This window comes from Paracoccus sp. SMMA_5_TC (assembly GCF_009696685.2).
GTDB lineage: Bacteria > Pseudomonadota > Alphaproteobacteria > Rhodobacterales > Rhodobacteraceae > Paracoccus.
Genome location: NZ_CP102355.1, coordinates 1 through 110814 on the forward strand (window position 1 = coordinate 1; position 110814 = coordinate 110814).

Consider the following 110814-nt stretch of genomic DNA (forward strand, 5'->3'; position numbering starts at 1 on the left):
ATGGACAAGATCTGGGGTCAGGCACGAGAGGAATTGCAGAAGATTGTCGGGGCTGACAGCTTCTCTACCTGGATCGAACCCCTCCGCCTGACCGAGGTCAGCGAGGGCACGGCCGTGATTGCCTGCCCCACGCGGTTCCTGTCCGATTGGGTTTCCCGCCACTACAGCGACCATATCCTCAAGGTGCTTGACCGTCTGGACGGGCCCGTTCACCGGTTGAGCTTTGAAACGCACGCCCAGCCCCCGCGTCAGGCCAATGCCTCCAGCGCTCCCCGCGCCGCAACGCCTGCCCGGCCGGCGGGCGATGACGAGCTGACCGCACCCCTGGACAGCCGCTTCACCTTCGAGAATTTCGTCGTCGGCAAGCCCAACGAGCTGGCCCATGCCGCCGCGCGCCGCGTGGCCGAAGGCGGGCCGGTAACCTTTAACCCGCTGTTTCTTTATGGCGGCGTCGGCCTGGGCAAGACCCACCTGATGCATGCCATCGCGCGCGAGATCCAGATCAGGCAGCCGGACGCCCGGGTGCTGTATCTTTCGGCGGAACAGTTCATGTATCGCTTTGTCCAGGCGCTGCGCGACCGCACGGTGATGGATTTCAAGGAACTGTTCCGCACGGTGTCGGTGCTGATGGTCGATGACGTGCAGTTCATCGCCGGCAAGGACAGCACGCAAGAGGAATTCTTCCACACCTTCAATACCTTGGTCGATCAGGGCAAGCAGATCGTGATTTCGGCCGACCGTGCGCCCGGCGAAATCAAGGACATGGAGGAACGCATCAAGTCGCGCCTGCAATGCGGCCTGGTCGTGGACCTGCACCCGACCGATTACGAATTGCGGCTGGGCATCCTGCAAAGCAAGACCGACAGCTTCCGCCTGCAATATCCCGGATTGCAACTGGCGCCGGGGGTTCTGGAATTCCTGGCCCACCGCATCACCTCGAACGTGCGGGTGCTGGAAGGGGCGTTGCAGCGGCTGTTCGCCTTTGCCAGCCTGATGGGGCGTGAAATCACCCTGGACATGACCCAGGAATGCCTGGCCGATATCCTGCGATCCAATGACCGCAAGGTTTCGATCGAGGAAATCCAGCGCAAGGTCGCCGAACATTACAACATCCGCCTGTCCGACATGATCGGTCCCAAACGGGTGCGCACCGTCGCCCGTCCGCGTCAGATCGCCATGTATCTGTCCAAGCAGATGACCTCGCGCAGCCTGCCCGAGATCGGGCGCCGTTTCGGCGGGCGCGATCACACCACCATCATGCACGGCGTCAAGAAGATCGAGGAGCTGCGCGGTTCGGACCGCAGCCTCGCCGAGGATCTGGACCTGCTGCGCCGGCTGCTCGAAGCCTGATTGCACGCGCTTGACGCTGCGGGGGAATCTGCCAAATTGGCCCCCCGCACGGCCAGCCCTGACGCAGGCCAGAACGACAACAAGGGTTGACCATGAAACTCTCGATCGAACGCGCCGATCTGGTGAAAGCCGTTTCGCAGGCCCAATCCGTGGTCGAGCGCCGCAACACCATTCCGATCCTGGCCAATGTGCTGATCGAGGCGACGGCCGATGGCGTCAGCTTCCGTGCCACCGATCTGGATACCGAAATCGTCTATCGCACCAACGCCCAGGTCGATCGGCCGGGTGCGACCACGGTTCCGGCATCGATGCTGAACGACATCGCCCGCAAGCTGCCCGACGGTGCGCTGGTGCAACTGGGGCTGGATGCCGCCACCGAGCGGCTGGCGGTGCAGGCGGGGCGCTCGAACTTCAGCCTGGCGACCCTGCCGCGCGAGGATTTCCCGGTGATGTCCTCGTCCGAATACAGCGCCAACTTCCGCGCGCCTGCCTCGGTCCTGCGGCGGCTGTTCGACAAGTCGAAATTCGCCATCTCGAACGAAGAGACGCGCTATTACCTGAACGGCGTTTACATGCATGTGGCGCAAGGCGACAGCGGCCCCACGCTGCGCTGCGTGGCCACCGACGGGCACCGGCTGGCGCGCATCGACGCCCCCCTGCCCGAGGGTGCGGCCGATATGCCCGGCGTGATCGTGCCGCGCAAGACCGTGGCCGAGCTGCGCAAGCTGCTGGATGATGACGACACCGAAATCGCCGTTTCTGTCAGCGAAACCAAGGTGCGCTTCGCCACCCCGACCATTACCCTGACCTCCAAGGTGATCGACGGCACCTTCCCGGATTATTCGCGCGTGATCCCTGCGGCCAATGCCCGCAAGCTGGAAGTGGATGCCGGAGATTTCGCCAAGGCGGTGGACCGCGTCGCGACTGTCAGCAGCGAAAGATCGCGGGCGGTCAAGATGTCGCTTGATGAGGATCGGCTGGTCCTGTCGGTGAACGCTCCCGATTCGGGCGCTGCCGAAGAGGAGCTGCCGGTGGCCTATGCCGACGATCCGCTGGAAATCGGGTTCAACGCCAAATACCTGCATGAAATCGCCAGCCAGATCGAACGCGAGAACGCGGTGTTCTTCTTCAATGGCGCGGGCGATGCGGCCCTGATCCGCGAGGGCGCGGACACCAGCGCCGTCTATGTCGTCATGCCGATGCGGGTGTGAGCCTTGTCCGGCTGCGTCTGACCCAGTTTCGCAGCTGGGAGCGGCTGGGCCTGGAGCTTGACCAGCGCCCGCTGGCGATTCACGGCCCGAACGGCGCCGGCAAGACCAATATTCTCGAGGCGGTGTCGATGTTGTCTCCCGGGCGTGGCATGCGCGGGGCCAACGCCGCCGATCAGGCCCGGCGTGGTCCGGGTGCGGGCTGGCAGATCCGGGCCGAGACCGACCAGCACCAGATCGTCACCCGCGCCCTGCCCGGCCAGTCGCGCGAGGTCGAGATCGACGGCAAGCCCGCTGCGCAGGTTGCGCTGGGGCGGCTGTTGCGGGTGATCTGGCTGACACCGGCCATGGACCGGCTGTGGACCGACGCACCCGAGGCACGACGCCGGTTTCTGGACCGGCTGACGCTGAGTTTTACCCCTGGCCATGCCGAGGACGCGCTGGCCTATGACAAGGCCATGCGCGAAAGAAACCGGCTGCTGCGCGACCAGATCCGGGATCCGGCCTGGTATCGGGCGCTTGAAATCCAGATGGCGGATGCCGGGGCGGCCGTGACCCGGAACCGGCTGGACGCGCTGGACCGGTTGATGGTGGCGCAACAGGGCGCGGCAACCAGTTTCCCTGCCGCCCGTCTGACGCTGCTGGCGGGCGAGGGTTTTGCCGATGACCCCGATCCGGACAGTATCGCGGCACGGCTGGCGCAGGGGCGCGGGCGCGACATGGCGGCCGGGCGCAGCCTGACCGGGCCGCATCGCGCCGATCTGGGAGCGCATTGGGGACCGCAGGACATGCCGGCGGCGCTGTCCTCGACCGGCGAGCAAAAGGCGCTGCTGCTGTCGGTGATTCTGGCCAATGCCAGGGCACTGGCGGGCCAGGGGCCGCTACTGCTTCTGGATGAGGTCGCAGCGCATCTGGACGCCGAACGGCGGGCGGCGCTTTACGACGAAATCTGCGCGCTCCAGGCTCAGGCGCTGCTGACCGGCACCGGCCCCGAACTGTTCGAGCCCTTGCGCGGACGCGCGCAATTCCTGCCGGTCATCCGGCAGGATCAGGGCTCGGACCTGGCACGATAAGATCGACCAGCCGGAACTCGCGCACATCGACGATGCCCAGATCCGAGATGCGCAGCTCCGGGATCACCACCAGCGCCAGCAGCGAATGCTGCATATAGGCGTTGTTCAGCGTGCAGCCGCAATCGCGCATCGCCTGCACAATGGCCTGTGCGGCCACCGCGACTTCGGCGGCGGGCCGGTCCGACATCAGCCCGGCGATGGGCAGCGCCACCGTCGCCAGTTCTGCGCCGTCGCGAAACACCGTGACCCCGCCCCCGATGGCACCCAGATGATTTGCCGCCGCGGCCATGTTGTCGCGATCGGTACCGACCACGATCATGTGATGGCTGTCATGAGCCACGGTCGAAGCCACGGCCACCCGTCCCTGATAGCCGAAACCGGAAACAAAGCCGTTGACCACGCTGCCGGTGCCGCGGTGGCGCTCGACCAGCGCGATCTGGCAGACCTCGCCCTGGCCTTCGACCACACCGTCGCGGATTGGCAGTTCCGCCTGCAAGGCGCGGGTGGGCGCCTGGTTTTCCACCACGCCGATCACCCGCACCCGTGCGCTGTCGCCGCTGGCCCGCACCTGGAAATCCTGCGCGGTCAGGGTCTTGCCCAGATGCACGGAATCGCGCGCCCGCGCCGGCCAGTCGATGCGCGGGCAATCGACCAGCAATTGCCCGTCGCGGGCCACCACCTGCCCCTGGGCCACCACCAGTTCGATCGGCAATTGCCGCAGATCGGATGTCAGGATCACATCCGCGCGCCGGCCGGGGGTGATGCTGCCCAGTTCGCGCTCCAGCCCGAAATGCTGCGCGGCGTTGATGGTCGCCATCTGGATCGCCACCAGCGGATCGCAACCGCAATCGATGGCATGGCGCACCACCCGGTTCATGTGACCTTCGTTGACCAGCGTGCCGGAATGGCTGTCGTCGGTGCACAGGATGAAGAACCGCGGGTCCAGACCTTTTTCGGTGATGGCGGTGATCTGCGGTTCGACATCATACCAGGCCGAGCCGTAACGCATCATGCAGCCCATGCCCTGGCGCACCCGGGCGATACCTTGTGCCTCGCTGGTGGTTTCGTGGTCATCGGCCGCGCCGCCGGCGACATAGGCATGAAACGGCCGCCCCAGGTCGGGGCTGGCATAATGGCCGCCCACGGTCTTGCCTGCGGCACGCGTCGCCGCGATTTCGGCCAGCATCTGGCGGTCTCCGGCGGCGACAGCCGGAAAGTTCATCATCTCGCCCAGGCCGATGATTCCGTCCCAGCCCATCGCCTGCGCCACCTCGCCCTCGGTAATCGGGGCGCCGGTGGTTTCCAGCCCGGGGGCCGAGGGCGCACAGCTGGGCATCTGGGTGAACATGCTGATCGGCTGCAGCAGCGATTCGTCGCGCATCAGCCGCACGCCTTCAAGGCCCAGCACATTGGCCACCTCGTGCGGATCGTGAAAAATGGTGGTGGTGCCATGCGGAATTACCGCCCCGGCAAAGCCGGCCGGCGTCAGCATCCCCGATTCGACATGCATATGCGCATCGATCAGCCCCGGCACCATGAACCGGCCGGCGGCCTCGATGACCTCGGTCTGCGGACCAATGGCTGGGCCGGCATCGGGCCCGACATAGGCCACGCGCCCGTCGGCGATGGCGATGTCGGTATCGGCGATCACCTCGCGGCTATGCACGTTCACCCACCGACCGCCGCGGATCACCAGATCGGCGGGCGCGCGCCCCGCGGCCACCTCGACCAGGCGCGGCTGCGATTCGATCCAGGGTTTCAGCATCTCACTCTCCTTGTTCCTGACCCCCAGATTGCGGCAGGGTGGCGGCGAAGGAAAGGCATCCGATGGAATGGAGCGGCGACGCCAGCGTCATCACCCTGACCCGCCATGGCGAAAGCGCGGCGATCCTGACCGTGCTGTCGTCGGATGCGGGGCTGCTGCGCGGCCTGGTGCCGGGCGGCGCCAGCGCCCGACGCGCGGCGATGCTTCAGCCGGGAAACCGCGTCAGCCTGCGCTGGCGCGCCCGGCTCGAGGATCAGCTGGGCACCTTTGCCGCCGAGCCCCTGCGCGCGCGGCCGGGGTTGCTGGCCACGGCCGAAGCCTTGGCCGGGCTGAACGCCATCACCGCGCTGCTAAGCTATGCCCTGCCCGAACGTGACCCACACCCGCGCCTGGCGCAGAGGACCGAAAGCCTGCTGGACCGGATCGATCAGGCCGCGCCCTGGGCCGAGCATTATCTGCGTTGGGAGCTGTGCCTGCTGGACGAACTTGGATTTGGACTGGACCTGGATGCCTGCGCCATCACCGGCCGACGTCAGGGGCTGGCCTATGTCAGTCCGCGCAGCGGCCGCGCGGTATCGGCCGAGGCCGCAGGCGACTGGGCGCCACGACTGCTGCCGCTACCCACCATGCTGGGCGGGTGCGGCAATGGCGGGCTGGCCGACGGGCTGCGCCTGACCGGCCATTTCCTGCACGCGCGCCTGGCCGAGGCCCACGCCGGCCGGCCCCTGCCCGCGGCCCGCGCCCGCCTGGTGGCGCGCCTGCTGGATCGGCCTGCGGACGCGGCTAGCGGCTGACCGCGCGCCAGCGGATGGTGACCTCGGGGCCGGTCATGATCAGCTCATCACCCTCGCGCCGGGCTTCGCGCACGGCGGCGAGTGCGTCGAAGAACGCATTCTCGCCCCCTTCCTGGATGCAGGCGCGGCGGGTGGTGGCAAGCGCGCCCAGATCCAGCGCCGGCAGGGTGGCGCGGTTCTTGCCCATGTAATTGTTGCATGGCCCCTGGCCGGACACCGCCCCATCTGCTGCCAGGCTGAACGTGGGCTTGCCCGAAACCGTTACCCCCTCGATGGCGATCAGGTCGTAATCGCCCACCAGGGCAGCGGCCTTGTCCTCGGCCTCGCTGCATCCTGCCAGGCCGAAAGCCAGCGGCAGGCTCAGCGCCATCAGCATCTTGCGCATCGCGACACTCCTTTTTGCGGACCGGTCACAGGCCACCCTTGGTTACTTGCGATAGCCGGGTTCATAGGTCAGATAGGTCGGGCCCATGATCGTCAGCACGCCACCTTCGTAGCTGATGCCGTTCGCCTGGCTCAGAGCCTGGAAATAGCGCCGCTCAAGTTCGCCTGCCTTGCCGGTGCAACCGATTTCGGTCTGGGTCAGCGGCCCCAGCTTGAACGCAGGCGGCTCGGCGGTTTGCGGGGCGGCATAGCTGTTGCAGGGCGCCTGCCCCGAAATCGAGCCATCGGCGGCGATGGTCATGCCGACATTGCGCTGCGGCACGGTATCGGCGCCGATGCCGACCAGCACATAGGGACCGGTGGGCACGGCGCTGCCCGGGGTGCTGCTGGGCGGCACGGGTTCGCAGGCGGCAAGCCCAAGCGTCGCGGCAAGGGCCAGGCAAATCATCGGCATACGGGTCATGGCGGCAGCTCCGTTCAATCTGTTGCCGCCATAATGCCTGATCGGCCGCAACTGTCCAGCAGGCGCGGGAATTTCGCGTCAGTCCAGCAGCCTGCGTGCAATGACCTGCGCCTGGATCTCGGCCGCGCCCTCGAAGATGTTGAGGATGCGGGCATCGCACAGGATCCTGCTGACCGGATATTCCAGCGCAAAGCCATTGCCGCCGTGGATCTGCAGGGCATTGTCGGCCGCCGCCCAGGCGACGCGCGCGCCCAAAAGCTTGGCCATCCCCGCCTCGAGGTCGCAGCGCCGGCCGTGATCCTTTTCCCAGGCGCTGAAATAGGTCAACTGCCGGGCGATCATGATTTCCACCGCCATCATCGCCAGCTTGTCGGCCACGCGCGGAAAGGCGGCCAGCGCCTTGCCGAACTGCTTGCGGTCCAGCGCATAGCGCAAACCCATCTCGCAGGCGGCCTGGGCCACGCCCACGGCGCGGGCGGCCGTCTGGATGCGCGCCGATTCAAAGGTCTCCATCAGCTGCTTGAAGCCGCGCCCCGGCGTGCCACCCAACAGGTTGTCGCCCCTGACGCGGAAGCCGTCAAAGCCCAGTTCGTATTCCTTCATCCCGCGATAGCCCAGAACGCCGATTTCACCGCCGGTCATGCCGGGGGTCGGGAACGGGTCCGCATCGGTGCCCGGCTGCTTTTCGGCCAGGAACATCGACAGCCCGCGCCAGTCGCTGCTGTCTGGATCGGTGCGAGCCAGCAGCGTCATCACATGGGTGCGTTGGGCGTGGGTGATCCAGGTCTTGTTGCCGGTAATCACCCAGTCGTCGCCATCGCGCACTGCACGCGTGCGCAGGCTGCCCAGGTCCGAGCCGGTGTTCGGTTCGGTGAATACGGCGGTGGACAGGATCTGCCCCGAGGCCAGACCGGGCAGCCATTTCTGCTTCTGTTCGTCGGTGCCGCCGCACAGGATCAGCTCGGCCGCGATCTCGCTGCGGGTGCCAAGGCTGCCGACGCCTATATAGCCGCGCGACAGTTCCTCGGTCACGACAACCATCGAGGCCTTGGACAGCCCAAGCCCGCCATATTCCTCGGGGATGGTCAGACCGAACACACCCAGCTCGGCCAGTTCCTCGATGATTTCCATCGGGATCAGCTGATCCTTCAGGTGCCATTCGTGGGCGTTCGGGATCACCCGTTCCTCGGCATAGCGGTGGAACTGGTCGCGGATCATGCCCAGATCCTCATCGAGGCCGGCATCGCCAAAGGTGGAACGGCCCAGCGCATCCTGCATCAGGCCGGCCAGTTCGGCGCGCGCGGCCGGCGTGTTGCCGCCCATCAGCGCAAGGGCGGCCGCGCCCGGCTGCCAGGCGATGCCCAGATCGGACAGGCGGGCAAATTCGTGCTGGCTCATCGGAATCCCGCCCTGGATCTGGGTCAGGTATTCGCCCAGGCCGATTTCCAGGATCCGCTGTTCCATCGCGCCCAGCCGGCCCTGATCCTGCAATCGCGCCGCCCAGCCGGTCAGCTGGCGGATCGATTCCACATAGGTGGCCAGCCATGACAGCGCATGCGCGGCGTGCTGGTGCTGTTCCAGCAGATCCGCCTGCGGCTTGCCGTCGCGGCTGACCAGGGCGCGCAGCGCCTCGGTCGCGCGGGCCAGCAGATCGGACAGATCCGGCAGCGCCGCCTGGGCAGTGGTCATGATGTCGGGCGAATCGGCGGGCTTGTCCTTCATGGGCGTTCCTTGTCGGCAGCGGGGTGCGGCATTGCAGCATGATTAACGCCTTTGCAGACGCAGCGCAACTATCATGCGCACAGACGACGCCTTTCGCACGATAATAACCCGCCCACCCTTGCAATGCCGACAACCACCGGCACGGCGCTGGAACTGCGACCGGCTGCGGTGTAACCCCGACCCAGAACAGGAGAGTGCGATGCCCCAGACCCCCGACCCCGCCGAATTGACCGCCCGGCTGATCCGCTGCCCCTCGGTCACCCCCCAGGAAGGCGGCGCGCTGGAGTTGCTGCAGGAATTGCTGGGCGCGGCTGGTTTTGAATGCCACCGGGTCGATCGCAACGGCACACCCAACCTGTTCGCGCGCTGGGGCGCCCGCGGGGCGGCGCGCAGCCTGGGCTTCAACGGCCACACCGATGTGGTGCCCCCGGGCGATGCCGCCAGCTGGACCCACCCGCCGTTTTCCGGCCACCAGGCCGACGGCTGGATCTGGGGGCGCGGCGCCACCGACATGAAATCCGGCGTCGCCGCCTTTGTCGCCGCCGCCATCGGCTTCGTGCGCGAAACCCCGCCCCGGGACGCGGCGCTGATCCTGACCATCACCGGCGACGAGGAAGGCCCCGGCAAGGACGGCACCCGCGCGCTGCTGGACTGGATGGCCGCGCAGGGCGAGCGCATGGATGCCTGCATCGTTGGCGAGCCCTCGAACCCCGACCGCCTGGGCGAGATGATCAAGATCGGGCGCCGCGGCTCGATGACGCTGAACATCGAGGCGCGCGGGGTTCAGGGCCATGCCGCCTACCCGCATCGCGCCCGCAACCCGATCCATGCGCTGATCGCGCTGCTGCACGATCTGACCAGCCAGCCGCTGGACCAGGGCACCGAACATTTCGACCCGTCGGGATTGCAGGTGACCACCGTCGATTGCGGCAACCCGGCCTCGAACGTGATCCCGGAACGGGCACGGGCGACCATCAACATCCGCTTCAACGATGCCCATGATTCGGCCAGCCTCGAACGGATGATCCGCGCCCGCGCGCAGGCCATCGCCGCCGAAACCGGCGTTGGCTTTGCCATCGACACCGATGTCTCGGGCGAAAGCTTCCTGACCGCGCCCGGCCCCTTTGTCGATCTGGTCGCCGATGTGGTGCGGCAGGAAACCGGCCTGACCCCGGTGCTGTCCACCTCGGGCGGAACCTCGGATGCGCGCTTCGTCAAGGATCACTGCCCGGTGCTTGAATTCGGGCTGGTGGGGCATTTCATGCATCAGGTGGACGAGCGCGTGCCCGCCGAACAGGTGCGGCAGCTGTCCCGGATCTATCGCCGCATCCTGGAGCGTTACTTCGCATGATCGAAACCACCCGCGACCTCGAGTCCTGCCGCGCCATCCGCCGCGCGGTGTTCATCGTCGAACAGAACGTCCCCGAGGCCGAGGAATGGGACGGCCGCGATGGCGAGGCAACGCATCTGCTGGCCCGCGACGCAGAGGGCCGCGCCATCGGCACCGCGCGCATCCTGATCCAGGGCGAAACCGGCAAGATCGGCCGCGTCGCAGTGCTGGCCGAGGCCCGTGGCACCGGCATCGGTGCGGCGCTGATCCGCGCCGCGCTGGACCATCTGCGCCGGACGCCCGGCATCACCCGCGCCAGTCTGGGCGCGCAAACCCATGCCATCGGCTTTTACGAAAAGCTGGGCTTTGTCGCCCATGGGCCGGAATATGACGATGCCGGCATCCCGCATCGCGACATGACGATGGAACTGCGATGATCCGCCCGGAACTGGCCGAACGGCTGCGTCCCTGGGCCGAAACCGCCGCCGCTCTGGCGGCGACGGCGGCAGGGCTGTGGCTGTTCAGCCTGGGCGGCTGGCTGTTCTGGCCGCTGGGGGCATTGGTCGCGGGCGCAGCGGCGCTATGGGCGCTGGATGCGCGGCGACGGATGCGTTTTGCCCGCGACAGTCTGGGCCCGGGTCTGGTCGAACTGGACGAGGGCGCGATTCGCTACCTGTCGCCGAACCGGCTGCTGGGCGGCGAAATCGCCCTGCGCGACCTGTCCGAAATCCGGCTGATGCGGCTGAACGGCCAGTCGCACTGGCGCTTGAAAAGCATCGATGCTCAGGCCCTGCTGATCCCGGTGGACGCGCGCGGCGCGCCGGCGCTGGCCGGGGCTTTTGCAACCCTGCCCGGCATCGATATGGGTCGCGTTACCGCCGCGCTGGCGCCAGACCGCCCCGCGATCCAGACCGTCTGGACGCGCCCCGCCTACGCCCGCTTGACTTGAGCCGCCGCGCTTGTCACCTGTGACGCAGCAAGGCAGATGAAAGGCCCCCGATGTCCATTCCCCAACAGGGCGGCGGCCCGATCGAACGTCCCGAACAACTGGCCGAATACATTGCCTCGGGCGAAAAGCCCAGGGAACGTTGGCGCATCGGAACCGAGCACGAGAAATTCGGCTATCGCCAGGCCGACCACATGCCGCTGCCCTATGACGCGCCGCCGGGCCAGCCCTCGGTCCGCGCCATGCTCGAGGGGCTGCGCGACCGCTTTGGCTGGACCCCGGTGCTCGAGGCCGGCAACATCATCGGTCTGGAACGCAACGGCGCCAATGTCAGCCTGGAGCCAGGCGGCCAGCTGGAACTGTCGGGCGCGCCGCTGGAAACCATCCACCAGACCTGCGACGAGGTGAACCAGCACCTGGCCGAGGTGCGCGAGATCGCCGAGCGCATGGGCGCGGGGTTCATCGGTCTGGGGGCCGCGCCGATCTGGCGGCAAGAGGACATGCCGATGATGCCCAAGGGGCGTTATCGGCTGATGACCGATTACATGGGCCGCGTCGGCACGCTGGGCACGCAGATGATGTATCGCACCTGCACGGTGCAGGTGAACCTGGACTTCGCCTCGGAAGCGGACATGGTGCAAAAGCTGCGGGTGGCGCTGGCGCTGCAACCGGTGGCCAATGCGCTGTTCGCCAATTCGCCGTTCCTCGACGGCAAGCCCAACGGCTGGAAAAGCTGGCGTGCGCATATCTGGCAGAACCTGGACGATGCGCGCACCGGGCTGCTACCCTTTGCCTTCGAGCCGGGCATGGGCTATGAACGTTGGGTCGATTATGTTCTTGATGTGCCTATGTATTTTGTCTATCGTGACGGCAAGTACATCGACGCGCTGGGACAAAGCTTCCGCGATTTCATGCAGGGCCGGTTGCCGGCGCTGCCCGGCGAAATTCCCACCCTGTCCGACTGGGCCGATCACCTGACCACAGTATTTCCCGAAGCGCGGGTCAAGAAGTTCATCGAGATGCGCGGCGCCGACGGTGGGCCATGGCGGCGGCTGTGCGCCCTGCCCGCGTTCTGGGTCGGCCTGATCTATGACCAGACGGCACTGGATGCCGCCTGGGATCTGGTCAAGGGCTGGGATGCCCCCATGCGCGAGGCATGGCGCCAGGCCGCCGGGCGCGAGGCGTTGCAGGCGCAGGTCGACGGCCGGTCGATGCGCGATCTGGCGCGCGAGGTGCTGGCCATCGCCGAAGCCGGGCTGAAGGCGCGGGCGCGACCCGGCAATGGCGGCATGGTGCCCGACGAAAGCCATTTCCTGGACGCGCTGCGCGAAAGCGTCGACAGCGGCCAGGTGCCGGCGGATGAATTGCTGGCCCGTTATCACGGCGACTGGGCTGGCGATCTGGATCGCATCTACGCCGAATATTCCTATTAGGCGCGGACAGCCTGCGGGCTTGCGCCGGGGGCAAGGCGCCCCCGGCTGCGGCCGGGATCAGGCCTGCGGCTCTTGCGGGGCCTGCGGATCGCGGCGGCTTTGCATGAACTGGTCGAACTCGGCCTTGTCCTTGGCTTCGCGCAGCTTTTCCAGAAAGCTCAGGAACTCGCGGTGCTCGTCCTCGAGCCGGCGCAGCGTCTCGGCGCGATAGGCGTCAAAGGCGCTGTTGCCGGTGGGACGGGCAAAGCCCTGCCCCGAATGGCGATGCAGGTGGTTCATGTGATGGCGGTGGCGGCAGGAAAACATGCGTTTGCTCCAGATGACATAGGCCAGCAGGGCCAGACCCAGCGGCCAGCAGGCGACAAAGGCCAGGATGGTCGCGGCGATCCAGGCCCCCTTTCCCCGTTCGTCCAGCCAGTCCCGCATTGCGGCCGCAGCGGCCCAGATACGGTCCATGACCGAAGCGCGCGGAGCGATCTCGGTATTCATGGTGATCCCTTTCCCATGTGAATGTTAATCACATTTACATAGATGGGTCTGCGCTGGCGCCTTTCAAGCGTCCAGGTCGCAAATTTCATTCGGGGATCAGCCCCAGCCCACGCAGATAGATCAGCACACCGCTTTCCAGCATATCGGCCGGTGCAATGGGCGAGCGGCTTCCGGGGGCACCCCGGCCGAACAATTCGACCACACCGTGACTGAGCGCCCAGATGTGATCGGCGATGATGCCGGCCGGGGGCCGGCGGTCTGGCGGCAGGCGATCGAACAAAGCCTCGGCCCCGCTCAGCAACACGTTGCGCGCCCGCGCCGACGCGAGTTGCAATCCGGCATTGCCGGCGATGGACAGGCCCGCCTCGAACATGGCGATGTAATAGCCACGGCGGTCGGCAGCAAAGTTCAGGTATTCCTGCCCCATGCGCAGGAATGCGGTCAGCGGCCGCGGCCGGCCGCCGTCAAACGCCGCCTCCAGCCGATCGGCAAATTCCTCGAAGCCCTGGCGCGCGACCTCCTCCAGCAATTCCTCGCGTCCGGTGAAATGGCGATAGGGCGCGGCGGCGCTGACGCCGGCCAGACGCGCGGCCTCGGCCAGGGTAAAGGCCTGGGGACCGCGTTCCTCGATCAGGCCCACGGTCGCCTCGACCAGCGCCTGACGCAGATTGCCGTGGTGATAGGATGATCGGGCCATGCGCGGCCCTTACATGCCTTCGCCGAAATAATCGCCGACCAGCGCCGTCAAGGCCTCGGCCAGTTCCAGGGCCTGGGCGCCGCGAGTGGTGACGCGGATGGTGCTGCCGCGCGGCGCGGTCAGCATCAGCAGACCCATGATCGAATCGCCTGAAACGCTCATCCCGTCCTTTTCGACGATGGCCTGGGCGTCGAAGCGTTCCACCGTCTCGACGAACTTGGCGCTGGCGCGCGCGTGCAGGCCCTTTTCGTTGATGATGGCCAGTTCGCGGGTCACGATCCCCGTGGTCAGGTCGTTCATGATACTGCCCGTGTCGGCACCGGCAGCACATCCGCGGGCAGAACGTCGTAACTGTTGATGTATTTGCGCCCGGCATCCTTTGCCAGGGTCACGGCATCGGCCACCGGCAGCTTGCGCGACTTGGCCAGCTTGACCAGCATGGGCAGGTTGGCGCCATAAAGGATCGAACGGTTCTGGCAGGCACAAGCCATCAGGGACAGGTTCGAGGGCGAGCCGCCGAACAGATCGGTCACGACAACCACACCGTCGCCCGAATCCACCGCATCTGCAGCGGCGCAGATTTCGGCCTGTTTCGCGCCCCTGTCATGGTTTTCCTCTATCGTGACGGCCCGGATCCCGGTCTGAGGGCCCACGACATGCTCGACCGCGGAAAGATATTCCCGCGCGAGGCCACCATGCGCAACGATGACAATCCCGATCAATTCGTCCTACCACGCATCAGCCGCTACCCCTGCGCCCGTGCTGTGCGAGAGGCCGATCTTGGCCTTCATCCCCAGGTGCCGGCGCCTTTTCGCGGCGTTCAAGTTCCCGGTGCCTAATTGACACCTGCCAGCCTGCTTTCGCAAGCGCATCTGCCATTTTTTCCGCCATTGTGACGGAACGGTGCTGCCCCCCGGTGCATCCGAAGCCGATTGCCAGATGCGCCTTGCCCTCCTCAAGATGGGCAGGCAGGGTAAAAAGCACAAGATCCCTGACCTTTTCGAAAAAGGGCGCGAATCGTTCATCGGCCATCACATATCGCTGAACGGCACTGTCCCGTCCGTCCAGGGCTCGCAGATCGCGATCCCAATGCGGGTTGGCCAGAAAGCGGCAGTCGAACATGACATCCAACCCTCGCGGCACGCCCCGCTTGTAGGAAAAGGATTGCACCGAAACGCCAAGCCTGCGCCCCGGCTGGGTTTCAAACCAGCGCGCCAGCTCTGCCTTCAGATCGTGTGGAGTCAGTTCCGATGTATCGACCAGCACATCTGCCCGCGCCCGGATCGGCGCCAGCAGGTCGCGTTCGGCAGTGATCGCCTCTAACGGCGAGCCCTCGGCCCGCAGCGGATGGCGGCGGCGCGTTTCGTTGAAGCGCCGCAACAGCACCTCGGTGCTGCAGTCCAGAAACAGCACCTCGGGCGCGTATTCGGGCAGGCGCGTCAGCTTGTCCAGAAGCTCGACCAGATTCGTGACGGAAAAATCACGGTTGCGCACATCAAGCCCCAAGGCCAAGGGCACCGGCCGCGCTGGCCCGTCCAGCAGACGCGGCACCAGCGACAGTGGCAGGTTGTCGATCGCCTCGTAACCCAGATCCTCCAGCACATTGATGGCGGTGGATCGGCCGGCGCCCGACGGGCCGGTAATCAGCACCAGCCGTTGGACATTTTCGTCAATCGTGGGCTGCACATCTGTCATCCTGGGGCCATCATAGATCACATTGCCCTGAATCGTCCGTATCGGCCCGTCCTCCGTCGAGATATTGCAACAGTGCTGATGCAAGATGGTCACGCCCCTGCCCCAGGACCAGATCCAGCGGCACATCCAACAGCACGATCCGACGATGAGGGGGCAGCCGCAGCGGCTCGGGACGGGCCAGATCGACGGCCAGCGCCAGCGGTGCCGGGCCGCAAGGCCGCGCCGTCAGGATACCGATGCCGCGCGCCTCGATCCGGCCGCGAATCGCGGTCGGCGCATCGGCGATCAGGCGTCCGCCGTCGCGGCGCAACAGCGTGCGGTCATCGGCCACCAGCCCGGAGCCGCGCGCCATCATTTCCAGCGCCAGCGTGGATTTGCCCGATCCCGACGGCCCCAGGATCAACAGTCCCCGGCCGCAATGAACCACGCAAGAGGCGTGCAGGATCATTCGGTGGCCCTTTCTGCAACGGCGAATCGTGTGACGCCGCGGCGGCTGCGGCTGAGGCGATGTGACAAAAACTTGACGCATCGACCATGTTTTCGTCAATGTTTGCGCTAACCTTTTCTGGTGGCGCTAACTCTATCCTTAAGTGCGCTTTCTCTGGGGAAATGGCGTGTTATAGGACCGGCAACGGCCGGTTGTCGGCCCCGAAATCTTGCAGGAGCACAGGTGCCATGTCCCACGCACGCGTCAATCCGAACTGCCGGCTCGAGGATCAGGGGATCACGGGGCTGGGGAAAGTTCACTACAACCTGCTGGAGCCGGCCCTGATCGAGGCCGCACTGAAACGCGGCGAAGGCAAGCTGGGCCTGGGCGGCACCTTCCTGGCAACCACCGGCGCCCATACCGGCCGCTCGCCCAAGGACAAGCATGTCGTGCGCACGCCCTCGGTCGAAAACACCATCTGGTGGGACAACAACAAGCCGATGGCGCCCGATGCCTTCGACCGCCTTTATGACGACATGCTCGCTCACATGAAGGGCAAGGAATACTTCGTCCAGGATCTTTACGGCGGCGCCGACCCGGCCCTGCGTCTGGACGTGCGCGTGGTGACCGAACTGGCGTGGCACAACCTGTTCATCCGTCACCTGCTGCGCCGTCCCGCGGCCGAGGAACTGGCCAGTTTCGTTCCCGACTTCACCATCATCAACTGCCCCTCGTTCAAGGCCGACCCCGAACGGCACGGTTGCCGGTCCGAAACCGTGATCGCGCTGAATTTCGACCGCAAGCTGATCCTGATCGCCAATACCGCCTATGCCGGCGAAAACAAGAAATCGGTGTTCACGCTGCTGAACTACATCCTGCCGGAAAAGGGTGTGATGCCGATGCATTGCTCGGCCAACCACGCCATCGGCAACCCCGACGATTCGGCGATCTTCTTCGGCCTGTCGGGCACCGGCAAGACCACGCTGTCGGCCGACCCTTCGCGCACGCTGATCGGTGACGACGAACACGGCTGGTCCGACAACGGTATCTTCAACTTCGAAGGCGGCTGCTACGCCAAGACCATCAACCTCTCGGCCGAGGCCGAACCGGAAATCTACGCCACCTGTTTCCGCTTCGGCACCGTGATCGAAAACATGGTCCATGATCCGGACACCCTGGAACTGGACTTCGACGACAATTCGATCACCGACAACATGCGCTGCGCCTACCCGCTCGAGCAGATCTCGAACGCCTCGCCCAGCTCGCTGGGCGGCAAGCCGCGCAACGTCATAATGCTGACCTGCGACGCCTATGGCGTGCTGCCGCCCATCGCCCGGCTGACCCCGGCGCAGGCGATGTATCACTTCCTGTCGGGCTTCACCTCCAAGACGCCGGGCACCGAACTGGGCGTGACCGAACCGACCCCGACCTTCTCGACCTGCTTCGGCGCCCCGTTCATGCCGCGTCGCCCCGAGGTTTACGGCAAGCTGCTGCAGGAAAAGATCGCCGCCTCGGGCGCGACCTGCTGGCTGGTCAACACCGGCTGGACCGGCGGCGCCTTCGGCACCGGCAAGCGCATGCCGATCAAGGCCACCCGCGCGCTGCTGACCGCGGCGCTGGACGGGTCGCTGAACAATGTCCAGTTCCGCAAGGATCCCAATTTCGGCTTCGACGTGCCGGTATCGGTCCCCGGGGTCGAGGACAAGTTGCTGGACCCGCGCCAGACCTGGGCCGACCCGGCCGCCTATGACGCCCAGGCCCGCAAGCTGGTGGCGATGTTCAGCGACAATTTCGCCCAATACGCCGACAAGATCGACGACGACGTGCGCGCCGCCGCCATCGGCTAGGCCGCAGCCGACCAGAAACTTCGATGGGGGCAGCATCGCGCTGCCCCTTTTCGCATCAAGGTCACCGGTTTGTTTCCGCACCGGAAACAGACCGGGAAAAGGCGCAAAGCCGGGCGCGAGCCCGGCTTTTCCGCTGGATTGACGGTCCGGTCAGTCGCGCCGGCGCTTGCGTTTTTGCGCGCGCTTGACCTCGGCCAGGCGGGCCTGCACGGCGCGCTTGCGCATCGGTCCCTTGCCGCGGCGGGCCGATCCGCCCTGCGGCAGCGGCCGGCCCTCGATCTCCAGCAGTTCCAGCATCAAGCCGCCGGTCAGCGGCACCGCCTCGGACAGGCGCACGGTCACGCGTTGGCCGATGCCGATTTCCAGCCCGGTTTCCGACCCCATCAACACCTGGGCATCCGGGTCGTAATGGAAATATTCGCGCCCGATCTCGCGGATGGGCAGCAGCCCGTCGGCGCCGGTCTCGTCCAGCCGCACGAAGGCGCCGAATTTCTGCACGCCCGAGATGCGGCCGGTGAATTCGGCCCCGACGCGTTCGGACAGATAGGCGGCCAGGTAGCGGTCGGTGGTGTCGCGTTCCGCCGCCATCGAGCGGCGCTCGGTTTCGGAAATCTGCTTGGCGGTCTCGGAAAGGTTCTCGATATCCCATTGCGACAGACCATCCTTGCCCCACTTATGCGCCAGAATCAGCGCGCGGTGCACGATCAGGTCCGAATAGCGGCGGATGGGCGAGGTGAAATGCGCATAGGACCGCAGCGCCAGCCCGAAATGGCCAAAATTCTCGGGGTTGTAATAGGCCTGCTGCATCGAACGCAGCGCGGTCATGTTGATCAGCTCGTCGAAATCCGAACCCTCGGCCTGTTCCAGCAACCGGTTCAGATGTCGCGTCTGCAGCACCTGCCCCTTGGCCAGCGTGAACCCCGAGGCCTCGGCCACCTCGCGCAGCGCGTCCAGCTTTTCGGCGCTGGGTTCTTCATGCACCCGATAGAGCAGCGGCCGCCGCAGCCGTTCCAGTTCCTCGGCGGCGGCCACATTGGCCAGAACCATGAACTCCTCGATCAGCTTGTGGGCATCGAAGCGCTCGCGAAAGTTCACCGATTTCACCCGGCCGTCGTCACCCAGCACGATGCGGCGTTCCGGCAGATCCAGCTCCAGCGGCTGGCGACGGTCACGCGCCGCCTTCAGCAGGCCATAGGCATGCCACAGGGGCCGGATCACCCGATCCAGCAGCGGCGCGGTCTGGTCATCGGGCCGGCCGTCGGCCGCCGCCTGCGCCTGTTCATAGGACAGGCTGGCGGCGGACCGGATCATGCCGCGATGAAAGCTGTGGCCGACCTTGTTGCCCTGGGCGTCCAGACGCATCCGCACCGCGATCACCGCCCGATCCACGCCCTGATGCAGCGAACACAGATCGCCCGACAGGATGTCGGGCAGCATCGGCACCACCCGGTCCGGGAAATAGGTCGAGTTGCCGCGCCGGCGCGCCTCGCGGTCCAGCGCGCTGCCCGGGCGGACGTAATGGGCAACATCGGCGATCGCCACCCAGATATCGGCACCACCATCCTCGGCGATGCGGGCGCCCACCGCATCGTCGCGGTCGCGGGCATCGGAAGGGTCGATGGTGACCAGGGCCAGATCGCGCAGATCCTCGCGCCCCTGCATCGTCGCGGGTCGGGCGGCATCGGCCTCGGCCATCACCTCGTCGGGGAAATCGTCGGGAATGCCATGCTGATGAATGGCGATCAGGCTGACCGCCCGCGGCGCCGAAGGATCGCCCAGCCGTTCGGTGATCCGCGCCAGCGGCAGGCCCAGCCGGCCGCGCGGACCGATCTGCTCGGCCTCGACCAGCTCGCCATTGCGCGCGCCATGCACCTCGCGCGCGGGGACCGACCATTCCTTGTCGGCGCCCTTGTCGATGGGCAGGATGCGACCGCCGGCATCGCTTCCCGGCGCGGCGGCGCGAAAGATGCCGACGATCTTGTGGCTGGTGGCGCCGATCCGGCGGATCAGCCGCGCCTGATAGTCGTGGTCCTGCCCCCGCACCTCGATCAGCCGGGCCAGGATGCGTTCGCCGGGCGCCAGCGCCGGATCCGATTTCAGCGGCGCATAAAGGACGCGCGGCATCGGCCCCTGCCCCTGCCATTCCATCGGCCTGGCAAAGATGTCGCCGTCCTTGTCGGGCGGCAGCAATTGCAGCACCGTGACCGGCGGCAGCCGTTCGGCGTCGTGGTAATGGCGGCGGCGGCGCTCCAGCAGCCCTTCGGCCTCAAGCTCTTTCAGCAGGCGCTTCAGCTCGATGCGGGCGGCACCCTTGATGCCGAATGCCTTGGCGATATCGCGCTTGGCGGTTGCGTCGGGATGGGCGGAAACCCAGTCCAGGATCTCGGTGCGGGAAGGTAGCTGTGCCATGGCCGCAAGCTAGCACGCGGGCCCGGCGGGCGGCAGGGGCAAAATCAGGCCGCCGGCACCCGCACGAATGCCGCGGCGTCGCGCACCACCGGGTCCGCCGCCGCCCCCTGGCGGATCATTTCGACAAAGTCGCGGCGCATCTGCGGCGCCCAGTTGTCGTTGATATGGGCCGCGACCGCCTCGGCCGGTGGGCGGTCGGGCTGGTGGCGAAAGAAATCGGCCATCTGGCCGGCCATGCGGATCAGCTTGCTGCGGTCTTGGGTCATGGGGTTTCGATGATGCGCCAGGGATGGGTGTAAAGATCGAATTCGGCGCCGCGGGCGCGGCCGATCAGGGTGATGCCCGCCCGTTCGGCCCAGTCCAGCGCCAGGGCGGTGGGGGCGCTGGCGCCGATCAGGATGGGCACCCCCAGCCGGGCGGCCTTTTGCACCAGATCGACCGACAGGCGCGAGGACATCACCACCGCCCCCGCCGAGGCATCCATGCCCTGCCGCGCCAGCGCCCCGGCCAGCTTGTCCAGCGCATTGTGGCGTCCGACGTCTTCGCGCACCAGCACCGCGGCGCCGTCCCAGAAACCTGCGCCATGCATCGCCGGGGTGGCCTGGCGCAGCACCTGCCCGGCGCCCAGCGCCGCCATGGCGCGCGCCACGTCGGCGGCCGGCATCCGCCAGTCCGAGCCGACCGCGACGACCCGCGGCAGGGCGGCGGCGATGCTGTCCACCCCGCACAGGCCGCAGCCCACCGGGCCGATCATGCTACGCCGCCGTTCGGTCAGCGCCGCGGACAGGCCCGGCCGCAGCCACAGCCGCGCCTCATGCGCGGCAAAGCCGCGCACCTCGACCTGCGCCTGGTCAAAGCCCAGCACATCGTCGGGTGCGGCAATCACCCCTTCGGTCAGAGCAAAGCCCAGCGCCAGATCGTGCAGATCGGCGGGCGTCGCCATCAGCACCGCCTGGCTCATACCGTCGATGACGATGGCGACCGGCGCCTCGGCAGGTTCGGGCGGCGGCGCGGCGGGCTGCCAGGCCCCCGCCCAGCGCATGGCTCCGGTCATGTCGCGCATCGCCTATTCCGCCGCCGCGGGCAGGATGCGCCGCGCCAGGTCCGCGTGCTGGCGATAGCTTTCCTGCCAGTCCGACGGACCGTTCGAGGGGCTGACCTGCACCGCCGTCACCTTGAATTCCGGGCAATTGGTGGCCCAGTCGGAGTTTTCGGTGGTCACCACATTGGCCTGGGTCGTCGGGTGGTGGAAGGTGGTATAGACCACCCCCGGCGCCACCCGTTCGGTGATCTGCGCCCGCAATGTGGTTTCGCCGGCGCGCGAGGTCACGCGCACCAGATCGCCGTCACGAATACCCCGGTTTTCCGCGTCCGAGGGGTGGATTTCCAGCAGATCCTCGGGGTGCCACAGGCTGTTGTCGGTGCGCCGGGTCTGGGCGCCGACATTGTATTGCGACAGGATGCGGCCGGTGGTCAGCAGCAGCGGGAAACGGGCGCCGGTGCGTTCCTCGGTCGCGACATATTCGGTGTGGATGAACTTGCCCTTGCCGCGCACGAAACCATCGACATGCATCACCGGCGTGCCCAGCGGCGCATCGGCATTGCAGGGCCATTGCACCGATCCCTCGCGGTCCAGCAGGTCATAGCTGACCCCGGCAAAGCTGGGCGTGGTCAGGGCGATTTCGTCCATGATCTCGCGCGGGTGGCGGTAATCCCAGGCGGCGCCCATGCGGTTGGCCAGCATCTGGGTGATCTGCCAGTCCTGATAGCCGTTGCGCGGGGTCATGGCGCGGCGCACCATGTTGATGCGGCGCTCGGCATTGGTGAAGGTGCCGTCCTTTTCCAGAAAGCTCGAGCCAGGCAGGAACACATGCGCATAGTTCGAGGTCTCGTTCAGGAACAGGTCCTGGACGATGACGATGTCCATGGCCGAAAGCGCGCTGGTGACATGGCGGGTGTCGGGGTCGGACTGCACGACATCCTCGCCCTGGCAATACAGTCCGCGAAAGCGGCCGGCCAAGGCCTCGTCGAACATGTTGGGGATGCGCAACCCGGGTTCGGGCGACAGCTCCACCCCCCAGACCCGCTGGTAAAGCGCCCGCGTCTCGGGGTCCGAGACATGGCGATAGCCGGGGTATTCATGCGGAAACGACCCCATGTCGCAGCTGCCCTGCACGTTGTTCTGCCCGCGCAAGGGGTTCACGCCGGTGCCCGGCCGGCCGATGTTGCCGCACAGCATCGCCAGGTTCGCAATCGCCATCACCGTGGTCGAACCCTGCGAATGTTCGGTCACGCCCAGACCGTAATAGATACTGGCGCGCGGCGCGGCGGCATAGGCGCGGGCGGCCTGGCGGATCAGGTCGGCGGGCACCTGTGAAAGTTTCTCGACCTCCTCCGGCGCATGGCGCGGATCCCGCACGAAATCGGCATAGGCCAGGAATTCGTCCCAGTCGCAGCGTTCGCGGATGAAATCGGCGTCATACAGCCGTTCGGATACGATGACATGGGCCATCGCCGTCAGCACCGCGACATTGGTGCCCGGCCGCAGCGGCAGATGCAGCCCCGGCCGCATGTGGGGCGTCGCCAGCAGATCGATTTCGCGCGGGTCCAGCACGATCAGCCCCGCCCCCTGGCGCAACCGCCGACGCAGGCGGCTGGCAAAGACCGGGTGGCCATCGGTCGGATTGGCGCCGATGATCAGCGCCAGATCGGTTTCGTCCACCGAATCGAAGTCATGCGTCCCGGCCGAGGTGCCGAAGGCGGTCTTGAGCCCGTAGCCGGTCGGCGAATGGCAGACCCGGGCGCAGGTGTCGGTGTTGTTGTTGCCGAACACCGCCCGCGCCAGCTTCTGGACCAGATAGGTTTCCTCATTGGTGCAGCGCGACGAGGTGATGACCCCGATGCTGTCGCGGCCATGATCGGCTTGGGCGCGGCGCAGCCGGCTGGCGGCGAAATCCAGCGCCTCGTCCCAGCTGACCACCCGCCAGGGGTCGGTGATGCGCTCGCGGACCATCGGTTGCAGAATCCGGTCCTGATGGGTGACATAGCCCCAGGCAAAACGGCCCTTGACGCAGCTGTGGCCGCGATTGGCCTTGCCATCGCGGCTGGGCACCATGCGCACCACCTCTTCGCCGCGCATATGGGCGTCGAAGGAACAGCCGACGCCGCAATAGGCGCAGGTGGTCTTGACCACATGTTCGGGGGTGCCGATCTGGATCACCTTGTTTTCGATCAGCGTCGCGGTCGGACAGACCTGCACGCAGGCCCCGCAGCTGACGCAATCCGAGGACAGGAAGTCGTCGCTGGCCATGCCGGCGCTGACACGGCTGTCGAAGCCGCGCCCCTCGATCGTCAGGGCAAAGGTGCCCTGCACCTCTTCGCAGGCGCGCACGCAACGCGAACAGACAATGCATTTCGCCGGATCGAAGGTGAAATAGGGGTTCGACTGGTCCTGCGGCCGGTATTCGGGGTTCGGGCCATCGGAATCGCGGCGGGCGAAATGATTGGCGCCGGGTTCATAGCGCACCTCGCGCAAGCCGACGGCGCCGGCCATGTCCTGCAATTCGCAATCGCCATTGGCGGCGCAGGTCAGGCAATCAAGCGGATGGTCGCTGATGTAAAGCTCCATCACGCCGCGGCGGATGCGGGCGATCTCGTCCGTCTGGGTGCGCACGACCATGCCTTCGGCGACAGGGGTGGTGCAGGACGCCGGCGTGCCGCGCATGCCGTCGATCTGCACCACGCACAGCCGGCAGGAACCGAAGGCGCTGACGTGATCGGTCGCGCAGAGTTTCGGCACCGTGATCCCGGCCAGGGCGGCGGCGCGCATCACGCTGGTGCCGGCCGGCACGCTGACCGCGATGCCGTCGACCGTCAGGGTAACGGTCACGTCCGAAACGGCGGCGGGCGTGCCGAGGTCGCGGTCGGGAATGATGAAATCCTTCATTCGGCGGCCTCCTGGCGGGGCTGGTTGCGCCCGTTGAAATCCTGGGGGAAATGGGTCAGCGCCGACATCACCGGAAACGGCGCAAACCCGCCCAGCGCGCAAAGCGAGCCCCATTTCATCGTGTGGCAAAGGTCGGTCAGCAGCTCGATGGCCTGCGGATCGCCCGCGGCAATGCGGTCGATGGTCTCGACCCCCCGCACCGAACCGATGCGGCAGGGGGTGCATTTGCCGCAGCTTTCGGCAGCGCAGAATTCCATGGCGAAACGCGCCAGCTTCAACATGTCGGCGCTGTCGTCAAAGACCGTGATCCCGGCATGACCCAGCAGACCATCGCGCCCGGCCAGTTCCTCGTAGCCGAAGGGCACGTCGAAATTCCAATGGGGCACATAGGCGCCCAGCGGCCCGCCGACCTGTGCCGCCTTGACCGGACGGCCGCTGGCCGTGCCGCCGCCGATGTCGTTGATGATCTGGCCCAGGGTCATGCCGAAAGGCGCCTCGAACAGGCCGGCATGGCGAACATTGCCCGACAGCTGGATCGGAATCGTGCCCTTGGACCGGCCGATGCCCAGCCGGGCGTATTCCGCGCCGCCATGGGTCAGGATCCATGGCACCGTGCCCAGCGAGATCACGTTGTTGACCACGGTCGGCCGGCCCAGAAACCCTTCCAACGCCGGGATCGGGGGCTTGGCGCGCACGGTGCCGCGCCGCCCCTCAAGGCTGTTGAGCAGACTGGTTTCCTCGCCGCAGATATAGGCGCCGGCGCCGACGCGCAGCTCGATCTCGAAGGCGTGTTCGGACCCCAGGACCGAGGGGCCCAGAATCCCCGCCTGCCGCGCCTTGCCGATCGCGGCCTCAAGGACGCGGATCGCATCGGGATATTCGCTGCGCACATAGACATAGCCCTGGACCGCGCCGGTGGCGATGCCGGCGATCACCATGCCCTCGATCAGGGTCAGGGGGTCGCCCTCCATCAGCATGCGGTCGGCGAAGCTGCCGGAATCGCCTTCGTCGGCGTTGCAGACGATGTATTTGCGCGCGCCCGGCGCATCGGCCACCGTCTGCCACTTGATCCCGGTGGGAAAGCCTGCGCCGCCGCGGCCGCGCAGGCCGGATTGCGTCAACTCGTCAATGATGCGCCGGGGGCCGATCTCGATGGCGCGCACCAGACCGGCCAGCCCGCCATGGGCCTCGAATTCCGACAGCGACAGCGGGTCGATGATGCCGACGCGGGCAAAGGTCAGCCGCTGCTGTGCCTGCATCCAGGGCAGATCTTCGACCGGGCCCAGGGCCAGCGGGTGATCGTTGCCGCTGCGGATTGCCTGCATCAGACCTTCGACATCCTGCGCGGCGACGGGGCCATAGCCGTAGCGGATGCCGTCGCGCTCGACCTCGACCAGCGGTTCCAGCCAGATCATGCCGCGGGTGCCGTTGCGGGTGACGGTGAAATCGCGCGCCAGGGCCGCGGCCACCTCGTCGGCGCCCAGGGCCCTGGCGGCCGCGTCCAGAGGAACCCATACCCTCATGCGCCCACCTCGGCCACCATGCGCCTGACCTTTTCCAGGGTGGCCCGACCCAGCAGCCGATCGCCCAGTTGCGCAGAGGGCGCACAGGCGCACAGACCCAGGCAGAACACCGGCTCAAGCGTCAGCCGACCATCGGCGCTGGTCTGGTGCCAGTCGAGGCCCAGCGCGGCGCGCAGCTGATCGGCCAGCGCATCGGCGCCCATGGACTGGCACGCCTCGGCCCGGCACAGCCGCAGCACATGCCGACCGGCGGGGCGTTCGCGGAAATCGTGGTAGAAGCTGACGACCCCATGCACCTCGGCCCGGGTCATGCCCAGTGCGACGGCGATCAGCGGCTGCGCCTGTTCGGGGATATGGCCCCATTCGGCCTGGACATCGTGCAGGATCGGCAGCAGCGGCCCCTCGCGGTCGCGATGGGCGGCGATGATGTCGTCAAGACGTTGGCGGAAATCAGCGTCGCGCGCTGCAAGGGTCATGGCTGGGTGGGTCCGGGCTTGTGATCTGTCGCCGCAGACTAGTCGCGAGCGATAGACACAGCAATCCTGAACTCCCGTTTATCGATTGATAGATTCTATCAAGCTGTGGCCAGAGTCGCCGCCGATTTCAACAGCGCATCGACCAGCGGCGGATGCGGCTCGCGCCGGGCAGTGACCAGCCCGACCAGATGCCCGCGCCCGGTCAGGTCGCGCGCCCGCACACCATCGGGCAGCGGCAGACCCTGCGCCAGTGCGCGCGGCAGGATCGCCGCCCATTCCCCCGTCGCCACATGCGACAGGATCGCCAGCATCGATGTCGATTCGACCCGCGGCATCGCATCCGCCCCGGCCTCGACCAGGTGGCGGGTGACGATGCGGCGGTTCTGCATGTCGGGGGTCAGCAGGCACAGCGGCCGCGTCGCCGCCTCGGCCCAACCCACGGGCCCGCGCGCCTCGCTGCGGTCGATCAGGCAATAGGTTTCACGATAAAGGGCAAGGCTATGCACCCGGCCCAGGGGCTCGCTGTCCAGGTAGGTGACGCCCGCATCCAGTTCCAGCGCCTCGATCTGGTCGCGGATCTCGTCGGAAGAACGCGACAGGATCGAGACCGCAGCATTTGGGTGACGGCGCAGGAACGGGCCGGTCAGTTCGGCTATGCGCGGCATCGCCGTGGGGATGACGCCGATGCGCAGCCGCCCAGAAACGCCCTTGCGCCGGGCCTGCATCTCGGCCTGCATGGCGCGGGCATCGCCGACGATGCGCCGGGCCCAGTCCAGCACCCGCTCGCCCTCGGGCGTCAGCCCCTGATAGCGCGAGCCGCGCCGCACCAGCTGCACGCCCAGCTGTTCCTCGAGCGCCTTGATGGCCGATGACAGCGAGGGTTGGGTGATGCCCAGTTCCTCGGCCGCGCGACCGAAATGGCCGGCGCGCGCCAGGACCATGAACATCGACAGCTTGTCGATCACCCGTCACCCCTTGTTGGCGCGGCCGAGGCGTCGATCGGGCGCCGGACCGGCCGGTCAGACGATCTCGACGGCGTATTTCTCGATCACGGTATTGGCCAGCAGGCCTTCGCACATGCGCGCGACCTCGGCCCGCGCCGCCTCGGCATCGGTGGCGTCCAGGTCCAGTTCGATGATCTTGCCCTGGCGCACCCCGCTTACCCCGGAAAAGCCCAGCCCGCCCAGGGCGTGGCGGATCGCCTCGCCCTGCGGGTCCAGAACCCCATCCTTGAGCATGATGGTGACACGGGCTTTCAGCGGGACGGTCATGAGGTGGTCCTTCAGTTGATAAGCGTGGGCTTGGTAAGCGAGGTGGTGTTGGCGGGCATCAACCCCAGCCGGCGGGCGACCTCGGTATAGGCGTCGGTCAGGCTGCCCAGGTCGCGGCGGAATACGTCCTTGTCCAGCTTTTGCCCGGTCTTGACATCCCACAGCCGGCAGCTGTCGGGGCTGATTTCATCGGCAACGATCAGGCGCATGAAATCGCCATCCCAGATGCGGCCGACCTCGATCTTGAAATCGATCAGCTTGATGCCGACCCCGAAGAATACACCCGACAGGAAGTCGTTCACCCGCAGGGCCAGGCTGACGATATCGTCCAGATCCTGCTGGCTGGCCCAGCCAAAGGCGATGATATATTCCTCGGACACGAAGGGATCGCCCAGTTCGTCGTTCTTGAAGCTGTATTCGACGATCGGCCGGGGAAGCGGCGTCCCCTCCTCCATGCCCAGGCGCTTGGCGATCGAGCCGGCGGCGAAATTGCGCACGATCACCTCGAGCGGGATGATCTCGACCTGGCGCACCAGCTGTTCGCGCATGTTGATGCGGCGGATGAAATGGTTCGGCACGCCGATATTGCTCAGCCCGGTCATGAAGAACTCGGACAGGCGGTTGTTCAGCACGCCCTTGCCCTCGACGGTCGCCTTCTTCTGTGCGTTGAAGGCGGTAGCGTCATCCTTGAAATACTGGATCAGAGTGCCGGGCTCGGTGCCTTCATACAGGATCTTGGCCTTGCCTTCGTAGATTTTCTTGCGCCTTGGTGCCATGCTGCGCGTCTCCGGTCTGCAAGGTGACAACTTTCTTGGGCTATAGGCCAGAAACGGGGTCAGGGGCAATACGGGCTTGCGATAAGCCCACTTCCTGATCATATCCTTGATCAGAAACGCAAGCAGAGGCCGCCATGACCACCTTTGACGACCGTGAACGCGCCTATGAGGCCAAATTCGCACATGATGCCGAACTGAACTTTCGGGCCGAGGCGCGGCGAAACCGCCTTCTGGGCGAATGGGCGGCAGGACTTCTGGGCAAAAGCGGGGACGAGGCGCGCGCCTATGCGCTGACGGTCGTATCGTCGGATTTCGAGCGTCCGGGCGACGAGGACGTGTTTGAAAAGATCAGCGCCGATCTGGCGGGCAAGGCCGATGCCGACACCATTCGCCAGAAGATGATCGAATTGCGCCATACCGCCCGCGAACAGATCCTGGCGGAATCCTGATCCATTCTTCGGGCGCCCGCCACCCGGGCGCCCGCTCAGCCCGCCGCCGCCTCGACCCGCGGGTAGAGGCGCCACATGGTCAGGCCGCGCAGCGTGTTCAGCCCCATCAGCGCCGCCCACAGGCCATGATTGCCCCAGCCCAGCGGCAGCACCATCACCAGCAGCGCATAGATTGCAACGGATACCAGCATGGCGTTGCGCATCTCGCGCGTGCGGGTGGCGCCGATGAAGATGCCGTCCAGCATCCATGAGGCAATGCCGATCAGCGGCGCCGCCACCAGCCAGGGCAGATAGGTGCGCGCCTCGGCCCGGACATCGGGCGCCGTGGTCAGCACATCGATCAGCGCCGGCCCGCCGATCAGGAAGGCGGCCGAAAACAGCCCGGCCCCGGCCACGCCCCAGGTCGTCGTCAGCTGCGCGGCCCGGCGCAGCCGGTCGCGGCGGCGCGCGCCCACCGCCTGCCCCACCAGCGATTCGGCGGCAAAGGCAAAGCCGTCCAGCCCGTAGGCGGTGATTTCCAGGAACTGCAACAGCACCTGATTGGCAGCCAGCGTCACATCGCCCTGCCCCGCGCCCAGAAAGATGAAGGTGGTGAACGAACCTTGCAGCAGCACCGAACGGATCAGGATGTCGCCGTTGACCCGCACCAGCTCCTCGATCCGCTCGCGCGCCATCAGCCCGCCACGGCGCAGCGCGGCGACCAGGGCATGGCGCGCAAACCACAGCCCCAGGGCCAGCCCGGACCATTCCGCGATCAGCGTCGCGGCAGCCACCCCGCGCACGCCCCAGCCCAGTCCCAGCACGAACCAGACATCCAGCAGGATGTTCAGACCGTTCATCAGCAGCTGCAACACCAGCAGCGCGCGGGTGCGTTCCAGGGCGATCAGCCAGCCGGTCAGCGCGTAAAGCGCGATGGTGGCCGGCGCGCCCCAGATGCGCAGCCCCAGATACTGCCGCGCCAGCGCCTCGACCTCGGCCGAGGCCGGCGCCAGCATGAAGGCACCGGCAAAGATCGGCAGCTGCAACGCGATGAAGCCCAGCCCGGCGGCCAGGCCGATGCCCAGCGCCCGTGCCAGATGCGCGCCCGCCTCGGGCGTGTCGCCCGCGCCATGCGCCTGCGCCACCAGACCCGAGGTGCCCATGCGCAGAAAACCGAAGATCCAGTAGATCGAGGCCAGGATCACCGCCCCGATCCCCACCGCGCCGATGGGTTCGGCCCGGCCCAGTTGGCCGACAACCCCGGTATCGACCGCGCCCAGGATCGGGATGGTGGCATTTGACAGCACCACCGGCAGCGCGATGGCCAGCACGCGGCGGTGCGTCAGGTCGCGCCCCGCCCCCGGCGCCGCCGCAGTCGCCTCAGCCATTCTGCGGCATCAGGAAATGGCCGGTCGCCTGCGCGAAAAGCTTCTGGCGATGATCCTGCCAGGCCTCGACATGGACGCTGGCATAACGCCGGCCCGAGCGCACCACGCGCGCGCGGGCATAGGCATCGCGCGGCAGGCCGGAACGCAGGTAATCGACTGTGAAATCGATGGTCTTGGGCAGGCGCGGCAGGCTTTCGGGCACCTCTGCATCAGGGGTCAGCCGACCTTCCTCCATATCCTCCCAGATCGCGGTCCAGGTCAGTTCGACCATGGCGGACACCTCTAGGAAGGCGGCCGTGACCCCGCCGTGGATCGCCGGCAGCATCGGGTTGCCGATCAGTTTCTGATCAAATGGCAGAATGGCGGTCAGCTCGTCCCCGCGCCGGTCGAAGGTGATGCCCAGCCAGCGGATATAGGGCACATGCGCGACCAGGGCCTTCAGCGTGCTGTCGCGGCGGCTCTTGATCGCGGTCAGCGATTCGTTTCGGTCGGGCATGTCAGCGCTCGATGGTAAAGGTGCCGGTCGCGGTAGCCACCGGCAGGGTTTCGTCGTCATCCATCGCCCAGGCGCGCACGAAGGCGACCGACCGGGTCAGATGATAGCATTCCGCGCGTGCCTTTATGCGCTGGCGCGGCGTGGCCCCGCGCATATAGTCGATGCGCAGGTCGATGGTGGCGGTGGCGCGCGCATCGCGGGCCCGCGCCATGACCGAAGCCCCGCAGCAGGTATCCATCAGCGCCGACACCACACCGCCATGGATGACGCCGCTGCGCGGATCGCCGACAAGATCCTCGCGCCAGTCCAGCGAAATCTCGGCCCCTTCGGGCGACAGGACATCCAGGCTCATGCCCAGGGCACTGGCATGGGGGATCGCCTCGATGAACTGGCGGGTGATGCGTCCGCGCTGTTCGTTCAAATCGTCGTCCGTGGGCTCGGTCATCGGGGGCTCCGCGCTGGCTGGTGTCGGCAGATCGTAACAGCCCATCCGGCCCAGACAAGTGCGCGCGCCCGAAGGTTGAGTTTGCCGTGACGCCGGGTTACGCTGATCCGAACGTGGGGTTGCGAGCCGAGTTTTTCCCGATGCCCGAAAGCGAATACATCAGTTTCAAGGACATGTGCGCGCGGTTCGACGTTACGCCGCGCACCCTGCGCTATTACGAATACATCGAACTGCTCAGCCCCCGCAAAGAGGGTCGCGCCCGCTTTTACGGCCCGCGCGAGATCGCACGGATGAAGCTGATCCTGCGCGGCCGACGCTTCGGATTCTCGCTCGAGGACATTCGCCAGTGGTTGCTGATCTATGGCGAAAAGGGCTCGCGCGAACAGTATCGCGTCTGGATCGAACTGGCCGACCGGCAGCTCGAGGTCTTGCGCCAGCAGAAGGCAGAGCTTGAAGCCTCGATGAGCGAATTGCTCAAGCTGCGCGAGGATACCGCGGCGCTGCTGCGCGACATGGATGCGGCCCCCGAACAGGCCAGTCAGAGCGCCGAAGGCTAGCCCCCCGCCCTTTTGCCAGGTTCCCTGACGCGACGTTCCCCCTTACGTGAACGTCAACTTGCCCTATATTTCCCCTGCACGGCGCAAGGGAAAAGGGGGACCAGGCGTGAGCGACGATCTGATGACCATAAGGCAGATGTGCGATGCCTTTGACGTCACGCCCCGCACCCTGCGCTTTTACGAATCCCGCGAATTGCTGTTTCCGCTGCGCCAGGGACAGCATCGGCTTTACGGCCGTGCCGATCGCGCGCGCCTGACGCTGATCCTGCGCGGCAAGCGCTTCGGCTTTTCGCTGGAACAGATTCGCCAGTTGCTGGAACTTTACGATCCCGCCAGCCGCAACATTGCCCAGACCGAGGCCGCGCTGATTACCGCGCGCGAGCGGCTGGCCGACATGGAGCGCCAGCAGATCGAACTGGCGGCCGCAATCACCGACCTGCGCGCCCAGATCGCCGAAGGCGAGGCCGCGCTGCAACAGCTGAAATCCGACGCCTGACGGCGCCAATCTTCGGGAGGACCGATGACCACCTATACCCCGCCTGTCGCCGACATGCAGTATATCCTGCACGAAGTCCTGCAGATCTCGCAGCAGGATCTGCCGGGATACGCCGATCTGGAACCCGAATTCACCGAAGCGGTGCTGGACGCTGCCGGCAAGCTGGCCTCCGAGGTGCTGGCGCCGCTGAACGCGGTTGGTGACCGTCAGGGCTGCCGGCTGGAAAACGGTGTCGTGCGCACACCCGACGGGTTCAAGGCGGCCTTCGACCAGATGCGCGAAGGCGGCTGGACGGCGCTGGATTGCGACCCAGAATACGGCGGCCAGGGCATGCCCTATGTCATCGGCCTGGCGGCGGGCGAGATGTTTTCGGGCGCCAACATGGCCTTCACCATGTATCAAGGCCTGACCCACGGCGCCTATTCCGCGATCCACGCCCATGGCACCGAGGCACAAAAGGCCCTGTATCTGCCCCGGATGGTCAGTTGCGAATGGACCGGCACCATGAACCTGACCGAGCCGCATTGCGGCACCGATCTGGGGCTGCTGCGCACCCGCGCCGAACCCCAGGACGACGGCAGCTATCTGATCACCGGGCAAAAGATCTTCATTTCCGCCGGCGACCACGACATGTCGGAAAACGTCATCCACCTGGTGCTGGCCAAGGCCCCCGGCGGGGGCGAAGGCACGCGCGGCATTTCCCTGTTCATTGTGCCCAAGTTCCTTGTCAATGACGACGGCACCCTGGGCGAGGCGAATGCGCTCAGCGTCGGTAAGCTGGAAGAAAAGATGGGCATTCACGGCAATGCCACCTGCGTGATGAACTATGACGGTGCGCGCGGCTGGCTGCTGGGCGATCTGCACAAGGGCATGCGCGCGATGTTCACCATGATGAACGAGGCCCGCATCGGCGTCGGCCTGCAAGGCTATGCGGTCGCCGAAGCCGCCTATCAGAACGCCGTCGCCTATGCCAAGGACCGGTTGCAGGGCCGGGCGGTGACCGGCAACGCCAACCCCTCGGGGCCGGCCGATCCCCTGATCGTGCATCCCGACATCCGCCGCAACCTGATGGATCAGAAAAGCTTTCTGGAAGGCGCGCGGGCGCTGGCGCTGTGGGGCGCGCATCTGATCGACCGCAGCCATCTGGGCCAGGACAAGGCCGCCGAGGATCTGGTGTCGCTGCTGACCCCGGTCATCAAGGGTTTTCTGACCGACAAGGGCTTCGACTGCACCGTGCAGGCCCAGCAGGTCTATGGCGGACACGGCTATATCGAGGAACAGGGCATGTCGCAATTCGTGCGCGACAGCCGCATCGCCATGATCTACGAAGGCGCCAATGGCGTGCAGGCGCTGGACCTGGTCGGGCGAAAGCTGGCGGCCGAAGGCGGCAAGCCCATCATGGCCTTCTTTGATCTGGTCAAGCAGACCGTCAAGGCGCACGAGGACGACCCCATGCTGGGCGCCGATTTCTGCGCGCCGCTGAAGGCCGCCTCCAAGGATCTGCAAGCCGCGGCCATGGTGTTCATGGAACAGGGGATGAAGAATCCGAATGCCGCGCTGGCCGGCTCATACGACTTCATGCATCTGTTCGGCCATGTCGCGCTGGGCCTGATGTGGACCCGCATGGCTGCGGCCGCCGCCAAGGCCCTGGCCGAAGGCCGCGGCGATCCGGGCTTTTACGAAACCAAGCTGGCGACCGGGCGCTATTACATGTCGCGGCAACTGCCGGCCACGGCGCTGCATCTGGCGCGCATCCGCACCGGCGCCCAGCCGGTCATGGCACTGGAGGCTGATCGTTTCTGATCGCGCGCCCATCACCCAGCGTTCCGGCGGTCCGCCGCCGGAACCCGGCCACTGATACAGGACACGTCCATGACCGCTGAACTGCATTGCTTTGGTGAATCGGGCCATTCCTACAAGGTCGCGCTGATGATGCAGCTGACCGGCTATCCCTGGCGTCCGGTCTTTGTCGATTTCTTCGCCGGCGCCACCCGCAGCGCGCAGTTCCGCACCCTGAACCCGATGGCCGAGGCCCCGGTCCTGGTCGAGCACGGCCGCGTGCTAACCCAATCGGGGGCAATCCTGCTGCATCTGGCCGAACGCACCGGGCGCTTCATGGACGGCGACCGCGACCAGATCCTGCGCTGGCTGTTCTGGGACAACCACAAGGGCTCGGCCCAGTTCGGCGCGCTGCGGTTTCTGATGAACTTCGTGCCGGCCGACAAGCGCCCGGCCGAGGTCATCGGCTTCATGCAGGCGCGCGCGCAATCGGCGCTGAAAACCCTGGACGCGGCGCTGCAGGGGCGCGACTGGCTGGCGGGAACCGCGCCCAGCATCGCCGACCTGTCCTGCTGCGGTTATCTTTTCTATCCCGAACCCTTCGGGTTCGACCGGCCTGCCTGGCCCCATATCGACGCCTGGCTGACCCGCATCCAGTCCCTGCCGGGCTGGAAACATCCCTATGACCTGATGCCCGGAAACCCCGCGGACCGGGCCGCGAAGGAGGACGCATGACCGAAGCCTATATCTATGATGCCGCCCGCACGCCCCGCGGCAAGGGCCGCCCCGACGGCAGCCTGCACGAAGTCACCTCGGTCGCGCTTTCCGCACGGCTTCTGAATGCGGTCAAGGAACGCAACGGCCTGGAAGGCCACGCGGTCGAGGATGTGATCTGGGGCAATGTCACCCAGGTCAAGGAACAGGGCGGCTGCCTTGCACGCTCGGCCGTGCTGGCCTCGGACCTGGACGAATCGATCCCCGGTCTTGCCATCAACCGCTTCTGCGCCAGCGGCATGGAGGCGGTGAACCTGGCCGCCAACCAGGTCAAGGGCGGCGCCGGCCACGCCTATATCGCCGGCGGTGTCGAGATGATGGGCCGCGTGCCCATGGGCAGCGACGGCGCCGCCATCGCCGTCGATCCCAGCCTGGCCTTCAAGACCTATTTCGTCCCCCAGGGGATCAGCGCCGACATCATCGCCACCGAATACGGCTTCAGCCGCGAACAGGCCGATGCGCTGGCGGTGGAAAGCCAGCGCCGCGCCGCCCTGGCCTGGCAGGAAAACCGCTTTGCCAGATCCATCGTGCCGGTGCTGGACCAGAACGGGCTGACCATTCTGGACCGCGACGAATACATGCGCCCCGGCACCAGCATCGAGGATCTGGCCAAGCTGAAGCCCAGCTTCAAGGACATGGGCGAAACCATGCCCGGCTTTGACAAGGTGGCGCTGCTGAAATACCCGCATCTCGACCATATCGAGCACATCCACCACGCCGGCAACAGCTCGGGCATCGTGGACGGGGCGGCGGCGGTGCTGATCGGCAATGCCGAATTCGGCAAGGCCCACGGGCTGAAGCCGCGCGCGCGCATCCGCGCCACCGCCAAGATCGGCACCGATCCCACGATCATGCTGACCGGCCCGGTGCCGGTGACCGAAAAGATCCTGAAGGACAGCGGCATGTCGATTTCCGACATCGACCTGTTCGAGGTGAACGAGGCCTTCGCTTCGGTCGTCCTGCGCTTCATGCAGGCCTTCAACGTCGATCCGGCCATCGTCAATCCGAACGGCGGCTCGATCGCCATGGGCCACCCGCTGGGCGCCACCGGCGCCATCATCATCGGCACCCTGCTTGATGAGCTTGAGCGGCAGGACAAGACCGTGGGCCTGGCCACGTTGTGCATTGCCTCGGGCATGGGCGCGGCCACCATCATCGAGAGGGTGTGATGCCCAAGCTTGACCTTGATGCGGCGCCGCTCAAGACCGGCTCGATCTATCCCGAACCCTATGCCAGCCAGATGGCCGGGCGTTCGTCGCGGCGGCTGGGCGATCTGGCGGGGCTGACGCAGTTCGGCGTCAACATCGTGACGCTGGAACCCGGCGCCGTCGCCTCGCTGCGTCACTGGCACCTGCGCGAGGACGAATTCGCCATGGTGCTGGAGGGCGATCTGATCCTGGTCGAGGACGAGGGCGAGGTGCCGATGGGCCCCGGCGATTGCGCCGCCTGGAAAGCCGGGGTGGCCAATGGCCATCGCTTCGTCAACCGCTCGGACCGCGTCGGCCGCTTTCTGATCGTCGGCAGCAAGGCCCCCGAAGAGGTGGCGACCTATTCCGACGTGGACCTGCAGATCCATCTGGCGGGCGGTCAGGCCCGCTTCACCTATCACGACGGCAGCGACTGGACCGGACCGCGGGACCTTTCGCCCAAGGGAGACAAGGCATGACCGATTTCACCATGGAAAAGGGCGCCGACGGCGTCGCCATCATCCGCTGGGACGTGCCCGGCAAGTCGATGAACGTGCTGTCGCTGACCGGCGCCGCGGAACTTGATGCGCTGATCGATCAGGCGCTGGCCGATGACGCGGTCAAGGGCATCGTCATCACCAGCGGCAAGGCCGATTTCGCCGCCGGCATGGATCTGAACGTGATCGCCGCGATGAAGGAAGGCGGCGCGCAAGAGGTGTTCGAGGGCGTGATGAGCCTGCACCACCTGCTGCGCAAGATCGAACTGGCGGGCATGGACTTCAAGACCAAACAGGGGGGCAAGCCCATCGCCGCCGCCCTGCCCGGCACCGCGCTGGGCATCGGCCTGGAATTGCCGCTGGCCACGCATCGCATCTTTGCCGCCGAAAACCCCAAGGCCAAGATCGGCCTGCCGGAAATCATGGTCGGCATCTTTCCGGGCGCCGGCGGCACCACCCGCCTGGTGCGCAAGCTGGGCGCGATGGGCGCCGCCCCCTTCCTGCTGGAAGGCAAGCTCAGCGATCCGGCCAAGGCCAAGGCCGCCGGCCTGATCGACGAGGTGGTCGCCGATCCCGTCGCCGCCGCACGCGCCTGGGTGTTGCAGGCCAGCGCCGCCGATCTGGTCAAGCCCTGGGATGCCAAGGGCTACAAGATGCCCGGCGGCGAACCCTATCACCCCGCGGGCTTCATGACTTTTGTCGGCGCCAGTGCCATGGTGCATGGCAAGACGCTGGGGGTCTATCCGGCGGCCAAAGCGCTGCTGTCGGCCGTCTATGAAGGCGCGATGGTGCCCTTCGACACCGCGCTGAAGGTCGAGGCACGCTGGTTCACCAAGGTGCTGATGAATCCCAGCGCCACGGCGATGATCCGCAGCCTGTTCATCAACAAGGAAGCACTGGAAAAAGGCGCGAACCGCCCCCAGGCCCCGGACCAGAGCGTCAAGAAACTGGGCATCCTGGGCGCGGGGATGATGGGCGCGGGCATTGCCCATGTCAGCGCCATGGCAGGGATCGAGGTGGTGCTGATCGATGCCACGGTCGAGGCCGCCGAACGCGGCAAGTCCCATTCCGCCGGCCTGCTGGACAAGGCGATCAGCCGCCGCAAGGCGACCGAGGAGAAGAAGGCCGAGGTTCTGGGCCGCATCACCGCCACCGACGACTATGCCGCCCTGACCGGCTGCGACCTGATCGTCGAGGCGGTGTTCGAGGATCCCGCCGTCAAGGCCGACGTGACCCGCAAGGCCGAGGCGGTGATCCCCGCCGATGCCATCTTTGCCACCAACACCTCGACGCTGCCGATCACCGAACTGGCCAAGGCCAGCGCCCGGCCCGAGCAGTTCATCGGCATCCACTTCTTTTCGCCGGTGGACAAGATGCTGCTCGTGGAAATCATCAAGGGCAAGGCCACCGGCCCGCGCGCCGTGGCCAAGGCGCTGGATTTCGTGCGCCAGATCCGCAAGACGCCCATCGTGGTCAATGACGCGCGCTTCTTCTATGCCAACCGCTGCATCATCCCCTATCTGAACGAAGGCATCCGCATGGTGGCCGAAGGCGTCAGCCCGACGCTGATCGAAAACGCCGCCAAGCTGATGGGGATGCCCCTGGGGCCGCTGCAACTGGTCGATGAGACCTCGATCGACCTGGGCGTCAAGATCGCCAAGGCCACGCGCGCGGCGATGGGCGACGCCTATCCCGATGCGGCCGTCGACAGCGTGATCTTCAAGCTGGCCGATCAGGGGCGGCTGGGGCGCAAGGCCAAGGCGGGCTTTTACGATTATGACGATGCCGGCAAGCGCCAGGGCTTCTGGCCCGGCCTGGCCCGCGAATGGCCCGAGGCCGCGACCCAGCCCGACCTGACCGAGATCCAGCACCGGCTGATGTTCGCCCAGACGCTCGAGGCCGTGCGCGCGCTGGAGCAAGGCGTGCTCGAGGACATCCGCGAAGGCGATGTGGGCGCCATCCTGGGCTGGGGCTTTGCGCCCTGGTCGGGCGGCCCCTTCGGCTGGCTGGACATGCTGGGCGCGGCGCGCGCCGTCGAGATCGCCGATCATCTGGCCCAGGCGCATGGCCCGCGCTTTGCCGCGCCGCAGTTGCTGCGCGACATGGCAGCCAGGGGCGAAACCTTCTACGGCAAGACCGCCCGCAAGGCCGCCTGAACCACGCTCGCCCATGATCGCAACGGCCGCGCCCGCCCTGGGCGCGGCCGTTCGCGTTTCGGGCGCTAGATCAGCCCCTCGGCGCGAAAGGCCGCCAGCAGATCGCTTTCCGGGCGGGCGCCGACATGCGAAATCACCTCGGCCGCGGCGATGCAGCCCATGCGTCCGGCCACCGCCAGCGGCAAGCCGCGCGCCAGCCCGTGGATCAGCCCGGCGGCGAACTGATCCCCGGCCCCGGTGGCATCGACCGGCACCACCCGATTCACCGGCACCGTCACCCGTTCCGCGCCGCGGATCAGGATCGCATCCTCGCCCGAGCGGGTGCAGATCACGGTGCCGCAATCGGCACTGGCCAGCCGCAGCGCCTCGTCCAGATCCTCGACCTGATAGAGCGATTGCCATTCGTGGACATTGCCGATCACGTAATCCATCGGCCCCGCGACCAGGCGGCGGAAATCGGCGCGGTGCCGGTCGACGCAGAACGGGTCCGACAGCGCGATCCCCGCCTGGCCGCCGGCGTCATGACAGGCGCGCGCAGCCTTCAGAAAGGCCGCCTTGCCGGCATCCTTGTCGAACAGGTAACCTTCCAGGAACAGCCAGTCAGCACCGCTGAAGGTGGCGGGGTTCACGTCCTCGGGGCCCAGTTCACCGGAAATGCCCAGATAGGTGTTCATCGACCGCTCGCCATCCGGCGTGACGAAGATGATCGAGCGCGACGTGGGCAGCACCTCGCCCGCCACCGGCGGATTGACGAAGATCGTGCCCTGGGCCTCGGTCTGTTCGGCATAGGACAGACCCAGCGGATCGCCGGCCACCCGACCGATGAAGGCCGTGCGCAGCCCCATCATCCCCAGTCCCGCCAGCGTATTGGCGACCGAACCGCCCGGCACCAGCCGCGCCTTGCCGGCCTCGGCATCCGCGGCCTGGGCAGCCATCAGATATTCCGACCTTTCGCGGTCGATCAGCTGCATGATCCCCTTTTCCACCCCCAATCGTGCCAGACTGGCGTCGGATGCCGGCGCGATCACATCCATCACGGCATTGCCGATGCCGATCACATAGGGGGTGGTCATTCGGTTTTCTCCTCATGGGGGCACAGGTCGGCGATAGGACAGATGCGGCAACGTGGGCGCCGGGCCTGACAGAGATAGCGCCCGTGCAGGATCAGCCAGTGATGCGCATTCTGCTGGAAGGGCACGGGGACGTTGTCCTCGATCGCGCGCTCGACCTCGTCCACGTTGCGGCCGGGCGCGATGCGGGTGCGGTTTGCGACGCGGAAGATATGCGTATCCACCGCCTGAGCGGGAAAATGAAAGGCGCTGTTCAGCACCACATTGGCGGTCTTGCGCCCCACGCCCGGCAAGGTCATCAGCGCGGCGCGCGACTGGGGCACCTCGCCGCCGAACTCATCGACCAGAATCCGCGACAGGGCGATGACGTTCCGGGCCTTTTGCCGGAACAGGCCGATGGTCTTGATCTCCTCGGTCAGCGCGTCGAGCCCCAGATCCAGCATCTGCTGCGGAGTGGATATTCGCGCAAACAGGTCGCGCGTGGCGCGATTGACCCCGACATCCGTGGCCTGCGCCGAAAGCGCGACGGCGACCAGCAGGGTATAGGCATTGGTATATTCCAGCTCGGTCAGCGGCTGCGGGTTGGCCGCCTGCAGGCGCGAGAAAATCTGCACCTGATCGGCATAGGGCAAGGGTTTGGGACGTTGTGCTGCGCGGGTCATGCCGACCTGATGCCGTGCCTGCGCCCAAGGTGCAAGCACCGAGACCATTCCGCCTATCGTCGAGGTTACTGCCATCTCCGGCTTGTGACCTGCGGGACAGGTAATTATCGCGTGTTTCTGTGGTGTTGGCGGGGAACTCATGCCATGGTCGCGGTGTTTGGGCTCAGTCGTGCCGGGGCCGGCGACCGCGTCAGGCGGTGTCACCTCGGCCAAGCACACGCCCCGTTAGGAAAGGTGAAAAGAATGAAAACCCGTATTGCCTTGCTTGCTGCTTCGGCCGGCGTTCTGGCGCTGACCGCGTGCGCACCGACCGACCCCTATGGCACGACCGGCAGCACCCAGCCCAGCCGCGCCCAGCAGGGTGCCGTCGCCGGGGCCGTGGTTGGCGGGATTCTTGGCGCAACCCGCGACAAGGACAAGAACAATCAGGGCATGGATGCGATCAAGGGCGCGATCGTGGGGGCGGCCATCGGCGGTGCCGGCGGCGCCATTCTGGATCAGCAGCAGCGCGCGCTGCAGCAATCGCTGAACAACCCCAACATCCGTGTGGTGAACAATGGCAACCACCTGTCGGTGATCATGCCGGAATCGACCCTGTTCGCGACCGATTCGGCCGCGGTGGGCGCCCAGGGCCAGAACGATCTTTATGTGATCGCACGCAACCTGAACCAGTATCCCAACAGCACGATCCAGGTGATCGGCCACACCGACAGCACCGGATCGGCCGCTTACAACCAGGACCTGTCGCAGCGCCGGGCGCGCTCGGTCGCCGGTATCCTGGCAGCCGGTGGCGTCTCGCAAAGCCGCATCACCACCACCGGCCGCGGCGCCAGCCAGCCGATCGCCTCGAACGACACTGCCGCCGGGCGCGCGCAGAACCGCCGGGTCGAAATCCTGATCTTCCCGACCCGCTAAGCGCATCCTGGCGTGCAGAGACCCTGGGGCCGGCTTTGCCGGCCCCTTTGCTTTCGCGCCTTCGATGGGGGCGAAAGCAAAGACCCCGGCATTGCCTGCCGGGGTCTCATCACTGTCCCAAGGAACGGCATGCGCCATTCCGCTTTTCATGATTTTCAGTTCAGACGGCGGGCCACTTCGTCGATGGCCTTGTCGATCCCGGCCGAACGCTGCTCGGCCGTGGCCTGCTTGCCCAGAATCTCGGTTGCGGCAGCAACCGCCGTCTGGATTGCCCGGTTGCGCACGGCGCGCACCGCCTCGCCTTCGGCGCTGGCGATCTGATCTTCGGCCGCCTTCAGGCGACGTTCGATGGACAGTTGCAGCGCCTTCTTGGCCTTTTCGGCTTCCAGCATTGCCTCTCGCCGTGCATTGGCGACGATGTCATCGGCTTGCGACTTCACTTCGCGCTGGCGGCGTTCATAGCTGGCATAGATTTCCTGCGCTTCCTCACGCAGGCGCCGCGCCTCGGCCAGATCGTTGCGGATGCCTTCGGCACGCTTGTCCAGCAGGCCACCGACAATCTGCGGCACACGGAAATAGACAAGGAGGCCCACGAACAGCAGAAACGCCAGCGTAACAACGAAATCGGTGTTGCGCAGCGAAAAGAACGGACCGCTGGCGGCCAGCGCCGGGCTGGCGATCAGGGCGAAAAGCACGCTCAGACGTTTCATTGCAGCGCCCCCTTCAGTCGCTGATCGACCGCCGCATTGATGGCCGCGGCATCGGCCGAGCCGCCGAAATTCTCGATCAGGGCTGCTGTGACATCACGCGCGACCAGTCGCGCATCTTCGACAGCCGAGGCGCGGATTTCGCCGATGCGCTTTTCCGATTCCGCCGCACGTGCGGCGATTTCGGCATCCGCATGGGCGATGGCGGCATCCAGTTCCTTCTGGATTTCGGCCTTGTTCGCAGCCACGATCTTGTTGGCTTCCGCGCGCGCGTCGGCCAGCGCCTTGTCATAGGCAGCCTCGGCCTCTTTGGCCTTCTGCTTGAACTCTTCGGCCGCCATCAGATCGCCCGTAATGGCGCCCTGCCGGTCCGAGATGACCCCGCCGATGCGCGGCAGCGCCACACGCGACAGAACCCAGTAGATGACGGCCAGCACCACGATAAGCCAGAAGATCTGGTTGCCAAAGGTGCTGACGTCCAGCTGCGGCATGCCCGGCGCGCTGGCGGCGTGACCAGCCGCCGCATGAGCGGCATCCGCAGCCCCGGCCACGGCGTGTCCGGCAGCGGCACCGGCCGCATCGGCCCCGTGAGCCGCCGCTTCGGCGGATTCGGTGACGACCACCGTCTCAGTTTCTTCGACCACGACGGGCGCGGTCTGTTGCAACAGGCTGAACATATCCTACCCCATGCCGGTCGTTTCACAATCGGGTGGGCGCCTCATGCCCCCACCCAACCGCAAGGATGGCAACAGGATCAGACTGCGAACAGCAGCAGCAGCGCAACCAGGAACGAGAAGATGCCCAGGGCTTCGGCGAAGGCCATGCCGATGAACAGGGTCGCGGTTTGCGAAGCGGCCGCCGACGGGTTGCGCAGCGCGCCCGCCAGATAGTTGCCGGCAACATTGCCCACCCCCATGGCCGCACCGGCCATGCCGACGCAAGCCAGACCGGCGCCGAGATACTGTCCCAGTTGACCCAGATTTTCCATATTCATGCTCCTTGAGGCTTTGGAAAGGGTTTCGATTCAGACCAGATGCAGGCGGCTCAGTGCGCCGGATGCAGCGCGTCCTTCAGATAGACGCAGGTCAGGATGGTAAAGACATAGGCCTGGATCAGCGCCACCAACACCTCCAGCCCATAGACTGCGGTGATGGCCACGACCGATACCGGCGCCAGCGCGGCGATGGCGGCAAAGGCCGCGAACACCTTGATCACCGCATGGCCGGCCATGATGTTGCCCGCAAGTCGAATCGAGTGGCTGACCGGGCGAACGAAATACGAAATCAGTTCGATCACCGCCAGAACCGGACGCAACGCCAGCGGGGCAGAGCTCACCCAGAACAGGCCCAGGAAATGGGCGCCGTTCTTGACAAAGCCCAGGATGGTCACGCCCAGAAACACCAGCAGCGCCAGCACTGCCGTCACCGCGATATGCGAGGTGGGCGAAAAGCTTTTCGGCAGCAGCGCGAGGAAGTTGGCAAACAGGATGAAGCAGAACAGCGTCATCACATAGGGGAAATACTTCACCCCTTCCTTGCCGGCCACATCCTCGACCATCTTGCGCACCATGCCGTAAAGCAGCTCGGCGATAGATTGCACGCGATTTGGCACGATCGCCCGACCACGGGTGCCAAAGACCAGCAGAGCGGTGATGGCCAGGGCAGCAAGTGCCATCCACAGTGTCGCATTCGTGGGGGTATACCAGTGCACCGGCCCGTCGCCAAACAGCGGCTTGACGACAAACTGATCCATCGGATGGAAAACCAGACCACCTGCTTCTTCTTGCGTCGCCATCGTCATTCACCCTTGTCGTCGCCGGGCGCTCCCGGAGTCCGGCCAATTTCACTTGCGGTTCTCATCATGGTCCTGATCCCTGCCACCAATCCCAGCAGCACGAAAACCACCATGAAAACCGGTTGCAGGCCGGTCAGATAGTCCAGCCCGTATCCGATTCCGAAGCCCAGGCCCAGTCCGGCCACCAGCTCCGTCACCATGCGCCAGGCGATATTGGCCTGGCTGAAATGCTCTTCCCCGCGCGAAGCCTGGTTTTGCGTCGACCGGGCGTCCAGTCTGGCCTCCAATTCACGCAGCCGTTCCGCATCCCGGGTTCGCGCCGCCTCATGGTCATCTTCGGCCATGGCTCACACCCCCGTGTTCGGTTGGCGCGGTGATAGGGATTCACCTCCCCCGAGTCAAGCAACCAACCTGCGCTTGAAAATCATTTTATTACAGCGCCTTGCAAAAGTTGGCAGCACAAAGGTCGGCGGGGTTGCGGGGTGACTGCCATCCGGGGCATATTCAACTATCGAGTTAAGCGATCCGGTATGACCAGCCCCACGCCCAGTTTGGACCTGATCTTCAGCGCATTGGCCGACCCGACGCGGCGGGCAATTCTGGCCATGCTGCTCGAGGATGACATGACGGTGACCGATGTCGCTCAACCGTTCCAGGTCAGTCTGGCGGCGATTTCCAAGCATCTGACCGTCCTGGCCAGTGCCGGCCTGATCCGGCAAGAGCGGCGAGGTCGCATCATCTGGTGCAAGCTGGAGCCCGAGGGTCTGCGCAGCGCCTCGGTCTGGATGCAGGGGTTTGGGCAGTTCGAGCCTGTCGATCTGGACGATTTCGAACGTTTTCTGCGCTGCGCATTACCCGAACTGCACGTCGACGAGGAAGGCGCCGCGGATACCGCCGAAACGGCATCCGAAGCGCCGGGCCTCACTTCACGGTGATACGACCGTCGGTGCGCGCCTCGAAATCGGGGCCCTGCCTGGCCAGATATTCAGCCAGCACATCGGCCAGATCGGGACCAAAATCATAGGCGTTCATGGCCTTGTCGGCAAACACCTTGTAGCCATCGCCGCCGCTTCGCATGTAATTGTGCGACACCACGCCATAGACGGCCTGCGGGTCGATCGGCACCCAGTCATTGCCGTTGCGCACCTGAACCTCGCTGATGCGGTTTCCTGCCGGCGCGCCAGTGTCCAGAGTGTAGCGCAGTCCCGCCACCTGGGCGAAACGGCCAGCACCCTCCTCGATCTGGCTGGCGCCGTTTTCCAGCGCGGCGACGACATCTTCGCCCTTCAACTGAAAGGTGGACAGCGTGTTCTGGAAAGGCAGCACGGAAAGCACATCCCCCATCGTCACCTCGCCCGCATCGATCGAGGCACGCAGGCCGCCGCCGTTCTGGATCGCGATGGTGATGCCCTGATCGCGCACCCGTGCCAGCATCGCATCGGCGACCAGGCTGCCCATCGCGCACTCGCGCACCCGGCAATTGCTGCGGTCGCCATCGATGGGCGCCTTGATCTCGGCCACACGCTTCTGCTTCAGCGCCTCGATCGGGGCGGCCATCTCCTTGACCCGCGCCGCCAGCTTCGGATCCGGCTCGACCGAACTGTCCAGCAGGATCGGCTGACCCTCGGCGCGTATCAGCTTGCCATCATCGTCCCATGTCAGCACCAGATGGCCAAGATACTTGCCATAGGCATAGGCCTGAGCCACCGGAACGTCCACGCCATCGGCGTTCTTGACCATGGTCGGATACGCGCCCTCGGCGCCCTCGAACTGACCCAGCAAGGTATGGCTGTGGCCACCGATGACTGCATCAATCCCGGTGACTTCGGCCGCGACCTGCTGATCGCGCTTGTAGCCGTGATGGGTCAGCGCGATGATCTTGTTGACGCCCGCCTCGGTCAGTTCCTGCACATCACCGCGCAGGCTTTCCATGTCGTCCATGAAGATGACCTTGTCGCCCGGCGATGCGGTCTCGGGCGTATCCATAGCCAGAGCAGAGACAATTCCGATCTTTTCCCCACCGACATCAAGCGTCAGCTTGTCGCCGATCTTGCCGTTAAGCTCGGGCGATTGCGACAGGTCGAGGTTGCCCGAAATCACCGGAAACCTGACGCCCTCGGCCAGAATCTGCAGCCCCTCGGGGCCATCGTCGAATTCGTGATTGCCCACGGCCATGGCGTCAAAGCCGATGGCGTTCATGAACTCGACCGTGTCCTTGCCCTTGTAGGTGGTGTAGAAAAGGCTGCCCTGATACTGGTCGCCAGCATCCAGAACAATCACGTTCTGCCCCTCGGCCTTCAGACTGTCGCGCAATTCGTTGATCTTGGTGGCCAGACGGGCCACACCGCCGAAACATTCGTTCTTGGCCTCGGTTTCGGCGTCGCAGGTGCTGTCGTATTTGTTGATCGGTTCGATGCGGCTGTGAAAATCGTTTATGTGCAGCACGTGCAGCGTGTATTCCGCCTGCGCCGCACCCGTCGACAGGGCCAGCATCGCCGCCGAGACCAATAGCCAGCGTTTCATTCCGTTTCCTCTTGTCACGACCATGGGGACAAGGGGCAGATTGGGCGAAGCGGCCGGACAGGTCAATCAACCGCGTTGCCCTGGCGGCATCTTGCCGCTTGACGCCTCGCTGCATGGGCCGCATGAACCGGGCATGCTGATCTACAAGGTTTTCCGTCCGGCCGAGTTTGCGGCCCTCGAACAGCACGGCAGCAGTCGCGGCTCGGCCGCGGATCTGGCTGACGGCTATATTCATCTGTCCACCGCCGGCCAGCTGCCCGGCACCCTGGCCCGCCATTTCGCCGGCGAAACGCCTTTGCATCTGCTTGCGCTGGACAGCCAGAGCCTTGCCGAACTGCGGTGGGAGCCATCGCGCGGCGGCGATCTGTTCCCCCATCTTTACCGGGAACTGCGCCAGCAGGACATCGCCTTCAGCCGCGTCCTGACCCTGGGACCGGATGGCCACGACATCGGAGCGCTGCCATGACCACCATTGAACGCCTGGGGCTGGCCGCCCTGCACCGGCTTGACCCCGAACGTGCGCATGATCTGTCGATTCGGGCATTGCGCCAAGGACTGGTGCCTCTGCACGGGCAGCCTTTCACCTCGGAACGGTTGCGTCTGGATCTGGCGGGGATGGAGCTGCCCAATCCGGTCGGGCTGGCGGCCGGCTATGACAAGAATGCGCTTGTGATCGACCAACTGGGCCGCGCCGGCTTCGGCTTTGTCGAGGTGGGGGCGGCGACACCGCGGCCACAGCCGGGCAATCCCCGCCCGCGCCTGTTCCGCCTGACGCGCGACCGCGCCGTCATCAACCGCTTCGGCTTCAACAACGATGGTGCGCAGGTGATCGCGCGTCGTCTGGCCGGTCGCAAGCCGGGGCCGGTTCCGGTCGGGTTGAACATCGGTGCAAACAAGGACAGCAGCGACCGCAGCGCCGATTTTGCCGAGGTCGTGCGCACCGCGGGCGCTTTCGTCGATTTCCTGACCGTGAACGTCTCTTCGCCCAATACCGAAAGATTGCGCGACCTGCAGGGCGCCGAGGCGCTGACCATGTTGCTGCAAAATGTGCTGGACGCGCGCGATGCCCTGGTCAACCGGCCGGCGGTTTTTGTCAAGATCGCACCGGATCTGGACGACGCCGGGCTGGCCGACATCGCGACCGTGGCGCTGAACCTGCAGCTGGACGGGATCATCGCCACCAACACCACCCTGGCGCGCGAGGGGCTGGTGTCGGCCCAGGCGGGCGAGGCAGGCGGCCTGTCCGGCGCGCCGCTGTTTCGCAAATCGACCCGGGTGCTGGCGCGGCTTTACCGCGAGACCGGCGGGCGCATCCCCCTGATCGGGGTGGGCGGGATCAGCTCGGCCGATGAAGCTTGGCAAAAGTTGCGCGCCGGGGCGTCGGCGGTGCAGATCTATTCCGCGCTGGTCTATCAGGGTTTTTCGCTCGCGGCCCGAATCGCGCAGGATATCGACCAGCGCCTGCAACAGGAACGCATCACGCTGGCAGAACTGACCGGCAGCGGCCACGCTGACTGGGTCTGATTCCTCAGAACAGTTCGCTGCGCCCCAAAAGCTGGTTCATGCTGGTCGAGGGTTCGGGACAGCCGGCATCGCCGACGATGCGCGCCGGCACCCCGGCCACGGTCTTGCAGGGCGGCACGTCGCTCAGGACCACCGACCCCGCGGCGATACGCGAATGGTGGCCCACATGGATATTGCCCAGAACCTTGGCGCCAGCACCGATCATCACCCCGTTGCCGATCTTGGGGTGACGGTCGCCGTCCTCCTTGCCGGTGCCGCCCAGCGTCACCGAATGCAGCATCGACACGTCATTGCCGACCACCGCAGTTTCCCCGATGACGATGGAATGGGCGTGGTCGATCATCACGCCGGTGCCGATGCGCGCGGCAGGGTGGATATCGACGCCGAAAACTTCCGAACAGCGCATCTGCACGAAATAGGCCATGTCCTTGCGATCCTGCTGCCACAGCCAATGGCCTATGCGATAGGCTTGCAGTGCCTGATAACCCTTGAAGAACAGGATGGGCTGCATCAACCGATGCGTTGCCGGATCACGTTCATAAACCGCCAGCAGATCGGCCTGCGCCGCAGCCGAGAGTTCCGGGGCACGCGCAAAGGCATCATCGGCAATCTCGCGCAGGATCTGCTCGCTCATCTCGCGCGAACCCAGTTTCAGCGAAAAGCGATAGGCCAGCGCCGCCTCGAACGTCGCATGATGCAGCAGGCCGGCGTGAATCAGCGCCCCCAGCAACGGCTCGTCCCGGACGGCCACGCGACCTTCGCGCTGAATCCGGCTCCAGACCGCTTCGCGCGACAGATCGCCGGCGTCGGCCAAAGGCTCGATCAGATCTTTTTGCAGATTCATCGTGGTTCGCCCGTCGGTTTCACACCCCATTCTTACCTGAAACCGACGGGCGCGAAAAGTGTCAGTCTGGCAGACGCAATTCCCACCAATGCAGCACGACCCGCACCCTTCCAGCCTGGAACTGGCCGCCGGTCGCGGTCAGTCGCAGCGGCGTGGGTGTCCAGAACACCATGGGGGGCGACAGCAGGCCGCGTGCCCAGGACCCCTGCGCCTTGCCCAGCCCCTGGCCGAACCGGGTCAGCGACGCGCTGTCGCCGGGGGTGCCCAGCGACCATGATGTCGCGCTGCCGGTGATGGCCTGCACCACCCGCGCCGTCGCCCCGATCACCAGCGCGCCCGACGGGATCACCATTTCGGTCTCGGCCTGGCCCGCCGCTGTCAGCGTGACATCCTCGACCGCTTGCCGCGCGATCATGCCCGAGCCATGGGCGCCCAGGGTGACGGCGCCGGCCACCCAGCCGTTGCCGTCATGGACAGCCACCGCCCCCTGATCGATGACAAAGGCGCGCCGTCCGCGCCGCGGCTGAACGAAAATCCAGCCGCCATTGGCCGCGATCGCAACCCGTCCCTGCTGTCCCTGCCAGGCATTGACAGGGTTTGCCCCGACCGCCCAGCACTGCCCATCAACTGCTGTTGCAGGCGGGGCGTTCTGCCCCAATCCTTGCAAAACCAGGTCCACCTGACCGTCGAGACGCAACAGCGCTTCGTTGACCGTCACATGTTTTTGCGCCTGTGCCGGCATCAGCAGCGGCAGCTCGCAATTGGCGGTGATGCTGTCAGGCATTGAACTCACTCCTTGCATAGGGACCAGGCCCGAAGGTTTCGGAAATTTGAGCGACCTCGACGGCATAGGGGCCGCCCGCCCGCGCCAGCGCCCAGGGCGCAGGCGGGATCGTCCAGCGCGGCTCGGCCACGATGGCCTGAGCCAGCACCGAGCCGTTCTGGATCAGGCGCACGCTATAGCGTTCGCCAGCCTCGCCCAATGGCACGTCCAGCCCGTCCCAATCGTCGCCCTGAACGCGGGTGCGACGGATCCAGGTGACCAGGCCGTCCTGAACGCGCAGGTGGCATGGCGTCAACGGCCGCAGCCCCGCACCCCGAAACGCAGCCGACGCGGCGCGATAACTGTCATCGCCGGGTGGACGCGCTGAGGGCCCAATGCGCCAGTGCCGGATCTGATTGCGCGCCGAAGGCGACAGATCGACCTGGCGCGCAGCACCGTCCAGCAGCACGACGCGACTGCCCGCAGGCCAGACCTCGGGCATGAAGGCATCGGTGCCGGCCTGACCGCGCAGACGCATGGCGATTTCCCATTCGCCGGTTGCCACAAGCCGTGCTTCGGCAAACTGGAACAGTTCCCAGCCTTCGGGGGTGCCATCGCCGATGGCCATCAGATTTGCGCCGGACAACAGCGCCTGCTGGTTGGCCGATTCCAGAACGCCCCCCTTGATGCGCAGCCGCAGCGGTGCGCCGCGATCCCAGACACCGGGCCTCGCGGCGGCCAGCGGACTGGTGGTCACCCCGATGATAGAACGGCGCGCGATGGTGGTATTCAGCGCATAGCCACCCTGCTGGGTTGCCGACATCCATACTGCAGCCGCTCCCGGCCATGGCGTCGCCGTCACCGCCAGATAGGGCGCGTGGGGCTCTTCGTCCCCGCGCAGCAACGGCAGGTCCAGAAACACCGGCAGCATCGGCACCGGCGGCACGAATGGCCGGATCGGGGCATCCTCGAGGCTCGTCCCGGTCACACGATAGGGGCCGGGTTCGACCCGAACCGTATCGAGGATGATCGCCCCTGCGCGCTCGACCCGGTCGATCCGCCACAGCCGGCTGTCGCTTTGCCCGTGTGATAGCCGCAGCACCTGCCCAGGGACCAGATTGCCCCGCGACGGCGGCAAGGCCAGGCGTAAAGTTTCACGGGCAATGCCGCTTTCGGCGAGCCACCGCTGAGCCAGCGCCTGACCTTCGGCACGCGTCAGCGCCATGGGCAGCTCGCTATCCGCAACAGAGAGAAATGCGCCTCCAGGCTGGCTGGCCTCGGTGGTGCGCAGCGCATAATCGCCACCCGCCTCGACATGACTCAGCCGGATGCGACCAGCGATGTCGGCATCGGGCATGCGCGTGATCTCGGGGCCCGACAGGTCTTCGGCCATGGCCAGATCATCGGCACCCAGGTTGATGTCTGCCCGACCTGTGCGCATGACGAACCGCAGGACGCCATCGCTTTCGACCGCATCAAACCCATGCGTCACCATTAGCGCCTGCAAGGCCGCGCGGCCGGATTCGCCGCCGTTCAGCACGTAACCCCGAACCAAGCCCGACAGCGCGCTGGCATCATGGGCGCGCACCCCGGCCTCGGTGCAGATTTCCGATACCACGTCCTCCAGCGGCACGGCGCCCGCACGCCCGTTAAGCCAGTGGCCGCGTTGCCAGGCCGGACCGTCCGACCACAGATCGGTGCGCGCAGGAAACGCCGGGAACGGCCGCGCGTCCCAGCACCAGACATGGGCGCGGGATACGTCGACCATGCGCCCGGCAGGCATGCGCGCGCTGGCCGCGCAGGGGGGATTGTTGCGCAGGTCCGACCAGTATTCGGTCATCGCCCGCACATAGGCAGCCTGCATCGCATCGTCCCGCCGGCCCTCGGAGAAGTAGGGCAGCATCGATTCCGAACTCATCGCGTCCAAGAACTTGTTGGGTTGGTTCGTGCCCTTGTCCAGCGCCGCGCATCCCATCTCGGTAAACCATATGGGCTTCGAGCGCGGCACCCAGGCCGTCGCTTGCGCCTGCCGCACGCCGCCGATGCGGTTGTGATGCGGGTTCTGCCACCAGTTCCGAATGTCCTTGTAACGCCACAACCAATGTTCGTGATGGGCGCCGTCACGGATCGGGGTCCGGACCTGGGCCTGACGGTCGGCCTCGGTCGCATAATACCAGTCGTAGCCTTCGCCCCCGGCGACATTGGCACGCAGATAATCCGGGTTGTCGATGCGGCCCCAATGCGCGTCCAGATGATCTTCGCCATCGCGCCAGTCCGACAGCGGCATGTAGTTGTCGATGCCGATATAGTCGATGTTGTCATCGGCCCACAGCGGGTCCAGATGGAAATAGGCATCGCCATTGCCCGGCTGATAGCCGAAATACTCCGACCAGTCGGCGGCATAGCTCAGCTTGACCTGTGGCCCCAGAATGGCACGCACATCCGCCGCCAGCCGCCGAAGATGTTCCACGGCAGGAAAGCTGCGACCTTCGGCCATGATCTGGGTCAGGCCGACCATTTCCGAACCGATCAGAAAACTGTCGATGCCACCGGCGCGTGCGCACAGGTGCGCATAATGCAGGATGAAGCGACGATACGACCATTCGTCTGGGCCCTGATAGACCAGACTGTCCCCCTGCCAGACGAAGTCGCCGGCCTCGGCCGCACCAAAGAAACGATCGACCTCGGCCCGCGCGGCGGCGGTTCCAAAGGGCGTGCCGGGCCGACCAGGGGCCACGCTGGTGGTGATGCGCCCGCGCCAGGGCATCACCGGCTGACTGGTGGCGCCGGTCCAGGGATCGGGCCGCAGGTTTCCGGCCAGCTGCTCCATCAGGATAAAGGGATAGAACACTGCCTTGCGACCGCTGTCGGCAATCGCCCGCAGCGCCTGAATGACCGCGCCGTCGGCGGGCGTGCCGCCATAGATCGGCCGCCCGCCGACGCGGGCCACCTCGGTCGCGGCATCGCGGCCGATTCCGCCCGCGCGCCACGCCATTTCGCGCCCGTCGCGGCCGGCATCCTCGACCTTGGGACGGACGGTGCAATGCCCCACCCGCATGTCATCGCCGAACCACGACACCACCAGCGACACCGACCCCACGCGCGGCAGTTCGCGCCCCAACGTCCGCAACGAGGCCTCGAAATCCGTGCGCCCCAGCGCGGTGTTGCGATTGACGATCGCGGTTTCGCCCAGGCCCAGATCATAGCTGACGGCCGAGGTCGCCAGCGAATATTCGCCCGTTCCCGGGATCATCGCCACCGCCTGCACCTGACGCGACAGGCCACGCCCAGCCTTGGCCGCGCGGGTAACCTCGAACGAAAGCTGCGGGACGCGATTGCCCCATTTCTCCAGCGCCAGGTCCTCCATCACGACATAGGCCAGACCGCGATATGCTGGCGCCTCGTCGCCTTCCTGGGCAGCGATGGCCGGGTCTGGCAACTGGGTTTCGTCGCCAAGGTAGACGCGCAGGTTCAGATCATCGGGCGAAACTTCCTCGCCGTCGGCCCAGATGCGCCCGACGCCCAGAATCGGGCCTTCGCACAGGGCCAGCGCAAAGCTCAGTCGATAACTGATTTCTGTGACCGAGGTCGATGTGCCCTTGCCGCCACCATGCTTGCGCTGAACCTCTTGCAACGGACCGGCCCAGATGGCGTGACCGGGCACGCGCATCTGTCCCCACAAGCGGGGGATAGGGGTGCCTTCGCCTGCGGTCTGAATGCGGATGCGGTCCAGCCGGCCGGTTTCCACCGCCTTGGACCCCGCGCCCAGCAGGCGCTGATCGATGACCCGCCCCAGCGTCGCCCCGACCGCCCGCCCGATCACCGCCCCGGACAGCCCCAGCACGGTGCCGCCAAAGCCAGCCCCCAAAGATGCACCGGCCGCAGCCAGCAGAATCGTCGCCATTGCGCCTTGTCCTTCTTGCTACACTGACGGGAATCGAAAGCGCCCGGCGATGCGGGCGCGCCAGGGATCCGACAGCGGGCTTTCCACCACCCCATGCCGGTCATAGGCATGGACAAAGCTGGCCCGGCTGCCGGTTTGCGCCAGAATTCCCATATGCTTGGCGATTGCGCCGGTGCGCATGCGGAACACCAGCACATCGCCCGGCGCCTCACCTTCCGCAGGCACCAGAAAGCGCGCGGCGCCGCGCAACAGCAGCTCCTCGTCGCCCTGTTCGCCCCAATCGGCGGTATAGGGCGGCAGGCCCTGCGGTTCCGGCCCGCACAGTTCCCGCCACACCCCGCGCACCAGGCCCAGACAATCCGTGCCTGCACCGCGCGTCGAGGCCTGGTGCACATAGGGTGTTCCGATCCAGCCGCGCGCCAGTTCGACCACGCGCGCCGTCATCGGTTCACCTGCGGCGCCATTAGCCAATCTTCGGGCGGCAAGTGCGGAAAACCACGAAAGTTCAGGTAATTCTGAAACTTCATCCGACAGGTTTGCGCCCGCTTGTCGCAACCCGCGATCAAACGCACCCGATCACCAGCGGCGGGCGCAACACCCAGACCCGCCCACAGTACCAGCCGGCGCCTACCCCCGGGCAAGGGTTCGTCCGACCGGACCATCGCCTTCAACCCGGCCGCAGCACCGGACAGGATCGTGATCTGCCCGTCCTTGAACCAGCCGGCGTCATGTCCCGGGACCGAGGCCAGTACCAGTGTCTGATCCTGTGTCAATTGCTGGATCACGCCGTGGGCCGAATAACCCTCTCGCCCGGTGTCGAAGCCGCATTGGCCGTCGCCCAGCGCCGCCGAGCAGCGGCTGTGATACACCCTGCCCTGCGCACGGTTCAGCGGTTCGGACAGGCCGCGCAGTTCGGCGCGAAATGCGCCGTTGCTGTGGGTGATTTCACCCAACTGGCCACGAAAGACCAGGCGCCGCTGGGCCGGGCGTGTCCAGTCCACCTCCCACAGCCGGACATCGGCGCCATCCCAGCGACCGGCCAGCAGATCGGTTTCGGTAATCGCGGCATCCGACAGCGCGCCAATCGCCTCGCTGTTGTCCACCGACAGACCCAACCCCTGCACCACAGCCCTCGCCGTCAACCCGCTTTCAGGCCGAAAGGTGATGCCTTCAAAATTCAGCACCTGGTCGTGGTCGGTAAAGCCCAGCACCATTCCGTCCTGACGCGCGATGGCCCATGCCCTTGCGAGATGCTCGCTCATGCCCGCACCTCGATCACCGGAATCTGGGGCAGATCGCCGGCCTGGAAGGAGGCCACCGAAACGGCGATGCGGTCGGTGTCGAACCGCACCGGGACGTCGAACTCGAATCCGGCCGTGACGACGCCACCAGGCTCGGGCGGCGCGGCAAAGGTGATGATGCCCGTCGCAGTATCAACCTGGAAATCCAGCCCGTCGCGCAGTTCGACATTGCCGACCCCTGCCAGAACCGTGCCCTGCACGGGTTTTTTCACCGGCCGCCAGTAGCGCGCAGGCCCCGAGGCATAGGCCTTGCGCAACGCGAACTGCTTGCGCACACCGTCGCCCGTGCCAAGCACCTGGTCCTGGAACGTCGGGTTCGCGCTGGGGGTGGACGATTTGAAGTCTGCCCAATCCTTCCAGCGGAAACCGTGCAACTGGCCTGCGCGGGCCTCGAAAAAGGCGATCAGCACCGCCACGTCATCCAGCGACCGCAGCCCCAGACCGGCATCATAGCGGCGCCGGGAATGGGCCCAGGGGGTGCTGCGCTCTTCGTGCCCGTTCATCAGCGCAACGATCTCGGTGCGCCGTTCGGGGCCGCCGACGCAGCCAAAGGACAGGTTCGCCGGAAACCTGATTTCGTGAAAGCCCATGGATCACCCGTTTCTTTCGCCACGCGCCAGCAGCCGGCTCAATTGCGCCGCCATCTGGCTCTGGCTGCGCTGGAACCCCGCGACATCCGGGGTGGAAATGTTGAAGGTCACGTTGACCGGCCGCGTGCCACTGCCCGCCGCGGCCACGCCCAATCGCCCGTCAGCGCCCCGTCGCAACGGCATGATCGCCTCGGGCCCCGCCTCGCCCATCAGCCCGGTGGCGCCGCGCATGGGGAAATAGGTGGGCTGGCTGACCACGCCGCCCTTGGCAAACGGCATCACCCGCCCTTGCGCAAAGGCCCCGCCATTCGCAAAGGGCAGGATGCCCGACATCATCCCGTTCACCCCCTGCGCCATCGCCCCCGCCAGCGCCTGCTGGATCGGGCGCATGGCCACGGCAAAGGCGCTGTCGGCCATGCTGCGCGCCACGCCCTTCAGCGCATCGCTCAGCTTCATGCCGTCAAAGACCAGCCCCTCGAAGGCCCGCCGCAGCCCCGTGCCGATGCCCGAAGTCAGACTGGTGACCTCGCGATTGGTGAACAGCATGGCATCGCGCAGACGCGACAACTCGGCCTCGAAGGCCGCCGTCACGCGCGCGCCCTGGTCGAATCCCTGCGCCAGATTGCCTTGGCCATCCTCGTCCGACCGGTCAAACCCGTTCCTGTCCGTCACGACAACGCCCCTTTTCGCTTAGGTTGAATTATGTCCCGGCCGGTCCGGGTAACGCGCCGCCAGTTCGGCAAGCCGGTCGCGGGTCATCACCCCGCCGCCGCCCGGATCGATGCCCAGCATCAGCGACAATTCGGCCGGCGTCAGCGCCCAGAACTGCGCAGGCGTCAGGCCCAGACCGCCCAGACGCGGCGGCCCGATCCCCACGCGCAGCAGGCCGGGCCAGTCCAGCCCGCCGCGCATCATGTCCCCTCGATCCGGAATGCCCGCGCCAGCAGCAGTGCCGCGGCCTGCGCCGCCGCCACCGGCCCGCCGCGCAGGTCCGATCCCATCAACCGCGCCATGTCCCCCGTCCAGCCGCAGGCACGTAGCCCCGCCAACAGCACGGCGGCCACATCCCGGCTGGAAAACCGGCCGCTCTCGAACCGCTCGACCAGCGCGACCATGCTTTCCGCGCCAAGCTCGGTTTCAAGTTCGACCAGCGCGCCCAGTGTCAGCCGCGCCTGATGCGGCTGATCGTCCAGCCACAGCTGCACCTCGCCCTGAAACGGATTGGCCATCTCAGTGCGCAACGAAGCTGATCGCGCCGGCACTGGCCATCGAAATTTCATAAGTTGCCTCGCCATTATAACTGCCTGCATACTCGAGCGAGGTGATCTGGAACGGCCCCTCGACCGTCCCGAAATCGGGGATCACCACCTGAAAGCGCGGCACCTCGCCATCAAAGAACACCTGACGCGCGCGCTCGTCGGTGGTGCCGTCGCGAAACACCCCCGACCCCGAAATCGAGGCCGAGCGCACCCCCGCGCCCCCCAGCAATTCGCGCCAGCGCCCCTGGCTTTCGATGCTGGTCACATCGACCGTTTCCGCATTGAACCCCAGCCGGGTCGCCCGCAAACCAGCGATGGTCTCGAACTGGCCGTCGCCGGTCATGTCCATCTTGATAAGCAGATCGCGTCCGTTCTGAACCGCCATGTCCCTGTCTCCTCAACCCAGATCAATGCGGGCGCGAAAGGTCAGATCGACCCGCCGGCCCGTGCCATTTCCCGTCCGGCGCGCCTTGGCGCGCAGAAACCACATTCCGACCAGTCGCCCCTGGGCCAGTGCGATGTCGGCCCCGTCCAGGGCATCCGACACCGCGGCGGCCGCCGCCTTCAGCGCGTGAAAGCCGCTGCTGTCGCTGCCCTCGCTCAGCACCGAAACGACGAATTCATGCACTGCGCCGCCGGCTGTGATGTCGCCGGCATCGCGCACCTCTTCGGGGCCCAGCGAGACATAGGGGCCCGGCGGCGCCTGCACGGGCATGGCGTCATAGATCGCATCACCCACCAATGCGGACAGTTCAGTGTCGCCGCACAGGCGTTCATAGACCGCAGCCTGCAGGGCCACCGTCGCGGCATAGCTCATGACAACATCTCCTCTTTCGCCAGGCAAAGCAGCCAGCGACCAGCCGGATCGGCCTCAGCCACGGCTTCGATGCGAAAACAGCGGGCGCGGCTGTCGCTGCCGGTGCGAAAGCGTTGACCTGGCCGCGGTCGGCGCGGATCGCCGGGCGGCGCCGCGCGCACGGTGATGCGCCAGGCCACCACGCTTTGCGCGCCCACCTCATCGGCGCGCTCGCCAGCGGTGCCGGCGTGCAACTCGGCCCAGTGCCGCGCCAACGCCCGCCAGACCATGGCATAGCCGCCCATGCCATCGGGGGCGCGCTGTGCCGCTTCCAGCATCAGCGGCACCCGCAGGCGCGGCGCCCTCATGCCCGGCCGCGCGATGGCCCGCGCCCCCCCAGCATCCGCACCGACCGCCAGCGTTCGATCAGCGCGCTCACGCCAAACGGCAGCGCCGATTGGCTGCCCTCGAAACTCCGGTCCTCGTGATAACGGGTCGCCAGCAGCATCACCGCCTGCGCCAGATCGGCCGGCACCGCCTCCCAGGCCGCACCGAAACCCGCAGTAAAGGTTATCGTCACAAATCCCGCTTCGGGCACCGCGGGCAACCATGCCGTGCGCGGCACCAGCAAGGGCCGCTGCATATCGGGCACCAGCCGCCAGCTTGCTGCATCCAGCGCCCGGACACCCCCAGCGCCGTCGTCGATCTCGACAGTTTCCACTGCCGTCACCGGCGCCAGCGGCAGAGGCTGCGCGGTCGGATCGCGCCAATCCTCCAGCCGCAGGCGAAAGCGCCGCGACAGCAGAACCTTGCCGGTGCGCGCCTCGACCGTGGCGATGGAGGCGCGCAGAAACCCGGCCAGGGCGGCCGTTTCCGCGGCATCCTCGGCCATGTCAAATCCGCTCGCCAGCCGCAAATGCTCTCGCAGCCCGGCGACCGGCAGCGCCCCCACTGCGGGCGCCGTCAATTCCACAAGCATCATTCCTGAACCTCCGGTCCGTCCACCGACGCTGCCCTTTGGAAAATCCGGGGATCGCGCGTGCCCGCCCTTGCGCGTGCGGACAGCAGCTTGCCGGTCGGGCGGACAATGGCCGCGCGATCCCCGCCTCGGCCGTGGATCAGCCGAAGACCATCAGCTTGATGGCACGTGCGTCGGTCACGCCGCCGCCCACGCGCTTGGTGGCATAGAACAGCACATGCGGCTTGGCCGAATAGGGATCACGCAGCACGCGCAGGTCCGGACGTTCGACGATGGTATAGCCCGAGCGGAAGTCACCAAAGGCGATCGCGGCCGAGCCATTGGCAATGTCGGGCATGTCCTCGCACAGCAGCACCGGATAGCCCAGCAGCTGCGGCGGCTGCCCCATGGCCAGCGAATCGGTCCACAGGAAGCGGCCGTCGGTGTCGCGCATCTTGCGCACCGCCGCTGCCGTCTTGGAATTCATCACGAAGCTGGCGTTGGCCCGATATTGCGCGCCCAGCGCATAGACCAGGTCGATCAGCGCATTGGCCGGGTTGGTGGCGGCGAAATCGCCGGTTGCGCCCGAGGCGATGGTGCCGATCTGCACATTCGTGGCCGCGGCATTGGCGGCACGCGGGTGGGTCAGGAAGCCCTTGGGCTTGTTCACGCCGTCGCCGTTGATGAAGGCAGTGGCCTCGGCGCGGATGAAACGGTCGGCGATGCGGCCCGCCAGCCAGGTTTCCACGTCGAAGGCCGCATCGTCCAGCAGGCGCTGGCTGGCCTTGGGCATCGCCGACAGCTCATGCACGGGAATGACCACGCGCTGCACCGTGGGGGTCGCCGTCTCGGCCTGGTTGGCGGCTTCGGTCGACCAGCCGCTGGCAATGTCGCCCATGTCCACCAGCATCTCGAAGGTGGCCGATTCGACCGTGACGACATTGGCGATCTTGCGCAGCGAGGCCATGCCGTTCAGCGCCTCTTGCACCTGCATGGCGACCGTGGGCGCAGCCAGGAAACCGCCGTCCGAGGTAGAGGTCATCGCCTTGCCTTCCAGCGGCAGACCGCGCAGCGCCGAATCGTCGCCGTGGCGGATATAGGCGTCGAACGCCTTCTGATGCGGCGCGGCCGCATCGGCCTCGACCGACAGGGGGACGCGGGCGCGGGAAATGGTCTTGCGGTCCAGCAGGGTCATGCGGTCTTCCTGTGCTTGCAGTTGCTTCTGAATATCGGCGCGGAAAGATTTGAGTTCGTTTACGAAACCCATCATCTCGGCCCCCAGGTCGCCGGGCATGTCCGCCCCGGCCGCGGCTTTCACCTCGGTCATGGTCCTCTCCGTTACGGTGAAACTCACTCGGCGCGCAGCGCCTGCGTCGCGGCCCGGAAGGCCGCCGCCAGCTCCAGCACCGTGTCGGATTTGCGTCCGACCTTGGCCTCGGCCAGCATGGGGAAGGTCACCAGCGACACCTCCCACAATTCCACTTCGCTCAGCAGCCTGCGGCCCTTGGCGTCGCGCTCGGCGGCAATGGTGCGATAGCCGATGGACAGCCCGTCGATGGCGCCCGCCGCGATCAACGCCGCCGCCTCGCGCGCCTGGGCGACGTCGGGCAGCAACCGGCCCTTGACCCACAGGCCCTTGTCATCCTCGCGGATCTCGTCCCAGACGCCGATGGGCCGCGCCGGGTCGTGCTGCCACAGCATGCGCACCTTGTCGCCGCGGGCGGCCAGACGTTTCAGGCTGGCATCATAGGCGCCGCGCAGCACGATGTCGCCGCCCTGGTCGGTCACGCCGAACAGGCTGGCATAGCCTTCGATCTGCGTGCCGTCCGAGACCAGCGCCGCGCCGGCCGCGTATTTCAGCTCCAGCCCGTGAATGGTTGAAGTCACCTCATCCTCCTTTTGGCGTAAAGGTCAGGATCGACTGCACCGCCTGGGTCAGGATCACCGCGACGACGCCATAGACGGTCATCCACAGCCGACGCTCCAGCCCCTCGATCAGCCCCTCGATCCGTTCAAGCCGGCGTTCCACCTGGCCGAACTGCAGCGCCATGATCCGCTCCTGCGTGTCGAAGCGCTGGTCGTGCCAGGCAAAGGGCTCCTTGACGAAGCGCGAGCCCTCCATCTCAGTCCTCCGCGGCCAGCGGCGGCAGGCCCAGCGCCTGCCGCTTTTCGGCCTGGGTCAGGAAATCCGCCTGGGCGATGCGCTGCCATTGCTGATCGCGCTCTTCGGCCAGGGCCGGCACCTGATCGGGATCGGCCCGCAGATCGATTTCCGTGCCAAGATGTTCACTCAGCCACCAGGCCACCGCGCTGGCCACGCGCGACACCAGCGGCAACACCGTCAACCGATAGAAGGCCCGGTGCGCCTCGGCGTAATTGGCATAGGTCGCCTCGCCGGGGATACCCATCAGCATCGGCGGCACACCGAAGGCCTGGGCGATTTCGCGCGCGGCGGCCAGCTTGGTCTGGTGGAACTCCATGTCGCTGGGGCTGAAACCCATCGGCTTCCAGTCCAGCCCGCCCTCCAGCAGCATCGGCCGACCGGCGTTGCGCGCACCCTGATGGTTCAGCTCGATTTCGCTGACCAGGCGATCATACTGGTCGGGCGACAGGCTGCCCTGGCCGTCCGCGCCCTTGTAGACGATCGCGCCCGAGGGCCGGGCGGCGTTGTCCAGCAACGCCTTGGACCAGGCCGAGGCGCTGTTGTGGACATCGATCGCCACCGCCGCCGCCTGCATCGGTGACAACCCATAGTGATCGTCCAGCGGGTGAAAACTGCGGATGTGACAGATCGGGTCGGGGCTGCCGGCCATGTCGAAGCGGAACTTGCGCCCGCCCACGGCGTATTCGTAGGCAATCGGCCAGCCATCCGGACCGGGAACCACCGCCATCCGATCCGATCGCAGCACATGCAGTTCGGCCGGCAGGCGCCGGGCGCCTTCGCCCACCGCCTCGAGATAGCCGTTCCCGCTCAGCAGGATCTGGCCGAACAGCGCCTCGAACAACTCGGCCCGGCCCTGGCCGGGATTGGGGCGGCGCAGCAGATCCAGCACCGGATGCACGTCATAGCGCCGGTCGCGGTCCTGGCAGATCAGCGGCACGGCGGCAGCGGCCTCGGCGATCAGGCGCACGGCGCGAAAACCGACCGGGTTGGCGACAAAGCCGCTGCGCGTCAGCGAAGCGGGGTCGCGCGCCGACCACACGACCCGTCCCGAACCGGCGGCCAGCGCGACCACCTTGCCGGTGGCGCTGGCCTTCTGTTCGCTTGCGGGGGCAGGCGTGCCGGCCCGCCCGAACCACGGAAATGCCATAGGTTCCTCCTAAAATTTCAAGGAAAAGGGACGCCCGATGCGCCCGCTTGCGGACCCCAGGGCCCATGTTTGCATCAAGGCGGCGGCAGCGCCCCGGGGGGCACGCCGGCCCGCCCCCATCGAAGGGGCGGCCCGGCGGGGGGCGGATCGCCCCCTAAAGCCCCCGCACCGAAGGCCGCAGATGCTGCGCCGCCGGCGCGATCATCAGTTCGTGCAGCGCCCAGACCAGCGCATCCAGCCGGTCGGGCGAGCCCTTGCCGTCATAACCGGCCACGGTCATGCGGCACATCTGATCCTCGAGCAGGCCGAGGCCACGCAGGTGATGGATGCGCCCCTGTTCGTAAAGTGCGGCAACAGGTTCGGCCCTGAGCCCCTTGCCGCGCCCAGCCCGCAGCGGCCGGAACGGCACCAGCGGATCGATCTGGCGGATCACGCTTTCGATCAGATCGCCGCCCTGGTTCACCTCGGCCACAAGACGCTCGGCCCCGTGGCGATGCATGGCGGCGATGGCGGCGCGCGCCCAATCGGTGGGGCTGCCCCGGACCGACGCGTCCTCAAGCACATAGGCGCGCCAGTCGGTCACCGGACCGTCGCTGACCACGCCCGCGACAATGATCCCGCATTCGTCCGATGCCGCGCCGGCGGTCACCGCCGGGTCCACCGCCACCACGATCCGCGACAACCGCGGCGGCGCATCGACCCGGCAGCGTTCGAGCATCGCCGTGCTCCACAACGCACCCTCGACATCCTCGAGCAGCAGGCCTTGCAACTCTTGCCGGCCCAGTCGGGTGCCGGCATAGCGCGCCTCGACCTCGGTCAGGAAGCTTTCCGCCAGATAGGCGCGGTTGGCGTCGGTCGGCGCATGGGTGGTCACGGTCGAGGCATTGCCCAGAATCCGCTTGAGCACGCCGACATTGCGCGGGGTGGTGGTGACCACCTGCTGGGGATGTTCGCCCAGGCGCAGCGCGAATTGCAGCATGTCCCAAGTGTCCTCGGCCTTCTTCCACTTGGCCAGTTCGTCCACCCAGGCCGCGTCGAACTGCGGACCGCGCAAGGCTTCGGGCTCATGGGCCGAAAACACCTGCGCGGTGGCGCCGTTGGGCCAGACCAGCCGCCGCCGACCCGCCTCCCATTGCGGGCGGCGGTCCGGGGGCGAACAGGCCAGAATGCCGGATTCGCCAAAGACCATGACATCGCGCGCCTGGTCGAAGGTCTCGCTGACCAGCGCCACGCGATGGGCGCGGCCCGGCATCTCGGGGCCAGCGCCCTCGACCTGGGCGCGCACCCATTCGGCGCCGGCGCGCGTCTTGCCCGCGCCGCGCCCGCCCATGATGACCCAGGTTTTCCAGTCCCCCGCAGGCGGCAGCTGATGCGGCAGCGCCCAGAACTCGAACAGCCATGGCAGCGCGGCCAAGGCATTGTCGCTGAGCCCGCCCAGGAACGCGTCAACCTCCTCCGGCTCGGCGCAGGCAAGCCAGGCGGCGCCCGATCTCGTCTCGTGCCGCGACAAGGTCGAGTGCGCCTGCACCGACCTGTCCGGCAGCATCCTTGCGAAGCTTGTCAACCTTGCTCCTTTCCTCCAGCACCAACTGGGCGGCGTCCCGCAGGGCGCGCACCAGCTTGCCGGATTCCTTCAGTTCGTCGGTATTGCCTGCCTCGATCTTGCGACGCAGGCGGTCCAGGTCCGCGGCATAGGACCGGAACAGCCCGTCCGCGATGTCCAGCACGCTCGTGTCCGGCGCTGCATCGCCGGGCATGAATGGTCCTTCCGGCGGTTCGCACCCCGGGTCGAAACTGATCGTCATTCGCTTGTTGCCCTGCCCTCGTGTGTCTGTCCGCACGAGCGAGACATGAAAAAAGCGGCCTCAGGTCCGACGACCTGGCCGCTTGCCCACCTCTCCCAGCATGTAAACTTTCTACCCCAGGGCGTTCGCAGAGTCAACGCAAAACCAATGGTTGCGAAGGGATTGCTTAATCATCCTGCATTATCAATGACTTGCCAGACGCAACACCCCGGCGCGCGCTGATGCAACGGGGCGGGAATCGCCCCGTTGCGCGCCCTCTTCAGTCGCCCTGAACCGGCGACAACGGCTGACCGCGCTGTCTTTCGATCTCGCGCCAGCGGGCCACGTTGCGATTGTGTTCATCAAGCGTGCGGGCGAATGCGTGCCCGCCCGAACCATCGGCCACAAAGAACACGTATTGCGTATCCTCGGGGTTCAGCGCCGCCTCGATCGCGGCCTTGCCGGGATTGGCGATCGGCGTCGGCGGCAGGCCGTCGATCTGATAGGTGTTGTAAGGTGTGCGACGGCGCAATTCGCTGGCGCGGATGCCGCGATCAAGCACCCCCTGACCGTTGGTGATGCCATAGATCACCGTCGGATCGGTTTCCAGCCGCATGCCCTGGCGCAAGCGGTTGACAAAGACGCTGGCGACGACGCGCCTTTCGTCCGGCACTGCCGTCTCCTTCTCGATGATCGACGCCATGATCAGCGCTTCCTCGGGTGTCTGATAGGGCAGACCGGGCGCGCGTCGTTCCCAGGCATCGGCAAGGATTCGCGACTGGCGCTGGCTCATTTCCTCCAGCAGCTTGGCGCGCTCGGCGCCGCGGGTCACGTCATAGGTGTCGGGGGCAAGGCTGCCTTCGGGCGGCACGGCGCGCACATCGCCGGCCAGGAAACCGGCCTGGCGCAACCCCTCGACCACCTGCCAGCTGGTCACCCCTTCGGCGATCAGGATGCGCAGCCGGGCGTCGGGCTTCTGCTCGGCGGCGGCTATCGCCTCAGGCGCGGGTTCCTTGGCGGGATCGTATTTCGCCTGTTCGGCAAAAACCCCGGTCTGCGGGTCCAGATCGCGCAGGATGACCGAGTTTTCACGCACACCCACGCGGAACACCACCTCGGTGCCGCAGGTGCTGGGACCGCCTGCCGTGATCGCCTTGACCACATCGGCCATGCTGGCGCCGGGCGGCATCAGATAGGATCCGTATTTCAGGTCGCGCGCCTTGCCGGCGTAATCGGCGCCGGCGCGAAAGATATAGGCATTGGACACCACGCCCTGCTCGGCCAGCTGTTCGCTGACCGCGCTCAGGCTGGCGCCAGGTGCCACCCGCACGCAGGCCGCCACCGTCGCCGGGCCGGGGGCGTTGTATTGATGCTTGGCCCAAGCAATCGCCGCCGCTGCCGCCACCAGCAACACCACCAGCAGCGTCAGGAAATTCGAGGCGATGTGGCGCCAGATCATTCCTGCACGCGTCCCATCACCAGACTGGCATTGGTGCCGCCAAAGCCGAAGCTGTTGGAAAGCACGTAATCCACCCTGCGCCGCACGGCGGCATTTGCAGCCAGGTCGATCACGGTTTCGCGGGCGGGATTATCCAGGTTGATCGTCGGCGGGCAGATCTGGTCACGAATGGCCAGGATGCAGAAGATCGCCTCCACCGCGCCGGCCGCGCCCAGCAGGTGGCCGATGCTGGATTTGGTCGAGGACATGACCACATTCGCCCCCGCATCGCCCAGCAGATGTTCGACAGCGCCCAGCTCGATCACGTCCGCCATGGTCGAGGTGCCATGCGCGTTGATGTAATCCAGCCGCGAAGGCTCCAGCCCGGCGCGCGCCAAGGCGTTGGTCATGCTGCGGAAACCACCGTCGCCGTCCTCGCTGGGGGCGGTGATGTGATAAGCGTCGCCCGACAGGCCATAGCCCAGGATCTCGGCATAGATGCGGGCGCCACGGGCGCGGGCGTGCTCGTATTCCTCCAGCACCACGACGCCGGCGCCCTCGCCCATGACGAAACCGTCGCGGTCCTGGTCCCAGGGGCGGCTGGCGGCCTTGGGATCGTTCTCGCGCTTGGTCGACAGCGCCTTGCAGGCATTGAAACCCGCGACGCCGATTTCGCAGATCGGGCTTTCCGTGCCGCCCGCGACCATCACATCCGCATCGCCCAGCATGATCAGCCGCGCCGCGTCGCCGATGGCATGGGCGCCGGTGGAACAGGCCGTCACCACCGCATGGTTCGGCCCCTTGAAGCCGAAGCGGATCGACACTTGTCCCGAAACCAGGTTGATGAGCGCGCCGGGAATGAAAAAGGGCGACACGCGCTTGGGCCCGCGTTCCTTGATCATCACCGCCGTTTCCGCGATCGAGGCAAGCCCGCCGATGCCCGAACCGATCAGCACACCAGTCCGCTGGCGCTCGGTCTCGGTTCGGGGCTGCCAACCGGAATCGGCAACGGCCTGACTTGCGGCCGCCATACCATACAGGATGAAATCATCGACCTTGCGGCGATCCTTGGGTTCCATCCAGTCATCCGGGTTGAAACTGCCGTCGCTGCCGTTGCCAAAGGGAATCTCGCAGGCATAGCGCGTGGCAACCTCGGCCGGGTCAAAACGGGTGATCGGTCCGGCGCCGGATTCGCCGGCCAGAAGTCTCGTCCAGGTCGCATCGACCCCCGAGGCCAGCGGTGTGACCATCCCCAGACCGGTGACGACAACTCTGCGCATGCGCGGGCTCCATTTCACAAGGCTCAATCGGGCAGGTTCTACACGCCCCCCGGCGGTCGCGCAACGCCAAGCGATCCGGTCGGATCCTGCGCAGCGGCGCGTTGATCTTGGCGACAAACACCCTATTCTTTCCGAAAAGACCATGGAGCAAGGATCCTTCGGATGACCACCCAGACTCAGGCCAGTGCCCAGGCTGCCTTGGACGAAATCCAGTCCGTCACCTCGGTCATCCTGCCCGAACCACCCGCGGCAACGCCCAGCCTGGAACAGGCTGACCCCGCCATCGCGCAGGAAATCCGCAAACGCATGGACGAGGTGGATATCCGCGATTCCGGCTCGATCGTGCATTTCGGCGCGCGGGCGCAGAACGAATTGCAGGAAATCAGCCAGGCGATGCTGGCCGACGTCAAGAACAAGGATGTCGGCCCCGCCGGGGAATCACTGCGCGAGATCGTGACCGCCATCCGCGGCTTTTCGGTCAGCGAACTGGACGTGCGGCGCGAACGCAGCTGGTGGGAAAGGCTGCTGGGCCGCAGCGCCCCCTTTGCCAAGTTCGTCGCCAATTACGAAAAGGTCCAGTCGCAGATCGACCGCATCACCTCGGAACTGGACCAGCACCAGCACCGCCTGCTCAAGGATATCAAGTCGCTGGACCTGCTTTATGATCGCACGCTGCGCTTTTACGACGAGCTTGCGCTCTATATCGCTGCCGGCGAGGCCAAGCTGGCGCAGATCGACCGCGAGGATATCCCCGCCCGCGAAGCGGCGATGAATGCCGCGCCCGAAGAGGCCAAGGTGATGGCGGCGCAGGAATTGCGCGATCTGCGCGCGGCCCGCGACGATCTGGAACGGCGCGTGCACGACCTGAAGCTGACGCGGCAGGTGACGATGCAGTCTCTGCCCTCGATCCGTCTGGTGCAGGAAAACGACAAGTCTCTGGTCACCAAGATCAATTCGACCCTGGTCAACACCGTGCCGCTTTGGGAAACCCAGCTGGCACAAGCCGTGACCATCCAGCGCGGGGCCGAGGCCGCCCGCGCCGTGAAAGAGGCCAACGACCTGACCAACGACCTTCTGACAGCCAACGCGCGCAACCTGCGCCAGGCCAATGCCCAGATCCGCACCCAGATGGAACGCGGCGTGTTCGACATCGAGGCGGTGCGCACCGCCAATGCCGAGCTGATCGCCACCATCGAGGACAGCCTGCGCATCGCTGACGAAGGCCGCACCCGTCGCGCCGCCGCCGAAGAAGATCTGACCGCGATGGAGCAGGAACTGCGCAAGACCCTTGCCGCCGCCAGCGCCCCCAAGACGCAGGCGTGACCGCCGTGCCCAGCCTGTCCCGCCGCCTTGCCCTGCCGCTCGGCCTGTGCATCGCCGCCGTGCTGGCGGGTTGCGCGCCCAGTCCGGCGCCGCAGGCTCCGCCACCGCCCAGGGTCGAGGCGCCGCCGCCCCCGGCCCGCCCCGATCCGGCGGTCGTCGATCAGGCGGCGTTGCGCCGCGACCGGGCGCAGGCAGCCCGTCTCGCGGCGGCCGCCGCCCGCGACGCCGCCAATTCACCCGCCAGCCGCAACATGCGCGACTACCTCTCCGGCGTCGAACAACGGCTGATCGCGCAAGGACGCCTGCGCACCGACGACGGCCGCGATATCGCGCTGAGCCCGGAAAAGCTGACCGATGATTTCATCGAGGTCGCCCTTTACGATGAATACAGCCGCAGTGGCGACAGGCTGGTGGCGCGTGCGGCCCCCGCACCCATGCGCCGCTGGCAACAGCCGGTGGCGATCCGGCTCGAATTCGGCGATTCGGTCAGCCCCGCCCAGCGCAGCCGCGACCGGGCCGAGGTCGCCGACTATGCCGCACGGCTGCAACGGGTCAGCGGCCATCCGGTGGCCCTGACCGGGGCCAGCGGCAATTTCACCGTGCTGATCGTGAACGAGGATGAACGCCGCCAGATCGCGCCGAGGCTGACGGCGCTGATCCCCGGCCTGCCCCCGGGCGACATTGCGGCCTTGCGCGATCTGGCCCCGCAGATCCATTGCACGGTCTTTGCCTATTCCGAAGGCAACTCGCCGGTCTATGCCCGTGCCGTTGCCCTGATCCGCGAGGAATTGCCGCCCCGCCTGCGCCGGTCCTGCTTTCACGAGGAACTGGCCCAGGGGCTGGGGCTGGCCAATGACAGCCCGCGGGTGCGCCCTTCGATCTTCAACGATGACGAGGAATTCGCCCTGCTGACCCGGCATGACGAACTGCTGCTGAAGATCCTTTACGATCCGCGCCTGCGTCCCGGCATGACCGAGGCCGAGGCTCGCCCCATCGTCCTGCAGATCGCGCGCGAACTGCTGGCCACGGAAACCTGAACACACGCAGCCGGCGCGGCGCGGCGGGGCTTGACGCCCGGCCCCGACCGCGCGCTATCCTGCCGGCGACAGACGCAGCGCAGGGGGCGGCAGCCATGGGCATCTTCGACATTCTGGGCGGCGAGTTCATCGACATCATCGAATGGACCGACGACAGCCGCGACACCATGGTCTATCGCTTCCCCACCGTCGGACGGGCGATCAAATACGGCGCCAAGCTGACCGTGCGCGAAGGCCAGGCGGCGGTGTTCATTCACGAAGGCCAGCTTGCCGATGTGTTTGCCCCCGGCCTTTACATGCTGGAAACCAACAACCTGCCGATCCTGACCCGGTTGCAGCATTGGGACCACGGCTTTCGCAGCCCGTTCAAGTCGGAAATCTATTTCGTCAACACCACCCGGTTCAACGACCTGAAATGGGGCACCCGCAACCCGGTGATCGCCCGCGATCCCGAATTCGGCCCGGTGCGGCTGCGCGCCTTTGGCACCTATTCGATGCGGGTGACCGATCCCGGCCGCTTCATGACCGAAATCGTCGGAACCGACGGCGAATTCACCCGCGACGAGATCAGCTTTCAGCTGCGCAACATCATCGTGCAGGAATTTTCCCGCATGATCGCCGCCTCGGGGATTCCGGTGCTGGACATGGCGGCCAACACCGACCAGTTCGGCCAGATGATCGCCCGCGCCATCAGCCCGACGGTGGCGGCCTACGGCCTAACCATTCCGGAATTCTACATTGAAAACATCAGCCTGCCCGACGAGGTTGAAAAAGTTCTCGACAAGCGAACCTCGATGGGGATTGTCGGCGATCTGAACCGCTTTGGCCAGTATGCGGCGTCCGAGGCGATGCTGAACGCCTCGCAGCAGGCGGGCGGCATGGGCGCGGGGCTGGGCGCGGGCATCGGCGCCGGCATGGGGGCCGGTATGGGCGCGGGGCTGGGCGCGGGCATCGGCGCCGGCATGGGGGCCGGTATGGGCGCGGGCATGGCTGCGGGCATGGGTGGCGCGCTGGCCGGGCGCGGCCCCTGGGGGGCGGTGCCGCAGGCCGGGGCCGGCGCGCCGCCGGCACCACCGCCGCTGCCCTCGGAAACCCTGTGGCACATTGCCGTCAACGGCGAGGCGCAGGGCCCCTATGGCCGCGCCCATCTGGGCCGGCTGGTGCGTGAAGGCGGCTTTGCCCGCGACACGCTGGTCTGGGCGCCCGGCCAGGACGGCTGGAAGCGGGCCGAGGACATCGCCGAGCTGGCGCAGCTGTTCACGGTCGCGCCGCCGCCGCCACCGCCCGTGCCACCGCGGGGTTGACCGGCCAGGATGCCCACGCCCCCTTCGGAATACCGCTATCCCTGCGAAAACTGCGGCGCCAGCCTTGAGTTTTCGCCCGGACAACAAAGCCTTGTCTGCCCCTATTGCGGGCATGAGCAGCATATCGGCCCCGGCCCGGCGCGGGCCCCGGCCCGGCAGGCCGAGCATGGCCCCTGGGGCGACCGAACCATGCTGGGCGTGCCGTCCAGCGGCCGCGCCCTGCAATGGGACGGCGGGCACAAGTCGGACCTGACCGAGATTCCGCTGGAACGCGGGTTGCGGCTGGACGCGGCCTCGGACCTGACAGAAAACCTGCGCACCCTGTCCTGCCCCAATTGCGGGGCCAAGGTGGAAATCACCAGCGACCGCCACGCCAGCACCTGCCCCTTCTGTGCCACCGCCGTGGTGACCGACACCGGGCCCTCGCGCCAGATCAAGCCGCAGGGGGTGCTGCCCTTTGTCATCACCGAACAGCAGGCGCGCGCCGCGCTCGAGGATTGGCTGCGCGGGCTGTGGTTCGCGCCCTCGGGGCTGACCGCCTATGCCCGGCGCGGCAAGCGGATGAGCGGGGTTTATTCGCCGTTCTGGACCTTCGACGCCGACACCCGCTCGACCTACAGCGGTGCGCGCGGCGACTGGTATTTCGAGACCGTCTATGTGACCCAGACCGTGAACGGCCGGCCGCAGCGGGTCGCCCAACAGGTGCGGCGCACGCGCTGGACGCCGGTCTCGGGCCAGGTGGCGCGGAATTTCGACGATGTGCTGGTGCTGGCGGCCAGTTCCTTGCCGCGGCGCATCACCGATGCGCTGGCGCCCTGGGACCTGTCGCATCTCATGCCCTATCGCCCGGAATACCTGGCCGGCTTCCTGGCCGAGGGCTATACAGTGCCGCTGGCTGCCGGCCATGACATCGCGCGTCAGGAAATGGCGGGGGTGATCGCCATGGATGTGCGCCGCGCCATCGGCGGCAACGAACAACAGATATCCAGTATCCAGACCCGCCACAGCAACGAGACCTTCAAGCACATCCTGCTGCCGGTCTGGACTGCCGCCTATCGCTACAACGGACAGAGCTACCGTTTCGTGGTCAATGGCCAGTCGGGCCGGGTCCAGGGCGAAAGGCCGTGGTCGGTGTGGAAGATCGCGCTGGCCGTGCTGCTGGCGGCGCTGGTGGTGGCGGCGCTGCTGTGGCTGAACCAGGGTGGGCAGCTGCGCATCGGCCAGATGCCGGCCGCGCAGACGCCGACCGATGCGGCAAGCGCCATCTGGTCAGGGGGGACGACGTGATCCTGTGCGTGGGCGAATCGCTGATCGACATGCTGCCACAGCCGGACGGCAGCTATCGGCCGCTGCCGGGCGGGTCGGTCTATAACACGGCGCTGGCGCTGGGGCGGCTGGGGGTGCCGACCGGCTATCTGTGGCCGCTGGGCAACGACGGCTTCGCCGAGATGCTCTTGGCGCGCTTGCAGGCGGCGGGGGTGGCGACCGATCTGTGCCCGCGCCCGGACCTGCCGACCAGCCTGGCCTTTGTCAGCCTGACCGGGGCCGAGGCGCGCTATGTTTTCTATACCCAGGGCACCGCCGGCGGGCGCCTGGACGCCGAAACCCTGCCCGATCTTCCCGGAAATACCGACGCGCTGTTCATTGGCGGCATCAGCCTGGCCCAGGACGCCACCGCCGCCGGGGTCGAGGCGCTGGTCCGGCGCCTGCCGGCGGACATACCCGTGATTCTGGATGCCAATATCCGCCCGCCTGCCGCCACCGATGGCGCCGCCTATCGCCAACGGTTGCAGCGGCTGCTGGCGCGCGCCGATCTGGTCAAACTGTCGGTCGAGGATCTGCACTGGCTGATGCCCGGCACCGATCCCGACGCGGCCGCCGCGACGATCCTGGGGCAAGGGGCGCGGGCGGTGCTGCTGACGCGCGGCGCGGCCGGCGCCAGCGCCTATGGACCGGGCGGTGGCCGGGTCGATTGCTCGGCGGTGCCGACGGTCGCGGCCGACAGCATCGGCGCCGGCGACACCTTCAACGCCGGGGTGCTGGCGGCGCTGCACGATCTGGGCGTGCTGGGCCGCGGCGGTCTGGCGCGATTGGGTCCGGGCATCCTGGGGCGGGCACTGTCGCAGGGGTGCCACGCGGCGGCGATCGCCGTGTCGCGACCGGGGGCGGATCCGCCCTGGCGCCATGAACTGGCGGCAGCCATGACCGCCGGCGGCGCTACAGCGCCCTGAAGGCGGCCTTTTGCCGGTCGGTCCAGCGCAGCCGCAGATGCACACCATCCTCGCGCATCTCCTCGTGCGTGACCACGCCCTGGCCGTGCAGCCAGGCGCGGCGGCGCCCGTCACCATGCGCCAGCACCAGTTCGTCGGCACGGCGCGGTTCGTCCAGCGCATCGGCCAGGCCCTGTTCGACCGCGGCCAGAAGCTCGTCCAGCCCTTCGCCGGTCAGCGCCGAAATCGCCTGCACCCCCTGGGTGCGGGAATCGGTGCGGCGCAGCGCCGCTCGGCTGTCCTCGGCCAGCGCGTCGATCTTGTTCCAGACCTCGATCATCGGCACGGTTTCCTCGACCCCCAGCGAGCCCAGGATCTCGGCCACATCGGCCGCCTGCTGTTCGGTTTCGGGGTGGCTTATGTCGCGCACATGCAGGATCAGGTCGGCGGCCAGTACCTCTTCCAGCGTGGCGCGGAAGGCCGCGACCAGCTCGTGCGGCAGATCGCTGATGAAGCCCACCGTATCCGACAGGATCACCCGCCGCCCGCCGGGCAGCACCATCTGGCGCATGGTCGGGTCCAGCGTCGCGAACAACTGGTCCTTGGCCATGACCTCGGCCCCGGTCAGGCGGTTGAACAGCGTTGACTTGCCGGCGTTGGTATAGCCGACCAGCGCGACGATCGGATAGGGCACCTTGGCGCGGGCCTTGCGGTGCAGCTCGCGCGTCCGGACCACGCGTTCCAGCTGCCGGCGCAGGCGGATGATCTGTTCGTCGATGGCGCGGCGGTCGGCCTCGATCTGGGTTTCGCCGGGGCCGCCCACAAAGCCGAAGCCACCGCGCTGGCGTTCCAGATGCGTCCAGGCCCGCACAAGGCGCGTGCGCTGATAGGCCAGCGCCGCCATTTCCACCTGCAACACGCCTTCTCGGGTCTGGGCCCGGTCGGCAAAGATTTCCAGAATCAGGCCGGTGCGGTCCAGGATCTTGACCCCCCACTCCTTTTCCAGGTTGCGCTGCTGGACCGGGGTGACGGGTCCGTCGATCAGCACCAGTTCCGCGCCCTGCCCCTCGGCGGCGGCCTTCAGTTGCTGGCCGATTTCCTCGCGCTTGCCCTTGGAAAACAGCATCCCCGCATCGGGGTTGCGCAGGCGGGCCACCGCGGCGCCGACCACCTCGATCGCCGGCAGCGCATGGGCCAGCGCCACCGCCTCCTCCAGCGCAAGTTCGGGGGCGCGGCGGGTGCGGGCATTGCCCAGATCGGGGTGGATCACATAGGCGCGGGTCGGGCGGTCCCGGGTGTCGCTGGGTTCGGGCAATCAGTCCTCGCCGTCATAAAGGCTGATCGGCTGCCCCGGCATGATGGTCGAGATGGCGTGCTTGTAGACCAGCTGCGACTGACCGTCGCGGCGCAGCAGCACGCAGAAATTGTCGAACCAGGTGATGACACCCTGCAGTTTCACACCGTTGATAAGAAAGATCGTCACCGGAACCTTGCCCTTGCGGACATGGTTCAGAAAAGCGTCCTGAAGGTTCTGTTTGTCGCCGGCCATTCGATGCACCTTGTTCTTATCGCGGGTTTTCAAGACTTAGGCGAGCGGCAGGCGGCTTGCAAGCGGATCAATGGGCCCTAGCGTCGCCAGTATTCGGGCGACAGCAGCGCCAGCAGCGCCAGGGTCTCGACCCGGCCGACGATCATCGCGCCGGCCAGGATCGCCTTGGTGACGCCCGGCAGCCCCGCCCAGCCCTGCCAGGGCGCCCCGGCCATGCCGGCCGACCCCTGGAATGTGGGGGTCAGCGGAATCGCCCCGGCCAGGGGACCGGTATTGGTCAGCGCGGAAATCGACAGGATGGTGGCCGAATCGAATTCGATTTCCTGCAGCGAAATCAGCATCACCACCACGGCGATGGAACTTGCAAACAGCATGAAGAAGATGAACGCCAGATAGGCGCCCTCGCGCCGCAGCCGACGTGCCAGCAGCCCGCCGCCGCCCACGGATGTCGGGTGGACGATGCGTTCCACCTCGCGCTGGCTGTGACGCGCCAGGGCATAGACGCGCAGCAGCTTGACCCCGCCGGCGGTGGTGGCGACGCCGCCCCCCATCATCGCAAGGCCGGCCAGGATCAGCCCCGGCGAGCTGAGCCCCGACCAGTTGCGCGCCCCCTGCCATTCGATCGAGTTCCAGCCGGTGGTCGTCAGATAGCTGAGGCCGTTGAAGATGCCGCCCCAGGCCGCCGACAGCGCACTGTCAAGCGTTGTCAGGAACCCGGTGCCACCGCCCGGCGTCACCCCGATGGCGCCCAGGAAATGACGCGCGAACAGCATCGCCGACACCAGCAGCACCACGCCCGCCGCCATTTGCAGTTCCGGATCGCCCCGCCAGCGCTCGCTGATGGTCAGTTCGCCGCCACCGGGCCAGAACCGCCGGGACAGCGCCGGGATCAGGAACAGAAAGATCACCACCTCGCCGGCGATGCCACTGGCCTGCCCGGCCGGGCCGCTGACCGGGCTGATGCCGCTGGTCGACAGCGTGCCCATGGCGCGGGTCAGCGCGACCAGCCCGGTTTCGCCCAGCATCAGCAGCAGCACCCACATCGCCAGGGTCAAGCCCGCATAGACCGGAAACACCACCCGCACCGCGCGATAGGCACGGCTGACCGGATCGACCAGTTCCGTGTCGAAGGTTGGTGGCGACAGATGGGTGACGATGCTGGGCAGTTCTGCCGGCCGCGGCAGCCGCTCGAACCGCTCGGATCGACCATAGGGCATGGCCATGATCTCGAACCCGCCGACGCGCAGGGGCGCCAGCAGGGAGATGGCGGCGACCAGCATGAAAAGCCCCCCCAGCCAGCCGACGATGGCCCGCCACAGGTGCAGCGACGGCGCCAGCAGTTCCGCCGAATAGAGCGACGCGCCCGTGGTGGTCAGACAGGACACCATTTCCCACCAGGCGTTCAGAAACCCGGTGTCAGGCAAGGCCATGGCAAAAGGCACCGCCATGATCGCCGGCAGCAGCGTCATCGTGCCCAGCATGGTCAGCAGCACCGCGCGCGGGCGTGCTTCTTGCGGGGCATCGGCGGTTGCCAGACCCAGGATTGCGCATAAAAGCAGCCAAAGCCCTGCCGCGCCCAGAAAGATGCTGCCGATGCGATGGTCGTCCAGCGCATGGGCATGAAGCCCCGGCACCGCCATGGCCAGGGCGGTGATCCCGGCCAGAATCACGATCAGCGGCAGGCGCAGCAGCATTCGCATCGCATCCGCACCTAGAAGAAATCGATCGAGACCTGCAACAGTGTCTCGACCTCGGGGATGTCCTTGCTGAGCGCGAAGATCACCACCACATCGCCTTCCTCGATGCGCATGTCTCCGGTCGGTTTCAGGACGCGGTCGCCCTTTTGCACCGCACCCAGCAGCGCGCCTTCAGGAAAGTCGATGTCGCGGATCGGCCGCCCGCATATGGGCGAGGTAGACAGCACCTGCGCCTCGATCACCTCGGCCTCGGCATCGCCGATGGAATAGATGTCGCGCACGCGGCCGTGGCGGATATGGCGCAGGATGGTCGACACGGTCGAGGCACGCGGGTTGATGAAGGCGTCGATGTCCAGCGGCTCCATCAGCGACATCAGCGTGGGGTCGTTGACCAGCGAGATCGCGAGCCTGGCCCCGGCCTGCTTGGCGCGCACCGCCGCAAGGATGTTGGTCTTGTCGTCGTCGGTGATTGCCAGCACCGCATCGGCGCGCGGCACCGCCGCCTCTTCCAGCAGTTCGGCCGACAAGCCGTCGCCGTTCAGCACGATGGTGCGATTGAGCGCATCGGCCGCATCCTCGGCCCGCGCCCGATTGCGTTCGATCAGCTTCACCCGCACGCGCTCGCGGCGCGATTCCAGCGCCTGCGCCACCGCCAGGCCGACATTGCCGGCGCCGATGATGACCACGCTTTCCTGCCGGGCAGCGGGCTTGCCGAACACCTCCAGCGTGCGCGGAACATCCTCGGTGCGGGTAAAGACATAGATCTGGTCGCCCTCGAACAGCTGGTCATTGGCTTCGGGCGCGAACAGGCGGCCGCCGCGGCGCACGCCGGCGACCAGGGCCATCAGGCTGGTGAACATCTCGTTCAACTGACGCAGCGGCGTGTTCAGCACCGGACTGTCGGCGTCCAGCGAAATGCCCAGAAGGTGCAGACGTCCCTCCAGAAAGGTTTCCGCGTCAAAGGTCGAGGGCGCCGACAGCCGTTGCAGCGCCGCCCGCGCCACCTCGCGTTCGGGCGAGATCACCACATCGATGGGCAGACGGTCGGCGCGGTAAAGGTCGGAATACATCGCATCCAGATAGGCCGGCGCCCGCAATCGCGCGATCTTGCGCGGCACCTGGAACACGGCATGGGCCACCTGGCAGGTAACCATGTTCACCTCGTCCGAATAGGTGGCGGCGATGATAAGGTCGGCATCGCGCGCACCCGCGCGTTCCAGCACGTCGGGATGGCTGGCAAAGCCCGTGACCCCCTGCACGTCCAGCGCGTCGGTGGCGCGCCGGATAAGTTCGGCATTGGTGTCGATGATGGTGACATCGTTGCGTTCGCCCGACAGATGGCGGGCGATATGCCACCCCACCTGCCCCGCACCGCAGATGATGATCTTCATTCCGGCCCCGGTTGTTGACCCTGGTCAACGGCGATCCTAGCGCGGCTTGCGGCCGGCCGATACAGGGAAATCCCCGTCCGGCCGGACCGGCCGGCGTCATTTGCCCATCAATTCCTCTTCGACCCGCATGCCGCCGACGACGCCCAGCGACTTCAGCTTGCGGTGCAGGGCCGAACGTTCCATGCCGACGAATTGCGCGGTGCGGCTGATATTGCCGCCAAAGCGGTTGATCTGCGCCAGCAGGTATTCGCGCTCGAAAAGTTCGCGTGCCTCGCGCAGCGCCAGGCTGGTGATCTGCGGCCCCAGCGCCAGCGCCTCGCTGGTCGAGGTGCTGCCGTTCTGGGTTTCCAGTTCCGACGGCTGGATCGGCCCGTTGCCGTCCCCCAGGATCAGCACCCGTTCGATGACGTTGCGCAGCTGGCGGATGTTGCCCGGCCAGTGCATTGCCTGCAACGCGGCGCAGGTTTCCTCGCTGAGGCGACGCAGCGGCAGCCCCTGCACCTGGTGGAAATGCTCGACGAAATGTTCGGCCAGCAGCGGGATGTCGTCGCGCCGTTCGGCCAGCGAAGGCACCGCAACCGGCACCACGTTCAGACGATCGTAAAGTTCCTGGCGAAAACGTCCGGCGGCGATTTCGGCCGTCAGGTCGCGGTTGGTCGAGGAAATCACCCGCAGATCCACCCGCACCTTGTCGGTCCCCCCGGCACGCTGGAACTGCTGTTCGGTCAGCACGCGCAGGATCTTGGGCTGGGTGCCCAGCGGCATGTCGGCGACCTCGTCGAAATAGATCACGCCGCCATGCGCCTGTTCCAGCAGCCCCGGCTCGACGCCGCGACCGGGGGTCTCGCGGCCGAACAGCACCTCTTCCATGTGCTCGGGCTCGATGGTGGCGCAGGGCACGGTGACAAAGGGTTCGCGGGCGCGCGGGCTCTGGGCGTGGATATAGCGCGCCGCGCATTCCTTGCCGGCACCCGGTTCGCCGGTCAGCATCACCCGACCGTTCGATTTCGCCACCTTGTCCAGCTGTTCGCGCATCCGACGGAACGGGGCGGAATTGCCCAGCATTTCGGCCGCGCGGCTTTCGCCGCGCTTCAGGGTCGAGTTCTCGCGCCGTAGCCGTGCGGTTTCCATCGCCCGGCGGATCACCACCAGCAACTGGTCGATGTTGAACGGCTTTTCGATGAAATCATAGGCGCCCTGCTTGATCGCGGCGACGGCGATTTCGATGTTGCCGTGCCCCGAGATGATGACTACCGGCACATCGGGATTGTTGCGCTTGACCTGCTTGAGAATGTCGATGCCGTCCATCTTGCTGTCCTTCAGCCAGATGTCCAGGATCATCAGGGCAGGTTCGACGGCGTTCAGTTCCGCCATCGCCTGATCGGAATTGGCCGCCATGCGCGTCGCAAAACCTTCGTCGCGCAGGATATCGGAAATCAGTTCGCGGATGTCGCGTTCGTCATCGACAATCAGAATATCGCTCATTTGAATGTTTCCTGCTCTGTTTTGTGGCGGCGGGCCGACAGGCGCACCGGCTGGCGTTCGCGGGGCAGGCGGATTTCGGCCATGGCGCCGCGCCCGCCGGGGGCGTCGGTCAGCGCCAGGCTGCCGCCGTGTTCCTCGACGATCTTCTTGACGATGGGCAGTCCCAGGCCGGTCCCGCCCGGTTTCATCGTGACATAGGGCTCGAACAGCCGGGTGCGGTCCTGCGGCAGGCCGGGACCGTTGTCGATGATGCGGATGGTCACCGCATCGGGGGCGGCCTCAAGCTCGACACTCACGCGCGGCACCCAGCCCTGCGGCGGGTCGGCGCGCAATTCGTCCAGCGCCTCGCCGGCGTTCTTCAGCAGGTTGGTGAACACCTGCCGCATCATGCCGGCATCGGCATCGACGATCACCGGCCCTTCGGGAATGCGCGACACCAGCGCCCCCTGCAATGCGTCGCGCTGCATCAGCTCGGCGTCGCGCAGCAGCTTGGCGATGTCGGTTTCCTTGCGGTCGGGCTCCGGCATGCGGGCAAAGCGCGAGAATTCGTCCACGATCCGGCGCAGGTCGTTGGTCTGGCGGATGATGACCTCGGTATATTGTTCCAAGGCCTCGCGGTCGTCGCCGGCGATGGGGGCGAACTTGCGCTTCAGCCGCTCGGCCGACAGCTGGATCGGGGTCAGCGGGTTTTTGATCTCATGCGCGACGCGGCGGGCGACATCTCCCCAGGCCGCCATGCGCTGGGCCGACACCAGGTCGGTTACATCGTCCAGCGCCACCACATAGCCTTCCAGGCTGCCGGCGGCGCCGCGGCGGATCGCCATGCGCACCAACAGGCTTTCGACCCGGCCGTCGCGGGTCAGGCGGATTTCGTCCTGCACCGATTCGTTGACCGATTGCGCAAGCCGCTCGAACAGGGGCGCGAACTCGGGCACCGCCTCGGCCAGCAGCCGGTCATGCGCCAAAGCCGGGTCCAGCCCCAGCAGGCGCGTGGCCGAACGGTTCAGGAAATCGATCTCTCCGGCCGCGTCCAGCCCGATCACCCCCGCCGTGACCGAGGACAGCACGCTGTCGAACAGCCGGCGCTGATCGTCGGCCAGGCGATAGCTTTCGACCAGTTCGGCGCGCTGCTGCTTCAGTTGCCGGGTCATGCGGTTGAAGCTTTCGCCCAGGGTCTGGATCTCGTCGCCGGTGTCGGGCGCGGGGATCTGCAGGTCCAGGTTGCCCTCGCCCACCTGTTCCGAGGCCTCGGCCAGGCGGCCGATGGGCCGCGACAGCCGGTCGGCGAACCACAGGCCCAGCCACATCGCCGCCGCCACCAGCAGCAGCGCAAACCCCAGATACAGCAGCGAGAATTCAAACAGCACCCGGCCGCGTTCCTGTTCCAGGCGCTGATAGTCGCCCACGGTCTTGCGGGTGTCGTCCAGCAGCCCCAGCAGGTGGCCGTCGACATCGCGGGTCACATACAGATACCGGTCGGCCAGCGGCGTCAGCGGCACCAGCGCGCGAAATTCGTTGTTCTGCCAGTCCTCGATCAGGACCAGCCCCTTGGCGGCGGCCTCGTCGAACTGGGCCGGAGCCGGACGCTCGAACCAGAACTGATAGCTGCGGTCGCCGCGGGCGCGGATCTCGCCCCGCCCGTCGATGATATAGGCCTCGCGCAGGCCGCGCTGGATCTGGGCCTGGCCCTGGCCCAGCAGCAGCCGCAATTCGCCATCATCCATCATCGGATTGAGCCGCGCGGCCTGGGTCAGCGCCCCGGCCAGCAGCTTGGCGTCATTGGTCAGGTCGCGGCGGTGTTCGTCCTGATAGGCCTCGGCCGCGGCCAGCGAACTGGACACCACCTGCTGCACCCGGCTGGAAAACCAGCCCTCCAACCCGATGTTCAGCGTCAGCCCGGCAAACAGCGCCACCAGCACCGTGGGCACCAGCGCGATGGTGGCAAACACCGCGACCAGCCGCATGTGCAGCCGCGATCCCGCCGCCGACTTGCGCCGCGCGGCGACGATACGGGCCATGCGCGTGGCCACAAGCCCGGTCAGCACGATCAGATAGATCAGGTCGGCCAGCAGCACCAGCCGCAACAGCGTTCCGCCCGCCGCTGCATCGGCAAAGGGGCCCATGATGGCAAAGGTCAACCCGGCCAGCGCCGGCCCCAGCAGCACCAGGCCCAGCGTGGCGGCATTGCGCATGCCCCGCCGGCGCCGCAGCCTTGCGACCCGTTCCCACGCGTCCCTTGACAGGGTTCCCGCCACTGTGCCCGACCTCATGCCCTCGCCGCTGTGCCGCGGCCGTTCTGTGGCCTCTGCGCGACGATTGCAGGGCCATCTGTGGCCGTTTTACATCAGTTTGCGGCGCCGTGTCACCTCGATATTCAGCTCGGTCAGTTTCTTGCGCAGCGTATTGCGGTTGATGCCCAGCAAATCGGCACAGCGCAGCTGATTGCCGCCGGTCGCATCCAGCGCGATCTGCAACAAGGGGCGCTCGATCTCGCGCAGGATGCGGTCGTAAAGACCGGGGGGCGGCAAGGCATCGCCGTGCAGGTCGAAATAGCGCTGCAAATGCGCCTGAACGGATTGTGCCAGACGCATCTCGCCCGGTTGGATCGGCGCGGCAGTGCTGCCGGCAACAGATGCAGGCGCCGCCTGCAAGGCCACGGCCGGGGCGGTTTCGGCCAGAGCGGCCCGAGCCTCGGCCTGGGTGATCTCGGGCGCGGCGGCGGTCAGCGCCAGACGGCGCATCAGGTTTTCCAGTTCGCGCACATTGCCGGGAAAGGCATGGGCGCGGATCGCGGCGGCGGCCCCCTCCGACAGGGTCCGGCGCGGCAGCCCCTGGGCCGCGGCCCGCGCCAGCAGATGTCGTGCCAGGGGCGGAATATCATCGACGCGGGCGCGCAGCGGCGGCACCGTGATGGTGACACCGGCCAGGCGGTAATACAGATCGGCGCGCAGGCGGCCGGCGGCCACATCGGCCTGCGGATCGGGGCCGGCGGTGGCCAGCAGCCGCGGCACCTGCGCGCGGCCGGGGCCGGCCTCCCATGTCTCGATCATGCCGATCAACCGCGCCTGGGCAACTGCGTCCAGGCTGGCCGGATCCTCGATCAGCAGGGTGCCGGCCTGGGCGCGTTCGCCGGCGCGCTGGATCGCCTCGTCCGCGACATCGGCCGAGGTCAGCACCGCCAGCCCCGCCGCGCGCCGGTCCGACAGGTCGTGGAACGACCGCGCCAGCATGGTCCTGCCCACCCCCGGCTCGCCCGCGATCAGCACCGGCAGATCGGCGTTCAGCACCCGCGCCACCATGCGAAACAGGTTCTGCATGACCGGGGCATGGCCGATCAGCGGCAGGCCCGGATCACCGTCCGGCGCCACCACCCCGGCATCGTCCTGAACCGGTTGCGGATCGACACGCCGCGGCCGCTGCGCCAGCGCCTGCCCGGCACGCTGCATCAGCTCGGGCAGATCGAAGGGCTTGGGCAGATAGTCGAAGGCCGCCGCCTCGGTCGCGCGGATGGCGGTGACGATGGTGTTCTGCGCCGAAATCACGATCACCGGCAGGTCGGCGCGGGCACGGCGGATGGCGGGAATCATGTCGATGCCGTTGCCGTCGGGCATCATCACGTCGGTGACGACCAGATCGCCGCGCCCCTCCTCGACCCAGCGCAACAGCTGCGCCAGCGAGCCGGTGGCATGGACGCGACAGCCGGCGCGGGTCAGCGCCTGGGTCAGCACCGTGCGGATGGTGCGGTCGTCATCGGCAAGCAGAACGGTCCCATCCATGACACACCTCAGGCTTTGGGCAGGGAAAGGCGGAAAACGGTGCGGCCGGGGCGCGAATCCACCGCGATCCAGGCGCCGTGGTCGGCGATGATCTTGGACACCAGCGCCAGCCCCAGCCCTGTGCCGTTTTCCCGCCCCGAAACGAAGGGCTCGAACATGGCATCGGCGATGGCGGGCGGGATGCCGGGGCCGTCGTCCTCGACCTCGATCTGCAACGGCAGGCTGCGGCCCAGGGGCTCGGCCTCGGTCGGGGCCAGCCGCAGCGTGCCGTCATAAAAGCTGCGCAGGCGAATGGTGCCGCCCGCGCCGCCACGGCCGATCGCTTCGGCGGCGTTGCGCACCAGGTTCAGGCAGACCTGCACCATCTGGTCGGCATCGACCCGCGCCATCGGCAGCGAGGGGTCGTACTCCGGCACGATGCGCAACCCCTGGCCGAAGCCCACCCCGGCCAGGCGGCGGACGCGTTCCAGCACATCATGGACATTCACCGCCGCCAGCACCGGCGGCGAGGTATCGCCAAAGCGTTCGACCTGGTCCAGCAATTCGACGATGCGGCGCGATTCGGCCACGATCAGATCGGCCAGCTCGCGATCCTCGGCCTGCAGGTTCATGCCGATCAGCTGCGCCGCGCCGCGAATCCCCGCCAGCGGGTTCTTGATTTCATGGGCCAGCATCTCGGCCATGCCGATGGCCGACCGCGCCGCCAGACGCGCGGCCTGCCCCTGGGCCAGGCGGCCGTTGCCCTCGACCGGGGCGATCAGGACGGCAAAGCCGCCCGCCGGGCTGGGGGCATGGCCCACATGCAGCGTGGCCATGCGCTCGACATGGCCGCCGGCGCGATCGCCGATCTGAAAGCGGACGCCGGCGCGGTTCAGCGCCTCGTGCCCCTGGCGCATCGGCGCCAGGATCGCGCCCAGCGCCGGCAGGATGCGCAGCCGCTTCAGCATCTCGGGGCCCTCGATGGCCAGCCCCAGCGACGAGCGGCACGAGACGTTCAGAAACGCCTCGGCCAGGTCGTTCATGGCGGCGATACGGCCCTGGGCGTCCAGGATGATCGCCGGCAGCGGCAGCGCCGCCCAGTTCGGCCCGACCTCGGCCGGGCAAAAGCCGGCGCAGGTCTCGACCTCGGGGTCGGGGCGTTCGGGGGCGCGGCCGCGGGCGCTCATGCCGGGGCCTCGACGGGTTGCAGCGCCGGCCCGGCATCGGCAAAGCCCGCCCGGATCGCCGCAAGCGCCGCCTGCGGGGTCGTCGCCGACAGCAGTTCGGCCCGGTTCGGGGCGCCATTGGCCTGGGCATACCAGCCCAGATGCTTGCGCGCCACGCGCAGGCCCAGTTCGGAGCCGTAAAGCGACAGGATGTCGTCGTAGTGCCAGGCGACGGCATCGGCCAGGGCGGGGCCTTGCGGCACCTGCGGCGCCGGCGTGCCCCACAGCTCATGCGCGATCTGCGCCAGCCGCCAGGGCGCGCCCTGGGCGCCGCGCCCGACCATCACCGCATCGGCCCCCGATTGCGCCAGTGCCGCCCGCGCCGAGGCCGCATCGACCACATCGCCATTGGCGACCAGCGGCGGCCGGCCGGGCAGGCGCGCCACCCGCCCGATCGCCACCCAATCGGCGCGGCCGGTATAGAATTGCGCCCGAGTGCGGCCGTGGACGGTCAGCATCCGCACCCCGGCATCCGCTGCCCGCGCCGCCAGTTCCGGCGCGTTCAGGCAATCCTGGTCCCAGCCCAGCCGCATCTTCAGCGTGACCGGCAGGTCGGGCACCGCGGCGACCACCGCGTCGATCAGGCCCAGCGCATGGTCCAGATCGCGCATCAGCGCCGCCCCGGACAGGCCGCCCGTCACCTTCTTGGCCGGGCAGCCCATGTTGATGTCGATGATCCGCGCGCCCATGCCGGCGACGATGCGGGCGGTTTCGGCCATGGCCCCGGCCTCGCGCCCGGCGATCTGCACGCTGACCGGCAGCACGCCTTCGGTCAGCGCCTTGGCGCGCACCGCCGCCCGGGTCGAGGGGCGCGGCGTCACCATCTCGGTCGAGGCGACCATCTCGCTGACCATCAGCCCGGCCCCGCCGTGACGGGCGACGGCGCGGCGGAACGGCAGGTCGGTGATGCCGGCCATCGGGGCCAGAAAGACGCCGGGACCAAGCCGGATGTCGCCAAGCAGGATGGGGGCGGGCAATGTCATGACCAGACTCGTAGGACGGGCGGAAAAACTGCGAAAGTATCGTGCGTCGGCAGCGGTCCGTCGATGAGCCGGCCCGCGGGAATCTGCCTTGAGTTTGGGCAGGCTGCCCAAATAATGCGCAATGGCGGGTTCGTCAAATGTCGCGAAATTGCCTGCGCCGCGTCGCAGCCGCTCTGGCAGGCCCGGCGCGGGCTGGCTAAGCTTGACCCCGCACGGCATAAGGATCAGCGCGCATGTTTCTGTCGGTCTTTGACATCTTCAAGATCGGGGTCGGCCCTTCCTCGTCCCATACCATGGGGCCGATGGTGGCGGGCGGGCGTTTCCTGGCGGCGCTTGCCCAGCAGCCCTTTCGCCCCCAGGGCCTGCGCGCCAGCCTGCACGGCAGCCTGGCCTTTACCGGCAAGGGTCACGCCACCGACCGCGCCACCATCCTGGGCCTGGCGGGTTTCCTGCCCGAAACCATGGACGCCGAGGCCGCCGAGGCGGCGCTGGAACAGAACCGCCGCAGCGGCATGCTGTCGCCGCCGGGCCTGGGCGAGCTGCGCTTCGATCCGGCGCGCGACCTGGTGTTCGACTTCGACCGCGCCCTGCCCGGCCATGCCAATGGCATGATACTGATGGCGACCGATGCCCAGGGCGACGTGATCTATCAACAGACCTATTATTCGGTGGGCGGCGGCTTTGTGCTGACCGAGGCGGAACTGGCCGCGCGTGGCGACGACAGTCGCACGGATGCCGACCCCAAGGTGCCCTATCCCTTTGCCACTGCCGCGGAAATGCTGGACATGGCCGCGCGATCGGGCAAGACCATCGCCGCAATGAAGATGGAGAACGAGCGCGTCCACCGCAGCCCGGCACAGATCGCCAGCGGCATCGCCCGCATCTGGCAGGTGATGCGCGACTGCATGGATCGCGGCCTGGCCACCCCCGGCACCCTGCCCGGCGGGCTGTCGATCCGCCGCCGCGCGCCCGCAATCCTCGCCGCCCTGCGGGCCGAGGCGGGCACCAACCTGACCGCGCCACATGTCATCAACGACTGGATGTCCATGTATGCCATGGCCGTGAACGAGGAAAACGCCGCCGGCGGCCAGGTGGTGACGGCGCCCACCAATGGCGCGGCCGGGGTGGTGCCGGCGGTGATCCGCTACTGGCTGGACCATGTGCCCGGCGCCTCGGAGCGCCAGCTGGACGAATTCCTGCTGACCGCCGCCGCCATCGGCGGGCTGATCAAGCACAATGCCAGCATCTCGGGCGCCGAATGCGGCTGTCAGGCCGAGGTCGGCTCGGCCAGCGCCATGGCGGCGGCGGGTCTGTGCGCGGTGCTGGGCGGCACCCCCCAGCAGGTCGAGAACGCCGCCGAAATCGCGCTGGAACATCATTTGGGCATGACCTGCGACCCGGTGCGCGGGCTGGTGCAGGTGCCTTGCATCGAACGCAACGGCCTGGGCGCGATCAAGGCGGTCAGCGCCGCCAGCCTGGCGTTGCGTGGCGACGGCCAGCATTTCGTGCCGCTGGACGCGGCCATCGAGACCATGCGCCAGACCGGCCGCGACATGAGCGACAAATACAAGGAAACATCGCTGGGCGGACTGGCCGTCAACGTCCCCAACTGCTGAGCGGCGCGAACTTCCGCGCAAATCCCCGTCAGGCAACCCCTGCGCGGCCTGTCTGTGCTTGCCGAAAGCCGGGCCTTCCTGTAGCCAATCAGGCATAAGCAAAACCCTCGGAACCGGGACAGAGCAGATGAAATTCCGTTCGGCCTTCGCCGTCCTTTCGATGACTGTTGCCCTTGCCGCCTGCGGAAACCTGCCGTTCCAGCAGGAAGAACGCGCGGAAGAGGCAGCCCCCGCCACCCATTCCGGCCCCCCGGCTGTCTCGCCGCTGGAACAGCCGATCGAGACCGGGGCCGCGGGCGTGCCCGTCGCCACCGCCGAAGCCAGCACCATGGCCACCGCCATCTTCCGCGCCAGCGGCGCCGGCTGGACGGTGACCGCCGCCGACAAGACCGCGGTCTATGAACGCCCCGGCGCCAAGTCCGTGGGTGTCAGCGTGCGGCGCATGACCTATGGCAAGGGGGTCGAGTTCATCGGCACCATGAACGGATCGGTGTTTGCGCTGAACATCCGCGCCCAGGCCTGCGAGGCCGGCGGCCAGAAGGCGCCCTTTACCGCCAATCTGCGCGTGGGCAGCCAGCGGCTGACCGGCTGTGCCGCAGCCACCGATACCATGCCCAAGGCGCAGGTGCAGGCCTCGTCCGCGGCGCCCAAGCCCAAGGCGGCGCCAAAGCCGGCCGCAGCAGCCCAGCCGAAGCCGGCGGCACCCGCAACCCCGGCAAGCCCCGCCCCGACCACGACGGCACCGGCCACGACGGCACCGGCCACGCCAGCGCCGGAAACCCCGGCGGCCAGCGCCCCCGCGACACCGGCACCCGCGACACCGGCGACCGAGGCACCGGCACCCGCAACGTCGGCACCCGCAACGTCGGCACCCGCAACGTCGGCACCCGCAACGCCGGCCCCGACCAGCGAACCGGCCAAGCCCGCCGACATCACCAGCGGCGTTCCCGCCCCGGCACTGATCCTGCCCGTGCCGCCCGCCAAGACCGAATGACCCCGTTGCGGCGCCGCGGTCCCGGCCGCGGCGCCCCCTGCCCGCACCGGACGCGGGCCTTGCAGTGAAAGGATCCGCAGATGCGCGCCCATTCGACGACAACCCGCCGACTGCTGGCCACGACAGTGCCCATGGCGCTGCTGCTGGGCCTGGGGGCCACCCCGGCGCGCACCGATCCGATGATCGGCAATGTCATGAACAGCTATGGTCTGCCGGGCGCGGTCGAAACCCCGACGGCCGAGATGCTGCCCGACGCCACGCTGGGCGGCACGGTGTCCGCGAACGGCCTGGGCCGGCGGCACAACATCGTGTTCCAGCTGCATCCGCGCGTCACCACCGCCCTGCGCTATTCCCGGGTCGAAGGCATCAACGATCACAACAACCTGGGCCATATCTGGGACCGCTCGTTCGACATCCGTTTCCAGGTGCTGGACGAGAGCGGCTGGCGGCCCGCGGTCGCGGTGGGCTTGCAGGATTTCATGGGCACGGGCGTCTATTCGGGCGAATACATCGTCGCCAGCAAGACCCTGACCCCTAACCTGCGCGCCAGTCTGGGCGTCGGCTGGGGACGGCTGGCCGGCAAGCAGCGGCCGCTGGATGCCGATGACGAAGGCGGCACGCCCAACATCGGCGACTGGTTTTCCGGCGATGCGCGGCCCTTCGGCTCGGTCACCTGGCAGGTCAATGACAAGCTGCGGCTGGTCGCGGAATATTCCAACGACAAATACGAACGCGAAACCGCCAGCGGCGTCGAAGAGGCGCCGGGCAACCAGGTCAACCTGGGCGCCTATTACACCTTCAGCCCCAGCTATCAGCTGGGCGTCTATACGCTGGGCGGGGACAAGGTGGGGGCGCAGTTCAGCTTTGCGCTGAACCCGCGCAACGCGCCCTTCCCCTCGGGGCTGGAAAAGGCGCCGGCGCCGGTCCGGCCGCGCCCCGCACCCGCGGCCGATCCCGATGGCTGGTCGGGCGCCTGGTCGGCCGATCCGACCGCACAGCCCGCGATCCAGACGGCCCTGGCCAAGGCCCTGGCCGAAGAGGGTCAGGTGCTGGAATCGATGGCCCTGTCGGCCAACCGGGCCGAGGTGCGCATCCGCAACACCCGCTACATCCAGCAGGCCGAGGCCGTGGGCCGCACCGCGCGGCTGATGACGCGGGCGCTGCCGCCCTCGGTCGAAACGCTGGTCATCACCTCGAATGCCGAGGGCATGGCGACCTCGTCGGTGGTTCTGCGCCGCTCGGATGTCGAGCGGCTGGAGAATACCGAAGCCGGGCGCATCGCCGCGGTCGCGCTGGTGCAGGATGCCGCGCCGCGACCCGACGATCTGGTGACGACACCGGGGCTGTTCCCGCGCTTTCGCTGGAAGCTCGCGCCCTATCTGGAACTGGGCCTGTTCGACCCGCAAGACCCCTTGCGCTATGAAACCGGGGCCGAGCTGAAGGCCAGCTACGAGCTGGTGCCGGGCCTGGTGCTGTCGGGCACCGTGCGCCAGCGCGCCTTCGGCAGCCTGGAACAGCGCGGCCCCGGCATCCCCTGCGGTCCGGGCGGCGTGCCGCCGGCGGGCGTCGACCGCTGCGGGCGCGGCGAACACTTCACCCCCGACGAATATGTCGCCAATCCGCAGAACGAATTCTACAAGGGCGTGCCCCGCGTGCGCTCGGATACCCGGATGTATGCCGGCAACGACAGCCCGACGATCCCGGAACTGACCCTGGCCTGGTATGCCCATCCCAGCCAGTCGATCTATACCCGCGTCACCGTCGGCCTGCTGGAGCGCGCCTATGGCGGCGTCTCGGGCGAAGTCCTGTGGAAACCGGCCGATTCGCCGCTGGCCTTCGGCGCCGAGATCAACCGGGTGCGCAAGCGCGACTTCGAGGATGTCTTTGGCTTCCGCGACTATGAAGTCACCACCGGCCATGTCTCGGCCTATTACGAATTCGCCAATGGGTTCACCGCACAGCTGGATGTCGGCAAGTATCTGGCCGGCGACAAGGGCGCGACCGTGACCTTGACGCGCGAATTCGCCAACGGCTGGCGCATCGGCGCCTATGCGACCAAGACCGACCTCAGTGCCGAGGAATTCGGCGAGGGGTCTTTCGACAAGGGCATCACCATGTCGATCCCGGTATCCTGGGCGACCGGCACGCCGACGCGCGATCGCGCCGGCACCACGCTGCGGTCGCTGTCGCGCGACGGCGGCGCCCGCGTCAACGTGAACGGGCGGCTTTACGACAAGGTGCGCGACGCGCAGTCGGTCAAACTTTACCAAGGCTGGGGGGATTTCTGGCGATGAGCTTTCACCGCATCCAGGCTGCGGCACTTTCGGTGGCGCTGATCGCGGGGCTGGCCGCCTGCGGCAATGACGACAGCGGCAATGCCTCGAACCCGCTGATGATCGCGGCCAAGACCGCGGTCGGCACCGCCGCCCGCATCCGCGGGGCCGAGGATCAGCCCGCCGCCCCCGCCCGCACCCCCGAGCAGATGGCGGCCGAGGCGCTGCGGGTCAATCCGGGGCCGCTGGTCCTGGTCGGCTTTGAATCGCTGGGCCGCAACCAGGTGATGGCGATGACCGGCGAGAACGGCGGCATGCGCACCTATATGGCCCCGTCGAAAGAGGCGCTGATCCTGCGGGGCGGCATGCTGGTCGGCACGCGTGGCCTTGGTCATGACCTGTCCGTGGCCGAGCCGCAGACCGAGGCGCTGATCCGCGCCGGCCGTTCCGGCAGCGCCAGCCGCGTCATGCGCTATTACAGCGGCGACGGGCTGGAGCGGCCGCTGAAATTCGACTGCACCGTCGGCCCGGGCCCCAAACCCGGGGTGGTGATCGAAAGCTGCCAGGGCCATGGCGTCAGCTTCCAGAACAGCTATCTGCCCCAGGGCGGCACCCTGGCGGTGTCGCGGCAATGGGTGGGGCCGAACCTGGGCTATGTGACCATCCAGGTGCTGCGCTAGGTCATCAGCCTAGCCCGCGCCCGGCCGATCCGTTTCGCGGATCGGCCTTTTTCATGACCGGGGCCCGCAGCATCACGGGGGCAAGCCCTGGCTGGACCGTCCGCGCAGGGGCGCTAGCGGCAGCGCCCTGATGCGGCGATGCGATCCCGCCAAGCCGGGCCTTGCGCTGTATCCCCCAGGCCGCGCCAGATGCCGTGACAATCCTGCCGTTCCCCTTATGGCGGCGGCTGCGCATGTTGGACCGATACCGGTCCCCGAGAACCGCGGCAGGGGGGAAATCGCCCTGTGGCCCGGCAGCCGCTCGAGGCCGGCCCCCGGCAAGCGGGTCGCGGGCACAAGCTGTGGCGGCAGGGCGGGCTTTGGCCACCCGGCGCCAAAGACGCCTGCGCGCGCATCGGGCATCCGGCTTTCCCGCACCCCGGATGCCGTTCCTGCGCCGCGGATAGGGGTCGCGGAAAGCAAAAAGGGACTGACCCCGGGGTCAGTCCCTTGAACCTTGACGGAACCGAAGTTCCGTAAAGATATCAGCTGTCGTCGTCGTCCGAAGCGACGGCGGCGATCACGCCCAGCAGCAGCAGGGCCGGAACCACCAGGCCAGCGTTCGACGAAGCGGGCTTCTCGTCAACGACGACCGGCTCGACTTCCACGACGGGGGCGACATAGCCACCGGCGAGAGCCGACGAAGCCGTCAGGCCGAGGGCCAGGGCGAAGGTAGCGAATTTGGTCATGATCATGCTCCGTTCAGTACTTTGAAGGCTGCCGTTTCCAGCAACATCGCTGCGACAGTCGCATAAACCCAAGCACTTGGAAAGCGGTCTTGGAACGCCAGTCGTGCGCGTCAGGGGCAACTGTTGCATATTAGCCAACACCTTGCGGATGCGGCAGGATCCTGCCCGGCAGCCGGCCGGTTCCCGCCGATGGAACGCCGGTCGCCGACACAGGTCACTTTCGGTAAACCACTATACTTGCGACATAAATTACCAGCGCCGCCACCACGATAGACGGACCGGCAGGCGTGTCCAGCGCCAGGCTGGCCCAAAGGCCGCCGAAAACGGCGAGCCCTCCGAAGAGGATCGCGGAACCTGCCATCTGCTCGGGCGTTCTGGCGAATCCGCGCGCGGCCGCTGCGGGCACGATCAGCATGGCCGACACCAGCAATGCCCCCACCACGCGAATCGCGATCGCGACCACAAGCGCAAGCGCAAGCGACAGGATCAGGCGTTCGCGCGCAGGGTTGATGCCGGCGGCCATGGCAAGTTCCTCATTGACGGAACTCGTCACAAGCCTTTGCCAGCGCCAGATCAACAGCGCCAGCACCAGCCCCGCACCGCACCAGATCCATGCCAGATCGGCGCGCGTCACCGCCAGGATGTCGCCGAAAAGAAACGCATCCAGACCGCTGCGCAGTGACGGCACCAAACTGGCCGCCACCAGCCCCAGCGCCAGGGCACCATGCGCCAGCACGCCCAGAACGGTGTCGGTCGACTGGCCGCGACCTCCAAGTTGCGCCACCAGCACGGCCATTGCGATCGCCACGGCGACGGTGCCCAGGTAGATGGGCATCGCAAAGGCAAAGCTCAGCGCAACGCCCAGAATCGCGGCATGTGCGGTCGAATCGCCAAAATAGGCCATCCGGCGCCAGACCACGAAACAACCAAGCGGTCCCGTCGCCAGAACCAGCCCCAGCCCGGCCAGCAGGGCGCGGGTCAGAAAATCGTCGAACATGATGTCCTCAGGAATGAACGCAGCCCGGGCCGTGGCGATGGTCGGCCTCGGCATCGTGCAGGTGGTCGTGATCGTGGTCGTGGTGATGTTGATACAGGGCCAGCGTTCCTTGCGCTTCGGCCCCGAACAGGGCGCGATAGGCGGGGGCGGCGCTGACCGCCTGTGGCGTGCCCTCGCAGCAGATGTGACCGTTGAGGCAGATGACCCGGTCCGAGGCGCGCATCACCACCAGCAGGTCATGGCTGACCATCAGGACCGCCGCCCCGGTCTGTGCGCGCACCTCCTCGATCAGCTTGTAGAAGGCCACGATGCCGGGTTGATCCAGTCCCTGGGTCGGCTCGTCCAGGACCAGCAATTGCGGATCGTTCAGCAAGGCCCGCGCCAGCAGCACGCGCTGGAACTGGCCGCCGGACAAGGCGACGATCTGGCGATCCTGAAGGCCGGGCACCCCCGTGCGGTCCAATGCCGCGGCGGCCTGATCGTCCGTGACGCGCCGGGGCAGCGACAGGAAACGGCGCACCGTCATCGGCATCGCCCGTTCGACATGCACCCGCTGCGGCACATAGCCGATACGCAGCCCCGCCATGCGCGTCACCTGCCCGGCACTGGGCGCGACATGACCCAGAAGTGCCCGCATCAGCGTCGATTTCCCCGACCCGTTCGGCCCGACCACGGTCACGATTTCACCCGGATCGATCCGGAAATCGACATCGCGCAGGACCGGCAGGTCGCCGGCGGGATGCGTGACCGACAGACCACTGGCCGCGATCAGCGCGCTCATGCCCCGGCCTCCTGGCAGTTCTGGCACAGTCCCAGCAGCTCGACGCTGGCACGTTCGGTGCGAAACCCGAGGCTTCCGGCCATTGCCGCCAATGCGGGTTGCAGCTCGGTGGTTTCGGCCTCGGCCAGGCGGTGACAGCCGCGGCAGATCAGAAAGGCCGGAGAGTGGTCGCGCTGTGGCGACAGGCAGGCGACATAGGCGTTCAGGCGCTGCACGCGATGGGCCAGCCCCTGATCGACCAGGAAATCCAGCGCCCGATAGGCGACCGGCGGCTGTCGGCCGAAGCCTTCGGCTGCCAGCCGCTCCAGCACTTCGTAAGCCCCCATCGCCCGATGCGATTCCAGCAGGATTTCCAGCGCCCGCCGTCGCACTGGCGTCAGGCGCACGCCATCGCGTTGGGCCTGATCCTCGGCCCGTCGCAGAACCTCGGCGGCGCAATGGGCGTGATCGTGATCGTGAAAGGCATCGCCTGGGCCGCAGGTTTCATTCATGTTATAATGTCACATCCATCTTGACTGGTTACTTTATAACATAAATAACCGACGCGTTTAAGCAAGCGAGAGTGTCATGTTGCACAAAACCCTTGTCCCGCTGATGGCGCTGAGCCTTGGCGCCCTGCCCGCGCTGGCCGACGTGCCGCGGGTGGTTACCGACCTGCCGCCTGTCGCCGCTCTGGTCGATCAGGTGCTGGGCGATCTGGGCAGCCCCACATTGCTGGTGGCCAGCGGCGCCGACGCCCACAGCTATCAGCTGCGGCCCAGTCAGGCCCGCGCACTGCAACAGGCCGATCTGGTGGTCTGGGTCGGGCCGCAGATGACGCCATGGCTGCAAAGGGCGGTTGACGGCCGCGATCATGGCGATTTGCTGACCTTGCTGACCGTTCCTGGCACGCATTTGCGCAACTTCGATCAGGAAATCGCTGCCGATGCGCATGACGGCAAGGACGAACATGCACATGAGCATGAGCATGAGCATGAGCATGAAGATGCGGGCGATCACGGGCACGACCATGACCACTCGGGCATCGACCCACATGCCTGGCTGGACCCCCGAAATGCCGAGCTGTGGCTGCAGGCAATCGCGCAGGCACTAAGCGCCCGCGATCCGGCGAATGCGGCCGCCTTTGCGGCGAATGCCGAACGGGCTGCTGCCGAGATGCAGGCGCTGGATGCCGAGCTGGAGGCCAGGCTGGCGCCGCTGCGCGGCAAACCGTTTGTCGTATTCCACGACGCCTATGGCTATTTCACCGATCGCTACGGGGTCGGGCCGACAATTGCCGTCAGCCTGGGCGATGCATCGACACCGTCGGCCGCAAGGCTCCAGTCCATTCGCCAGCAGGCCGCGCAAGGCAATGCGCATTGCGCCTTCCCCGAGGCCAACCATGATCGGCGGCTGATCGCCTCGGTCACCGAAGGCAGCGGCGTGCGCGCGGGCGAGGCCCTGGACCCGGAAGGCAGCACCCTGTCGCCCGGACCGCAGCTTTACACCGAATTGCTGCGCAATCTGGGTAGCACCCTGGCCGATTGCCTGTCGCGCCCCTAGCGCAGGGATATGGAATACCCGACTCTTTTTCTTTGACATCCCCGAGTCAATTTGTCAGGTTACAGGTATCGCGACAGAGACGGAATGAGGACCACAGATGACCGCGACGCGCCCTGCCGATTTCACCCGCCCCGGCGTTACCCCCTTGCAGCGTCTGCCCCAGCATGATGCCCAGACGCTGACCGCCGGTGGCAATCAGGCGCTGATCGCCCTGGGCGATCAGATCTACAACCTGCGCATCACCCGCGCCGGCAAGTTGATCCTGACCAAGTGACTGCGCGCGGCGCCCACCGGGCGCCGCGTCGATCAGCCGCGCCGGGGGCCTTTCCCCTGCGGTTTCGGACCTTTCGGCCGCGGGCCGCGTGCAGCGCCCGGCTTGTCGGCGAAACGACGGCTTCCGGATGCGGCATCAGCCGGTTTTCCCGCGCCGATCGATCTGGGCTTGCCGGGCTTGAAGCCGGCGCCCTTGCCGGGCCGGTCGGCACCGACTGATGCGGGCTTGCCACCACGGCCCGCATCGGCGCGCCCTGCATTGATCCGCCCACCATCGCCACGCCCGGATTCTGCGCGCGGCCCCTTGCCGACTGCCTGGGCCGCGCGGGGCTTGAATCCACCAGCCGAGGCGGGGCGGCCGCCATCAGCAGCCGACCGATCGGAACGATAACCGCCGCTTTGGCCAGCCGCCCCGGCACCGGCGCGCGGCTCTGCTCCTGCCCGGGGTCGAGCATCGGATTTCGACCAGCTCCGTGCGCCCGCGGCGGGCTTTTCGCCCGTGCGGCGACCGGCCGGGCCGGGCTTGCCCGAAAGGCGCGGCGCGGCGTCATCATCGCGGCGGGCATAGGGGCGGCGCTGGCCATCGGCCGTGACCGGGCGCGGCGCGCGCGCGCCATCGGCCGCGCCGCCACCGCCATCGCGGCGGCCATAGGGTTTCGCCCCGGCGTGATCGCGCGCGCCCGCACCCTTGCCGACCGCATCGCCGCGCCGGGCAAAGGGTTTCGCCTCGCCCATCGGCCGCGCGGGGCGGGACGGGCGTCCTGCGGCCCGGTCCTCGCTGCGGGCGCCGCGTTCGCGGAACTGGCGCGGTTTTTCTTCGACCTCACCGGTCAGCAAGCCGCCCAGCTGGTCGCGCAGAACCTTGCGCTTGACCTCGCGCACCTCGTTTTCCTCAAGCCCGGTCAGCTTGAACGGGCCGTAGCCGATGCGGATCAGCCGGTTCACGATCAGCCCGACATGCGCCATGGCGCGGCGAATCTCGCGGTTGCGGCCTTCGCGGATGCCGACGGTCAGCCAGGCATTCGCGCCCTGCTGGCTGTCAAGGCTGATTTCCATGGGCTGGAATTCCTCGCCGTCGATAGTCACGCCCCTGCGCAGCGGCGCAAATGTCAGGTCGTTGGGCGTGCCATTGACGCGCACGCGATAGCGCCGCAGCCAGCCGGTGCTGGGCAGCTCCAGCCGGCGCTTCAGCTCGCCGTCATTGGTCAGCAGCAGCAGCCCTTCGGAATTCAGGTCCAGCCGTCCCACGGTCATCACCCGCGGCAGATCGCGCGGCAGCGCATCGAACACGGTCTGGCGCCCCTTTTCATCGGCATTCGAGGTCACCAGCCCCAGCGGCTTGTAATACAGCCACAGCCGGGTTTCCTGCGGCGCCTCGAGCGGTTGGCCATCGACGCGGATGCGGTCCTGGGCGGTCACGTCCAGCGCCGGGCTGTCGATCTTGCGGCCGTTGACGGTGACACGCCCCTCAAGGATCATGCGCTCGGCCTCGCGGCGACTGGCAACGCCGGCGCGGGCCATCACCTTGGCGATCCTTTCGGCCCCATTGTCCGGGCCTGCGGCAGTCGGATTCTGGGCGGGTTTTTCGGGGGTGTCGGTCATCGCGATCTCCTGCGCATCTCTGCGGTGGCAAAGGGGGCCTTCTACGCCCAACGCCACGTGATGGAAAGCGCTTCTTGCGCGCCGGTCAAGGCCGGTCCACAAACCCCTATGCAATTCACCTCGCTGATGCCAATTGCCCTTGAGGAAGCCCGCGCCGCCGCCCGGCGCGGCGAGGTGCCGGTCGGCGCGGTGCTGACCGATTCCCGGGGCCGGATCCTTGCGCGGGCGGGCAATCGCACCCGGGCGCTGCACGATCCCACCGCCCATGCCGAGATTCTGGCCATTCGGCAGGCCTGCGCGCAAATCGGCTCGGAGCGGTTGCCCGGCACGCGCCTTTGGGTCACGCTGGAGCCCTGCCCGATGTGCGCCGCCGCGATCTCGGCGGCGCGAATCGCCGTGCTGTATTACGGGGCCGAGGACATGCGCATGGGCGGGGTTCGTCACGGGGCGCGCGTGTTCGACCACCCCCAGTGCCACCACCGCCCCGAGGTCATCGACGGCATTTCCGCAGAAGAATCGCGCCGCCTGCTGCAAAATTTCTTTCGCGCGCGGCGCGGCGACGGCATGACGGAATTGTAACGCCAAAGGCGCTGTTAGCGGTTGCGCCGCGACGCGGCATCGCTAACCTGCGGCGCGTGCGCACCATCGTGGGGGAGGGCAGCCGATGTTCAGAAAGATCCTGGTCGCAAACCGAGGCGAAATCGCGATCCGCGTCATGCGGGCCGCCAACGAACTGGGCAAGAAAACCGTCGCCATCTATGCCGAAGAGGACAAGCTGGGCCTGCACCGCTTCAAGGCGGACGAGGCTTATCGCATCGGCGAGGGATTGGGGCCGGTCGCAGCCTATCTGTCCATCCCCGAGGTGATCCGCGTGGCGCGGGAATCGGGCGCCGACGCCATTCACCCGGGCTATGGGCTGCTGTCGGAAAATCCCGATTTCGTCGATGCCTGCACCGCGGCCGGCATCGCCTTCATCGGCCCCAGCGCCGACACCATGCGCGCCCTGGGCGACAAGGCCAGCGCGCGGCGCGTGGCCATTGCGGCCGGCGTTCCGGTCATCCCGGCAACCGAGGTGCTGGGCGATGACATCGAGGCGATCAAGGCCGAAGCCGAGGCGATCGGCTATCCGCTGATGCTGAAAGCCAGCTGGGGCGGCGGCGGGCGGGGCATGCGCCCGATCATGAACGCAGCAGAACTGCCCGAAAAGATCCGTGAAGGGCGACGCGAGGCCGAAGCCGCCTTTGGCAATGGCGAAGGCTATCTGGAAAAGATGATCCAGCGCGCCCGCCACGTCGAGGTGCAGCTCTTGGGCGACAGCCACGGCGGGCTTTATCATCTGTATGAACGCGACTGCACCGTGCAGCGCCGCAACCAGAAGGTGGTCGAACGCGCCCCGGCCCCCTATCTGACCGACGACCAGCGGGCCGAGGTCTGCGACATGGCGCTGCGCATCGGCCGCGCCGTCGGCTATCAGAATGCCGGCACCGTCGAATTCCTGATGGATATGGACAGCGGCAGGTTCTATTTCATCGAGGTCAACCCCCGCGTCCAGGTCGAGCACACCGTCACCGAAGAGGTGACCGGCATCGACATCGTGCAATCCCAGATCCTGATCGCCGAAGGCGCGACCCTGGCCGAGGCGACCGGCGTTGCCCGCCAAGAGGACGTGCGGCTGAACGGCCACGCCCTGCAATGCCGGGTCACGACCGAGGATCCGCTGAACAATTTCATTCCCGATTACGGCCGCATCACCGCCTATCGCTCGGCGACCGGCAACGGCATCCGGCTGGACGGCGGCACCGCCTATTCCGGCGGCGTCATCACCCGCTACTATGATAGCCTGCTGGTCAAGGTGACCGCGCATGCCCAGACCCCGGAAAAGGCCATCGCCCGCATGGACCGGGCCTTGCGCGAATTTCGCGTGCGCGGGGTGGCGACGAACATCGAATTCGTCATCAACCTGCTCAAGCATCCGACCTTCCTGGATGACAGCTATACCACCAAGTTCATCGACACCACGCCCGAGCTTTTCGCCTTTCGCAAACGCCGCGACCGGGCGACCAAGCTGTTGGTCTATATCGCCGACATCTCGGTCAACGGGCATCCGGAAACCGCCGGGCGGCCACAGCCGCCGGCACAGGCCCGCACCCTGGTCCCGCCGCCGCCGCGGGCCGAACCCGCCCCCGGCACCCGCCAGCTGCTGGACAGCCAGGGCCCAAAGGCCGTGGCGGAGTGGATGCTGGCGCAAAAGCGGCTGCTGATCACCGACACCTCGATGCGCGACGGCCACCAAAGCCTGTTGGCCACGCGGATGCGGTCGATCGACATGATCCGCGTCGCGCCCAGCTATGCCGCCAATCTGCCGCAGCTGTTCAGCGTCGAATGCTGGGGCGGCGCCACCTTCGACGTGGCCTATCGCTTTCTGCAGGAATGTCCCTGGCAGCGGCTGCGCGACATCCGCGCCCGTCTGCCGAACCTGCTGACACAGATGCTGCTGCGAGCATCGAACGGCGTGGGCTATACCAACTATCCCGACAATGTCGTGCAGTTCTTCGTGCGGCAGGCCGCCGAAACCGGGGTGGATGTGTTCCGGGTCTTCGACAGCCTGAACTGGGTCGAAAACATGCGCGTCGCCATGGATGCGGTGATCGAAACCGGCAAGATCTGCGAAGGCACCATCTGCTATACCGGCGACCTGCTGGACCCGGCGCGGTCGAAATACGACCTGAAATACTACCTGGACATGGCGCGGCAGTTGCGTGACGCGGGCGCCCATGTGCTGGGGCTGAAGGACATGGCGGGGCTGTTGAAACCCGCCTCGGCCAGCATTCTGGTGCGGGCCCTGAAAGAGGAAATTGGCCTGCCGGTGCATTTCCACACCCATGACACCAGCGGTCTTGCGGGGGCGACCATCCTGGCCGCCAGCGCCGCCGGCGTCGATGCCGTCGATTGCGCCATGGATGCACTGTCGGGCAATACCTCGCAGCCCTGCCTGGGCTCGGTGGTCGAGGCGCTGCGCAATACCGACCGCGACACCGGGCTCGACATCGCGGCCATCCGCCAGATCAGCAATTACTGGGAGGCGGTGCGGGAACAATACGCCGCCTTCGAATCCGGCTTGCAGGCGCCTGCCTCCGAAGTCTGGCTGCACGAGATGCCCGGCGGCCAGTTCACCAACCTCAAGGCCCAGGCCCGCAGCCTGGGGCTGGAGGAACGCTGGCACGAGGTCGCCCAAGCCTATGCCGATGCCAACCGGATGTTCGGCGACATCGTCAAGGTCACGCCCAGTTCCAAGGTGGTGGGGGACATGGCGCTGATGATGGTGGCGCAGGGGCTGAGCCGCGAACAGGTCGAGGATCCGGCCGTCGAGGTCGCATTCCCCGAATCGGTCGTGGACATGATGCGTGGCAACCTGGGCCAGCCCCCCGGCGGCTGGCCGCCCGCCCTGCAACGCAAGGTGCTGAAGGGCGAGACGCCGCTGACCAGCCGACCTGGCGCCTCGATGCCGCCGGTCGACCTTGAAGCAGTTCGCGCCGATCTGAGCCGGCAGCTCGAGGGCAAGGCCGTCGATGACGAGGATCTGAACGGCTATCTGATGTATCCGAAGGTGTTTCTGGACTACATGGGCCGGCATCGCCAATACGGCCCGGTGCGCACCCTGCCCACCCGCACCTTCTTTTACGGGATGGAGCCGGGCGAGGAAATCGCCGCCGAAATCGATCCCGGCAAGACACTGGAAATCCGCCTGCAGGCCATCGGCGAAACCGACGAGACGGGCGAGGTCAAGGTGTTCTTCGAACTGAATGGCCAGCCGCGCGTGATCCGGGTGCCGAACCGCCTGGTCAAGTCGCAGACCGCCGCCCGCCCCAAGGCCCAGCCCGGCAATGACGGCCATGTCGGGGCGCCGATGCCGGGGGTCATCACCTCGGTCGCGGTCAGTCAGGGCCAGAAGGTCAATCCCGGCGATCTGTTGCTGACCATCGAGGCGATGAAGATGGAAACCGGCCTGCATGCCGACCGTCCCGGGGTGGTCAAGGCCCTGCACGTCCGCCCTGGCGAGCAGATCGACGCCAAGGATCTGCTGGTGGAAATCGACTGAAGACGGCACGCAATGGGACCGGATGCCCCGCGCCTTCGGTCCTGCATCCGGCCCGGCAATCGCTTGCATATCTACGCAGACTTGAATATATTTTTTCGGCAAGACCGGTTTGCAATCCTGCCGTGGCTCGGTTGCCCGCGTTCGCAAGCCGGCCCGCGAAGGAGGAAGGACATGATCCCCAATGTTGGCAGCACCGACCGGATCCTGCGCATTGTCGTCGGCGCCCTGCTGATTCTGCTGGGCCTTTTGGCCGGGCTGGTCGGATTCTGGAAATGGCTGGCGGTAATCGTCGGTCTGGTGTTGGTTGCGACGGCGCTGTTCCGTTTCTGCCCTGCCTACCGGCTGCTGGGCATGAATACCTGCGAACGGCGCTAGACCGGACCCGCGGCGCCCTTGCACAGCCCCGCCCGCGCCTGCTGCGCGGGCGTGCAGAAACTTTCGTAAAGCACGGCCATGACGCGTCGCGCGGCCTCGCTTTCGATGCGATACCAGATCACTTGCCCTTCCCTGCGGCCGGCGATGATGCGATCGCGCCGCAACAGCGCCAGATGCTGCGACACCGTGGAATCGCGGATGCCCAGGAACGCAGCCAATTGCCCGACCGAACGCTCGCCCACCGCCAGGGCGCAGAGGATCAGCAGCCGATGCCGGTTGCCCAGGGATTTCAGAAGCTCGCTGGCCTCATCCGCCGCAGCACGCATGGCTTCGGGATCGGCGGCGGTTGGCACCGCGACCTTTGGGGCAAGGATTGCTGTGGTCATTCTTGAATATCTACAGGAATCCGAATATATCGTCAACACGACCTGCCGGAGGCGATGATGTCGGACAGCGAACGCCAGATCGTCTGCACCAATTGCGCGGCGCTGAACCGCCTGCCGCCGGATCGCGATGCCCTGGCCGCGCGCTGCGGAAAATGCCGGACGCCGTTGTTTTCCGGCCAGCCCGCCGATGTCGACAGCCGCATGTTCGCGCGCCAGATCGGCCGCAATTCGATCCCGGTGCTGGTCGATGTCTGGGCGCCCTGGTGCGGACCCTGCCGGATGATGGCGCCGGAATTCGCCCGCGCTGCGCGATCCCTGGAACCGAGCATGCGGCTTGTCAAACTCAATTCCGAATCGGAACAGGCGACGGCCGCGAGCCTGGGCATTCGCGGTATCCCCACCCTGCTGCTGTTTCACCACGGCCATGAACTGGCGCGTCAGGCAGGTGCAATGGACGCCGCGGCCATCGCCGCCTGGGCCAGAAGCCAGCTGCGGAATTGAGCTGAATCCCGGGTATCCGACCCCCATTTCCCCGGATATGTCATTGCCTTTCATGGGCTTGTCAAAAAATCCGCAAGAGGGTGATTTTTCCGCTTGCACCCATCCGCGCCCCCCCCTATACGACCCCTCACACGGGCGGCGCAGCCGCTGCCCAAGACCTCCGGTGGGGCCATAGCTCAGTTGGTAGAGCGCTTGAATGGCATTCAAGAGGTCAGGGGTTCGACTCCCCTTGGCTCCACCAAACACAAACAGCAATGCGCTGATTTTCCCGCATAAACTTACCCAGATTTCTCGGATTTCTCAGAAAGCCCCGCAGGGCAATGCGGAATGTTCTGCGGCTTGGCGCACGCTGGCGGAGGTGTGGCAGGCCCTTGCCGGTCCTGCTGGTCGTGGGGCAAGGCGGCCGCGCAGGCTGCGGCTGGGGGCGATGCCCCCGGGACCACAGCCATGCCCTTGTCTGCGCGACCACACCTTTCCGATGTATTGCTTCGGCCTGGGGCTGATCCCGCTGCGACAGAGGGCCGGGCGTGCGGACGCGATCCGGACCGGCGCATGGACAGTGATCTGCCGCGCTGTTGACGCCGGGCGGTGCTGCCTGTGCGTCACCCCCTTGCGCAGGGCGTTTCGCCACGGCAACCTGCGCAAAAATTCGATTCAGAACGGTTTCAGATCATGCAGATACGCCAGCTTCCCCCCCTTGCCGCGCTGCGTCGGCAGGTGCGGCTTACGATTCCCGAAATCGGTGCCGAATCCGGCCCGGCCTTGCAGGCCTTGACGGATGAGGCGCGCCAGCGCCGGCTTGCTGTCAGCGGTCCCCCGGTGTTTCGTGCCCTGGGCATGCCGCGCGATACCACGACCCGTTTCGACATGGAGTTCTGCTTGCCGGTCGAGGCATCGGCAGACGGCGCGTTGCCGGCGCTGAATTGCGCCTGCCTGGTGCATCACGGACCGCTGTCGACCCTTTTTGAGGCGGGTTATGCGCCGCTGCTGGCGGCAATGGAACAGGCAGGACTGCAACCGGGGCGCGAAAGCCGCGAAGTCTATCACCAGTGGCAGGGTCCGGAGTCGCCCGACAACCGCATCGAAATCCAGATCGCCATTGCCGAATGAACGGCTGACGCTGCGACCGTTTCAGGCGCAGGATTTTCCCGCATATCGCGCCTGGTATGCGGATGACCGGCTGAACCGACATCTGGGGCCGATGGACGACGACTGGCTGGACCATGTGCTGTCCGATGTCCGGGGCGAACAGTGGGCACTGCTGAGCGGGGGCGAGCTGCGGGCCGTCATCGGCCTGGTGCCCGACGACCGCCCGGAAGCGCCGGCCGGCAGCTGGTTGGTCACCGATCTTGCCGTGGCCCCATCGCTGCGCAGGCAAGGCTGGGGAAGGCGGGCATGGCAAAGCCTGACCGCCCTGCCCCGGATGCAGGCGCGGCGCTGGCACGCCATCGTCGCAAGTGACAATCCGCAAGCGCTGGCCTTCTTTCAGGCGATGGGCTTTCGCATCACCCGCCAGCCACAGGCCGAGGATCCGTTCTGGCTGCTGGCGGGCTGAAGGTCAGTTCCCGATGCCCGACCCTTCGGGCGCGCCGCCCGATCCGGACAGGCCCAGACGCCGCATCCTTCGGTAGATGGTGCTTCGATCCACCCCGGCCTGGCGCGCCGCAGCCGAGATATTGCCGTCGCATGCCGCGATCAGGCTGCGCAGCGCGCGCCCTTGCGTGGCACTGTCGCCCGGTGCCTGGCGGGCGGTTTCACCAATGCCTGCCGGCAGATCCTCGACCCCGACCAGCCCCCCGTCGCAAAGCGCGGCGCAGAGCGCGCAAAGATTGACGATCTCGCGCACATTTCCCGGCCAGTCATGCGCCAGCAGGCGGGCCATGGCGGCGGCGGAAAACCGTGGCTTTCCTTCGGTGGCATCGGCTATCCGGTCGATGAGCCATTCCAGATCGGTGCGTGCGCGCACCGCGGGAATGTCAAGAATGAGCCCGTTCACACGATAATACAGATCCTGGCGGAACCTTCCTTCCGCCACCAGCGAGGCCAGATCCCGATGCGAGGCGGAAATCACCCGGATGTCCACCGGCTCGGGGCGCGAGGCGCCCACCGCCAGAACCTCGCGTTCCGACAGAACCCGCAGCAGCCGCGCCTGCAATGCCAGCGGCATGTCGCCGATCTCGTCCAGAAACAGGGTGCCGCCATGAGCCTCGCGGATCAGCCCCTTCTTGCCGCGGGCATGTGCGCCGGTGAAGGCATTCGGGGCATAGCCGAACAGTTCGCTTTCGATCAGCGCCTCGGGCAAGGCTGCGCAGTTGATCGCCACGAATGCCCCGCGCCGTCGTGACGATGCATGAATCGCACGGGCGATGAATTCCTTGCCGGTGCCGGTTTCGCCGCGCAGGATGATGCTGATCTGTCGGTCGACGACCTTGGCCGCCCGCTCGGCCAGGCGTTGCATCGCGGGATCGCCACCATGAATCGCCGCCAGCGGCGCAGGCAGGCTGGGCACAGCGACGGCCCGGGGCGCGGTGCCCGGCGGCACGGCCCGGGCAAAGATCAACCCCCCGCCCAGAATTTCCAGCGCGCCATCGACCGGCGCCATCGCCCGCGACAGTTTCGGCAGGTCTTCAGGCTCACCGGCAAAGATGTCCTGGAAGCGGCGACCGATCAGCGGCGCGTCCGCGTCCGGGGCCAGCAAGTCGCGGGCATTATGGGTCATGCCGCTGATGCGACCGTCGGCGTCGATGGCCACGGCCGCCATGGGATCGACATCGAGAAACTCGGGCGAGGGGTTCAGCCGCAGGATCCAATCGCCGCGATGACGTCGCACCAGGTTCGCCATTTCGATACGCCGAACACAGGATTTCATCACCTCCAGCGTCAGGGCCTGGCTCATCTTGTCCTGCGGTGCCTGCAGATGGGACAGGTCAAGCACGCCGATAAGCCCGCCGCGCGTGCCGTGCAACGGCACGGCAGTGCAGGATAATGGCGTCAGCGCCAGATCAAAGTGATCGCTGCGATGAACGGTGATCGCCCTGCCGGTGGCCAGACAGGCGCCAACCCCGTTCGTTCCGACATGGTTTTCATTCCACTGCGAACCGGCGATCAGCCCGGCATGTCGCAGATCGCGGTCCAGCTGCGCATCGCCGATGGCGTCGACGGTCACCCCATGGGCATTGGCCAGCAGCAGCACATATCCCATGGCATTCACGCGCCGATACAGATCCTCCATCCCGTGGCGCGCCATTTCCAGCAGCTCTTCGGATTCCTGCCGGTGCTGGCGCAGCTCGCCTTCGGTCAGGATGCGCGGGCCAAGCCGCCGGCCGGGCTCCAGCCGATATTCACGCACGCAGCGGCGCCATGACGCCAGAACATCGGCATCGCGGCGCGGCGACATCTCGCCCTCGGCCACGCGCATGACTTCAAGGACATGCGTCCCATGGTCAGCCATTTCCAGCATCGGTGCCTCCCCAGCCGCTGCCACAAGCCCCGTGCGACGATAGCATGAGACTGCCGCACGGGGGGATAGTTATTGCGCCGGCTAATCTGTCCGGGACATATCGATCAGGATCTTCAGGTGGCTGCCGGCCGGATCCAGCAGCGCGTCAAAGCCCTGGGTCACGGCCTCGCGCAAACCGATGCGGCCCGTCACCACCCTGCCCGCCGGAATCGCGCCCGAAGCAATCAGTTCGATGGTGCGGGGCCAGCTGTAGGTGGGATAGCACCACGATCCGCGGATTTCGGCATCCTTGAAGGTCAGCTGAAAGAAGTCGACGCTGCCCTTGCCGGGATGCAGGCCGGTCTGGACGATCACGCCCTGCTTGCGCACTGCCTCCAGGCAGGATTGCAGGGCCCGTTCGCTGCCCACGCATTCCAGCGCCACGTCGCAACCCAGCCCCGATGTCGAGGCCGCGCGGACGATTTCCCCCAGGTTTTCACGGGCAGGGTTGACGGTGACCACGCCCGGCACCACCTGCGCGGCCAGCGCCAGCCTGGTGTCGTTGATGTCCGACACGATAAGCCGGGTGGCACCAAAGGCGCGCGCGGTCATCAGGGCTAGGATGCCGATGGGGCCGGCACCCGTCACCAGCACGCAATCGCCTGCCCGAACACCGCCCCGGTCGCAGGCATAGACGCAAACCGCTGTCGGCTCGACAAGCGCGGCTTCCTCGTCGGTCATGGTGTCGGGAATGCGCTCGACGTTATAATCGTTGAGCAGCGCCATCTCGGCCATGCCGCCCCAGGGCCAGGACAATCCGACCAGCGCCAGACTGGCCGACAGGTTGTGCCAGCCGCGATCGGCGAAATGTTCGCCACTGCGCGGCATGACCAGAGGCTGCACCGCAACGCGATCGCCGGGCGCAACCTTGCTGACGCCCGGACCCACCGCGATCACGGTGCCGCCGAATTCATGGCCCAGCACCTGCGGCCCCTGCGCACCCGTGTAGGGATGCGGGGTTTGCGGAATGAAGATCGGGCCCGAGACATATTCATGCAGATCGGTCCCGCAGATGCCGACATGGCTGTTGCGGACCAGAACCTGGCCCGGACCGGGCTGCGGCGGTTCGGCGATATCGTCGATCCGCAAGTCCCTTCTGGCGTGAAAACGCAATGCCTTCATGATGTCACCTCACAACGCATCGAATGCAGCCAGCGCCTTGCCGGCATAGACCGTGCCCGGCCCGCCCGACATCTCGATGGCGACGGCGAGCACTTCGACCAGTTCATCGCGGCTGGCGCCGTGCTGTTTGGCCGCACTGGTATGAAACAGGATGCAATCCTCGCAGCCGCGCCCTATGGCCACGGCGACCGCAACCAGTTCCTTGGTGGCGGCCCCCAACCTGCCGGCGCGATTGGCCGCGGTCATGACGCCGCGAAAGGCGGTCATGGTCTGTGGATCGGCCTTGTGAAGGGCGACCGCGCGCGCATTCACCTCGGCCAGCTTCTGCTGAACGTTCACGGGTTTTTCCTTTTGCTGGACAAGCGACCGCCCCGGGACACCCGCCGGGGGCGGTCAGGGGTCAGGCAATGAAGTCGCCGATCAGGCGATTGACCTCGGCCGATTGCTCCATCTGCACCATATGGCCGGCAGAGGGGATGACGTGGCATTCCGCGCCCGGCAGATTCGCGGCATGACCGGCCGGGATGATGGCGTCGGCCTGACCCCAGATCACCTGAACGGGCACGCCAGATGCCTGCAACGGGGCGACGATGGTTTCGCTTTGCCGGCCGTCCCGGAACAGTGCCGAAGCAAGATCGGACAGGAACCCCTGCACCCCGTCGAGGCGCTTGTATTTCAGCAAGTCCTCGACCATGGCGCGGCTGACCAGTGTCTGGTCGTGAAACAGCTGCGCCAGCACCGGCTTCAGCTCCTTGCGGCCGGCGGATCGGACAAAGCCGTCGATGTAATCGCCGTTGATCTCGGCCCCCAGCCCGGCAGGGCAGATCAGCGTCACCGACGCCACCCGCTGCGGCCGCGCGGCTGCGACTGCCCCGGCAATCAACCCGCCCATCGAATGGCCGACAAGATGCGCGCGTTCGACGCCAAGGTGATCCATGAACGCCAGAACCGTGTCCACCATCAGCTTCAGATCGGCCGGTCCGGCAGTCTTGACGGAATGGCCGTGCCCCGGCAGGTCAAGGGCCAGCACCCGGCCGTGCTGGGTCAAGGCGTCGATATTGAACAGCCAGTTGTCCAGATCGCCGCCGAAACCATGGATCAGCACCAGGGGCGTTCCTTCGCCCGGCCGGTCGGCATAGCGGATGCGTCCCACCGGCAGTTCGGCGAATTCGTGGCGGGGTGCGTCATCCTGATCGTCGCTGTCAGCGGCCGGCATCTGCCATGCCGCGACAAAGGCATCGATCTCGGCTTCGGGAACGGTTTCGGGCGCCATCACCCCCAGAAGCGCGCGCACCGGATAGGTCTGGCCCTGAACGCCGACACGGCGGCGCAGCAGGCCCCCGTCCGCTGCCTCGACGACATTGGCGATCTTGTCGGTTTCGACATCCATGATCTCGTCGCCGGGGCTGATATGGGCACCTTCGGCCACGTGCCATGCGGCCAGCTTGCCCTCTTTCATCGACAGGCCCCATTTGGGCATCAGGATCGGTGTGATCTGGTCCATGTCAGTTCCCCATCGTCTTGCGCACGGCATCGGCGATACGCGCGGCCGAGGGCACATAGGCATCCTCGAGCGAGGGCGAGAACGGCACCGGGGCATGGGGCGGCGTCACCATCTGCACAGCAGCGCGCAGGGAACCGAAGGCTTCCTGCGCCACCGTGGCCGCGATGTCGGCCGCGATCGAGCAGCGGGGATTGGCCTCATCGACACAGACCAGCCGTCCTGTCGCCTGGACGCTTTCCAGAACCGTATCGATGTCGATGGGCGACAGCGTGCGCAGGTCGATCACCTCGACCTCGATCCCGTCCCGCTTCAGCAGATCGGCCGCCTCGACCGAGCGCCCCACCATCTGACCATAGGTGACGATGGTGGCATCGCCCCCTTCACGGACGATATTCGCCTCGCCAAAGGGGATGGTATAGGGTTCCTCGGGCACATCGGCCGTGCTGGCGTAAAGGTTCTTGTGCTCGAGAAAGATCACCGGATCGTTGTCGCGGATCGCCTGGATCAGCAACCCCTTGCAATCATAGGCGTTCGACGGACAGACGACCTTGAGCCCGGGCACATGGGCAAACAGGGGCGTCAGCATCTGACTGTGCTGGGCAGCAGCCCGGAAACCGGCCCCGCACATCGCCCGGATCACTACCGGAGTTTCGGCCTTGCCCCCGAACATGTAGCGGAACTTGGCCGCCTGGTTGAAGATCTGATCCAGGCAGACACCGACGAAATCGACGAACATCAGTTCCGCCACCGGGCGCAGCCCGGCCGTCGCCGCACCGATGGCGGCGCCGACATAGGCGCTTTCCGACAGGGGTGTGTCGATCATCTGGTTGGGATGCTTGGCATAAAGCCCCTTGCTGACCCCCAGGACGCCGCCCCAGGCGTCCTCTTCGCCCTGGGTGCCGGCGCCGCCGACGATGTCCTCTCCCATCATGATGACGGTGGGATCGCGGGTCATTTCCTGATCCAGGGCCTCGTTGACCGCGTCCTTCATGCTGATGATGCGTGCCATGGCAATGCCTCCCTCAATAGCTCACGTAAACGTCGGTGGTCAGCTGCTCGGGTCCGGGCAGCGGGGCGGCAACAGCTTCGGCCACGGCCTCGTCGATCAGCGCCGCAACCTCGGCGTCGATGGCATCCAGTTCGGCGTCCGAGATCACCCCGGCCTGGGTGACCTTTTGCCGAAACAGCTTCAGGCAATCGTTATGGGCGCGGTTGTATTCATTCTCGCCCGGCGCCTTGTAGGTCTGGGCATCGCCTTCAAAATGGCCAAAGAAGCGCACGTTCTTGCATTCCAGCAACGTGGGTCCGGCACCCTCGCGCGCCCGCCGGATCACCTCGCCCGCAGCCTCGTAGACGGCGAAGAAATCGATGCCGTCCACGGTGATGCCCGGCATGCCGAAGCCGGCGGCGCGGTCCACGTAGCTGTCCGAGGCAGTGGCGTAATCGACCGAGGTCGATTCGGCATAACCGTTGTTCTCGACCACGAAAATGGCCGGAAGGTTCCAGATCGCCGCCAGGTTCATGCTTTCCAGCACGGTGCCCTGGTTGGACGCGCCATCCCCGAAAAAGGTGATGCCCACACCGTCATGGCCCAGCTTCTGCGCCGCCAGTGCCGCCCCGCAGACCAGCGGTGCGCCCGCCCCCAGGATACCGTTTGCGCCCATCATGCCCAGCGACAGGTCGGCAATGTGCATCGACCCGCCCTTGCCCGCGCAGCAGCCGGTGGCCTTGCCATAGATTTCGGCCATCATCGCCTTGACGTCGACGCCCTTGGCGATGCAATGGCCATGGCCGCGATGGGTCGATGCGATACGGTCGCGGTCGTGCAGATGCATCATGATGCCGACAGCCGTCGCCTCCTCGCCGGCATATAGATGCACAAAGCCCGGAATCTCGCCCCGGGCGAAATCGACATGCAGTCGCTCTTCAAAGTCGCGGATGGTGCGCATCTTGCGATAGGCATCCAGCAGCCGCTCCTTTGGCAGTGGAAACGGATTGGACATGAACTCCTCCCTCTTGTTGTTCAGTCTGGGTTGCACAGGAAAAGCCCCTCCTGCGCGGCATGAGCCATGCAGGCGGGCACATCGATGGTGTGAAACGCATCTGGAACCAGACGCACCGAAACCCGGTCGCCGGGACCGAAGGTCAGTTCGCGCTCGCCGTCAAAAGCCAGGGCACCTTGCGCGATCGAAGGGACATGTCGCGCCCCGGGCTGCATGACCTCGACCCCGGCGATGCCTACGCGCTCGATCAAACCGGGGGCGATCGGCGCCGCCAGCCACCGGCTTGCCCGGGGCGAAAGGCGGATGTGCCGGCCCTGTGGCGCGTCGCGGTCCAAGGGCGCGCACAGGCCCGCGATGGCCGACATGCCGATGGCCTGCGGCAGCCCGAAGGTCACGAACAGATCCCGAAACCCCTCGGCCTTCCAGATCGCACGGGCGCCAACATAGTGCTCTTCGACCACGGCGACATCGACCAGCGCGATTTCCCGGCGATCGTTCACCCTGACCTCGAGCCATTTGTTGGCACGCAGCGCCGTCGCGGCAGGAACGCGGCCGCTGGCCGCCAGGCCCACCGCAAGGCCGGTGATCGTGGGTTCGCGCAATTCGGGAAAGGCGTTGTTGGTCCCGGTCGAGACCCCCGCCACCGGCACGGAACCGCAGGCGCCGACCACGACCCTGTTGGTGCCGTCGCCCCCCAGCACCACGATGGCGGCCACAGCTTCGGCCGCCATCATTTCAGCCGCCGTGGCGCTGTCCTGGGCCGAGGCGGTAACCGGCATGTCCAGATAGCGCAGGCGCGGCAGGCCGCTGTGGCCCAGCCGCAGCTCGCGCCCGATGATGCGTTCCAGGTGAAAGCGGATGCCGCCGTTTTCGGGCATGACGACCACCTCGTCCACCCCGGCAGCGGCCAGCCCGGTCATCATCCGCAGCACGATATTGGCCCGGTCGTTGATGGGCAGATTGCCCGCATGGGAAATGACCCGACGGATGTCGCGGGCTGAAATCGGATTGGCGATGATGCCGACCTTGACCATGTTCGTCCTCCCTGCCCATCATGCAAGCAACGACCATGCCAATTCCTGACGCCACGATTCCAAGGGCTTTGAGCAGCACACTGTTGCATCTGCCTGCCACACTGTGGCGCCACAGCAGGGACTGACGATGCAAAGGCAGGACCAACGCCAGATCCGGGGATTGAAGCTGAGCCAGCACATGCGGCTATCGCTTGACCTTCTGGCGATGGACGCGGGCCGCATTCGACGCCGTCTGCGGCTCGAGGCATCGCGCAATCCCTTCCTTGTGCTTTCCGAACCCGCCGAAAGCATCTCGGCCCGTCAGGCACTGCTGGGTCAGATCGGTCTGTTGCGGTTGGCGCGCGAGCAGGCAGAGCTGGCCCGGGCGCTGGTGCATTGCCTGGACGATCATGGTCTGCTGGCCGAGCCGCTGGCCGAGATTGCCGGCTGGCTGGAGGTGCCCGTCCCCCGGATCGAGGCGCTGCTGCCCGTGTTGCAGGAACTGGAGCCGCCGGGCGTCTTTGCCCGCGACCTGCCCGAGGCGCTGGCGCTGCAATTGCGCGCGCGGGGTCGCCTCGACCCGATGATCGGGCGGCTGCTGACGCGGCTGGATCTGGTCGCGGCGCGCGACATCGCCGCGATCCAGGCTTTTTGCGGCTGCGACGCCGAAGATGCGTCCGACATGATTGCCGACCTGCACAGCCTGTCGCCGGTTTCTCTGGGCGATGACACCCCGGAGCTGATCGCGCCGGAACTCTTGCTGACTGCGGATGGCGGCTTGCGGCTGCTTGATGCCCCGTCCGCGATGTTCGAGGGCACAGCTGGCGCGGCTGCGACCGATAGGCAGGCAGCCCTGGCGCGGGCCCTTGTGGCGGGCTGCAATGCGCGTCAGGCCACGCTCTTGCGCGTGGCAAGGCTGATGGTCGCCACGCAGGCCGGGTTCCTGCTGCACGGGCGCGCGCCAAGACCATTGACCCTCGGTGATCTGGCAAGCCGGTCGGGGCTTGCGCGCAGCACGATCAGTCGCTGCATCGCGGGGGTGGCGATGCAGGCTCCGCGCGGCACGCTGTTCCTGCGCGAGTTGCTGCTGGCGCCCGCCAGCCCGGACAACCCCGAGCTTGGCCCGCGACAATTGCGCCAAGCACTGCAAGACGTGATCGCAACCTGGCCAGACGGACTCAGGTTGTCGGATGCCGCGCTTACCGAAGAACTGGCC

Annotated in this window: 112 protein-coding genes and 1 tRNA gene (1 of these 113 only partly in view); 40 read left to right on the forward strand and 73 right to left on the reverse strand. The window is 66.9% G+C overall.

What is annotated here, in order from left to right:
- The 3 genes from dnaA to recF all read left to right on the forward strand — a co-directional run bounded on the left by dnaA (position 1) and on the right by recF (position 3631).
- Positions 1-1350, forward strand: coding sequence for a chromosomal replication initiator protein DnaA (gene dnaA, locus GB880_RS00005; RefSeq protein WP_154493742.1), 1350 nt, complete (start codon positions 1-3; stop codon positions 1348-1350).
- A gap of 92 nt (positions 1351-1442) precedes the next feature.
- On the forward strand, positions 1443-2561 hold the full coding sequence (gene dnaN, locus GB880_RS00010) for a DNA polymerase III subunit beta (protein ID WP_154493743.1): 1119 nt from the start codon (positions 1443-1445) through the stop codon (positions 2559-2561).
- Positions 2558-3631, forward strand: coding sequence for a DNA replication/repair protein RecF (recF, locus tag GB880_RS00015; protein ID WP_263467194.1), 1074 nt, complete (start codon positions 2558-2560; stop codon positions 3629-3631). Before dnaN ends, recF begins: the two co-directional genes overlap by 4 nt.
- On the opposite strand, the gene ade is transcribed toward recF, so the two are convergent.
- Positions 3594-5396: an adenine deaminase gene (gene ade, locus GB880_RS00020; RefSeq protein ID WP_154493744.1), complete on the reverse strand. Its 1803-nt coding sequence runs from the start codon at positions 5394-5396 to the stop codon at positions 3594-3596. The two genes, recF and ade, sit on opposite strands and share 38 nt — an antisense overlap.
- Before the next feature lie 62 nt (positions 5397-5458).
- Here ade and recO point away from each other — a divergent pair, with 62 nt between their 5' ends.
- Positions 5459-6190, forward strand: coding sequence for a DNA repair protein RecO (gene recO, locus GB880_RS00025; protein ID WP_263467195.1), 732 nt, complete (start codon positions 5459-5461; stop codon positions 6188-6190).
- On the opposite strand, the gene GB880_RS00030 is transcribed toward recO, so the two are convergent.
- The 3 genes from GB880_RS00030 to GB880_RS00040 all read right to left on the reverse strand — a co-directional run bounded on the left by GB880_RS00030 (position 6180) and on the right by GB880_RS00040 (position 8759).
- Positions 6180-6575: an META domain-containing protein gene (locus GB880_RS00030; RefSeq protein WP_154494008.1), complete on the reverse strand. Its 396-nt coding sequence runs from the start codon at positions 6573-6575 to the stop codon at positions 6180-6182. The two genes, recO and GB880_RS00030, sit on opposite strands and share 11 nt — an antisense overlap.
- Positions 6576-6617: 42 nt before the next feature.
- Positions 6618-7037: an META domain-containing protein gene (locus GB880_RS00035; RefSeq protein WP_154494009.1), complete on the reverse strand. Its 420-nt coding sequence runs from the start codon at positions 7035-7037 to the stop codon at positions 6618-6620.
- A 78-nt stretch (positions 7038-7115) separates the two neighbouring features.
- Positions 7116-8759 carry an acyl-CoA dehydrogenase family protein gene (locus GB880_RS00040; protein WP_154494010.1) on the reverse strand — a complete coding sequence of 548 codons (1644 nt, stop codon included), beginning with the start codon at positions 8757-8759 and terminating at the stop codon, positions 7116-7118.
- A 199-nt stretch (positions 8760-8958) separates the two neighbouring features.
- On the opposite strand from GB880_RS00040, the gene dapE reads away from it, so the two are divergent.
- Genes dapE through GB880_RS00060 form a run of 4 tightly spaced genes read left to right on the forward strand, consistent with a single transcriptional unit; the run spans position 8959 to position 12468 of the window.
- Entirely contained in the window at positions 8959-10110 is a 1152-nt protein-coding gene (dapE, locus tag GB880_RS00045; protein ID WP_154494011.1) for a succinyl-diaminopimelate desuccinylase, read from the forward strand.
- A complete protein-coding gene (locus GB880_RS00050) occupies positions 10107-10526 on the forward strand; it encodes a GNAT family N-acetyltransferase (protein ID WP_154494012.1) in 420 nt (139 codons plus the stop codon). Before dapE ends, GB880_RS00050 begins: the two co-directional genes overlap by 4 nt.
- The gene (locus tag GB880_RS00055; protein ID WP_154494013.1) at positions 10523-11038 is read left to right on the forward strand and encodes a hypothetical protein; all 516 of its coding nucleotides are present in this window, start codon (positions 10523-10525) and stop codon (positions 11036-11038) included. The genes GB880_RS00050 and GB880_RS00055 overlap by 4 nt, the downstream gene beginning before the upstream one ends.
- Positions 11039-11088: 50 nt before the next feature.
- A complete protein-coding gene (locus GB880_RS00060; RefSeq protein WP_154494014.1) occupies positions 11089-12468 on the forward strand; it encodes a glutamate--cysteine ligase in 1380 nt (459 codons plus the stop codon).
- 57 nt (positions 12469-12525) lie between these two features.
- Here GB880_RS00060 and GB880_RS00065 read toward each other — a convergent pair whose 3' ends face one another.
- The 6 genes from GB880_RS00065 to GB880_RS00090 all read right to left on the reverse strand — a co-directional run bounded on the left by GB880_RS00065 (position 12526) and on the right by GB880_RS00090 (position 15797).
- Positions 12526-12957, reverse strand: coding sequence for a DUF2852 domain-containing protein (locus GB880_RS00065; protein ID WP_154494015.1), 432 nt, complete (start codon positions 12955-12957; stop codon positions 12526-12528).
- Positions 12958-13042: 85 nt separating this feature from the next.
- Positions 13043-13654: a TetR/AcrR family transcriptional regulator gene (locus GB880_RS00070; RefSeq protein WP_154494016.1), complete on the reverse strand. Its 612-nt coding sequence runs from the start codon at positions 13652-13654 to the stop codon at positions 13043-13045.
- 9 nt (positions 13655-13663) lie between these two features.
- A complete protein-coding gene (locus GB880_RS00075) occupies positions 13664-13954 on the reverse strand; it encodes an HPr family phosphocarrier protein (protein ID WP_154494017.1) in 291 nt (96 codons plus the stop codon).
- On the reverse strand, positions 13951-14376 hold the full coding sequence (locus tag GB880_RS00080; RefSeq protein ID WP_154494018.1) for a PTS sugar transporter subunit IIA: 426 nt from the start codon (positions 14374-14376) through the stop codon (positions 13951-13953). Before GB880_RS00080 ends, GB880_RS00075 begins: the two co-directional genes overlap by 4 nt.
- Positions 14377-14392: 16 nt before the next feature.
- The gene (gene rapZ, locus GB880_RS00085; RefSeq protein ID WP_154494019.1) at positions 14393-15349 is read right to left on the reverse strand and encodes an RNase adapter RapZ; all 957 of its coding nucleotides are present in this window, start codon (positions 15347-15349) and stop codon (positions 14393-14395) included.
- A 10-nt stretch (positions 15350-15359) separates the two neighbouring features.
- Entirely contained in the window at positions 15360-15797 is a 438-nt protein-coding gene (locus GB880_RS00090; protein ID WP_154494020.1) for an HPr kinase/phosphorylase, read from the reverse strand.
- Positions 15798-16024: 227 nt separating this feature from the next.
- Between GB880_RS00090 and GB880_RS00095 the strand changes: the two genes are divergently transcribed.
- Positions 16025-17623, forward strand: a complete 1599-nt coding sequence (locus tag GB880_RS00095) for a phosphoenolpyruvate carboxykinase (RefSeq protein WP_154494021.1) — start codon at positions 16025-16027, stop codon at positions 17621-17623.
- Positions 17624-17773: 150 nt separating this feature from the next.
- On the opposite strand, the gene rnr is transcribed toward GB880_RS00095, so the two are convergent.
- The 9 genes from rnr to purC form a co-directional block, all read right to left on the reverse strand.
- Complete coding sequence (gene rnr, locus GB880_RS00100; RefSeq protein WP_154494022.1) at positions 17774-20032, reverse strand: ribonuclease R; 2259 nt, start codon at positions 20030-20032, stop codon at positions 17774-17776.
- 44 nt (positions 20033-20076) lie between these two features.
- Complete coding sequence (locus GB880_RS00105) at positions 20077-20298, reverse strand: formate dehydrogenase subunit delta (RefSeq protein ID WP_154494023.1); 222 nt, start codon at positions 20296-20298, stop codon at positions 20077-20079.
- Complete coding sequence (gene fdhD, locus GB880_RS00110) at positions 20295-21095, reverse strand: formate dehydrogenase accessory sulfurtransferase FdhD (protein ID WP_263467196.1); 801 nt, start codon at positions 21093-21095, stop codon at positions 20295-20297. Before fdhD ends, GB880_RS00105 begins: the two co-directional genes overlap by 4 nt.
- A gap of 3 nt (positions 21096-21098) precedes the next feature.
- Complete coding sequence (fdhF, locus tag GB880_RS00115; RefSeq protein ID WP_154491621.1) at positions 21099-23978, reverse strand: formate dehydrogenase subunit alpha; 2880 nt, start codon at positions 23976-23978, stop codon at positions 21099-21101.
- On the reverse strand, positions 23975-25501 hold the full coding sequence (locus tag GB880_RS00120) for a formate dehydrogenase beta subunit (RefSeq protein ID WP_154491618.1): 1527 nt from the start codon (positions 25499-25501) through the stop codon (positions 23975-23977). The genes fdhF and GB880_RS00120 overlap by 4 nt, the downstream gene beginning before the upstream one ends.
- On the reverse strand, positions 25498-25977 hold the full coding sequence (locus GB880_RS00125) for a formate dehydrogenase subunit gamma (RefSeq protein ID WP_154491615.1): 480 nt from the start codon (positions 25975-25977) through the stop codon (positions 25498-25500). Before GB880_RS00125 ends, GB880_RS00120 begins: the two co-directional genes overlap by 4 nt.
- Positions 25978-26075: 98 nt before the next feature.
- Positions 26076-26942 (reverse strand): LysR family transcriptional regulator, encoded by an 867-nt coding sequence (locus tag GB880_RS00130; protein ID WP_263467197.1) that lies wholly within the window; start codon positions 26940-26942, stop codon positions 26076-26078.
- A 54-nt stretch (positions 26943-26996) separates the two neighbouring features.
- Positions 26997-27236: a phosphoribosylformylglycinamidine synthase subunit PurS gene (gene purS / locus GB880_RS00135; RefSeq protein ID WP_154491644.1), complete on the reverse strand. Its 240-nt coding sequence runs from the start codon at positions 27234-27236 to the stop codon at positions 26997-26999.
- Positions 27237-27259: 23 nt separating this feature from the next.
- Positions 27260-28024: a phosphoribosylaminoimidazolesuccinocarboxamide synthase gene (purC, locus tag GB880_RS00140; RefSeq protein ID WP_154491612.1), complete on the reverse strand. Its 765-nt coding sequence runs from the start codon at positions 28022-28024 to the stop codon at positions 27260-27262.
- A gap of 134 nt (positions 28025-28158) precedes the next feature.
- Here purC and GB880_RS00145 point away from each other — a divergent pair, with 134 nt between their 5' ends.
- Positions 28159-28473, forward strand: a complete 315-nt coding sequence (locus GB880_RS00145) for a DUF1476 domain-containing protein (RefSeq protein WP_154491609.1) — start codon at positions 28159-28161, stop codon at positions 28471-28473.
- Positions 28474-28508: 35 nt separating this feature from the next.
- Here the strand turns inward: GB880_RS00145 and GB880_RS00150 are convergent, their stop codons facing one another.
- The 3 genes from GB880_RS00150 to GB880_RS00160 are packed head-to-tail and all read right to left on the reverse strand — an operon-like array spanning position 28509 to position 30781.
- Positions 28509-29840, reverse strand: a complete 1332-nt coding sequence (locus tag GB880_RS00150; RefSeq protein ID WP_154491606.1) for an MATE family efflux transporter — start codon at positions 29838-29840, stop codon at positions 28509-28511.
- Complete coding sequence (locus GB880_RS00155; RefSeq protein WP_154491603.1) at positions 29833-30336, reverse strand: PaaI family thioesterase; 504 nt, start codon at positions 30334-30336, stop codon at positions 29833-29835. Before GB880_RS00155 ends, GB880_RS00150 begins: the two co-directional genes overlap by 8 nt.
- Before the next feature lies 1 nt (position 30337).
- Positions 30338-30781: a PaaI family thioesterase gene (locus tag GB880_RS00160; RefSeq protein ID WP_195840793.1), complete on the reverse strand. Its 444-nt coding sequence runs from the start codon at positions 30779-30781 to the stop codon at positions 30338-30340.
- A gap of 140 nt (positions 30782-30921) precedes the next feature.
- On the opposite strand from GB880_RS00160, the gene GB880_RS00165 reads away from it, so the two are divergent.
- From GB880_RS00165 to GB880_RS00195, 7 genes are all read left to right on the forward strand, one after another.
- Complete coding sequence (locus GB880_RS00165; RefSeq protein ID WP_154491638.1) at positions 30922-31338, forward strand: MerR family transcriptional regulator; 417 nt, start codon at positions 30922-30924, stop codon at positions 31336-31338.
- Between the two features lie 106 nt (positions 31339-31444).
- The gene (locus GB880_RS00170; RefSeq protein WP_263467198.1) at positions 31445-31834 is read left to right on the forward strand and encodes a MerR family transcriptional regulator; all 390 of its coding nucleotides are present in this window, start codon (positions 31445-31447) and stop codon (positions 31832-31834) included.
- Between the two features lie 24 nt (positions 31835-31858).
- The gene (locus GB880_RS00175; protein WP_154491600.1) at positions 31859-33637 is read left to right on the forward strand and encodes an acyl-CoA dehydrogenase C-terminal domain-containing protein; all 1779 of its coding nucleotides are present in this window, start codon (positions 31859-31861) and stop codon (positions 33635-33637) included.
- A 69-nt stretch (positions 33638-33706) separates the two neighbouring features.
- On the forward strand, positions 33707-34348 hold the full coding sequence (locus tag GB880_RS00180; RefSeq protein WP_154491597.1) for a glutathione S-transferase family protein: 642 nt from the start codon (positions 33707-33709) through the stop codon (positions 34346-34348).
- A complete protein-coding gene (locus GB880_RS00185; RefSeq protein WP_154491594.1) occupies positions 34345-35556 on the forward strand; it encodes an acetyl-CoA C-acetyltransferase in 1212 nt (403 codons plus the stop codon). Before GB880_RS00180 ends, GB880_RS00185 begins: the two co-directional genes overlap by 4 nt.
- Positions 35556-36053: a cupin domain-containing protein gene (locus GB880_RS00190; protein ID WP_154491591.1), complete on the forward strand. Its 498-nt coding sequence runs from the start codon at positions 35556-35558 to the stop codon at positions 36051-36053. Before GB880_RS00185 ends, GB880_RS00190 begins: the two co-directional genes overlap by 1 nt.
- Positions 36050-38227: a 3-hydroxyacyl-CoA dehydrogenase NAD-binding domain-containing protein gene (locus tag GB880_RS00195; RefSeq protein ID WP_154491588.1), complete on the forward strand. Its 2178-nt coding sequence runs from the start codon at positions 36050-36052 to the stop codon at positions 38225-38227. Before GB880_RS00190 ends, GB880_RS00195 begins: the two co-directional genes overlap by 4 nt.
- 65 nt (positions 38228-38292) lie before the next feature.
- On the opposite strand, the gene GB880_RS00200 is transcribed toward GB880_RS00195, so the two are convergent.
- Both GB880_RS00200 and nth read right to left on the reverse strand, forming a co-directional pair.
- Positions 38293-39300, reverse strand: a complete 1008-nt coding sequence (locus tag GB880_RS00200) for an adenosine kinase (protein WP_154491585.1) — start codon at positions 39298-39300, stop codon at positions 38293-38295.
- The gene (gene nth / locus GB880_RS00205; RefSeq protein WP_154491582.1) at positions 39297-39959 is read right to left on the reverse strand and encodes an endonuclease III; all 663 of its coding nucleotides are present in this window, start codon (positions 39957-39959) and stop codon (positions 39297-39299) included. Before nth ends, GB880_RS00200 begins: the two co-directional genes overlap by 4 nt.
- Positions 39960-40202: 243 nt before the next feature.
- Between nth and GB880_RS00210 the strand changes: the two genes are divergently transcribed.
- A complete protein-coding gene (locus GB880_RS00210; RefSeq protein ID WP_154491579.1) occupies positions 40203-40874 on the forward strand; it encodes an OmpA family protein in 672 nt (223 codons plus the stop codon).
- Between the two features lie 155 nt (positions 40875-41029).
- On the opposite strand, the gene GB880_RS00215 is transcribed toward GB880_RS00210, so the two are convergent.
- The 5 genes from GB880_RS00215 to GB880_RS00235 all read right to left on the reverse strand — a co-directional run bounded on the left by GB880_RS00215 (position 41030) and on the right by GB880_RS00235 (position 43719).
- Positions 41030-41584: a F0F1 ATP synthase subunit B gene (locus GB880_RS00215; RefSeq protein WP_154491576.1), complete on the reverse strand. Its 555-nt coding sequence runs from the start codon at positions 41582-41584 to the stop codon at positions 41030-41032.
- Positions 41581-42258, reverse strand: a complete 678-nt coding sequence (locus GB880_RS00220) for a F0F1 ATP synthase subunit B' (RefSeq protein WP_154491573.1) — start codon at positions 42256-42258, stop codon at positions 41581-41583. Before GB880_RS00220 ends, GB880_RS00215 begins: the two co-directional genes overlap by 4 nt.
- 77 nt (positions 42259-42335) lie before the next feature.
- A complete protein-coding gene (locus GB880_RS00225) occupies positions 42336-42569 on the reverse strand; it encodes a F0F1 ATP synthase subunit C (RefSeq protein WP_010394077.1) in 234 nt (77 codons plus the stop codon).
- A gap of 56 nt (positions 42570-42625) precedes the next feature.
- Positions 42626-43381 carry a F0F1 ATP synthase subunit A gene (locus GB880_RS00230; protein ID WP_154491570.1) on the reverse strand — a complete coding sequence of 252 codons (756 nt, stop codon included), beginning with the start codon at positions 43379-43381 and terminating at the stop codon, positions 42626-42628.
- A complete protein-coding gene (locus tag GB880_RS00235; protein ID WP_154491567.1) occupies positions 43378-43719 on the reverse strand; it encodes an AtpZ/AtpI family protein in 342 nt (113 codons plus the stop codon). The genes GB880_RS00230 and GB880_RS00235 overlap by 4 nt, the downstream gene beginning before the upstream one ends.
- Before the next feature lie 186 nt (positions 43720-43905).
- Between GB880_RS00235 and GB880_RS00240 the strand changes: the two genes are divergently transcribed.
- Positions 43906-44310: an ArsR/SmtB family transcription factor gene (locus GB880_RS00240; RefSeq protein WP_154491564.1), complete on the forward strand. Its 405-nt coding sequence runs from the start codon at positions 43906-43908 to the stop codon at positions 44308-44310.
- On the opposite strand, the gene GB880_RS00245 is transcribed toward GB880_RS00240, so the two are convergent.
- Positions 44297-45898, reverse strand: coding sequence for a bifunctional metallophosphatase/5'-nucleotidase (locus GB880_RS00245; RefSeq protein ID WP_154491561.1), 1602 nt, complete (start codon positions 45896-45898; stop codon positions 44297-44299). The genes GB880_RS00240 and GB880_RS00245 overlap by 14 nt on opposite strands.
- Positions 45899-46031: 133 nt before the next feature.
- On the opposite strand from GB880_RS00245, the gene GB880_RS00250 reads away from it, so the two are divergent.
- Entirely contained in the window at positions 46032-46364 is a 333-nt protein-coding gene (locus GB880_RS00250; RefSeq protein WP_154491558.1) for a DUF952 domain-containing protein, read from the forward strand.
- On the forward strand, positions 46361-47422 hold the full coding sequence (locus tag GB880_RS00255; RefSeq protein ID WP_154491555.1) for a quinone-dependent dihydroorotate dehydrogenase: 1062 nt from the start codon (positions 46361-46363) through the stop codon (positions 47420-47422). Before GB880_RS00250 ends, GB880_RS00255 begins: the two co-directional genes overlap by 4 nt.
- 4 nt (positions 47423-47426) lie before the next feature.
- Here the strand turns inward: GB880_RS00255 and cysE are convergent, their stop codons facing one another.
- From cysE to fabF, 21 genes are all read right to left on the reverse strand, one after another.
- Positions 47427-48266, reverse strand: coding sequence for a serine O-acetyltransferase (gene cysE, locus GB880_RS00260; RefSeq protein ID WP_154491552.1), 840 nt, complete (start codon positions 48264-48266; stop codon positions 47427-47429).
- A 61-nt stretch (positions 48267-48327) separates the two neighbouring features.
- Positions 48328-49050 (reverse strand): DUF2793 domain-containing protein, encoded by a 723-nt coding sequence (locus GB880_RS00265; RefSeq protein WP_154491549.1) that lies wholly within the window; start codon positions 49048-49050, stop codon positions 48328-48330.
- The gene (locus GB880_RS00270) at positions 49043-52933 is read right to left on the reverse strand and encodes a baseplate multidomain protein megatron (RefSeq protein WP_154491546.1); all 3891 of its coding nucleotides are present in this window, start codon (positions 52931-52933) and stop codon (positions 49043-49045) included. Before GB880_RS00270 ends, GB880_RS00265 begins: the two co-directional genes overlap by 8 nt.
- 18 nt (positions 52934-52951) lie before the next feature.
- Positions 52952-53377 carry an NlpC/P60 family protein gene (locus GB880_RS00275; RefSeq protein WP_154491544.1) on the reverse strand — a complete coding sequence of 142 codons (426 nt, stop codon included), beginning with the start codon at positions 53375-53377 and terminating at the stop codon, positions 52952-52954.
- Positions 53374-54195 carry a DUF2163 domain-containing protein gene (locus GB880_RS00280; protein WP_154491541.1) on the reverse strand — a complete coding sequence of 274 codons (822 nt, stop codon included), beginning with the start codon at positions 54193-54195 and terminating at the stop codon, positions 53374-53376. Before GB880_RS00280 ends, GB880_RS00275 begins: the two co-directional genes overlap by 4 nt.
- Positions 54192-54824, reverse strand: a complete 633-nt coding sequence (locus GB880_RS00285) for a DUF2460 domain-containing protein (protein ID WP_154491538.1) — start codon at positions 54822-54824, stop codon at positions 54192-54194. The genes GB880_RS00280 and GB880_RS00285 overlap by 4 nt, the downstream gene beginning before the upstream one ends.
- Before the next feature lie 3 nt (positions 54825-54827).
- A complete protein-coding gene (locus GB880_RS00290; RefSeq protein ID WP_442793767.1) occupies positions 54828-55496 on the reverse strand; it encodes a phage tail tape measure protein in 669 nt (222 codons plus the stop codon).
- A gap of 18 nt (positions 55497-55514) precedes the next feature.
- The gene (locus GB880_RS00295; RefSeq protein ID WP_154491630.1) at positions 55515-55736 is read right to left on the reverse strand and encodes a phage tail assembly chaperone; all 222 of its coding nucleotides are present in this window, start codon (positions 55734-55736) and stop codon (positions 55515-55517) included.
- Positions 55736-56053 (reverse strand): gene transfer agent family protein, encoded by a 318-nt coding sequence (locus GB880_RS00300; RefSeq protein WP_154491535.1) that lies wholly within the window; start codon positions 56051-56053, stop codon positions 55736-55738. Before GB880_RS00300 ends, GB880_RS00295 begins: the two co-directional genes overlap by 1 nt.
- Position 56054: 1 nt before the next feature.
- Complete coding sequence (locus GB880_RS00305; RefSeq protein WP_154491532.1) at positions 56055-56468, reverse strand: phage major tail protein, TP901-1 family; 414 nt, start codon at positions 56466-56468, stop codon at positions 56055-56057.
- 12 nt (positions 56469-56480) lie between these two features.
- Positions 56481-56900 carry a DUF3168 domain-containing protein gene (locus GB880_RS00310; RefSeq protein ID WP_154491529.1) on the reverse strand — a complete coding sequence of 140 codons (420 nt, stop codon included), beginning with the start codon at positions 56898-56900 and terminating at the stop codon, positions 56481-56483.
- Complete coding sequence (locus GB880_RS00315; protein ID WP_154491627.1) at positions 56897-57247, reverse strand: head-tail adaptor protein; 351 nt, start codon at positions 57245-57247, stop codon at positions 56897-56899. The genes GB880_RS00310 and GB880_RS00315 overlap by 4 nt, the downstream gene beginning before the upstream one ends.
- Positions 57244-57861 (reverse strand): head-tail connector protein, encoded by a 618-nt coding sequence (locus GB880_RS00320; RefSeq protein ID WP_154550739.1) that lies wholly within the window; start codon positions 57859-57861, stop codon positions 57244-57246. Before GB880_RS00320 ends, GB880_RS00315 begins: the two co-directional genes overlap by 4 nt.
- Before the next feature lie 136 nt (positions 57862-57997).
- On the reverse strand, positions 57998-59164 hold the full coding sequence (locus GB880_RS00325) for a phage major capsid protein (protein ID WP_154491526.1): 1167 nt from the start codon (positions 59162-59164) through the stop codon (positions 57998-58000).
- A 23-nt stretch (positions 59165-59187) separates the two neighbouring features.
- The gene (locus tag GB880_RS00330) at positions 59188-59724 is read right to left on the reverse strand and encodes an HK97 family phage prohead protease (protein WP_263467199.1); all 537 of its coding nucleotides are present in this window, start codon (positions 59722-59724) and stop codon (positions 59188-59190) included.
- 1 nt (position 59725) lies between these two features.
- On the reverse strand, positions 59726-59959 hold the full coding sequence (locus tag GB880_RS00335; RefSeq protein WP_154491523.1) for a GTA head formation protein, RCAP_rcc01685 family: 234 nt from the start codon (positions 59957-59959) through the stop codon (positions 59726-59728).
- Position 59960: 1 nt separating this feature from the next.
- On the reverse strand, positions 59961-61148 hold the full coding sequence (locus GB880_RS00340; RefSeq protein WP_154491520.1) for a phage portal protein: 1188 nt from the start codon (positions 61146-61148) through the stop codon (positions 59961-59963).
- 154 nt (positions 61149-61302) lie between these two features.
- Entirely contained in the window at positions 61303-62694 is a 1392-nt protein-coding gene (locus GB880_RS00345; RefSeq protein ID WP_154491517.1) for a DNA-packaging protein, read from the reverse strand.
- Positions 62594-62953, reverse strand: coding sequence for a permease (locus GB880_RS00350; RefSeq protein WP_154491514.1), 360 nt, complete (start codon positions 62951-62953; stop codon positions 62594-62596). The genes GB880_RS00345 and GB880_RS00350 overlap by 101 nt, the downstream gene beginning before the upstream one ends.
- Before the next feature lie 259 nt (positions 62954-63212).
- Complete coding sequence (gene mltG / locus GB880_RS00355; protein ID WP_154491511.1) at positions 63213-64391, reverse strand: endolytic transglycosylase MltG; 1179 nt, start codon at positions 64389-64391, stop codon at positions 63213-63215.
- Positions 64388-65650 carry a beta-ketoacyl-ACP synthase II gene (gene fabF / locus GB880_RS00360; protein WP_154491508.1) on the reverse strand — a complete coding sequence of 421 codons (1263 nt, stop codon included), beginning with the start codon at positions 65648-65650 and terminating at the stop codon, positions 64388-64390. Before fabF ends, mltG begins: the two co-directional genes overlap by 4 nt.
- Before the next feature lie 162 nt (positions 65651-65812).
- On the opposite strand from fabF, the gene GB880_RS00365 reads away from it, so the two are divergent.
- The 5 genes from GB880_RS00365 to GB880_RS00385 all read left to right on the forward strand — a co-directional run bounded on the left by GB880_RS00365 (position 65813) and on the right by GB880_RS00385 (position 71545).
- A complete protein-coding gene (locus GB880_RS00365) occupies positions 65813-66973 on the forward strand; it encodes a toxic anion resistance protein (protein ID WP_154491505.1) in 1161 nt (386 codons plus the stop codon).
- Positions 66970-68010 (forward strand): DUF2927 domain-containing protein, encoded by a 1041-nt coding sequence (locus GB880_RS00370; protein ID WP_263467200.1) that lies wholly within the window; start codon positions 66970-66972, stop codon positions 68008-68010. The genes GB880_RS00365 and GB880_RS00370 overlap by 4 nt, the downstream gene beginning before the upstream one ends.
- A gap of 95 nt (positions 68011-68105) precedes the next feature.
- Positions 68106-69314 carry an SPFH domain-containing protein gene (locus tag GB880_RS00375; RefSeq protein WP_263467201.1) on the forward strand — a complete coding sequence of 403 codons (1209 nt, stop codon included), beginning with the start codon at positions 68106-68108 and terminating at the stop codon, positions 69312-69314.
- Between the two features lie 9 nt (positions 69315-69323).
- Positions 69324-70601, forward strand: a complete 1278-nt coding sequence (locus GB880_RS00380) for a zinc ribbon domain-containing protein (RefSeq protein WP_229774512.1) — start codon at positions 69324-69326, stop codon at positions 70599-70601.
- A complete protein-coding gene (locus GB880_RS00385; RefSeq protein WP_263467202.1) occupies positions 70598-71545 on the forward strand; it encodes a carbohydrate kinase family protein in 948 nt (315 codons plus the stop codon). The genes GB880_RS00380 and GB880_RS00385 overlap by 4 nt, the downstream gene beginning before the upstream one ends.
- Here GB880_RS00385 and hflX read toward each other — a convergent pair.
- The 9 genes from hflX to dusB form a co-directional block, all read right to left on the reverse strand.
- Positions 71532-72839, reverse strand: a complete 1308-nt coding sequence (gene hflX / locus GB880_RS00390; protein WP_154494272.1) for a GTPase HflX — start codon at positions 72837-72839, stop codon at positions 71532-71534. The two genes, GB880_RS00385 and hflX, sit on opposite strands and share 14 nt — an antisense overlap.
- Complete coding sequence (gene hfq / locus GB880_RS00395) at positions 72840-73073, reverse strand: RNA chaperone Hfq (RefSeq protein WP_017999735.1); 234 nt, start codon at positions 73071-73073, stop codon at positions 72840-72842.
- A gap of 77 nt (positions 73074-73150) precedes the next feature.
- A complete protein-coding gene (locus GB880_RS00400) occupies positions 73151-74773 on the reverse strand; it encodes a TrkH family potassium uptake protein (RefSeq protein ID WP_154494273.1) in 1623 nt (540 codons plus the stop codon).
- Positions 74774-74784: 11 nt separating this feature from the next.
- Positions 74785-76161, reverse strand: coding sequence for a Trk system potassium transporter TrkA (gene trkA, locus GB880_RS00405; protein WP_154494274.1), 1377 nt, complete (start codon positions 76159-76161; stop codon positions 74785-74787).
- Positions 76162-76257: 96 nt separating this feature from the next.
- The gene (gene ntrX / locus GB880_RS00410) at positions 76258-77646 is read right to left on the reverse strand and encodes a nitrogen assimilation response regulator NtrX (protein WP_154494275.1); all 1389 of its coding nucleotides are present in this window, start codon (positions 77644-77646) and stop codon (positions 76258-76260) included.
- The gene (locus tag GB880_RS00415; protein ID WP_154494276.1) at positions 77643-79916 is read right to left on the reverse strand and encodes a sensor histidine kinase; all 2274 of its coding nucleotides are present in this window, start codon (positions 79914-79916) and stop codon (positions 77643-77645) included. The genes ntrX and GB880_RS00415 overlap by 4 nt, the downstream gene beginning before the upstream one ends.
- Before the next feature lie 69 nt (positions 79917-79985).
- Positions 79986-81422, reverse strand: coding sequence for a sigma-54 dependent transcriptional regulator (locus GB880_RS00420; RefSeq protein ID WP_263467203.1), 1437 nt, complete (start codon positions 81420-81422; stop codon positions 79986-79988).
- Between the two features lie 8 nt (positions 81423-81430).
- A complete protein-coding gene (locus GB880_RS00425) occupies positions 81431-82588 on the reverse strand; it encodes a two-component system sensor histidine kinase NtrB (protein ID WP_154494458.1) in 1158 nt (385 codons plus the stop codon).
- Positions 82585-83610 carry a tRNA dihydrouridine synthase DusB gene (gene dusB, locus GB880_RS00430; protein WP_263467204.1) on the reverse strand — a complete coding sequence of 342 codons (1026 nt, stop codon included), beginning with the start codon at positions 83608-83610 and terminating at the stop codon, positions 82585-82587. The genes GB880_RS00425 and dusB overlap by 4 nt, the downstream gene beginning before the upstream one ends.
- 233 nt (positions 83611-83843) lie before the next feature.
- On the opposite strand from dusB, the gene GB880_RS00435 reads away from it, so the two are divergent.
- The 4 genes from GB880_RS00435 to GB880_RS00450 all read left to right on the forward strand — a co-directional run bounded on the left by GB880_RS00435 (position 83844) and on the right by GB880_RS00450 (position 89173).
- Positions 83844-85226 (forward strand): L-serine ammonia-lyase, encoded by a 1383-nt coding sequence (locus tag GB880_RS00435; protein WP_154550771.1) that lies wholly within the window; start codon positions 83844-83846, stop codon positions 85224-85226.
- A 127-nt stretch (positions 85227-85353) separates the two neighbouring features.
- Positions 85354-86220: a hypothetical protein gene (locus GB880_RS00440; RefSeq protein ID WP_263467205.1), complete on the forward strand. Its 867-nt coding sequence runs from the start codon at positions 85354-85356 to the stop codon at positions 86218-86220.
- Positions 86221-86300: 80 nt separating this feature from the next.
- Positions 86301-88514 carry a YjbH domain-containing protein gene (locus tag GB880_RS00445; RefSeq protein WP_154494318.1) on the forward strand — a complete coding sequence of 738 codons (2214 nt, stop codon included), beginning with the start codon at positions 86301-86303 and terminating at the stop codon, positions 88512-88514.
- Positions 88511-89173, forward strand: coding sequence for a YjbF family lipoprotein (locus GB880_RS00450; protein WP_154494317.1), 663 nt, complete (start codon positions 88511-88513; stop codon positions 89171-89173). The genes GB880_RS00445 and GB880_RS00450 overlap by 4 nt, the downstream gene beginning before the upstream one ends.
- Positions 89174-89697: 524 nt before the next feature.
- Here GB880_RS00450 and GB880_RS00455 read toward each other — a convergent pair.
- The 4 genes from GB880_RS00455 to GB880_RS00470 form a co-directional block, all read right to left on the reverse strand.
- Positions 89698-89901, reverse strand: coding sequence for a hypothetical protein (locus GB880_RS00455; RefSeq protein WP_379029276.1), 204 nt, complete (start codon positions 89899-89901; stop codon positions 89698-89700).
- 214 nt (positions 89902-90115) lie between these two features.
- Positions 90116-90898, reverse strand: coding sequence for an iron chelate uptake ABC transporter family permease subunit (locus GB880_RS00460; protein WP_154494316.1), 783 nt, complete (start codon positions 90896-90898; stop codon positions 90116-90118).
- A 7-nt stretch (positions 90899-90905) separates the two neighbouring features.
- Positions 90906-91679 (reverse strand): metal ABC transporter ATP-binding protein, encoded by a 774-nt coding sequence (locus tag GB880_RS00465; RefSeq protein ID WP_154494315.1) that lies wholly within the window; start codon positions 91677-91679, stop codon positions 90906-90908.
- Entirely contained in the window at positions 91676-92170 is a 495-nt protein-coding gene (locus GB880_RS00470) for a Fur family transcriptional regulator (protein WP_154494314.1), read from the reverse strand. The genes GB880_RS00465 and GB880_RS00470 overlap by 4 nt, the downstream gene beginning before the upstream one ends.
- A gap of 76 nt (positions 92171-92246) precedes the next feature.
- Here GB880_RS00470 and GB880_RS00475 point away from each other — a divergent pair, with 76 nt between their 5' ends.
- Together GB880_RS00475 and hemP are read left to right on the forward strand one after the other, a co-directional pair.
- Positions 92247-93221 carry a zinc ABC transporter substrate-binding protein gene (locus GB880_RS00475; RefSeq protein WP_154494313.1) on the forward strand — a complete coding sequence of 325 codons (975 nt, stop codon included), beginning with the start codon at positions 92247-92249 and terminating at the stop codon, positions 93219-93221.
- 97 nt (positions 93222-93318) lie between these two features.
- Positions 93319-93495, forward strand: coding sequence for a hemin uptake protein HemP (gene hemP, locus GB880_RS00480; protein WP_154494312.1), 177 nt, complete (start codon positions 93319-93321; stop codon positions 93493-93495).
- 32 nt (positions 93496-93527) lie between these two features.
- On the opposite strand, the gene GB880_RS00485 is transcribed toward hemP, so the two are convergent.
- Positions 93528-95096, reverse strand: a complete 1569-nt coding sequence (locus tag GB880_RS00485) for a pseudouridine synthase (protein WP_263467206.1) — start codon at positions 95094-95096, stop codon at positions 93528-93530.
- Positions 95097-95204: 108 nt separating this feature from the next.
- Here GB880_RS00485 and GB880_RS00490 point away from each other — a divergent pair, with 108 nt between their 5' ends.
- The 3 genes from GB880_RS00490 to GB880_RS00500 all read left to right on the forward strand — a co-directional run bounded on the left by GB880_RS00490 (position 95205) and on the right by GB880_RS00500 (position 99570).
- Complete coding sequence (locus tag GB880_RS00490) at positions 95205-95675, forward strand: nucleoside deaminase (protein WP_154493432.1); 471 nt, start codon at positions 95205-95207, stop codon at positions 95673-95675.
- Positions 95676-95760: 85 nt separating this feature from the next.
- Positions 95761-99195, forward strand: coding sequence for a pyruvate carboxylase (locus tag GB880_RS00495; RefSeq protein WP_154493434.1), 3435 nt, complete (start codon positions 95761-95763; stop codon positions 99193-99195).
- A gap of 171 nt (positions 99196-99366) precedes the next feature.
- On the forward strand, positions 99367-99570 hold the full coding sequence (locus tag GB880_RS00500; RefSeq protein ID WP_154493436.1) for a YgaP family membrane protein: 204 nt from the start codon (positions 99367-99369) through the stop codon (positions 99568-99570).
- Here GB880_RS00500 and GB880_RS00505 read toward each other — a convergent pair.
- On the reverse strand, positions 99567-99956 hold the full coding sequence (locus GB880_RS00505) for an ArsR/SmtB family transcription factor (RefSeq protein WP_154493438.1): 390 nt from the start codon (positions 99954-99956) through the stop codon (positions 99567-99569). The genes GB880_RS00500 and GB880_RS00505 overlap by 4 nt on opposite strands.
- Before the next feature lie 57 nt (positions 99957-100013).
- Here GB880_RS00505 and trxC point away from each other — a divergent pair, with 57 nt between their 5' ends.
- From trxC to GB880_RS00525, 4 genes are all read left to right on the forward strand, one after another.
- Entirely contained in the window at positions 100014-100457 is a 444-nt protein-coding gene (gene trxC, locus GB880_RS00510; protein ID WP_154493440.1) for a thioredoxin TrxC, read from the forward strand.
- Between the two features lie 165 nt (positions 100458-100622).
- Positions 100623-100698 (forward strand) — tRNA-Ala (locus tag GB880_RS00515).
- A 431-nt stretch (positions 100699-101129) separates the two neighbouring features.
- The gene (locus GB880_RS00520) at positions 101130-101567 is read left to right on the forward strand and encodes a GyrI-like domain-containing protein (RefSeq protein WP_263467207.1); all 438 of its coding nucleotides are present in this window, start codon (positions 101130-101132) and stop codon (positions 101565-101567) included.
- Positions 101557-102012 (forward strand): GNAT family N-acetyltransferase, encoded by a 456-nt coding sequence (locus GB880_RS00525; RefSeq protein ID WP_154493442.1) that lies wholly within the window; start codon positions 101557-101559, stop codon positions 102010-102012. The genes GB880_RS00520 and GB880_RS00525 overlap by 11 nt, the downstream gene beginning before the upstream one ends.
- Positions 102013-102015: 3 nt before the next feature.
- Here the strand turns inward: GB880_RS00525 and GB880_RS00530 are convergent, their stop codons facing one another.
- From GB880_RS00530 to GB880_RS00560, 7 genes are all read right to left on the reverse strand, one after another.
- Complete coding sequence (locus tag GB880_RS00530; RefSeq protein ID WP_154493444.1) at positions 102016-103917, reverse strand: sigma-54-dependent Fis family transcriptional regulator; 1902 nt, start codon at positions 103915-103917, stop codon at positions 102016-102018.
- Positions 103918-103998: 81 nt separating this feature from the next.
- Positions 103999-105078: a 2,3-butanediol dehydrogenase gene (locus GB880_RS00535; protein WP_154493446.1), complete on the reverse strand. Its 1080-nt coding sequence runs from the start codon at positions 105076-105078 to the stop codon at positions 103999-104001.
- A gap of 9 nt (positions 105079-105087) precedes the next feature.
- The gene (locus GB880_RS00540) at positions 105088-105417 is read right to left on the reverse strand and encodes a carboxymuconolactone decarboxylase family protein (protein ID WP_263467208.1); all 330 of its coding nucleotides are present in this window, start codon (positions 105415-105417) and stop codon (positions 105088-105090) included.
- A gap of 61 nt (positions 105418-105478) precedes the next feature.
- Complete coding sequence (locus GB880_RS00545) at positions 105479-106582, reverse strand: acetoin dehydrogenase dihydrolipoyllysine-residue acetyltransferase subunit (protein ID WP_154493448.1); 1104 nt, start codon at positions 106580-106582, stop codon at positions 105479-105481.
- A 1-nt stretch (position 106583) separates the two neighbouring features.
- Positions 106584-107591, reverse strand: coding sequence for an alpha-ketoacid dehydrogenase subunit beta (locus GB880_RS00550; protein WP_154493450.1), 1008 nt, complete (start codon positions 107589-107591; stop codon positions 106584-106586).
- Positions 107592-107604: 13 nt separating this feature from the next.
- Positions 107605-108585 carry a thiamine pyrophosphate-dependent dehydrogenase E1 component subunit alpha gene (locus tag GB880_RS00555; RefSeq protein WP_154493452.1) on the reverse strand — a complete coding sequence of 327 codons (981 nt, stop codon included), beginning with the start codon at positions 108583-108585 and terminating at the stop codon, positions 107605-107607.
- Between the two features lie 20 nt (positions 108586-108605).
- The gene (locus tag GB880_RS00560; RefSeq protein ID WP_154493454.1) at positions 108606-109619 is read right to left on the reverse strand and encodes an ATP-NAD kinase family protein; all 1014 of its coding nucleotides are present in this window, start codon (positions 109617-109619) and stop codon (positions 108606-108608) included.
- Positions 109620-109746: 127 nt separating this feature from the next.
- Between GB880_RS00560 and GB880_RS00565 the strand changes: the two genes are divergently transcribed.
- Positions 109747-110814: the 5' portion of an RNA polymerase factor sigma-54 gene (locus tag GB880_RS00565; RefSeq protein WP_154493456.1), read on the forward strand. 96 nt of this gene lie beyond the right edge of the window; only the first 1068 of its 1164 coding nucleotides appear in the window; it begins with the start codon at positions 109747-109749; its stop codon lies beyond the right edge, outside the window.

What these genes read in the sequence shown, in the direction of transcription:
- dnaA (WP_154493742.1), top strand. Translation starts at nt 1, where the DNA reads ATGGACAAGATCTGGGGTCAGGCACGAGAGGAATTGCAGAAGATTGTC.
- dnaN (WP_154493743.1), top strand. Translation starts at nt 1,443, where the DNA reads ATGAAACTCTCGATCGAACGCGCCGATCTGGTGAAAGCCGTTTCGCAG.
- ade (WP_154493744.1), bottom strand. Translation starts at nt 5,396, where the DNA reads ATGCTGAAACCCTGGATCGAATCGCAGCCGCGCCTGGTCGAGGTGGCC.
- recO (WP_263467195.1), top strand. Translation starts at nt 5,459, where the DNA reads ATGGAATGGAGCGGCGACGCCAGCGTCATCACCCTGACCCGCCATGGC.
- GB880_RS00030 (WP_154494008.1), bottom strand. Translation starts at nt 6,575, where the DNA reads ATGCGCAAGATGCTGATGGCGCTGAGCCTGCCGCTGGCTTTCGGCCTG.
- GB880_RS00035 (WP_154494009.1), bottom strand. Translation starts at nt 7,037, where the DNA reads ATGACCCGTATGCCGATGATTTGCCTGGCCCTTGCCGCGACGCTTGGG.
- GB880_RS00040 (WP_154494010.1), bottom strand. Translation starts at nt 8,759, where the DNA reads ATGAAGGACAAGCCCGCCGATTCGCCCGACATCATGACCACTGCCCAG.
- dapE (WP_154494011.1), top strand. Translation starts at nt 8,959, where the DNA reads ATGCCCCAGACCCCCGACCCCGCCGAATTGACCGCCCGGCTGATCCGC.
- GB880_RS00050 (WP_154494012.1), top strand. Translation starts at nt 10,107, where the DNA reads ATGATCGAAACCACCCGCGACCTCGAGTCCTGCCGCGCCATCCGCCGC.
- GB880_RS00055 (WP_154494013.1), top strand. Translation starts at nt 10,523, where the DNA reads ATGATCCGCCCGGAACTGGCCGAACGGCTGCGTCCCTGGGCCGAAACC.
- GB880_RS00060 (WP_154494014.1), top strand. Translation starts at nt 11,089, where the DNA reads ATGTCCATTCCCCAACAGGGCGGCGGCCCGATCGAACGTCCCGAACAA.
- GB880_RS00065 (WP_154494015.1), bottom strand. Translation starts at nt 12,957, where the DNA reads ATGAATACCGAGATCGCTCCGCGCGCTTCGGTCATGGACCGTATCTGG.
- GB880_RS00070 (WP_154494016.1), bottom strand. Translation starts at nt 13,654, where the DNA reads ATGGCCCGATCATCCTATCACCACGGCAATCTGCGTCAGGCGCTGGTC.
- GB880_RS00075 (WP_154494017.1), bottom strand. Translation starts at nt 13,954, where the DNA reads ATGAACGACCTGACCACGGGGATCGTGACCCGCGAACTGGCCATCATC.
- rapZ (WP_154494019.1), bottom strand. Translation starts at nt 15,349, where the DNA reads ATGACAGATGTGCAGCCCACGATTGACGAAAATGTCCAACGGCTGGTG.
- GB880_RS00090 (WP_154494020.1), bottom strand. Translation starts at nt 15,797, where the DNA reads ATGATCCTGCACGCCTCTTGCGTGGTTCATTGCGGCCGGGGACTGTTG.
- GB880_RS00095 (WP_154494021.1), top strand. Translation starts at nt 16,025, where the DNA reads ATGTCCCACGCACGCGTCAATCCGAACTGCCGGCTCGAGGATCAGGGG.
- rnr (WP_154494022.1), bottom strand. Translation starts at nt 20,032, where the DNA reads ATGGCACAGCTACCTTCCCGCACCGAGATCCTGGACTGGGTTTCCGCC.
- GB880_RS00105 (WP_154494023.1), bottom strand. Translation starts at nt 20,298, where the DNA reads ATGACCCAAGACCGCAGCAAGCTGATCCGCATGGCCGGCCAGATGGCC.
- fdhD (WP_263467196.1), bottom strand. Translation starts at nt 21,095, where the DNA reads ATGCGCGACATGACCGGAGCCATGCGCTGGGCGGGGGCCTGGCAGCCC.
- fdhF (WP_154491621.1), bottom strand. Translation starts at nt 23,978, where the DNA reads ATGAAGGATTTCATCATTCCCGACCGCGACCTCGGCACGCCCGCCGCC.
- GB880_RS00120 (WP_154491618.1), bottom strand. Translation starts at nt 25,501, where the DNA reads ATGAGGGTATGGGTTCCTCTGGACGCGGCCGCCAGGGCCCTGGGCGCC.
- GB880_RS00125 (WP_154491615.1), bottom strand. Translation starts at nt 25,977, where the DNA reads ATGACCCTTGCAGCGCGCGACGCTGATTTCCGCCAACGTCTTGACGAC.
- purC (WP_154491612.1), bottom strand. Translation starts at nt 28,024, where the DNA reads ATGGCACCAAGGCGCAAGAAAATCTACGAAGGCAAGGCCAAGATCCTG.
- GB880_RS00145 (WP_154491609.1), top strand. Translation starts at nt 28,159, where the DNA reads ATGACCACCTTTGACGACCGTGAACGCGCCTATGAGGCCAAATTCGCA.
- GB880_RS00150 (WP_154491606.1), bottom strand. Translation starts at nt 29,840, where the DNA reads ATGGCTGAGGCGACTGCGGCGGCGCCGGGGGCGGGGCGCGACCTGACG.
- GB880_RS00155 (WP_154491603.1), bottom strand. Translation starts at nt 30,336, where the DNA reads ATGCCCGACCGAAACGAATCGCTGACCGCGATCAAGAGCCGCCGCGAC.
- GB880_RS00160 (WP_195840793.1), bottom strand. Translation starts at nt 30,781, where the DNA reads ATGACCGAGCCCACGGACGACGATTTGAACGAACAGCGCGGACGCATC.
- GB880_RS00165 (WP_154491638.1), top strand. Translation starts at nt 30,922, where the DNA reads ATGCCCGAAAGCGAATACATCAGTTTCAAGGACATGTGCGCGCGGTTC.
- GB880_RS00175 (WP_154491600.1), top strand. Translation starts at nt 31,859, where the DNA reads ATGACCACCTATACCCCGCCTGTCGCCGACATGCAGTATATCCTGCAC.
- GB880_RS00180 (WP_154491597.1), top strand. Translation starts at nt 33,707, where the DNA reads ATGACCGCTGAACTGCATTGCTTTGGTGAATCGGGCCATTCCTACAAG.
- GB880_RS00185 (WP_154491594.1), top strand. Translation starts at nt 34,345, where the DNA reads ATGACCGAAGCCTATATCTATGATGCCGCCCGCACGCCCCGCGGCAAG.
- GB880_RS00190 (WP_154491591.1), top strand. Translation starts at nt 35,556, where the DNA reads ATGCCCAAGCTTGACCTTGATGCGGCGCCGCTCAAGACCGGCTCGATC.
- GB880_RS00195 (WP_154491588.1), top strand. Translation starts at nt 36,050, where the DNA reads ATGACCGATTTCACCATGGAAAAGGGCGCCGACGGCGTCGCCATCATC.
- GB880_RS00200 (WP_154491585.1), bottom strand. Translation starts at nt 39,300, where the DNA reads ATGACCACCCCCTATGTGATCGGCATCGGCAATGCCGTGATGGATGTG.
- nth (WP_154491582.1), bottom strand. Translation starts at nt 39,959, where the DNA reads ATGACCCGCGCAGCACAACGTCCCAAACCCTTGCCCTATGCCGATCAG.
- GB880_RS00210 (WP_154491579.1), top strand. Translation starts at nt 40,203, where the DNA reads ATGAAAACCCGTATTGCCTTGCTTGCTGCTTCGGCCGGCGTTCTGGCG.
- GB880_RS00215 (WP_154491576.1), bottom strand. Translation starts at nt 41,584, where the DNA reads ATGAAACGTCTGAGCGTGCTTTTCGCCCTGATCGCCAGCCCGGCGCTG.
- GB880_RS00220 (WP_154491573.1), bottom strand. Translation starts at nt 42,258, where the DNA reads ATGTTCAGCCTGTTGCAACAGACCGCGCCCGTCGTGGTCGAAGAAACT.
- GB880_RS00225 (WP_010394077.1), bottom strand. Translation starts at nt 42,569, where the DNA reads ATGGAAAATCTGGGTCAACTGGGACAGTATCTCGGCGCCGGTCTGGCT.
- GB880_RS00230 (WP_154491570.1), bottom strand. Translation starts at nt 43,381, where the DNA reads ATGACGATGGCGACGCAAGAAGAAGCAGGTGGTCTGGTTTTCCATCCG.
- GB880_RS00235 (WP_154491567.1), bottom strand. Translation starts at nt 43,719, where the DNA reads ATGGCCGAAGATGACCATGAGGCGGCGCGAACCCGGGATGCGGAACGG.
- GB880_RS00240 (WP_154491564.1), top strand. Translation starts at nt 43,906, where the DNA reads ATGACCAGCCCCACGCCCAGTTTGGACCTGATCTTCAGCGCATTGGCC.
- GB880_RS00245 (WP_154491561.1), bottom strand. Translation starts at nt 45,898, where the DNA reads ATGAAACGCTGGCTATTGGTCTCGGCGGCGATGCTGGCCCTGTCGACG.
- GB880_RS00250 (WP_154491558.1), top strand. Translation starts at nt 46,032, where the DNA reads ATGCTGATCTACAAGGTTTTCCGTCCGGCCGAGTTTGCGGCCCTCGAA.
- GB880_RS00255 (WP_154491555.1), top strand. Translation starts at nt 46,361, where the DNA reads ATGACCACCATTGAACGCCTGGGGCTGGCCGCCCTGCACCGGCTTGAC.
- cysE (WP_154491552.1), bottom strand. Translation starts at nt 48,266, where the DNA reads ATGAATCTGCAAAAAGATCTGATCGAGCCTTTGGCCGACGCCGGCGAT.
- GB880_RS00265 (WP_154491549.1), bottom strand. Translation starts at nt 49,050, where the DNA reads ATGCCTGACAGCATCACCGCCAATTGCGAGCTGCCGCTGCTGATGCCG.
- GB880_RS00270 (WP_154491546.1), bottom strand. Translation starts at nt 52,933, where the DNA reads ATGGCGACGATTCTGCTGGCTGCGGCCGGTGCATCTTTGGGGGCTGGC.
- GB880_RS00275 (WP_154491544.1), bottom strand. Translation starts at nt 53,377, where the DNA reads ATGACGGCGCGCGTGGTCGAACTGGCGCGCGGCTGGATCGGAACACCC.
- GB880_RS00280 (WP_154491541.1), bottom strand. Translation starts at nt 54,195, where the DNA reads ATGAGCGAGCATCTCGCAAGGGCATGGGCCATCGCGCGTCAGGACGGA.
- GB880_RS00285 (WP_154491538.1), bottom strand. Translation starts at nt 54,824, where the DNA reads ATGGGCTTTCACGAAATCAGGTTTCCGGCGAACCTGTCCTTTGGCTGC.
- GB880_RS00295 (WP_154491630.1), bottom strand. Translation starts at nt 55,736, where the DNA reads ATGCGCGGCGGGCTGGACTGGCCCGGCCTGCTGCGCGTGGGGATCGGG.
- GB880_RS00300 (WP_154491535.1), bottom strand. Translation starts at nt 56,053, where the DNA reads ATGGCCAATCCGTTTCAGGGCGAGGTGCAGCTGTGGCTGGACGATCAG.
- GB880_RS00305 (WP_154491532.1), bottom strand. Translation starts at nt 56,468, where the DNA reads ATGGCGGTTCAGAACGGACGCGATCTGCTTATCAAGATGGACATGACC.
- GB880_RS00310 (WP_154491529.1), bottom strand. Translation starts at nt 56,900, where the DNA reads ATGAGCTATGCCGCGACGGTGGCCCTGCAGGCTGCGGTCTATGAACGC.
- GB880_RS00315 (WP_154491627.1), bottom strand. Translation starts at nt 57,247, where the DNA reads ATGAGGGCGCCGCGCCTGCGGGTGCCGCTGATGCTGGAAGCGGCACAG.
- GB880_RS00320 (WP_154550739.1), bottom strand. Translation starts at nt 57,861, where the DNA reads ATGATGCTTGTGGAATTGACGGCGCCCGCAGTGGGGGCGCTGCCGGTC.
- GB880_RS00325 (WP_154491526.1), bottom strand. Translation starts at nt 59,164, where the DNA reads ATGACCGAGGTGAAAGCCGCGGCCGGGGCGGACATGCCCGGCGACCTG.
- GB880_RS00335 (WP_154491523.1), bottom strand. Translation starts at nt 59,959, where the DNA reads ATGGAGGGCTCGCGCTTCGTCAAGGAGCCCTTTGCCTGGCACGACCAG.
- GB880_RS00340 (WP_154491520.1), bottom strand. Translation starts at nt 61,148, where the DNA reads ATGGCATTTCCGTGGTTCGGGCGGGCCGGCACGCCTGCCCCCGCAAGC.
- GB880_RS00345 (WP_154491517.1), bottom strand. Translation starts at nt 62,694, where the DNA reads ATGCTGCCGGACAGGTCGGTGCAGGCGCACTCGACCTTGTCGCGGCAC.
- GB880_RS00350 (WP_154491514.1), bottom strand. Translation starts at nt 62,953, where the DNA reads ATGACGATCAGTTTCGACCCGGGGTGCGAACCGCCGGAAGGACCATTC.
- mltG (WP_154491511.1), bottom strand. Translation starts at nt 64,391, where the DNA reads ATGATCTGGCGCCACATCGCCTCGAATTTCCTGACGCTGCTGGTGGTG.
- fabF (WP_154491508.1), bottom strand. Translation starts at nt 65,650, where the DNA reads ATGCGCAGAGTTGTCGTCACCGGTCTGGGGATGGTCACACCGCTGGCC.
- GB880_RS00365 (WP_154491505.1), top strand. Translation starts at nt 65,813, where the DNA reads ATGACCACCCAGACTCAGGCCAGTGCCCAGGCTGCCTTGGACGAAATC.
- GB880_RS00375 (WP_263467201.1), top strand. Translation starts at nt 68,106, where the DNA reads ATGGGCATCTTCGACATTCTGGGCGGCGAGTTCATCGACATCATCGAA.
- GB880_RS00380 (WP_229774512.1), top strand. Translation starts at nt 69,324, where the DNA reads ATGCCCACGCCCCCTTCGGAATACCGCTATCCCTGCGAAAACTGCGGC.
- hfq (WP_017999735.1), bottom strand. Translation starts at nt 73,073, where the DNA reads ATGGCCGGCGACAAACAGAACCTTCAGGACGCTTTTCTGAACCATGTC.
- GB880_RS00400 (WP_154494273.1), bottom strand. Translation starts at nt 74,773, where the DNA reads ATGCGAATGCTGCTGCGCCTGCCGCTGATCGTGATTCTGGCCGGGATC.
- trkA (WP_154494274.1), bottom strand. Translation starts at nt 76,161, where the DNA reads ATGAAGATCATCATCTGCGGTGCGGGGCAGGTGGGGTGGCATATCGCC.
- ntrX (WP_154494275.1), bottom strand. Translation starts at nt 77,646, where the DNA reads ATGAGCGATATTCTGATTGTCGATGACGAACGCGACATCCGCGAACTG.
- GB880_RS00415 (WP_154494276.1), bottom strand. Translation starts at nt 79,916, where the DNA reads ATGAGGTCGGGCACAGTGGCGGGAACCCTGTCAAGGGACGCGTGGGAA.
- GB880_RS00420 (WP_263467203.1), bottom strand. Translation starts at nt 81,422, where the DNA reads ATGGATGGGACCGTTCTGCTTGCCGATGACGACCGCACCATCCGCACG.
- GB880_RS00425 (WP_154494458.1), bottom strand. Translation starts at nt 82,588, where the DNA reads ATGAGCGCCCGCGGCCGCGCCCCCGAACGCCCCGACCCCGAGGTCGAG.
- dusB (WP_263467204.1), bottom strand. Translation starts at nt 83,610, where the DNA reads ATGACATTGCCCGCCCCCATCCTGCTTGGCGACATCCGGCTTGGTCCC.
- GB880_RS00435 (WP_154550771.1), top strand. Translation starts at nt 83,844, where the DNA reads ATGTTTCTGTCGGTCTTTGACATCTTCAAGATCGGGGTCGGCCCTTCC.
- GB880_RS00440 (WP_263467205.1), top strand. Translation starts at nt 85,354, where the DNA reads ATGAAATTCCGTTCGGCCTTCGCCGTCCTTTCGATGACTGTTGCCCTT.
- GB880_RS00445 (WP_154494318.1), top strand. Translation starts at nt 86,301, where the DNA reads ATGCGCGCCCATTCGACGACAACCCGCCGACTGCTGGCCACGACAGTG.
- GB880_RS00450 (WP_154494317.1), top strand. Translation starts at nt 88,511, where the DNA reads ATGAGCTTTCACCGCATCCAGGCTGCGGCACTTTCGGTGGCGCTGATC.
- GB880_RS00455 (WP_379029276.1), bottom strand. Translation starts at nt 89,901, where the DNA reads ATGACCAAATTCGCTACCTTCGCCCTGGCCCTCGGCCTGACGGCTTCG.
- GB880_RS00460 (WP_154494316.1), bottom strand. Translation starts at nt 90,898, where the DNA reads ATGTTCGACGATTTTCTGACCCGCGCCCTGCTGGCCGGGCTGGGGCTG.
- GB880_RS00465 (WP_154494315.1), bottom strand. Translation starts at nt 91,679, where the DNA reads ATGAGCGCGCTGATCGCGGCCAGTGGTCTGTCGGTCACGCATCCCGCC.
- GB880_RS00470 (WP_154494314.1), bottom strand. Translation starts at nt 92,170, where the DNA reads ATGAATGAAACCTGCGGCCCAGGCGATGCCTTTCACGATCACGATCAC.
- GB880_RS00475 (WP_154494313.1), top strand. Translation starts at nt 92,247, where the DNA reads ATGTTGCACAAAACCCTTGTCCCGCTGATGGCGCTGAGCCTTGGCGCC.
- hemP (WP_154494312.1), top strand. Translation starts at nt 93,319, where the DNA reads ATGACCGCGACGCGCCCTGCCGATTTCACCCGCCCCGGCGTTACCCCC.
- GB880_RS00485 (WP_263467206.1), bottom strand. Translation starts at nt 95,096, where the DNA reads ATGACCGACACCCCCGAAAAACCCGCCCAGAATCCGACTGCCGCAGGC.
- GB880_RS00490 (WP_154493432.1), top strand. Translation starts at nt 95,205, where the DNA reads ATGCAATTCACCTCGCTGATGCCAATTGCCCTTGAGGAAGCCCGCGCC.
- GB880_RS00495 (WP_154493434.1), top strand. Translation starts at nt 95,761, where the DNA reads ATGTTCAGAAAGATCCTGGTCGCAAACCGAGGCGAAATCGCGATCCGC.
- GB880_RS00500 (WP_154493436.1), top strand. Translation starts at nt 99,367, where the DNA reads ATGATCCCCAATGTTGGCAGCACCGACCGGATCCTGCGCATTGTCGTC.
- GB880_RS00505 (WP_154493438.1), bottom strand. Translation starts at nt 99,956, where the DNA reads ATGACCACAGCAATCCTTGCCCCAAAGGTCGCGGTGCCAACCGCCGCC.
- trxC (WP_154493440.1), top strand. Translation starts at nt 100,014, where the DNA reads ATGTCGGACAGCGAACGCCAGATCGTCTGCACCAATTGCGCGGCGCTG.
- GB880_RS00520 (WP_263467207.1), top strand. Translation starts at nt 101,130, where the DNA reads ATGCAGATACGCCAGCTTCCCCCCCTTGCCGCGCTGCGTCGGCAGGTG.
- GB880_RS00530 (WP_154493444.1), bottom strand. Translation starts at nt 103,917, where the DNA reads ATGCTGGAAATGGCTGACCATGGGACGCATGTCCTTGAAGTCATGCGC.
- GB880_RS00535 (WP_154493446.1), bottom strand. Translation starts at nt 105,078, where the DNA reads ATGAAGGCATTGCGTTTTCACGCCAGAAGGGACTTGCGGATCGACGAT.
- GB880_RS00545 (WP_154493448.1), bottom strand. Translation starts at nt 106,582, where the DNA reads ATGGACCAGATCACACCGATCCTGATGCCCAAATGGGGCCTGTCGATG.
- GB880_RS00550 (WP_154493450.1), bottom strand. Translation starts at nt 107,591, where the DNA reads ATGGCACGCATCATCAGCATGAAGGACGCGGTCAACGAGGCCCTGGAT.
- GB880_RS00555 (WP_154493452.1), bottom strand. Translation starts at nt 108,585, where the DNA reads ATGTCCAATCCGTTTCCACTGCCAAAGGAGCGGCTGCTGGATGCCTAT.
- GB880_RS00560 (WP_154493454.1), bottom strand. Translation starts at nt 109,619, where the DNA reads ATGGTCAAGGTCGGCATCATCGCCAATCCGATTTCAGCCCGCGACATC.